We start from the raw sequence: 115,343 nt of genomic DNA on the forward strand, positions 1-115,343 counted from the left end.
AGAGATGGAAGCATGGCGACATGTGGAGTTGACTGATACTAATCGATCGAGGACTTAACCACAAAGAGTCATTATTGTAATGAACAACAATTGGTCGATATTCGGCTTTCTTGACATCAATTCTTTATCTAGTTTTGAAGGAACAATCCTTCAATTGAATATTCGTCTGGTGATAATGGCGAAGAGGTCACACCCGTTCCCATGCCGAACACGGAAGTTAAGCTCTTCAGCGCCGATGGTAGTTGGGGGATCTCCCCCTGTGAGAGTAGGACGTCGCCAGGCAAATAGATGAAAGAGTAGCTCATTATGAGTTACTCTTTCTTTGTGTAGATTGTTAAAATGAATGTGCGGTGAGTCTTGGAAAGTTATTATTTGGAAAAATACGCAATAAACGAAAATATGGCGCAATTAGCGTGAAAATGACGCAAATAATTTAATAATGACGCAATTCTCATCGAAAATGACGCAATAAAGTCAGAAATGACGCAATCCACACCAAGCCATTCCATTCTATCTATAAATCAAACTCTCAAATGTCCGCTAATGGCTCCATTCTCACCATTTCACCAATGTAACCGCTTATCCCTCACAGTATATGGACGACAATACTTACCCCTAAGTCCTCTAGTGCAGACTAAAAGTGCATGACAGGGGGGGGAATGTCAGGACGGTGGCTCGAACACCATAATTGAAAAAAGTGAAGCTAAAAGATTTCGCCGCTCATTACTAGCTGCTGCCATCAACGCAGATGGTTGTTAGGTGTTCCTACTTTTGGGTATCTTCCGTAGATTCATACGTTTTCTTTCGGAGAAGTTGACTTCTTTATTTATTAGTTCTAGGATATTAATATATAGAGGTTTGATTCGAAAGGGTGGTACTCTTGCAAGGTTCTTCTAGTACTACGATTGATCAGTTTTTAACTTGGCTTGAACATGAGGGAAAATCATCAAATACCATCTCGACTTACCATCAGGAACTAAAGAAATTTGAAAAATGGCTACATGAAACGAATAAAGAACTGGCCAAAATTACGCAAAAGGATGTTCAGAAATACATCTACTATTTAGAGGACAAAGGAAAGAGTCCCATTACGAATGATAAAATTCTTGGAGTGATACGAACGTTTGGGAAATTCTTGAAGAAACCGGACATTACGTTTGATATAAAAATTCAACAATGTACAAAGACAAATGAAATTGATGTTCTTTCGCAGGCTGAGTGTGATCAATTATTAGCAGAAGTGGAAGAGAACGAGAATGAAAGAAATGTGCTCATTGTCTATATGTTGCTTCATACAGGAATGCGTGTATCAGAGCTATGTTCACTGAATAAAACGGATATAGATTTACAACTTAATCAACTCTCAGTGAAACCTACTTCTGAAGATGAGAGGATAATACCGTTGTCTGAGGGATTGAAGCATCACCTTTTAAAGTATTTTTCATCTGCTGAGGTAGAGAAAGCATTGTTTGTTTCGAAGTCGGGTGACAGGCTGACTGAGCGTTCGGTACAGTATATGCTGAAAAAATACGGGGTAAATGCACAAAAGCTCCGACATACATTTTGTCAGCAGTTAATTGATAAAGGAGTAAGCTTGGAAATTGTCTCAAAGCTTGCGGGTCATAAAGATATTAATGTGACTAAAAAATATGCCAGATCCAGGGTGAAGGAAGACGAATTTGAGAATGCGATACGAAGTGCTTTTTCCAGAAGGACATTGAATTAATTCCATGCTCTGAGTATTTAGGGGAATGATTTTCTCTATATTATTTTAATGAAATGCATAGAAAAAAGGATGCGAACAAAAGTCCGCATCCTTTTTCTATGAGTTTAAGATATTGACTTACCCAAAATCAATATCTTAGTAAGGGAGTAAGTAGCTAGCTTACAACCCAAAGTCTTATCGTACTCTTTCTTTATATCATTAAATATGCAGTGGTGTCGATGTGCAAAAAGTGGAATTCGTGTATTCGGATTCCACTTTTATTTAATATTAGAAATTACATGGGTGTTTTTGCATGGATATAAATTCACTCTAAAGTTTTATTATTGTTAGATACAGCAAAAAGGAGATTCAATGGAAATATAAATGAGAATAAAGTACTTCTTTTCCTTTTTTAATAAGTCTTAGCCTTTAGTAAAGTTAGTTTCTAGGTAGGTTAATCCTTCTGTCTGGATAAAGCTGCACCCCTCAGGAGCAGGCGTCTTCAACACCTCAATCGACAACTTATTCAACCGTTTCGTCAACTGTGCCTGCTCAGAAGGGCTGAGGATGAACTGTACCCCGTATAAACAGAAATCAGACATATGTTCTTGCTTCCATACTATTTTTCCTGAAAGAGTGACTGGCTCTCCTAGTAGCACGGTATTGAAATCAAAAATGATTCCGGGTGAAACAGGCAGCCTTAGATGAGTCAGGAATCTTAATCCACCTGGACCGAGGTTTTCTACCAGAACTTCTGTTGTTCCTACTGTTGCAGACTTTCCATTTACGCTCGCTATCGTCATATCGGTTCGCAGAGGGTACGTGAAGTCGATTCTGAATACTTCGCGCCTTTCCTCGACAGGGGCTTCTGCCTGGATCGATTGCGGGATTAGGACGGGATCGATCAAGAACTGCTGGAAGTCTTCAGGAGGAACGGGTTTACTGAATAGGTATCCTTGTAATATGTCGCAGTCCTGCTCTATGAGGAACATCCGCTGGTCTTTTGTTTCCACACCTTCTGCTACTACTGTCAAGCGTAATCCGTGTGCCATGCGAATGATGGATTTCGTGATTTCGGCATCACTTTCATTCAGGTAGTCGCGTATGAAGCTCCGATCAATTTTAACGGTGTCGACGTTAAATTTTTTTAAGTATAAGAGAGAGGAGAATCCTGTTCCAAAGTCATCAAGGGAAAATCGGATCCCTGTCTCTTTCAATCTTTCAATGGATGAAATGAACGTTTCTTCGTTCTGGATCAGTACACTTTCTGTTATTTCAAGATCAAGAAGGGAGGGGGTTACACCGGTTTCTTCTATAATATTGAGAGTGGTTTCCACCCAGTCATTCCGCAGAAAGCGTTTGGGTGACATATTGATGGAAATGGGAATGAGGGGAACCTCTAATCCCTCCCACTCTCTTAGTTGTTCACATACTGTCTGGATCACCCAATCGGTAATGGGGATGATGAGCCCATTTTCTTCAGCGATGGGAATGAATTCATGAGGGGATATCAGTCCCCATTCCGGATGCTTCCATCTGATCAGAGCTTCTGCTCCGACCAATCGGCCGGTTTTGCCATCCACTTTAGGCTGGTAATGTAAGAGAAGTTCATCCTTCTTTATTGCTTTACGAAGATCCTTCTCTAATTGAAAGACTTTGAACGATTCGATATTCATGGACGACGTATAGATTTGAACATTATTCTTCCCCATTTCTTTCGCTCTGTATAAGGCGGTATCAGCCCTGCCCATAAGCGTCTCCGGATCTTCTCCGTCGATGGGATACAGGGTCATCCCGATACTTGCGGTTACAAATAGCTCATATCCGTTGATAAAGAAGGGTTCTTCCAATGATCGTATCAGTTTTCTGGCAAACGAAACGGCTTCTTCTGTATCCTGTATGCGGCGTAGGAGGATGGTGAATTCGTCTCCTCCCATTCTGGCGACAAGATCACGTTCAGGAGTATTCTGTTGCAGCCGGGAAGATATCTCTTTAAGCAGGAGATCGCCTTTTTGATGCCCCAAGGTGTCGTTGATCCGTTTGAAACCATCCATGTCTATGTATAAAACGGCAAATTGTTTTTTTAATGTGCTGGAACTTTCAATAAGAGTGACAAGTTCATCTTCAAACATCCTTCGATTCGGAAGGTCAGTCAAGTAATCATAATAAGCAAGGTGGGCCATGGCTTCTTCTGACTTGATCTGCTCGGTTATGTCTGTGATAATCCCGTCCAGTCGGATCAGTGTTCCTTCATGATTGAATACAGGTATCGTGTTATCTTCGACCCAGCGGACTTGACCTTCCTTATGGATGATACGATAGCGCCCTTTTGGTGGCTTTGAGTCTGCCAATATCTCTTGCCTTGATTGATAGTATGGCAGATCGTCAGATGCTATGAGGTCTGACCAAATAATCGTTCCTTCTTCAAATTCCCGGCTCGTGTATCCGGATATATTCTCAATGCCCTTCGAAGTGAACAGGATTTTGTTCTCTAGTACATCCATGGACCAAATTCCGGCATCCAGATTATCGTAGATTTTCTTGACGTGCTGTTCTTGTTCTTTCATTTTCGTTTGGATGTGTACTTGTTCCGTAATATCATGGGATGTTCCAATCATGCGGACCGGACGCCTGTTTTCATCAAGAAGGACATCTGCATATTGATTCACGACTCGCAGGGAGCCGTCCTTCTTAATGATTCGATAAGAAATGCTGAAGATACATTTCTCTTCAATCGCTTTTTGATACTGGGTCTCGAAGTTCTCCCGATCATCGGGATGGATTCGCTCATACACCTTTTCATAAGTAGGGGTTTCATCCATGTCCAAGTCGAACAGAGCGTACATTTGATCGGACCAAAGAGCTTTGTTATGAACGATATCATAGTCCCACGTTCCAAGATCCACAAGTTCCTCTACCGTATTGACGCTCATTTCAAGTTTGGAAAGAATGGCTTTCTGGGCTTCCAATTCGGTGATGTCACTTATGAGGAGAACGACACCGAAGGGTTCATTCCGATTGAAAAGAGGCTGGAAATGGACGTTCGTTTCAATGAGTTTCCCATTGCGAAGGATATGAGCACTCCGGTACTGCTGGTATTCCCCATCCACTGCTTTACTGAAATGCTCAAGGGTATCAGGAATATAGGGCTGGGGAATACAATTGGAAATGAAATGCTGAATATTCTTAATTTTTCGATCAAAAAATGTCATTGCCGCTTTATTCGAGGCAAGTATATGGCCATCGTGATCCATGATATAGATAGGATCAGGATAACGATCAAATAATAGTTCGTAGATATTGATCAGCTGTTCGTCGTCAACCGAGTCATTTTGAGATTTTCTGAGAAGATTCATCACCTTTAACAAGCCAGCTGTTCCCCTTTCGCTCACAATATACTATGAAAAATATACCATAATACCTATTGGGAATGGAATGCACCTGAAAGAATATTCGACTGGAAATCCCCCATTTCCTCAAATTATGAGATTTTTCTCAAAAATATACAAATATAAATGGAAATATTCTGGGAATGGTATATAATAGTAATAAAGTCTCATATCTCGAAAATATCAGATAATAGAGGCTTATACTAAAGAGGAAAAAGGATGGTGTTCGGTTTGAAAGGTTTAAAAGAGTTGGTTACTCGAAGGACATTGGCAATCAGTCCTGCTTATGATGGAATTCATCAGTCGATTGTCCATGATTTCGGAGGCAGGAAGACAGCAAGGAAGAAATCAGCGATGGAGATTCTCGACGAGTCTTGCCTCGCTTACAGGTCCACGTATGATGGAAGGATCAAGGCTGTCCGGCATGCACTTGACTACCCTAGAAAGACACCTCTCATGATTTGCCCGCAGCAATACATCTATGCGATACCCACCAAGGCCCCGACCGATTATGATTGTATATGGCTCTTTTGCCAGCATATTGAATCAACCTCCACCACAGAAGGAATTACCTACGTGCATTTTACCAACGGAGAGAAACTTGAAATCAATTGCTCTGAAAATGTGATCACCAGACAAAGGGAGCGTGCCGCCGTCACCATGACCCATTTCTCCACCATCCCGACCATCTCATCCATGAACCGCAACGAAACCGAACTCTTTTTCCCGGGATTCCAGTCAACCCTCCACAACCTGGGCGAATTCAGCGCCCATCTTTGAGGGACGGACCTCTAACTGAATAACTAAAACAGGAGTAGGAAGTGTGTTCCAACTCCTATTTGTCGTTCTCCGGATCTTTTTGAAAAATTCCCCATCATTCCCACGAAAAAGAATGGTCTATTCTAAAATTAAATTTCATATAATACAAAATGTAATTGAAATATTATTTTAAACAAGAGTATAATAGAGTTAATGAAAACGCATACAGATTTTACAGGAGGAATGAATTGTGACACAGGATAATGTTTTCGAATTATCGACCGAGAAGGTGAACCGGAATACGCTTGGGATTGATACAGCGAGTACCGGTGAGATTCTTTCCATGATGAACGAGGAAGATCAGTTGGTGGCTAAGGCTGTCAAGGAAGTCATCCCACAAATAGAAAAAGTGGTCGATAAGGTGGTGGCGTCCATCTCTCAAGGTGGAAGGCTCGTCTATATGGGAGCGGGTACGAGTGGAAGGCTCGGTGTCCTGGATGCGGTGGAATGCCCGCCGACGTTCAGCGTGGATAGTGACGTTGTCGTCGGCTTGATTGCCGGAGGGGAGAAGGCGTTCGTGAAAGCGGTGGAAGGAGCCGAGGATGATGAGGGGTTAGGCGTATCGGATCTGAAAGAAATCGGACTGACTCCTGTCGACACGGTTGTCGGAATCGCAGCGAGCGGGCGTACCCCTTATGTTATTGGCGGTTTGAAATATGCAAGGGAGTTAGGCGCGACGGCAGTGGCCCTTTCCTGTAATAGGGGCTCAAAAATCTCTGCTGAAGCTGAGCTTGCGATCGAAGTGGATGCAGGTCCAGAAGCATTGACAGGATCCACCCGTTTAAAAGCAGGGACGGCTCAGAAGATGGTGTTGAATATGATTTCCACAGCAAGCATGATCAAGCTCGGGAAAGCCTATGGGAACCTGATGGTGGACGTGAATATCAGTAACTACAAGCTTGAACAGCGTGCGATCGGCATCATCGAGAGCATCACGGGGGCAGATAAAGAAACGGCAGCAGCGACGTTGAAGAAGGCGAATAACGAAGTGAAGCCATCGATTGTGATGATTACCCTCGGCTGTGAGTATGAGGAAGCGAAGAATCGATTGGAAGATGCCAACGGATATGTCCGGCTGGCCATTGAAAAATAGTCTATTCGTATAGGGGTACCTGTCCCCTCCCATTCATAGACATAAAGTGGGAGGGACACTCAGGTAGATAGATGGAACGAAAGGGGAAGGTGAAATTGACGAATAAAGAACTGGCTGGAGTCTTATTGGAACGGTTTGGCGGTGCTGACAATATCGCAAGCTATGAACATTGCATGACGAGATTGAGAGTGAAGGTGTATAACGAAGAGCTCATCCAGAAAGCGGAGATTAAAAAGACGGAAGGCGTGCTCGGGTTTGTAGAGGATGAAACGTATCAGGTCATCCTTGGTCCTGGTAAGGTCAATAAAGTAACAGAAGAATTCGGTAAGCTTGTTTCAGCGGGGGCTGGGGACCTTGACCTGAAGGCACGGGCAGCGGAACAGAAGGCTGATCTCAAGAAGAAAAACGCCACACCATTCAAACTGCTTCTCAGACGCGTGGCGAATATCTTCATTCCCCTCATCCCGGCGCTGATTGCGTCAGGATTGATCACAGGGTTCACAAAGTTCTTCGTACAGGCCGGATGGCTGAACGGGGAATCCCAGCTTGTCATGATGCTTTCCATCATCGGAAGCGGCTTATTCGGGTACCTTGGTATCCTTGTCGGGATGAATGCGGCGAAGGAATTCGGCGGCTCGGCGGCGCTCGGTGGTTTGGCCGGGATTCTGATCATTAACCCGGCGATAGGTGATGTGACGCTGTTTGGCGAAAATCTATTGCCTGGCCGTGGTGGATTGATTGGTGTCTTGATTGCGGCCATTTTCATGGCTTTTGTAGAAAAGAACGTTCGAAAGGTCATCCCGCAGGCAATCGATATCATTGTGACGCCTACAATCGCGTTACTTGTTACAGGTTTATTGACGTACACGGTATTTATGCCGGTCGGTGGTTTTATTTCAGATGTGATCACAAATGGTCTTCTTTCCCTTATTGATATGGGCGGTATTGTAGCCGGGTTCGTCCTCGGTGCCACCTTCCTGCCTCTTGTCGTGACAGGATTGCATCAAGGATTGACACCTGTCCATTTGGAATTGATCAATACGATCGGGGACGATCCGCTATTACCGATCCTTGCCATGGGTGGAGCCGGTCAGGTTGGAGCGGCATTCGCCATTTTCATGAAAACGAAGAAGAAGAAGCTGAAGAGAGCAATCGGCGGGGCTCTGCCTGCCGGGATGCTTGGGATCGGGGAACCGTTGATCTTCGGTGTGACCCTACCATTAGGCCGACCGTTCCTGACCGCTTGTTTAGGTGCAGGATTCGGTGGTGCGTTCCAGGCATATTTCGATGTTGCGACGTTTGCCATCGGGGTATCCGGTTTGCCGCTGATCTTCTTGGTCAATGCAGGAGAGATACTCTATTATACTCTTGGACTATTGATTGCCTACGCAGCAGGTTTTGCGTTGACGTATCTGTTCGGGTTCAAGGATGAAATGGCGAGTGAGTTTGAATGATCGGAATTTCCGTTTATCTTTCCGATGAAGATGCTGAAGAACGTATTCTTCGAGCCTCTTCATCGGGCATCAAGCTTGCCTTCACCTCTCTTCATATTCCGGAAGAATCAGGTGTAAGTCCTGAACGAGTTGGAGATCTTTTATCCCTTTTTAAAAGGAAGAGGTTTGAGGTGTTCGCCGATGTATCGAAGAAAACGCCAGGTATACTTGGACTCAATCGTTTTGAAGACCTGAAAGAGTTGGGCGTCACATCCCTGAGGTTGGATGATGGATTCACGTCGGAAGAGATGCTGGAATTGGCCAGTCAGTTTCAAATCGCCATCAATGCCAGTACCGTTGGAGAAAAAGAGTTGAAGCAATGGATCGATAGCGGATTGAAACCTGGGAATATGATTGCCTGGCATAATTTTTACCCGAAGCCGGAAACGGGGTTGGATGAGGAATATTTCCTCCAACAGCAGGCACTCTATGATTCCCTCTCGATTCCTGTCTATGCGTTTGTGCCAGGAGATGAAGACAAGCGGGGGCCGTTACATGTAGGGCTTCCTACTTTGGAAGATCATCGGGGGCAAAGTCCCTATGTCAGTGCCGTTCAATTGAAGCGGTGGGGCGTGACGGGTGTGTTTGTTGGAGATCCCGGCTGTTCCCCGGAACTTCTTCAAAAGCTCGAACACTTTGATCGGGAAGACGTCATCGAGCTTTCTTACGAAGGCAGCGGTGAAATAGAAGGGGAGTATCAGCTCCGGCCGGATCCGGGTAGGGATGTGCTGCGTTTGCTGGAAACAAGGACGAATGAGATGGTGCCTCCTTTGAACACGGTTGAACGGCCACGGGGCACGATTACCCGGGATAATGATTCTTATGGACGGTATCGAGGGGAAATGCAGATTGTCCGTCATGACCTGGATTGCAACCCAGCAGTCAATGTGATGGGGATGATCCGCAAATCGGACCTTCCTCTGATCGAATCATGTCAACCAGGTCAAAAGCTCCGGTTGATAAGAGGGACGGACCTCGTAGATTAGTGATGTTAAGAGCATGAGATGATGATAAATCATGCTCTTTTTTTATTCTCTAGGTTGGTTTTCATTACATTTTAAAGATAGTAACCGAAATCTTCTTTTTTTCTGTTATGATAATATCAACGAATATTTCGACAATAACCGGAATGAAGGGAATGCCAATCAATGACTAGTGCTTCAACCATGCTGATACAATACCTTGAGGATCATTCAGATGAATTTTTACATAATTGGCTTAAAGATATCGTGATTTCAGAAAGCGACATCTATAAAGAAGAAGTGTTGAACAATGGAGTGAAGATGTTTCAATTAGTGAAGCGTGCGATTGAGAAACCCCTCAGCGAAGAAGAAATCACGGCCCTTGCCCACAAGACGGCATTGGAACGGGTCAATGCCAAAGTGAATATCAGTGAGTTTGTCTACAATGTGAACATAGGGAAGAGCATCATTATCAAATGGGTGAGTAATTCCGGGATCGAGCTTCGGGAATTACAGCCGTTGATTGAAGATATCAATGCCCTATTTGACCGCTTTTCTTATCTTGCCGTGAGAAAGTATACGGAAATCAAAGAAAAGCAGCTTCAGGAGAAAGAGCTGTATATCGATCAGACCCATAAAGAACGATTGACGATCCTCGGACAGATGAGCTCGAGCTTTGTGCATGAATTCAGGAATCCGTTGACTTCCATCATCGGGTTCACGAAGCTCTTGCAGAACGGCTACCCTGATCTGCCGTACCTCGATATTATGCAGCATGAGCTCGAACAATTGAATTACCGCATCTCTCAATTCCTCCACGTATCGAGGAAGGATTTGATCGATAGCACGAAGGAAGAGATCATTCTTACCCATCACTTGGAAGAGACGATCGAGTTCTTGTATCCGAGCCTCCTGGATGGGGACGTTTCCATCGAATTCAAATGTGAAGATGATATCAAAGTGCTGGCTAACGGAGATGAACTAAGGCAGGTATTTCTAAATCTCATCATGAACTCCATCGACGCCCTTCAGGAAGTGGACGGACATAGACAGATCAATGTGTGCTGCAATGTGAAAGAAGGCAGGACGAATTTGAAAATTTCAAACAATGGGCCACGGATCAAAGAAGAGACGATCGGAGCGATCTTTGAACCATTTTATACAACCAAGGACCTCGGAACGGGAATCGGACTTTATATTTGTAAAAAACTGATTGAAAAACATGGGGGAAGTATCAGCTGTCAGTCAAATGAGGAATGGACGACGTTTACGATTGGAATACCGGTTGAATCAAATGTAGCGATGTAAAAATAACACCTCATTCATTTGAATGAGGTGTTTTGATAGTGGAGCGAAGGACTGGAGGTCTGCCGATGGAATAATAATCGATGGCAGCCGATTCAGCTTCTTCCAGTGAAAAGCAATTCCGTCCATCAAATAGAATCGGAGTTTTCATCAGCCTGGAAATGGTTTTCAGTCGCAGGACTTTAAATTCTTCCCATTCCGTCGCAATGAATAACATATCCTGATCCTCAATCGCATCAAAGCAATTGTCGGCGTATGTCACACTTTCTCCAAGAATGGCTTTCGCATTTTCCTGGGCTACGGGATCGTATACGGTCACCCCGACTCCTTCGTCCAGTAAACGTTTGATTATTTCCATGGAGGCAGCCTCCCGGATGTCGTCTGTATTCGGTTTAAAGGAAAGCCCCAATAACCCTGCCCGCTTTCCGGTTAAATTCTTTACAACCTCTTTCGCCTTTTCTACCAATTTTACTTGTTGTTTCGCATTGACGTGAATGACCGATTCCAGCAGGTCGAATGTATGCTCCATCTCACCTGCCATTTGAACGAGGGCATTGGTATCTTTCGGGAAGCATGAACCTCCATAACCAATTCCGGCCTGCAGGAAAGAAGAGCCGATCCGCTGATCCATTCCCATTCCTTTTGTCACATCCTCCACGTTAGCCCCGAGCTTTTCACACAGATTAGCAATTTCATTGGTGAAGCTGATCTTTGTCGCCAAAAATGCGTTCGATGAATATTTAATCATTTCAGCACTTTCAATAGAGGTGTGTAAAACCGGTACCTCGAATGGCGCGACCATCTCTTCAAGTTTCCTTGCTGTATAGTCGTCCTCTGTGCCGATGACGATCCGGTCACCGTTGAACGTATCATGAATGGCGGAGCCTTCCCTTAGAAATTCTGGATTTGAAGCCACTCTAAAACTGCCGGCTGAACTGGCATGAGCATTCAACCAGGTACTCATCTTGCGATTGGTTCCCACTGGTACAGTACTCTTTGTTACTACGATCGTACCGTCCCTCCGGACAATTGAGCCGATTTTCTTTGCCACATCTTGAAGGGCTGAAAGATCCGCTGAACCATCTGGACGGGAAGGGGTTCCGACGGCAATGATGATGATTTCTGCCTTGTCACAGGCGATTTGATAATCTGTCGTGAAGGAAAGGTTTCCGGATCTCGCATTTTTCTGCAGTAAACCTTCTAAACCCGGTTCGTAAATAGGGGACTGGCCACTTCTTAACATCTCTACTTTCTCTCTGTTTGTGTCGAGACAAATGACGTGATGACCAATTTCCGCGAGACATGCCCCTGTGACCAGGCCGACGTATCCCGTTCCAATCACGGATACATTCATTCCGTTCCCTCCTTTTCCAGTAACTCTTTCAGATAGGATGTTAAAGATGATTTTAGTTCCGGCCTCTTCATCGCACATTCGATTGTCGCTTTAATGAATCCAAACTTATCACCGATGTCATAACGATCGCCGTTGAACACTTTGGCATACATGGCGTGCTCCTGATTATAGTCGTTCAAGGCGTCGGTCAATTGAAATTCCCCGCCTGCCCCGATTTGCATTCGTTCTAAATAAGAGAAGATATCAGGAGTCAGAATGTATCTTCCCATGATGGCAAGGCGTGAGGGAGCTTCATGTGGAAGCGGCTTTTCGATGAGTCCGCGAATTTTACGGATGCGATCTTCCTCCGTTTTTTTCGGTTGGAAAGGATGGACAATCCCATACTTTGATACGTCTTCATCCTTCACTTCCTGAACTCCGATGATGGGAGCCTGAAGCTCATTATACGAGTCAATCAGCTGACTGACACAAGGCTGTTCAGAAAGAATCATATCGTCCCCCAGCATGACGGCAAAGGGGTCATCCCCGATGAAGGAACGTGCACACAGGACGGCGTGACCCAATCCAAGGGGCTCCTTCTGCCTGATATAATGGATGTTTGCAAGATTTGCAATCGACTGGACTTCCTCAAGGGCGTCCCATTTTTCTTTCTTCTCCAATGTCGCTTCCAGTTCATAGGATTTATCAAAGTGATCCTCGATACTCCTTTTGCCCCGCCCGGTAATGATGATGATGTCCGTGATGCCGGAATGTACAGCCTCTTCTATAATATATTGAATGGTCGGTTTATCTACGATCGGAAGCATTTCCTTCGGTTGAGCCTTGGTGGCCGGGAGAAATCTTGTACCGAGTCCCGCTGCAGGGATGATGGCTTTCGTGACTTTCTTCTTCTTGGGTAAGGATGATGATAATAATAAGGAGAGATCAGATTGTATCATTCTTTGCACCTCCGAAAATATGTATCTTCTTCTATATTATCAGAGGAGGGGGCAGGATATCCCTTGGGAAAGGTTGGTTTTACGAAGAATTTACATAGAGTATGGGAGAGGGGGTTTTTGATAAGACTGAAGAGGATCATTAGTGGAGGTCAGGTGATATCCGTGAAGGAAGAGGGCAGTCTATTCGTTGGTTTGTATTGGGGAGTGGTCTTCAGTATTCCACTTTGGATTTCGATATTTGGATGGATAAAGATGTGGCAGAGGGTGATGGGGTAAAGGGAAATCTATAAAAGTAAAAACCCCACTGAATTTTCATCAAATGGGGTTAATCCAGCTATTTATACGGCCGCGCCTTTTTGCTCTAACATAAACTCACTCAGTTCCTCTGCAGGAACCGGCCTGCTGAAATAATACCCTTGCGCATACTCACATTGTAACTCCTTCAGCCACTCCAATTGGGATTCCGTCTCCACACCTTCCGCCACGATGGCCAGTTTCAAATGCTTGGCCATGGCATGAATTGCTGAAACGATCGCTTTGTTGGACTCATTATCATCGAGTCCCATAATGAAGCTCCGATCGATCTTCAACGTCTGTATCGAGAATTTCTGCAGGTAGCTTAATGAGCTGTACTCGATGCCGAAATCATCGATGGCGATGGAGACACCGATCTCACGCAGGGCATTCAGTTTCGCCAAAGCTTCCTCCACATGGTGCATGGTCGTGCTCTCGGTGACTTCGAGCTCGATAAGGGAAGGGTGAACCTCATATGTTCGCATGACGTTCCGTACCATTTCCACAAAAGTGGCATCATGAAACTGCCTGGAGGAAACATTGATGGATACCTTGAATTCATAGCCCTCCTGGATCCATTTCTTAAGCTGTTTGCATGCTTCGATCAGAATGCGTTCCCCAAGGGGGATGATCAAGCCGGTTTCCTCTGCCAGGGGAATGAAATCTGCGGGTGAAATCAGTCCTTTCGCCGGATGGTTCCATCTAATCAATGCTTCTACCCCGACGATACGGTTCGTCGTCAAGGAAAGCTGCGGCTGATAATACAGCTCGAACTCTTCATGGACCAGAGCTTTTCGAAGGTTTTCTTCAAGTTCGATCGGATTGATCCCTTTCTCCTCAAGCTGATCGGAAAAGAGTAGCCGATACGCTCCTTCGCTCTTTTTCATCGTATACATGGCGATATCCGCCTTTTTCAATAGGGTGGAAAGATCACGGCCATCTTGGGGATAGAGGGAGATCCCGATGGACGTGCTTGTCATGATTTCATGTCCGCCTATGTCAAAAGGCGTCTTCAGGCTTTCGTGAATCGCTGCCGCCATCTTATGGACGTCACCCCTATTATCGATGGACGGAAGCAGGATGATGAACTCGTCCCCGCTCATCCGCGCGATGAAGCCTTTCTCCCCCAACACCTTTACGCATCTTTCTCCCACCCGGGAGATGAGTTCATCGCCATACCCATGTCCCAATGTGTCATTGACGATCTTGAAGCGGTTCAGGTCAAGGAGAAGGATGGCCATCTGGTCATGACCTTGTTGAACCTTTTTCTCAAATTCTTCATTGAAATAGCGTCTGTTCGGCAATCCGGTGAGTTCATCGTGAAAGGCAAGATACTGAATTTGTTTCTTGTCGCGGATGGCTTCGGTTATGTCCGTCGCTAATACGTGGGCACCCGTCACTTCTCCATCGAGATAGATCGGCACCACGATGACCTGGATGGACATAATGTGCCCTTTCCGGTGTGGGAACTCCATTTCGAATTTCGAAGCTTTCCCGATTAAGGATGCCTGGAACGCCGACTGAATCTGTTCTAAATCTTTATCCATCACATAGGTGCGGAACCCTTTGCCCACAATCTCTTTTATAGAATAACCCGTCATGTCCGCAGCCCGCTCATTTGCTTCCACGATGATGGCATCCCGGTTATACGTGAAGATGGCGGAAAGATTATTCTCGTATAAAGATTTGTATTCCTGTTCCTTTTCATAAATCTCTTTCATCTGCTTTTTATGTAGATCATTGGCTAAATGGTCCGGTATGAACCAAAGGATAAGCAGGATGGCCATTTCAATAATGAAGGGAATCAGATGATTATTTTCCACAAGGGAAAGATACGACCCGTATTTCTCAGGAGAAAGCAGGGAGTAAGCTGTCAGGTAGGTAATGCCGGAGAAACCAAGGCCCATCACAATACTCCAAAAGGCATGCTGCTTACCCGAATACGAACTGCTTTCCTGATTATTGAGCTGCAGAAGCATCCGGAAAAAAGGGAAGGTCACACCAAGTGTCATCAGGATCGTCAAGCAGATATACATCGGTTTGAATGCGACATAGGGATAAATCAATCCAACATATGTGGCAAAATTCCCCGCCATCATAATTAGGGAAAATATGAACCCACCCATGATAAAGTTCACTTTATCCGTATTCACATCCTGGAAAAGACGGAGGGACAGATAGATACTGAAAAAACAAATCACTAAAAAGATCGGAGCGAAATAAAAGAAGCGCTGGATGAAGATTTCATATGAAACCATCAACGTCACAGAAGCGTGGAGCAGGCAATAAAAAATCGTATAAATAAAGGAAGGAAGAAACAATTCCCATCTGCTCAGCACTTGCTTTTGACCGTTTCGCTTAAAGGCTTCCTTCAGTGCAAGATAGCTGCAGCCAGCCGATAAGAGGATGCTCATTATTAAATTGATGGATATCACCAGAAAACCAGTCATAATTACCTCCGCCTAAATACCTATTTCTAACAGTATATCATCTATTTCGACGGGATTTTCTTTTTTCTGTGTATTTTTTGCTTTTATCGACAAGGCTCTTGAAGATGATCCAGCTGCCTTTCCACTTGTTGAAAGGAGTATTGATACCTCCCATTTGATGGTACTAGGGATGATTATTTGTCTATGATGGGGGCTCATAAAGACCTTTCGACAAGTCGGCATGATTATGTGAAATTTGGCATGAATATGGTGGATTCCGGCACGATTATTTGGAATCCCGCATGAAAAGTTCAAATCTCGCATGATTCTCCCTCAAAGTCGCATGATTCCAGAAAAAAGACATTAAAAATATGAGCCCCATATCCCATTTCACCTTACATAAAGCTTCGAATAAAAAAACCTCCCCGAACCACCCGGAAAGGTCACTTCAATCGTTCAATATCCTCGATGATTTCCTCATACGGAGGATTCGACACGCCTTCATACTGCTTCAATAATACGCCGTTCTCACTCACCAGATAAAAAGAGGTCCCGTGAACAAACTGGTCCGAACCCTCGACCTCCGCAGCGGGAGTCTTAAAGGAAACATTGGCAAAGGACTCAATCTCATCCCTGGAGTACCCTGTGAGAAAGCTCCAATTCTCATCATCGAATTCGTACCGGCTGCTGTATTCCGTCAGGACCTCCGGCGTATCATGCTCCGGATCGATGCTGAGGGACACGAGCTGGACCTCATTCTCAAATCCCGCGTCCGCAATCTTCTGTTGAAGCTTCGACATATTCGCCGTCATGGGAAGGCACACTGTATCACAACTAGTAAAAATAAAATCCGCAATTAGGATCTTTCCTCTATAAAGATCAGCCAACACCGTTTTCTCACCACTCTGATCCACAGCGTCCAAATCCCCGACCTCCACCTTCATCGGAAACGAATCCTCCACATCCTCACCCTGACATCCGCTCAGCAGCAGCAGACAAAACAAAGCGGCTACTAACACCATAAACCTCATTCTCACTGAATTTCCCCCTTCTATAATAGAGGTCCGTCCCTCAAAAGTGAGGGACGGACCTTCCGTGATTAGTCGATGAATTGTTTGTCGATCAGGTCGGTGAATTTTGGTTTTTCTTTCAGGAATTTGAGTTCGTAGGAGGAGTCTGCGAATGCCTGGACGGCGTCTGAGTCCACTTTGTAGGTGAATCCGATTCGTTCCCATGCCTGGTCGACGACTTCTTTACTTAGTTCCTGTCCGGTTACTTCTTTCACGTCTTTGATTGTGATTTCTTTGGCTTCTTCAGGGTTTTCCTCAATGAACGCAGTCGCTTCTTTATGTGCGTCTACAATTTTTTGGATCGTGTCCGGATTTTCTTTTACCGACTTTCCTGAAGCCACAAGGACGGAAGCAGGAAGTGTTTCCCCGAAGGAAATTTCATCATGGTCGATGATGATGTTGGCGCCTGTTTCCTGTTGGATCACAGCCGCCCATGGCTCCGGTGCGACGGCAATGTCAACCTTACCTGATTTCAGCATATTCGCATACTGAGCAGGGTTCCCGGTTACGTGCTTCATCGTGCCGCCGATCCGCTGAGACTCGATCCCGTGCTCGCCGAGGAATGTTTCCACTTGAACGTCATGGGTACAACCTACGGCAGGAGTGATAAAGGATTTCCCTGCAAAATCTTCCACGGATTTCACACCGCTTTCCTTACTCGCCAGGACCACGGTTCCACCAGTGGATCCGCCGCCGATGATTTTCACGTCTGCACCTGTCATATAGTTGTTCATGGCAGGTCCCGGTCCGACAAGACCGGCATCAATTTCACCCGTTTTTAAAGCGGTCATGAACGATGAACCGTCAGGGAATGTTTTATATTCAACCTTCGTTCCGTCACCAAGCTCTTTTTCATAGTATCCTTTGTCTTTTGCGACCATTGCCGGTACGTGGTTAATATTCGGGAAGTAGCCGATAACGACTTTCTTGCTGACGTCCCCGCCTGAGCTTTTTTCCGTCCCGCAGCCGGCAAGCACTCCAAGGAAGGTCAAGAAAATAGTGACTAGTAAAAACGTTTTTTTCATTTTGTATCCTCCTAATGGCGGATGAACCCGCCGATTTATTTACGATTCCAATCCCCAGCGTTTGATCACTGATTTTTCAATACGCTGGAATAACAATTGATCCACAATCGCCCCGATGACACCGATGATGATCATTACGGCGATCACGAGGCTCATGTCACCGAAATCCGAGGCGTAGCGGAGCGTGTAACCGAGTCCCGGTCCCGTACTAAGGAGTTCCCCGGCCATCAGTGCCCGCCACGCGAATGCCCATGCGAGGCGTGATCCCGTTACCACGTATGGGATCGATGCGGGGAAGATGACCCGGATGAATAGGTCCAATCCTCTTGAACCCATCGTCTGGGCAGCTTTCAAATAAAGGGGAGAGACGTTTTTGATCCCCATCCGGATGTTCAGGGCCATGACGAACGTTCCCCCGAGGATGACGACGAAAATGACGGCTTTTTCATTGAGTCCGAACCACATAATCGCCAGTGGAAGCCAGACGATGCTAGGCACACTCTGGAAGGCGAGCAACAAAGATCCGAGCGTATCGTCGGCCGTTTTTGATTTTGCCAGAAGCACGCCGATGCTCGTTCCAATGATCAACGAAATCCCTAATCCGATGAATAAACGTTTAAAGCTTGCAATAAGGTCTATGATCAAGGTTCGATCGGATATTCCTGTAAATAAGGCATCGAATACGGAAGTAGGGGAAGGGAGGACAATCTCTGTCCATAATCCAAACCGCGACCCCGATTCCCAAAGGCCGATGATCAGGGCGAAGAAGATGATGCGTTTAAGAGCGGTGTTCATAAGCCAATTCCTCACTTATCACTTTGTCGATTTCCTTCTTTAAAAAACTCATGATATGTTCTTCGATTTTCACCATTTCTTCCTTATGAGCATCCCGGGGACGGGGGATATCCACCTTGATATCCGCCAAGACCGTTCCGGGACGGGTCCCCATGACGATGATCCGATCTGAAAGCTTAATAGATTCCGAGATACTGTGGGTGACGAAGAGAACGGTCTTCTTCGTTTCCATCCAGATCGTTTCAAGCTGGTGGTGAAGCCTTGAGCGCGTCTGTTCATCGAGTGCCCCGAATGGTTCATCCATCAGAAGGATTTCAGGGTTCATGGAGAGAGCACGTGCAATCGCCACCCGCTGCTGCATGCCTCCTGACAACTCATGGGGGTAATGATCCTGGTAGTTTCCGAGCTGGACCATATGTAGGTACTTGGCGGCCTGCTGCCTTGCCTCTTTTTTGGACATGTCTTTTTTCAGGGGAAAGGTCACGTTTTCCATGACATTCAGCCAAGGAAACAGTGCAGCTTGCTGAAACACCATCCCGCGGTCTTTTCCCGGTTTCTTGATCGGATGTCCGTCTACCAGGACTTCTCCTGTTGTCGATTCCGTCAATCCTGCCACAATCGAAAGAAGAGTGGACTTACCGCAACCGGATGGCCCCAGGATCGATATGAATTCCCCCTGATTGATTTGAAGATTAATATCTTTTAAGACATCTGTGGGCTTTCCTACCTTATCTGGATATTGTTTATTTAGATGGTTGATTTCGATAAACATATCATCACCCTTATCTTATAATTCTTATTAGTTTAGTCGGAATATAAATAACATAATTATAGTATATTGGGGAAGGTTGTCAAGGTTTCCTTTATTTTGGGGGAAGGGGAAGTAAAGAGTGCTTGTCAAGAATGTCTAGTGATTTGTAAATAAAATGAAAAATTATACAAAAAGCGAAATATCTAACGGTTGCTTTCGTCTAATATATAAAAGGAAAAAAAAGCGGGGGAATGAGATGTCCAACAATAGGATAGTAGCAGAATGGTTTACATTATACAGTGATTCAATTTATACGTTTTTAGTATATCGGATGAGCTCAATGGATGTAGAAGACCTGGTTCAGGAAGTGTTCATACGGGCGCTTAATTCGTATGAATCATTCGAGGGCAAGGCAAATCCGAAAACCTGGTTGTATTCAATAGCGAGAAATCTTGCGGTTGATGAACAAAGGAAACGTCGCAAACAGAAGTTATCCAGCAACCCTTTATCACCTCAAATTCTAGAAGCAGCTTCTTTAGAAACACCGGAATCCCAGCTGTTCGTCGTTGAGGAGACCAAGGAACTCCTTGGTCATATCCATAAACTCAAACCGAATTACAGAGACGTTTTGATATTAAAAGGAATGAATGAATTCGATGTAAAAGAAACCGCAGCCATTTTGGGGTGGTCAGAAAACAAAGTACGAATCACCTTTCACCGCGCATGTAAAAAGTTACAAACCATAATGGGAGGATATAGAGATGAAGAATCATGATGACTACACTTTTCAAAATAAGTTTCCCAAGATGAAGTTAAACGATGAAGCAAAGGACAGAATTCATACAAGTATACTTCATCACGTAACGCCTACCCGCCAAAAAAGGAGCTGGAAAGAAGGGAAGTTTATAGGGTTGGTTACAACTGTAATGGGGCTGATTTTATTTTCTGTGCTAACAGCGTATATTCTTTTTGAAACAGAAAAAGGAAAAACTGAGCAGTTGCTTGCAGATGCCGGGGAGAAAGTAGATGCTGTTTATGGCGAGATGGAAAAACATTTGGAAACAGCCGGTCCAAAGGCCTTATTGAAAGAGGTGAACCCTAAGGCACTGAAAGCCGCAGAGGCTTCAATGGGTGAAATTAATGCAGATTCTTCAATCAGTAAAGAGGAAAAGGCAAAAAAGCTGAACAAAAAGATGATCACTCTACAGGAATATAACCAAATGGTACCATTTGTGAATGATTTACAAAAGAACATCACACTTCTAAACAAAGAAATATATGAAGGGAAGTTCCAAGAGGGCGTTCAGGAAGAAATAGCAGGACTAAAGAATGAATTAGATATAGCTAATAAAAAATTTGATAGCCTTGAAAGTGCTAATCTAAAGAGTTTTTTCTCTGAAAGGTATTCACCCCAACTAGCAGCGATTGAAGAGTCGATTAATCAATTACAGGACATGAGTAGTCAAATTGAAGAATTAAGCACAATAGCTAAAGAGCAGTCAATGAATAAAGATGAATTTGATAAACAAATAGAGGGAGTGCTGCAACAACTGGATCGTTTACCTAACGAACAAACGGCAATTGAAATGGAAAATCGATTAAAACAGGCACAAACGGAATATAATGAAATCCAACAAAAGAAGCAAGAAGAAATTAGACAGGAAGAGATTAAAAAAGAAGAGGAACGAAAAGAAGCTGAAAATAATAAAGCTGCAGATTCTCCAAAAGAAGATCAGGATGGTGAATATCCTATGGAGTTTACCGAGACAACACCTCAGGGAATTACAATTAAATATAGCAGGGACTTTAAAGGAAATGAAACCTTACTCCATTATGATGAATTAGCTAAAAAATATGGCGGGAGATATTATTTCATACCAAACTCAGATGGTGGGGTTATTTTCAAAAATGGTCAACAAATAGCAGGAGTTTCAATCTCAACTAGTGCACTTCTTGAATATAAGGATCTCTTTATCGAATTGTGTACTTATAACAGTAAAAATACAAAAGCTGAGTTTTCTGAAATCGTCAATACTGTAATCCAAACCGGGGAACCATACAAAGTGGGAAATGATCAGGGTGGATCAGAACTTCGGTTGAAAAATGGAGTGTTGCTTTATGATTCATGGTAATAGTTAAAGATGAAAGAGACTAAATAATAAGCACTTAATAATGGCAGGACCAAAAAGACGAATTGTTTTTCTGAGGCCGATGAAGAACTTTATGATTTTTATGTACAAATAAGCAGCTTGGTTTGAACGTTTTTTGGTCAAACCAAGTTGCTTTTTCATGAAAAAATAAGCACTACCAGATGCCCCCACGAACGATGCGAATTCCCCTTGATGGATTTCAAGATTACTATCTTTTAAGACATTGGAGACTTCAATACCTAATTAGATAATTAATCTTTATCTACATATCATCAATCCTTCTCATAATTCATATTGTTTTAGTCCAGATCTGTGTCACACTCTTACACTATATTGTGGAAGGCTGTAGAATTTCCTTTTATTTTGTAGGAAAAGATAGCAAAAAGAAAGGTATGTCAACCCAATGAATGAATTTGTAAATAAAATGAAAAAATATCCAAATAAATGAAATATTTGGGGGTTCAGAATCGTCTAATGTATATAAAGAAAAAAACGGGGGGATGGGATGAATAGGATATTTACGTATTGGTTTCATCAAAACAGTGAAATGATCTATCTGCTTCTCGTCCCATCAAGTGGCATAGAGAATGTATTAAGAGAATAAAGTTTGAATCATGTATTTTCTGGCACGTGAAAGTTTTAATTGATGACAGGAGGAAAAATAAATGAAGAAATTAAACAACGAAAATCATTCACCAACTGTGGAGAAGAGTATTTGGAAAAGGGGTAAACGGGGTAGTTTTGTTGCAGCTATACTTGGTATTTTCATATTCTCATTGCTTACAGTTTATATTATTTCAGAAACAGGGAAAGAACGGGAGCATGAACGATATGTTCAGGCAGAGGAGAACATTCAAACGGTTTATAAAGAGATGGGAGAAAATCTGCAGAATACAGCAGAAGGCGAACTATTGAAACCTATAGAAGATTCCAAGGTGAAGTCGGCTCAATCGTCTTTGGAGAAGGTGGATACTGTCTCTGAAAAAGAAAAGAAAAAATTAACCTCAATGATGAAGGAAATCAAAATTTATAATGACACAGTCCCTGAGGCAAATAAGCTCCAGACTACTATTGATGACTTGAATAAAATCCTTTCTCAGGACACTTTTGATGAAAAGTTAGAAGAAAAATTATCTCTGCTGAAAAGGGAAATCTCCAACAAATTGAAGGAATTTGATCAACTGCAAAATGCTACACTAAAAGCATTCATAAGTAAACAATATACTGCCCAAATAAATAACCTCGAAAAAGAATTCAAGAACTATATAGGTGTTCAGGAGGAAGTTCAAGCTCTTAAAAAAATGGCATCAGAACAATCCGTCGGGACGCAGGAATTTGAACAAAAGGCCAAGGAAGTAATGAGTCAGGTTAATCAATTATCAAATAAACAGATGGCGGTGATGATGGAAGACGAAATCAACAAGGCGAAAGCTGAGTTTCAGCAGCTTATGGCAGAGGCAGCAGAGAAAAAGCGCAGGGAAGAAGAGATGTTAGCCCAAAAACAAAGAGAAGAACAAGCTTCGAAACCTAAAGAAGTAAACTCAAGCGGCACAGTATCTGAAGAAAAGGAAGAGCCCCAATCAGAGACCGGCAATCCTGAAGATGAGCTATATCCGTTGGAATTCACGATGACTGGTTCAGATGGGTTTACATTCAAAATGAGCCGTGATTTTAATAAGTATAAAGCTGGTAAAGGGTATGATGACATTGCCCGCAAATACGGGGCCCGTTTTTACTATACCCCAAGCTCGGATATGTCCTATGTCATCATCGGCAGAAAGTTCATCGCGACCGTTTCCCTTGTGTCTGGTGTGGATGTTGAGTATAAAGATCTCTTTATTGATCTGATGACCTTTAAGTCTAAGAAGTACACAAGGGAACAATTTGCTGCCATTGTCGACAAAGTTATAGAGAGTGGCGAACCTTATAAAGTGGAGGAAGGGTCTGGAGGAGAAATATTAAGTGTGGAAAATGGATGGTTGCGTTATGATGTTTGGTGATATCGGGTAGTTATCCTTTAAATACTCGTTGCTATTAACGTGAAAGAGAGGCATCCTGTTGGGGATGCCTCTTTATTATGTATTGCCCTTTCCCTATCAATCTATCCTCAAAAATACCTACGAGTACCCATTCCCTTTACACAGACTACACCACACCTAGTAAAAAACCAGGAAAAATTCACGATTTTGTTTACTAAAATGTTTACTATAATAGCGCTTTCACGTTATACTGTTTTTAAAGATTTTGAAAAGTCTTCATTCAGCTTAGGTGAATGAATGAAAAAAGAGTGATCAATGGAGAGGAGTTACAACTATGTTATTCACAATCATTTCCTTCTTGTTTTTCACGATTCTTGTTGCGTTGATTTCGTATTGGAAAACAAGGGACGAGGATCTGGGCACGCAGGAGGGGTATTTCCTTGCAGGGCGCAGTCTTACCGGCTGGGTGATCGGGGGATCCCTGATGCTGACGAATTTATCGACGGAGCAGCTTATCGGATTAAATGCCCAGGGGTACTCGGATAATATGTCGGTGATGGGCTGGGAAGTCGGGTCGTCGATTGCCCTTGTACTTGTCGCGTTTTATTTGCTTCCCCGTTATTTAAAAGGAGGCATCACGACGATACCTGATTTTCTGGAAGAACGATTTGATTCAAGCACAAAGCAGATCGTGACGATTCTCTTTCTGTTTGGATATGTCTTTAACTTATTACCACCTATCCTTTATTCAGGGGCGGTGGCGCTGAGCGGTATCTTCAATGTTCCTGAAATGCTTGGGGTGGACCGGACGACGGCACTGTGGATCACCGTATGGTCGATTGGGATCATCGGTTCCCTGTATGCCATCTTCGGTGGATTGAAAGCGGTTGCCGTCTCGGATACGATAAACGGAGTCGGATTATTGATCGGGGGATTGATGATTCCGGTCATAGGTTTATTCGTTCTCGGGGATGGTTCCCTGTTCAGCGGATTCCACACGATTATGGAGAACACACCTGAGAAATTGAATGCGATCGGGAAACCGGAAGATCCGGTGCCTTTCAGTACGATGTTTACGGGGATGCTCCTCGTCAACCTCTTCTATTGGGGAACGGCTCAGCATATCATGCAGCGTGCCCTTGCGGCGAAGAATCTGAAGGAAGGTCAGAAAGGGGTGCTGATTGCAGCCGCTTTGAAGCTGGTCGGACCATTTTTCTTAATTCTGCCTGGTATCATCGCGTTCAATATGTTCGGTGAAAACCTGGAACCGACGGATGCCTATCCGCGGTTGGTGAATGAGATTCTGCCGACACCTCTTGTCGGATTCTTTGCCGCTGTGTTGTTCGGGGCGATCCTTTCATCCTTCAATTCAGCATTGAACTCTTCGGTGACACTTTTTACACTGAACATTTATAAGCCGTACGTCAAACCTGGTGCGTCGGACAAGCAGCTAGTTAAAAACGGGAAGTATTTCGGCGTGTTGCTGGCGGTATTTGCGATGATCCTGGCACCGCTCATTGAGAAGGCACCACAAGGATTCTTCCAGTATCTCCAGATTGTAAACGGTTTCTATAATGTACCGATCTTCACCATCATCATCGTCGGGTACATGACCAAGCGGGTACCGGCGATTGCAGCGAAGATCTCGCTCTTTGTTTTCATTACGTTGTATGCGATTACACAATTATTCTGGGATACGGGCCTTCACTTCCTGCATATTTTAGGAATCCTGTTTGTCCTTTGTTCTGCACTGATGCTTCTGATCGGTAAATTCAAACCGAGAAGCACGGATTACAGATTGGAAGAGTCACATAAGGTCGATATGACTCCTTGGAAAATCGTGTATCCAATTGGTATCGCTTGTACGATTGCCATGATCATCATCTATATGGTTTTCTCTCCGCTAGGAATAGGAGCTTAGAATCTATCAAAGACAGTCAGGTGTTGGCCTGACTGTCTTCGTTTATATTTGCCGGGAAGGATTAGTAAAACTTTTACTAAAATTTTATTGAAATTTCATCCTTGTTGTTTTATCATAAAGTTGAAAGCGGTTTCTATATTTTCTGTCACCGCGAAATGCACGAGGGAAATTGAAAGATGGGTATAAAACGTAGGAGGAATCAGCATGCATGTTCAGCAACTTTTTAATAGTTTTAAAGAGATATTCAACTGTGGAGCGGACCGTGTTTTCTTTGCCCCTGGACGAATCAATTTGATTGGGGAGCACACGGATTATAATGGCGGGCATGTGTTTCCATGTGCCATCACGTTCGGTACCTATGCCGTGGCGAAGAGACGGGAAGACCGGTTGGTGCGACTGTATTCATTGAATTTTAAACAAACAGGGGTCATGGAATTTGACCTCGACGGGTTGGATTATGATCCAGGGCATGACTGGGCGAATTATCCGAAAGGGATGATCCGGTATTTGAAGGAAGCGGGACATTCCATCGAAAGCGGGATGGACGTCCAGTTCTACGGCAATATTCCCAATGGGGCCGGGTTGTCTTCGTCAGCATCCATAGAACTGGTGACAGGGGTCATGCTTCAAGGATTATTCAATCTTTCCATCGACCGGATCGATCTCGTCAAGACCGGACAAAAGGTGGAAAACGAGTTCATCGGCGTGAACAGCGGGATCATGGATCAGTTTGCCATCGGGATGGGAAAAAGGGGTGCCGGCATTTTACTGGATACGAATTCACTCCGATATGAATACGCGCCGCTGGATTTGGAACATCACAGCATTATCATCATGAACTCCAATAAACGCCGGGAGCTTGCGGGATCTAAGTACAATGAGAGACGAACGGAATGTGAGTCAGCTCTTCAAAGTCTGCAGTCGGTGACGGATATCGGATCCCTTGGAGAACTGACAGAGGAAGAATTCGAGCTCCATAAGGACGTCATCACAGATCCCATCAAACAGAAACGTGCCAAGCACGCGGTTTATGAAAATCGCCGCACGCTTCAGGCTCTTCGCTATTTACAAAATGATCAGCTTCAGAAGTTCGGGGATTTGATGAATCAATCCCATATCTCACTGCGGGACGATTATGAAGTGACGGGGAAGGAACTGGATGCCCTTGTTGAAGCCGCATGGAATCAGCCTGGCGTCGTCGGGGCGAGGATGACCGGAGCAGGCTTCGGCGGATGCGCGATTGCCATCGTGGAACGCGAGCAGGTGGAAGGCTTTATTGAAAATGTATCCAGGAAGTATGAAGAAGCGGTCGGATATGAGGCGACCTTTTATGTAGCGGATATCGGAAATGGTGCAACAGAATTAGATAAAGAGGTGATCGTATGAACGTGTTAGTATTGGGCGGTGCAGGATATGTCGGATCTCATGCCGTGTATCAGCTTGTCGAACAGGGATACAGAACCATCGTAGTCGACAGCTTGGAAACAGGACACAGAGACGCGGTTCATCAGGACGCTGTTTTCTATCAGGGAGATATCAGGGATAAGGATTTCCTGAAATCTGTATTTCAAAAAGAAAAAATTGACGGAGTCATCCATTTCGCCGCGAATTCCCTGGTCGGCGAATCGATGGAAAATCCACTCAAGTATTTCGATAACAATGTGTACGGTACTCAGGTAACCCTTGAGGTGATGAATGAATTCGATGTGAAGCATATCGTGTTTTCATCAACGGCGGCAACGTACGGAGAGCCTGAGATGGTGCCGATCACCGAAAAGATGAAAACGGAACCGACGAACGCTTATGGTGAAACGAAGCTTGCCATGGAGAAAATGATGAGATGGTGCGATGAGGCTTATGGGATCAAGTTTGTGTCCCTCCGCTATTTCAATGTGGCGGGAGCGCGCGGTGTGATTGGAGAGGATCATACCCCGGAGACCCATCTGATTCCGATCATCCTGCAGGTGGCCCTTGGTCAACGTGACCATATTACGATCTTTGGAGAAGACTATGACACGCCTGACGGAACGTGTATCCGGGACTATATCCACGTGGATGACCTGATTGAAGCGCATATCCTGGCCCTTGATTATCTGAAGCGTACAGGGGAAAGCAATATCTTCAACCTGGGAAGCAGCCAGGGCTTTTCGGTGAAAGAAATGATTCATGCTGCAAGGGAAGTGACCGGGCATCCGATTCCTGAGAAAATCGGACAACGAAGAGCGGGAGATCCAAGCAAACTGATCGCTTCTTCAGAAAAAGCGAAAGAAGTTCTGGGCTGGGAGCCGTCCCGAACCTCGGTTAAAACCATGATCGGGGATGCCTGGAAGTGGCACGAAACCCATCCGAATGGATACGACGACAGAAAGGGAGAGTGACGGAGGATGAGCATTTTCTTGACTGTGAACACATTGATTGAAAAAGCTATAACGGCGGGATTGATCGGGAAAGAAGATGAAGTCTATGCCCGTAACCGGATTCTCGCCCTTTTAAAATTGGAGACGTACAAGGCGGAAAAGACAGATTCATCCGATGGATCAGAGATACCTGATCTGCTCGAAACGATGACGGCTTATGCAGTTGACCACGCCATCATCGAGGATTTGTTCGATGAAAAAGAAATGTTTTCGGCAAGAGTGATGGACGTTCTCGTGGCGCGTCCATCCGACATCAATTCAAGGTTTGCTGGCCATTACAAAGAAGAACCCAGACAGGCAACGGATTACTTTTACAAGCTGAGTCAGGACAGCAACTACATCCAGACAAAACGGATCAGTCAAAACATCAGCTATCAGGTGGATTCGGACTACGGGGAACTGGATATTACCATCAATCTATCGAAGCCCGAGAAAGATCCGAAGCAAATTGCCCTTGAAAAAACCATGCCGAAAAAGGATCAGACGTATCCACAGTGCTTGCTTTGTGTGGAAAATGAAGGCTATGAGGGGCGGATCGGTCATCCTGCGAGGGCCAATCACCGGATGATCCGCCTGAATCTTGCAGGGGAACCCTGGATGCTTCAGTATTCACCTTATGTGTATTACAACGAACATTGCATTGTCTTATCGGAGACCCATCGTCCGATGGAAATCAATCGTGCCGGATTCGAGCGGCTGCTTCATTTTGTCCATCAGTTCCCTCATTATTTTGCCGGCTCGAATGCAGACCTTCCGATTGTGGGTGGATCGATTCTTTCACATGACCACTATCAGGGAGGGCATTACGAATTTGCCATGGAAAGGGCGGAGATCGAGTACACATTCTCGATGAATCGTCATCCTGAAGTGGAGGCCGGAATCGTCAAGTGGCCGATGTCCGTGGTCCGTTTAAACAGTGGTAGCATGGGAGAATTGCTTTCTGCTGCGGAAGAGGTTTTAACAAGTTGGAAAGAGTACAGTGACCCCGAGGCAGAGGTACTTGCCCTTACAGGGGACACTCCTCATAACACGATCACCCCCATCGCCCGTATGCGAGACGGGAAGTATGAGATGGACCTTGTCCTGAGGAACAATCGTACGGATGAAAAGCATCCCATGGGAATCTTTCACCCCCATGAAGATGTTCATCATATCAAGAAAGAAAACATCGGCTTGATTGAAGTGATGGGCCTTGCCGTCCTGCCAGCCCGCTTGAAAGGGGAGCTTCGGGAAGTGGAAAGCGCCCTTTTAGGTGAAAGTCATGATGTGGCAGATTATCATCTTCCGTGGGTGAAAGAGCTGCAGGACCGTTATCAGGACGTAACCTCTGATAATGTGTCAGCTATTGTGAAAGAAGAGCTCGGAAAGAAATTCTCTCGAGTCCTGGAAGATGCCGGGGTATTCAAAAGGGACGTGAGAGGACAGCAGGCATTCAAGAGATTTGTTGAAGGCTTTTGATCTGAATCAATATTGAAATAGAAATAAGAAACCAGGGAAAGAGCGGGTTTCTTATTTTCTCTATACTAAACTAAAGCGGGGGATCATTATGTTTTTAGGTGTCGATTATTATCCGGAACATTGGGATATCGGTTTGATAGATGAAGATCTTGCAAGAATGATAGATATGGGTGTCAACATGGTCAGGATCGGTGAGTTTGCCTGGCACTTGATGGAGAAGGATGAAGGTCAATTCGATTTTTCCTTTTTTGATCATGTCATCGAAAAAGTCAAAGCGAACGGAATGAAAGTGATGTTCGGGACACCGACGGCAACATTTCCAGCGTGGCTTGCAGGCAGTCATCCCGATATTCTGAATGAAGATATCAATGGCCAGAAGAAATCATTCGGCGGGAGAAGGCAGTACTGCTTTAACTCTGAAACGTATCAGAACTATTCGATGCGCATCGCTGAAAAGTTGATCACTCATTACCGTGACGAAGAAGCCATCGTTTCATGGCAGATCGATAACGAATTGGGGCATGAAGATAGTGACATGTGTTACTGCGGGAGCTGCCTGTGTGGATTCCAGGAGTTCCTACAGGAGAAATATGATTCCATTGACGAGCTGAATGAGCGTTGGGGAACGATTTTCTGGGGGCAGACGTATAACGGATTCTCTGAAATCCCGGTCCCTAAACAAACGATAACGGTCCATAATCCGGCGATGATGCTTGATTGGTCCCGTTTCCGCTCCACTTCGTTGAGTCAATTTGCTCTGAAGCATGTGGAACAGGCGAAGCGGTTGAAAGGGGATCATCAAACCGTGACGACGAATCTGCCTGGGGGGCTATTCGGAAAATGGTTTGATACAAATGAATTTTCCCGGGATCTCGATTTTGTTTCCTATGATAATTACCCTGTATGGGGAGGTCTGAAGGAACCGATTTCCCCCGCTCACCTGTCCATGACCCTTGATCTGATCAGAGGGCTGAAGAAACAGAATTTCTGGATTGTGGAAGAATTAATGGGGGCTCAGGGACATGATGTCATCGGATATTTACCACGGCCGAATCAGGCGAAGGTATGGGCGTGGCATGCGTTTGCCCACGGCTGCTCCAATATGCTGTTCTTCCGCTGGCGTGGGATGAACAGAGGAGCCGAACAATACTGCCTTGGAATCCTTGACAGCAACAACCGTACGACCCGGAAGTTCAATGAAGTAAAGCAATTTTTCAATGAAGTGAAAGAATATGAGAAGCTATTTGATTCTCCTGTAAAAGCGGATGTGGCTCTGTTATATGATTTTGATAATATCTGGTCATGGCGGATTCAGCAGCAGAATCCGAGCATCGACTTTACAGAAGAAGTTCTTCGTCTGTATGAACCGTTCCATAAGCAAAATACAGCGATCGACGTGTTGAAGTATGATCAGGATTTTTCAGGGTATAAGGTCGTGCTGGTACCTGTGCCACAGCTGATCGATCCTGAGTTGACTGAAAGGCTCGAGGAATTCACCAAGAACGGCGGGACGGTCATCGTGTCGTATCGTGCAGGAGTGAAGGATAAAGACAATAATCTCGTGTTCGGTGCGATGATTCCAGGAGGATTGTCCCCGCTGCTCGGCATTGAAGTGGAGGAATCCGAATCGCTTCATGAAGGGCAGTCTGTACCGGTCGTCTCCACGGTTTCAGATCGTGTGACGACGGCTGAGTACTGGCGTGATCTGGTGAACCCAACGACGGCGGATTCCCTTTATCGATACGATGACGCATTCTACAATGAATATGCCTGTGTGACAGAGAATACATTCGGATCGGGAAAAGCGTATTACATCGGAGCGGGAATCGGGCAGGGTGTCGTGGAAGAAATTGCGGCCAAAGCTGCTGGTGAGGCAGGTATCGAAACGATCGAAACCAATCCGGGAGTAGAGGTTGTCTCAAGAACCGTCGAAGGGAAGACATATAGGGTCATCATCAATCATAACGGGTATGAAGAAACGTTTGGTGAAGTGACATTACAGCCGTATGACTGCGTGATAGCGGAAGTGTAATAAGCAATTGAACGGAGAAAAGGAGGTGGATGTACATGAATGTGATCAAAAAACCTTTTGGTCAATACGAAGGACATGGGGTGGACTCGTACACGCTGCAGAATGATTCTGGAATGGAAGTAATGTTCATTACGTATGGAGGGGCCATTACGAACATGCTTGCCCCGGATCGTAAAGGGAAGTTTGAGAATGTCGTTCTGGGGTTCGATACGCTTGAACAATACGTTGAACATGAACACTATTACGGTGCGCTGATCGGAAGGGTCGCCGGGAGAATCGGAGGGGCCGGTTACTCTTCACATGGGAAGCGTGTAGAACTGACGGCAAATGAAAACGGCAATCATCTTCATGGCGGAGATAAAGGATTCAACAGAGTCATCTGGACAGTCGGGAACGTGGCGGTTGAAAAGGATGAGGTGAGTGTCTACCTCTCTTATCTGAGCCCTGACGGAGAAGAGGGATACCGAGGAAACATCAAAGTGGACGTGACGTATACGCTGACGAATGCAAATGAATTCACCATCGCATACCGGGCAGTCCCTGACCATGATACCCCCATCAATATGACGAGCCACAGCTACTTCAATTTGAGCGGCGATTACAAAGAGGACATCCTGTCTCACACATTGCAGATGAATGCGGATGAGATCCTTGATCTTGCCGGTGATCTTGTACCGACCGGAAAGTTGATTCCTGTAGAGGGGACTCCCTTTGATTTTCATGACGGAAAAACGATACTTGCCGGAATGCAGTCCGGTCTTGAGGAAGGGTATGACCATGCCTTTGTTTTAAATAAAAAAGACAGGGGAATCTCCCTCTGGGATGAAAAAAGCGGCAGAGCAATATCGGTGGAAACCGATCAGCAATCGGTCGTCCTGTATACGGGTAATCATCTCACCGATGATGTGTTGACCGGTGGCGTCCGTGGCCGGAGCCATCTTGGCCTTTGCCTTGAGACGCAAGGATTTCCCGATGCCGTAAATCATCCTCATTTTCCTTCGGTCACTGTTAAAAAAGGGGATGTGTACAGTGCTTCCACTACCTTTCGATTTCATGTCATAAACAGCGATGAAAATCAGCATTGATCGTCAGGTTTTCAGACAACGGTGGAATTTGCCACACCTTTCAGATGAGGGTGTGGCTTTTATGTTGGGCTGATTTCCCACTTGCAAAGGAAAATAGTCGTTTTTAACCATACCAAAAAGGGTAACCCTATAGTAAATACCAATATTTTCTTTAAACAATAGGAGGGACCCATATTGATCAGCCAAACAAGAGACATAGTACAGAAATCATTGAATGCATTACTCGAAGACCAGTCATTTTTACCGGAAGTGAAAGGTGAAACAAGGAAGAAAGCGTTTACTTCATTGACGTCGATTCTATCGACGCCGAATCATGTACATAAATCGTATTTGAGGATTCCGCTTGAGGACGAGAAGGTCGTCCGGATCCCGGCGTTCCGAGTGCAGCATAATAATGCCCTTGGACCATATAAGGGAGGTATCAGATTCCATGAGTCGGTGAATGAGGAAGAGGTCGTGAATCTGGCGTCGTTGATGACGTTGAAGAATGCTCTCCATGACGTTCCGTTCGGAGGAGGGAAAGGAGGGATCATCCTGAATCCCCGGGAGTATTCCGAGAAGGAGCTTCATTTGATCTCAAGGAAATATGTTCAGTACTTCAGTGATATCCTCGGACCCGACAAGGATATCCCTGCCCCTGATATGGGGTCGGGGGAACGGGAGATGGACTGGATGATGGCTGAGTACAAGAGCATTCGCCCCGGAATGCCCTATAGAGGGAGCTTTACAGGGAAAAGCATCGTAAATGGAGGTTCCCTCGGACGGCGGGAAGCGACGGGGAAGGGAGTGTTCTTTACATTCCGATACCTTGTCCATGATTTCCTGAGAGAGCAAAAGAGTCTCCTGACCAAGACGGATAACATCTTTGCGAAAACGGCCCTTGATTATGAAGACCGGCCCTTGACGGTTGCCGTCCAGGGATTCGGGAACGTCGGATCTGTCGCAGCACTTGAAGCCCACCAGTCCACTCACCTGCAGAACAAAGTGGTGGCGGTGAGTGACCGGAATGTGACGCTCTACAATTCAGATGGCCTCGATATCCCGGCTCTGGTCGAGTTCACGATGAAGAATAAAGGAGACCTGCCGACTGAAGAAGGGCAGTTGAAGGAAATAGATGTGACGGCTGAGATCCGTGAGCGAGACGAAGTCCTTTATCTTGACGTCGATGTCCTCATTCTTGCAGCCCTTGAGGATCAGGTCCACAAAGATAATGTACGGAAGGTGAAAGCAAGGGTCATCGTCGAAGGAGCGAATGCGCCAATCACTACAGAAGCGGATTCGTATTTAAGTGAGAAGGGTGTCATCATCATCCCGGACATCCTCGCCAATGCCGGCGGGGTCATCGTCTCCTACTTCGAATGGCTGCAGGGCAGGGAAACCCAGTTCTACACAGAGGACGAAGTATTCAACCTCCTCTACGACAAGATGAAATCCACCCTCGACACCGTCCTGCCACTCTTCTTCGGAGACCCATTCCCACTCCGACAGAACTGCTACATCCACTCCGTCATGAAACTCTCGACGGTGTTATATCGACAAGGGAAACTGTATTAACATTTGAGGGACGGACCTTTATTCCTAGGAGCAGGTACTAGGAATCGAGGTCCGTCCCTCTCATCTTTGAATCTATTACGGAGAGATGTTATAGTTGAGTTTAGAATGGGTTTGAACGAAACACTGGTTTGGTCAGGGGGTTATGAATCAGGATGTCTATTGATCGAAGGGCGTTGATTGTGGAGGCGGCGACGAAGTCTTTTTCGCTGTTTGGGTATAAGGCGACGACGATGGATCAGGTAGCGAAGCTTGCGAATGTCGGGAAAGGAACGATTTACACGTTCTTTAAGAATAAGGATGAGCTGTTTGAGGAGATTGTGTATAGCATGGTAAGGGAAATGAAATCATCAGCAGACCTTGCCCTCGATCCCGATAATAGCTTTTATGAAAATGTTCACCGGGCATTGATTACGCTTCTAGAGTACCGGACAGACCATCAATTGATGCTGAAGCTGATCGAAGAAGAGAAACAAATCGGCACTCGGGCAGTGGAGGAAATGCTACACCATATCGAGAATGAATTGCTGTCTTATATCAAAAGTAAGATTGATCGGGCTATGGAGAGTGGGCAGATCAAGACTTGTGACACGGAAGTCATTTCATTTATTTTGTTGAAGGTATACATTTCACTGGTTTCGGATTGGGAACGGAATCACCCGCCCCTATCGTCTGAGAAAATCGCCACAATCATGGAGGATTATTTACTGAATGGGTTATCCACGTAAATGGTCCTTTCTTTTTTGAATCCTATGACCAAATGGTGAAGATAGTCATATATTCGAAAGGGTTGATAAAATGAAAGGATTGCATTCACTCAAGGGAGAATTTCGTAATATCTTTACGAATAAGACCCTGTTGATTGCCGTCTTAGCCGTATTATTTATTCCTGTGTTATACAGTGGAACATTCTTATGGGCATTCTGGGATCCGTACGGACAGGTGGATCAGCTCCCTGTTGCGGTCGTCAACAATGATAAGGGTGCCGAGTTTAACGGCGAAGAACTGACAATAGGAAAAGACTTTGTAGAAGACCTGAAAGAGAACGACACATTTGATTGGAGGTTCGTAGACGAAGAGAAAGCCGATAAGGGTCTTGAAAGCCGGGACTATTATTTAAAAATTGAAATACCAGAAGACTTCTCTGAGCATGCCACGACCCTCGAGGATGTTCATCCTGAAAAACTGGAATTGATTTATACGGCCAATCAAGGATCAAACTATCTTTCTTCTAAAATAGGAGACTCTGCGATTGAAAAGATCAAGGAAGAGGTATCGGGTGCGGTTACGAAAACTTATGCCGAATCGATGTTTGACCAGATCAAGGAGGTCGGGGATGGACTGACTGAAGCGAGTGACGGCGCCGGAGAGCTGAATGATAAGCTCGGAGATGCCACATCGGGTTCCGGTGACCTTCATGACGGGATCCACACAGCTCATGAAGGAGCGAATAAATTGTCGGACGGACTTGGAGATGCCCAAGCCGGTGCGAATAAGCTCGACGATGGTGTCGGCTCCGTTGCAGCGGGTGCTGATAAGCTTGAAAATGGCGTCCATTCAGCCCGGAGCGGAGCGGGCGCACTGAAAGAGAATATCGGAAAAGCTCAAAACGGCGCAAAAGATTTGAACAGCGGAATCAACAGCGTGAACAACGGGGCTCAAACGTTAAATGAAAGGCTTAAGGAACTCGCCGGGAAGTCCACTTCCTTTTCATCAGAAGTCGATACGGCGTATGCGGGCTCCAAAAGGGTATCGGAAGGACTCCAATCCTTTGATGCGGCCCTCACCGACATGGCAGAAGGGAATCAAAAGCTCCTGACCGGGGCGAAGGATTCACTGGCAGGTGCGAAAGGGCTTGCGGGCGGCCTCCAGAAATCATTGGACGGATTGAATGAAATGAATGGTAGTTTGCCTGACCTTGCAACGGGGTCAGATCAGGTTGCTTCTCAAGCTCAAGCTTTATCCGGTAAGGCAGCTAAAATCAGCCATGATGTGAACGGTGCGGATACCGGTTCAACTGAGGTCAGTCAAGGGCTCAAAGAAGCAGCCGCCAATGTCGATACCTTGATTGAACAGGAACAAGACCCCGCACAAAAGGAAAAGTTGAAAGAATTGAAAGCATCCCTTAATGGGTTGTCTAATAAAAGCCAGGACGTAACCGATAAAGTATCTCAAGTATCAGGTACCGCTTCTGAATTCGGCACACAATCAGAAGAATTGTCCGCCCAGGCGCAAAACCTGTCAGTCAAACAGGCGGGATTAACCAATGGGTTTGATGAAATCACCAAAAGTCAGGCGGAATTGGCCGGAGGGGCAAATTCCCTATTGGATGGCCAGGACCTTCTAGTTGGCGGCCTTTCCCAGGTGGAGGAAAAGGTTTCAGACGCTCAACATGGGATCGACCGATTGGTTGACGGAAGCAATAAGCTGACGACAGGACTTGGAAAACTCGCCGGCGGAACAGACGCCCTCCAAGAAGGGTCTGCGAAACTAGCCAAGGGCTCCTCGGATCTCGCTGATGGAACCAGCCTCTTATCTTCAGGCTCCGATCAGCTTGTCAACGGTCTCGGCGGCCTGTATGCAGGTTCAGGAAAACTGTACAACGGACTTGGCGATCTCTCAAAAGGATCGAATGATCTGTCGGAAGGACTGGGAATGTTCTCAAACAAATTCAAGGATCTCATGAGTGGACTGGGAGAGCTCCGGAACGGATCTGTGGATTTATCATCCGGTCTCGGAGAACTGTCAGACGGGTCAACCGATCTGACAGATGGATTGAATAAACTGACGGATGGATCATCCGAGCTGAAGGATAAGCTTGCGGATGGTGCCAAGGATGCGAATGACGTCAACGCAAATGACGACATCTATGACATGTTCGCAAAACCTGTCACCCTGACCGACAAGCCGATTCATGATGTACCGAACTATGGAACGGGCTTTACTCCGTACTTCCTGTCACTCAGTCTCTTTGTCGGAGCACTCGTGATTTCGATCATCTTCCCGATGAGGGAACCGGCTGTCACACCAAGAAGCGGATTCGGATGGTTCATCGGGAAATTCGGCGTTCTCCTGTTTGCAGGGGTATTTCAGGCGCTGTTGGCCGATTCTATTCTTTTATGGGGACTCGGCCTTGAAGTGACGAGTATCCCGCTCTTTATCATGATGAGCATCCTGGCAAGCTGGACGTTCTTATCGATTGTCCAATTCCTGGTGACATCCCTTGATAATCCAGGACGATTCATCGGGATTCTCATCTTGATTTTACAATTGACAAGTAGTGCAGGAACGTATCCAATCGAACTGGTGCCTGAATTCCTGCAGCACTTCTCTAACTTCTTACCGATGACGTATACGATCAATGCATTCAGGGCCATCATCTCCACAGGTGATGTTGCGTTCATGTGGCATAATGTGATGTTTACCCTCATCTTCTTATTCGTTGCCATGGGAGGAACCATCCTTTATCTCACATTCAGATACCGTATCCTTCGCAGGAAGCACTATCGGGAAATAGAAGCATAATGGAAAACCGGAGACAGAGATCTCCGGTTTTTTTTCGTCAAAGGGTGTCTGATCCTCTGCTGAATCCCTATATAAAGGGTGAAAGGAGGTGAGGCACATGGCAACAGCGGATTTGAAATCGACGAGGATTCGTTTGGCTTTCAGTGATGGCCTGGACGAGAAGGGGAAACCTAAGTTTGCGTACAAATCTTATAGCTACATCAATCCCCTTGCAACGGCGGATGACATGAACAGTGCAGCGTTATCAATCGCAAGTCTTTCATCCAAAGTGCTTTCCAACGTGGAGAAGCTTCAAAGCTTCGACATCAATGAGTAATCGAGGTAAGGAATCATATCGGAAAGGAGGTATAGAGTATGGCAAAAGTATTGGAACTGGAGTTTAAAACCGAAGTGGGGAAGACCGCGAAGCTATCCATCAATGAGCCCATCGAGCCGATTGACACATTGGCGGTTAAGGCTGCGATGGACAACCTGATCGCGACCGATGTGTTCGGAGGTTCGACTGGTGCGTTTGTAAGTGTGGAAGGAGCGCGCGTAGTGGAGCGGAATGTGACGGATTATGATGTGATGTAAAATGAAAGCGCCCGGGAAGTCAGACATACTGACATTCCGGGCGTTTTTTGCATTTCCTCCATTCTACGAAACCACTAAAATCTCTCATTCTACCAATGTATGATCGTCCCCGCTTTTTTATCAGGTAAAAAAAATAAAAATTTTACTAAAATTAACTTGACTGATATCTGAATATTTACTAAAATCATACATAAGATGTAAACGCTTTCTTATTAAGCGGTTTTTACGGGAGACGATTACAGCTCTTTTAATCTATGAAAAACAAGGGGGAACAAGGGGTATGAAGAAGATTTTCGTTTTAATGGGTATCATTGCTACGTTGATCATTGCCGGATGCAGTTCAGGAAGCAGTGGTTCCGAAAGCAAGGACGGGAAAGTGACGCTCACTGCCTGGGCATGGAATGTGAATGTCGGTGCTCTGAATGATGCCGTCAAGGAATATCAAAAAGAACACCCGAACGTGAAACTGAAGGTAGAGGATATCGGACGACTGGATGTATATGACAAGCTATCCACCGGTCTTGCAGCCGGCGGTGTCGGTCTGCCGGATATCGTACTGGTGGAAGACGATCGTATTCATGGTTATGTGGAAGCATTTCCTGAAGGATTCCTGAATCTGTCGGACAAAGGATTCTCTGATCATGAAGATCAATTCCCATCTTTCAAAAATGATCTCGCGCAAGTCGAAGGGAAATACTACGCCATGCCATTCGATGCCGGTCCTGGCGGAATGTTCTATCGCCGCAGCCTGTTCGAAAAAGCAGGAGTGAAGGCTGAAGACATCAACACATGGGATGATTTCCTCGAAGCTGGGAAGAAAATCAAAGAGGCAACCGGTTCATACGCGATGCCGCTTGATATGTTCAAGGATGACCCGACTTTCCGGATGATGCTGAATCAGCAGGGTGTCTTCTACTATGACGAAGAAGGCAACATCGACCTGACAAATCCAAAAGCCGTGAAGGCCATGGAAATCCAGAAGAAATTTGCCGATGCGGATTTAATTAAAAATGTGGACGGCTGGAATGGAGTCGTTTCTTCAACAGTCGACGGCTCTGTTGCGACGATCCCGTTCGGTGCCTGGTACTACGGAACGATTGTCGATCAGGCAAAGGATACAAGCGGAGACTGGGGCGTATTCTTACTTCCTGCGGTTGAAGAAGGCGGCAACCGTGCGTCCAACCTTGGAGGTTCAAGCTGGATGATTCCTGCAGCAAGTAAAAACGCCGATGCAGCGTACGATTTCCTGGAGTATTTCTCAACAGACAAAGATACGCAAATCATGGCGATGGAAGACTACGGACTGTTCCCATCCCTGAATACGACGTATGAATCAGACGTATTTAACGGAGAAGTGGAATTCTTCGGAGGACAAAACATTTGGAAACTGTTCGCGGATGAAATGAAGGACGTCCCGACCGCTTACTATACGAAAGACTATTCCCTTGCTTTGGATGAAGCCATCAAAGCACAGGCGGATACATTCAACGGCACGAAAGTAGAAAAGGCTCTTGAAGAAGCGGCAAAACGCTTAAGTGACCGGACGAAACGTGATATCAACAAGTAAGAAATAAGAAAAGAGAGGGTTAGAGCCAAGGGGTTCTTGTGGTCTAATTCTCTCTTTTTCTATCAACAACTGGGTGGCTTCACGGCTTCCTACCGGAAAGAAGGTTGATGTATGAAAACGAAATCATATATTCCATATTTATTCATCGCACCCGCTGTCATTCTGTTCAGTGTGTTCATGCTCTATCCGATTATCTCTTCTTTTATCCTCAGCTTCCAGACAGGGCAGGGAGCGGCGCTGACGTTTGTGGGACTTGATAATTATAAGCGTTTGCTGTCAGATGAGATCTTTCATACGGCATTGAAAAACACCTTTATCCTGCTCGTCATCCAAGTGCCGATCATGGTGCTGTTAGCGCTCGTATTGGCTTCATTATTAAATTCAGCTTTACTCCGGATGAAGGGCTTCTTCCGAGTCACCTTCTTCCTGCCGGCTGTCACGTCCCTTGTGGCCTACTCCATAATTTTCTCCATCATGCTGATGAACGATGGTGTCGTTAATCAGCTATTGACCTCACTGGGCTTCAAGGCGATACCGTGGCTGAACGATCCGTTCTGGGCAAAGGCCTCCCTGATCATCGCCATGACATGGCGGTGGGTCGGATACAATATGGTCATCTATTTAGCAGGATTGCAGAATATCCCCGAAGAGCTTTACGAGGCGGCCAGTATGGACGGTGCTTCCCGCATTCGCCAATTCTTCTTCATCACCATCCCTCAGTTGAAACCGGTGATTCTCTTTACGGTCGTCCTGTCCACGATCGGGACGCTGCAATTATTCGATGAACCGTTCGTGCTCACAAAGGGTGGACCAAGTGATGCGACACTCACGATCGGTATGTACTTATATCAAACAGGATTCCGTTACTTCGACTTCGGTTACGCTTCAACGATCGCATATGTCATCGTGATTCTAATCGGGATCATGACGTTTATCCAATTCAAAATTACGGGTGATCAAGAATGAGACAATCAAAATCAGGTAGAAAAATCGTTCTGTATATCGTATTAGCTCTTGGTGCGCTTGTATCGTTATTTCCTTTCTACTGGGCTGCGATCGGCGCGACGAATGAAAGTGGGAAGATGTTCTCAAAGCCGCCGGTCCTTGCACCTGGTGAAAAGCTGGTGGAAAATGTTCAAAATCTAAACGAAGCGATCGGCATCGGACGCGTCATGTTCAATTCCTTGTTCATTGCCATCGTTTACACGGTCTTGAGCCTGCTAATCTGTTCCATGGCGGCCTATGCGTTTGCTAAATTCCGTTTCAAAGGCCGTAATATCATTTTCGGCGTCTTCTTGCTGTCGATGATGGTGCCTTATCACGCAACCATCATTCCTTTATTCAAAATGATGGCAGGCTTCGGATGGCTGAACACATATAAAGCCGTCATCCTTCCCAACCTCGCCTATCCGTTTGCGATTTTCCTGATGAGGCAGAATATGCTCGCATTCCCGACTTCACTGATCGAAGCGGCAAGGATCGACGGCTCGGGTGAATGGAAGATTTTCTTCAAGATTGTCATGCCGTCCATGAAGCCGGCACTCGCTGCGACAGCGATTTTCTTGTTCCTGTATCAGTGGAACAGTTTCCTATGGCCGCTCATCGCCCTGTCATCGACGGACATGTACACATTCCCGGTTGCCCTTTCCAGTTTATTCGGCCTTTCCCGAATCGACTATGGTCAGGTCATGGCAGGAGTCACCATCGCAACGATTCCGATCATCATCTTCTTCCTGGCTCTTCAACGCCAGTTCATTTCGGGCATGCTTGGCAGTGCCGTTAAATAAATAAGGAGGGACTCAAATGCCGATATTCATCAACGAAGAACATAAACAATTTCATCTGCAGGGGAGAAACACGAGCTACATCTTTTCTGTTTTGAAAAATGGTCAGCCCGGTCAGCTGTATTTCGGGAAAAAAGTGAGGCATCGGGATGATTTCTCCCATCTCATCCAGCTCCCGGCTGAGCCTCTCGGGAATGCATCGTTTCCCTATGAAGGAGATCCATTTTTTTCACTGGAGTTTTTAAAACAGGAGTATCCTAGCTTTGGAACCAGTGATTACCGTGAGCCGGCCTTCGTCCTGAAGCATGAAAGTGGCAGCAGGACGTCCCATTTTACTTATAAAGGATACCGGTTGGAAAAAGGGAAGCCGGCGCTCGCCGGTTTGCCTTCCACATATGTAGAGGATGAAGTGGAAGCGGAGACATTGACGATCACTCTGGAGGACCAGTCTGCCAGGCTTGAAATGGATATTCTCTACACGGTCTATCATGAACGGGATGCGATTGTGAGGAGCGTCCGGCTTCGCAATCTGGGGAATGAACCGGTGGTGATTGAGCGCTTGCTCAGCGCCTCTCTTGATCTTCCTCATGCAGAATTTGATTTCCTTCATCTCCATGGAGCGTGGATCCGGGAACGTCACGTATCATGTCAGCCCCTCAGAAAAGGGCTGCAGTCCATTGACAGTAAAAAGGGTGTCTCAAGCTCGAATCACAATCTGTTTTTCGCGTTGAAATCCCCTCATGCTTCTGAGAGTCAGGGGGAAGTGTACGGATTCAGCCTCGTGTACAGCGGGAATTTTTACGGCGGGGTCGAAGTGGATGCTTATGATACTTCCCGTGCTCTTCTCGGGATCAATCCGTTTGGATTTGATTGGACGGTAGAGGGAGGACGTTCCTTTCAGACCCCTGAAGCGGTAATGGTGTATTCCGATTCCGGATTGAACGGGATGAGCCAGACGTTCCATGAGTTATACCGTTCCCGATTGGCCAGGGGGGAGTGGCGGGACAAGGAGCGCCCGGTGCTCATCAATAACTGGGAAGCGACCTACTTTGATTTTAATGAAGAAAAGATCCTCGACATCTGTGATGCCGCAGCTGAGCTGGGAATTGAACTGTTCGCCCTCGATGACGGCTGGTTCGGAAAGCGGAACGATGATACGACTTCCCTTGGAGACTGGACTCCTGATAAGAAGAAACTGCCTAATGGGATAAAGGGGTTAAGTGAAGCCATCGTTAAAGAGAAGGGGATGCAGTTCGGTCTCTGGGTGGAGCCTGAAATGGTGTCGAAGGAAAGTGACCTGTACAGGGATCATCCTGATTGGGTCCTGGGTGTGAGTGATCGTAGTTTATCACATGGACGTAATCAGTTCATTCTTGATTTGGCGAACGAACAAGTGGTGGATCACTTGTATGACACCTTGGAGAACTTATTTTCTTCAGCCCCGATTTCGTACGTGAAATGGGACATGAACCGGAACATGACGGAAATCGGATCATCATCGGTTCCGGCACGTCACCAGGGTGAAGTGGCCCATCGCTATGTGCTGGGACTTTACAGGCTCCTGGACAAACTGACCAACAGGTTTCCACACATCCTGTTCGAATCTTGTGCAAGCGGCGGGAACCGGTTTGATCCGGGGATGATCTACTATATGCCGCAAACGTGGACGAGTGACAACACGGATGCGGTGGAGCGATTGAAGATTCAATGGGGTACGTCCCTTGTTTATCCGATTTCATCCATGGGTGCCCACGTCTCAAGTGGGCTTAATCACCAAACCTTAAGAGAGACACCTCTTGACACCCGTTTTCATGTGGCGATGTTCGGTGCCTTCGGATATGAACTCGATGCCACCACCTTTACGGCAGAAGAAAAGGAAACCGTGAAAGAACAAGTTCATTTTATAAAAGAGAATAGACGACTGCTTCAGTTCGGAACCTTTTACCGTCTCCTAAGTCCGTTCAACGGAAATGATACCTCCTGGATGGTGGTGGACCGGGAATTGGAAGAAGCCATCGTGGCTTTTTACCGGACGCTCGCACAACCAAACCCCGGCTTGATTCGTGTCCGGTTACAGGGACTGGACCCAGACGCCTTATATAAAATAGAACACAATGGAGAGAAAATGTACGGAGACGAACTGATGAACATCGGACTGCTGCTCCCGCCATTCTTCAGCGGCACCGCCATAACGGAACATACCAGGCTCAAAGGAGACTACCAATCTCACATCTGGAAGCTCCGCAAAGTGAAATAAGAGGGACGGACCTCAACGATTTATGGGGAAGTATGTGTGTGGCGCCCGTTTCTCCGTTATAATGGAAATAGCAATGTATGAAAAGAAGGAGGAAGTGGGATGGCCACTTTAAGGGATATAGCAGAAAAGGCAGGTGTTTCCCTGGCTACTGTTTCAAGAGTACTAAACTACGATACGACACTCTCCGTTGCGGAAGAAACGAAGAAGCGAGTGTTCCAGGTTGCGCAGGATATGAATTATAAAACGCTGCGTAATCGAAAGGACCCCGGTCAGATCAAGGATCGAATGCTCTTCGGTTTGATCTACTGGTATTCCGATCAGCAGGAAATGGCAGATCCTTACTATATGGCGGTCCGGACCGGAGTGGAACGGGAATGTCAGGAGCGGAATATTGATCTGGTGAAGTTGTATAAACATGCCGATGGAATCGATCCCGCGAAGCTCGAAGGATTGGACGGCATCATAGCTGTAGGGAAATACAGCCAATCGGAAATCGATCTGTTCGAAAGGGCTGCCCGTCAACTCGTCCTCGTGGATTACGCTCCGTCGGATGATTATGATTGCGTCGTCGTCGATTTCAGAAAAGCGATGGCAGAAGTGCTCGATCACCTCATCAGCCTCGGCCATGAGCATATCGGATATATCGGGGGACATGAGTATGTGGTGGAGGATGAACCGATCCGTGATGAGCGGGAAGTATCGTTTTACGAATATCTTGCCCTCCGTAATCTATACGACGAAGAGCAGATCTGGACGGATGGACATTTCACCGCCGAGGATGGTTACCGCTTGATGGGAGAGGCATTAAAAGCCGAGAGAGTGCCCACGGCCTTCTTTGTGGCTTCGGATTCCATGGCGATCGGGGCGATCCGTGCGCTTCACGAAAAAGGGATCAAGATTCCTGAAGACATCTCCATCATCGGATTCAATGATATTGCGACTTCCAAGTTCCTGCAGCCTTCCTTGACGACCGTGAAAGTGTACACAGAGTTCATGGGGGAATCGGCCGTGGAGTTATTGCTGGATCAGATCCAGTCAAAACGTGAACTGGCGAAGAAAGTCGTCGTACCTGCTCATCTGGTGAAGCGGGAGAGCTGTACGAAAAAAGAGTAGCCTGGGCTACTCTTTTTTCGTTGAACTAACTATAAACTTTCTGCCTGCTCCAACACCTTCGCGCCGTTCATCATCCCATAATGCATTCCATCGATGACATCGACTTTAATCCCATAGGGTGCAGCTTTCTCCATGATTTTAGCAGATAGATAGCGGACTTGAGGTCCGATGAGGATCACGTCCAATTGGTCTAAATGATTACTTAAGTCAGCTTCCGATGTCGCATTGATTGTAGCTTCGAAGCCTTTCTCTTCAGCTGCTTTCCTCATTTTCTGGACGAGCATACTCGTCGACATGCCTGCTGAACAGACCAGCATGATATTCATATGAAGCACTCCTTACCTGTTTTGATGGATTTCGATGATTTCCTGAGCCAGTTCTTTGACGGTGATGGCGTTCATGAGATGATCCTGTGCGTGAATCAGTAGAATGGTAGGGTTCTCTCCGTCACCGCTCGCTTCTTTTTGCAGTAATTGAGTTTGATAGTGATGGGCCTGATGGACCTCTTTCTCTGCCTCGGCCATTTTGTCCCCTGCCAGGTCAAATTGGTTTTTCTTAGCGGCTTGCAGCGCTTCCATGGCGGAAGAGCGGGCATTGCCGGCATGCAGGATGATATGAAATGAGATTTCTTCCAGCGTTAACGTCATGCGATTTTATCACTCGTTTCATTGGTTTTCTTTAATTGAGCACGTTCAGATGCAAGAAGGAATGGGATATACATGAGTGTTGCGATGGTCAGATTCACAAGTTGAAGTGCAATTCCCGTCCAGGATCCCCCTGTCACCAGGTATCCACTGATGATCGGTGGTGTCGTCCACGGAACGATCGCCACGGTTTTTGGTACGATCCCCAGGCTTAAAGCCAGATATGACGTAACCGTCAGGACAACGGGCGCCAGTAAAAATGGAATGAACATCAGCGGGTTCAACACGATCGGTAATCCAAAGATGACCGGCTCGTTAATGTTGAAAATTCCAGGTGCGGCTGACAGTTTTCCGACGGTACGGTAATGTTTCGTTTTCACCACAAGGAAGATGGCGATGATCAGGGCAATGGTCGTACCGGATCCACCCATGTACACATACGCATCGAAGAAAGGTTTGGTGACGATGTACGGAACGTCGAATGCGCTCGTGCCGGCTGCAAACAGCTGCTGATTTTTTTCGATTAAAGGCAGGTAGATCGGCTCGATGATCGGACCTAAAATGTTCGTACCGTGTAACCCGAAGAACCATAAGAAATGATTTAAGAAAGCAACGACGATGGCTGATGGCAGTGAGTTCGATACCGCCTGTAATGGTTCCTGGATCAGCGTGAACACAATTTCAAAAAGGCTTTTTTCTGCAAAAGAAGTTAAGAGGGCTTGAATAAGACCAACAAGAATCAGGATGATCGTGGCTGGGATTAGCGCTTTAAATGATTTCATGACACCTTCCGGAACCCCGTCCGGCATACTGATCGTGAACTTCGAACGAATCAACACTTTGAACAATTCCGTGACAAGGAGGGATGTGATGACGGCGACGAATATTCCTTGAGCTCCGGTCCAGGCGTAGGAGATTCCCCAATCCTCTGTAACCGGCGTGAGGATGATCAGGGAAGCGATCGACACTAACGCCGCCGACAACCCGTCGATATCATAGGATTTCGCTAAGTGATAACTGATGGATGCGGCGACAAGCAATCCAAGAATCGCGAAGGATCCGTTCCACATATTCCCGCCGACGGATTTCCAGCTTTCACCGAATACAGACACCATGAAGTTCTGAAAGGCGTCAATCGGCAGGTTATTCAATAACACGGCCAGGGACCCGACGATAATCAATGGCATGATCGAAACGAAGCCATCACGGATGGCGACCAGATGCCTTTGTGAGCCGATCCGCCCTGCAACAGGCATAAACTTACTTTCCATAAACCCCATTACTTTACTCATTTTTCTTTCCCCCATTTGCTAGATTAATTGAATTGCGGCAGAAACTCTTTGTGAGCTTCCAATAATTCATCGACCAGCTGTCTTGCTACCCCTTCGTTCTGTACTAACGGATTCATCACCATGGCCTGATAGACATGAGTGTACTCCCCGGACCTTGCAGCCCGGATGACCAGCTCCTCGAACGCTTTCATCTGCTGGATGATTCCTTTGACAGATGGAGGGAGCGGTCCGACCGTCAGCGGTTGAGGTCCGTCTCTCGTAATGACGGCGTTCACTTCGATGACGGCGTCGTATGGAAGGTCCGGGATGGATCCGTTGTTCTGTGTGTTGATGGTCTGAATATCCCCCTTGTTGGTGTAGATGCTTTCCATCAGGCTGCAGGCAGCATCACTGTAGTAGGCACCTCCCCGATTTTCCAGTTCTTTTGGTTTTTCGTTCAACTCTACTTTCTTATATTGTATGAAAAGTTCTTTTTCAACTTTTCGAACAACCTCTGCCCGTGTACCATTTTCTTCGAAGGCTTGAAGATCCTTTTCCAATACAGCATCCCTTTGGAAGTAATATTGGTGATAAGGATTCGGGAGCATGCCCAGTGCCTGTAAAAATTCCTTCGACCATCCCAGTGAGACGATATTAGCCGGTGAGTAGTCAGCTTCTTGATGAATCAACTTATCGAGAATTAGGCTTGTCATATCCTCCCCCTTAACCCAAACCCTCTTACCAAACACAAAATGATTCATCCCTACAAATTCGATTTGTACGTCATCTGCTGCACAATTCATCATCTCGGCCACACTGTTCTTCATGTTGAAGGGGATATTGCAAACCCCGATGACCTTCTTATGAGGACTGTACTTCAGCAGAGCTTCCGTGACGATTCCCGCCGGGTTGGTAAAATTGATGAGCCATGCGTCAGGACAAATCGTATGGATGTCATGACAAATGTCCATCAGGACGGGTATGGTACGGAGGGCCTTGAAAATCCCGCCTGCCCCGTTGGTCTCCTGCCCGATGACCCCGTGACTTAATGGGATCCGTTCGTCCTTTTCCCTGGCGGAGAGACCACCGACCCTAATTTGTGTTGTGACGTAGTCGGCACCCATCAGGGCTTCCTTCCGATCGAGAGTCCACTCCAACTCAATGGGGGCACCGGCTTTCTTGATCATGCGACGAGCAAATTGCCCAACAATTTCAAGCTTTTCTTTTCCTGCTTCGATATCTACCAGCGTAATCGTCGACACGGGAAAATAACGGTGCCTCTTGATGAACCCTTCGATGATCTCAGGTGTATAGCTTGATCCGCCTCCGATAATGACTACCTTTAATGACATTCTGTCGAACTCCTTTCACCGTGAAAGCGGTTTCTGTTTTTAATAATGTATCATACAAATTTTTGCTCGTCTATATATTGTAATAACAAATTATAAAAATATGTCTCTTTTAAATTTATTTGTAATAATGAATTTGTTTTATGATAAGATGAAGTATGGATAGAGAAATGAACGTGAATGTGTTATAACAAATGTAGGAAGAAAGTGGAAGGGAGAAACAAGATGAAAGACACACAAGAACCAAAGGCCCTGCATTCACATGTGAAGGAAAAGATCATTGAAATGATTAAAAATAAAGAGTACGAGCCGAATAGTAAACTGCCGACGGAAGCGGAGTTTTGTGACACGTTCAACGTCAGCCGCACGACGATCCGGACGGCCCTTCAGCAGCTGACCCTTGAAGGCTATGTCTATCGGGAACAGGGAAGGGGTACCTTTGTGGCTGAAGAGAAAGTCAGTCAGATCCTTTCCTCTACGATCGACAATTATACGGAACAACTGCGATTACAGGGGAAAAAGCCGAAGATTAAGGTTCTCAGCCTAAACGTGATCCCGGCAGAATCCGCAGTGGAAAAGGCATTGGAACTGAAGAATGGGGACCCGGTCAATCGTTTGGAGAGGGTTCGTTATTCTGACGGTTTACCTCTGCAGTATGAGGTTGCATACCTGCCTTGGTACAAAACACCGGGTCTCGACAAAGATGAATGTGAGAAATCCCTATACAAACTGCTGGAAACGCAGTTTGAATTGAATATCAAAAAAACCGTAGAATCCATCGAGTTATTTTTAGCTGACGAACGGGTGTCCGAGAAGCTTGAAGTGCCAGAGGGGACACCGTGCTTCATGATCGAAACCACGGCCTTTCTTGAGGATGGTTCGGTCATCGAGTTTTCCAAAGCAGTCTTTAGAGGGGATAAAGCCAGTTTTCTTGTAGAACGAACCTATTAGAGAAAAGGGGATGGGGGAATATGAGAAAGGTGATCATCAACGCCGATGATTTTGGTTTATGCCGGGGGGTGAATCACGGCATATTGGACAGTCACCGTTTTGGCGTCGTCAACTCCACGACGATGCTCGTCAACATGCCGGGAACAGAGCATGCCGTGGAACTCGCGCGGCTTCATCCGGAACTGCAGATCGGCATTCACTTGTCGTTGACATGTGGAAGACCAGTTTCAGGAAGCGTTCCGTCGCTAGTGGATGAGAAAGGGTATTTCCGATATACGAGCCGGATTTTCGAAGAGAAAGAAATCAATGTGGATGAGGTTGAATGGGAATGGGAGACGCAGGTTGATCGGTTTTTATCCTTCGGTCTGCCTCTTTCCCATATTGACAGTCACCATCATGTACATAGCTTCCGCCCCTTGATCCCAGTGGTGAAAAGGCTTTCGGAACGGTATGGGGTGCCGGTCCGAAATGTGTTAGAAGAGGATGTAGAAGGAATGAACTTATTGACCGATCGGTTTTCCATGGATTTTTACGGGGGAGGGGTGTCGGTGGCAGGATTGAAAAGGATTTTGGTGAACAGGCGGGAGGGGGAGACCCTCGAGGTGATGTGTCATCCTGCTTATGTCGATTCCTTTTTAAAAGAGAATTCTTCTTACTGTGAGGAGCGGTTAAGGGAGTTGGACGTGTTAACCGATTTGGATTTGTTATAACAAATATGAAGAGGCATGGGAAACCAGTATATTGGTTCCCCATGCCTCTTTTATCATGTGAAAATTAAATGTAGAGCTCAATCGTATTTGATTCCTCACCGAGCAAAGCCTCAAGCTTCAGACGTTTCAATTTTACCCCGCCTTGACGATAACGGTTGGTCAACGGTTCAAATGGTATTTCCTCTCCGTTCACCACAACCCGTTTTGTGTCGGAACCCCCAAGGTGATAGACGAACGTAACAGGACGGTTCATGATCTGGAATTCCATTCTCAAACCGTCGAGGTTGTCCGGAAGCACCGGGTCGATGATCAGATATCCGCCTTCCTGGCGAATGCCCAGGCAGTTTGAAATAAGCTGATTCATATAAATTCCCGGCCCGCTGGAGTAGATTCTCCATCCGCCTTTCACAGGCACGCTGCCATTACGAAGTTCGTTAAAGCGTTCCTGTGCTTCGTAGCGGGTATTGAATTTGCCGTCGGAGCTGCTGAAGTAGGCATTGCTTTGTCTTCTCTCCGCATTCGGCACGACGTCTTTCAGGCCGATCGGATTGATGATTTGCAATCCATTCCACACTTCATCGGTTTTCCCAAGCTTCGCCATCGCTTCCACATAGCGGATGTGGGCATGGACGTATTGAAGCCCGATTTCACGGCCGAAGTTCGATGCCTGCTCGGCCCGTTTGAAGTGGGTGCTTACCCCGCCTTCGTACTTGGCGGGACGGTTCATCAAGCGTACTCCATCCGGACAATACAGATGCTCCTTCACCAGCTGGTAATGGGCGTCTGCCTGTTCTGGTGTGAATAGCTCGGAAATGATGCTCCGGTTCATCGGCAGCAGTCGGTAATGAATACCGGTCTTTGTATCGGTTGGATGAACCATGAACTCAAGGCTCCCCGGCTCCTCCATATACACAAATCCAGGAATGACGTCATCCTTCAGGATATACGTATTGAAATCCTTTTGTATGCCTTGAGCGAGTGCACTGATTTCCTGTGCCTCCTGATCGAATGTACCCTCAAGCACCGTTCCAAGCTTCACAAGCACTTGATACGTAAGGGCGACGGTCCAGCTGCTTGCCATGTATTTCTTCAATTGAGCGTTGGCAGGCTGCAGGGTGTCATCCCAGTCGCCATCTCCATAAGAAGAGAGGAAGGTGTCATGGAGGAAGTTCTCCTTGATGTAGGAGATTTCCTTTTGTATATGATGAAGCAGCGTTTCTTTTTCTTCTGTAAAACCAAATCCATCCCGATCGGTATAAGGGATTCTCTCATGCAGGATAGCATGATCGTTCGTCGCGGCGATGTAATCACTGACGACTTTCAACGGCCAGACGATGATATCCCCATGGCTGTCGTCCTGTTGGAACTTGAAGTAGCGGTCAAACATGAACCATTGAGGCCAGTTGCCGTCATCTTCATATTGATGGGAGTAGACGGTTTTGATGATTTCTTTGACTGATTGATAGTTTTGGGTGGCCATGAAGTATTCTGTCGGACCCTGACAAACATCCCGGGTACCCCATGCCGCGCCGCCGTATTGTTCCAGTCCATGTGGGACGGAATAGTGGACGAGCATATTATGGGTGTACCACCAGGCGAGTGCGTTCACTTTTTCCAGTTCAGCAGGAACGTTCTCTCCTAAAGAGAGTTTGAATCCGTTCATGACCCTATGATAGTAAGCGCGATATGCTTCGATTTCCTCTGTCATGTCCCGCTCTTTCACCGGCAGCTCTTTCCCGTCAAGCAATCCTTGAATCGTCATCTTCCATTGAGACGTTTCACTCACATTCATCACGAGGAGGGAAGCGGAATCTTTTTCAACGTGTTGAGCGATGCTTTCTTCGTTCCCTGTTTCAATGGAGGCACCATCCACTTTCATCCGATAAGTTAATTCCGGGAAAACGTTGCTGCTCTCAGATTGTGGGTCGGCTGAGATCCTCAGCATAGTGTTTTCTTGCTCCACGTGATACCCGACTTCATATTCATTGTTGTTCATGGACACCTGATTGGTGACGAGGTAACGGTATTTCACGTTGTTTTTTGACTCAACATGAAGCTGTACTTCAGGAGAATCGACGACTGTGTAATTGCTGATGATGATCGTATCATCGGCTGTTTTGTAGTACCAGCGGGCATAGTTGAACCCGATCTCGAACATGGAAGGCATGGTGAGTAAACGATACGATCCATCGATTTCGATGTAAATCCGCTGGCCGGACGTTTTCATGATGTTCAGATGATTTCGTTGATTGGTCAACATTTTATTAAAGGACGTATTGCCGACCACGAGCTGTGAATTGAATAATCCATACATGAATGAAGTCGTCGTGATGGTGTCTTCTTTCAGTTGATGGTTATTCCCAGACATCAGAATATGTCCATGGGGTCTTTCCGTTATCAATTCTTTCTCTTTCAACACGACATGTTCATGGGTATCGGTGAAGAAGGAGAGCAGGGAATCACCTTCGCGTTCTTCATTATGCCTCGTTGGGAAATAGGCACCGACTTCTTCCTCTGTCATGGATAGGGAACGTAGTGGCTGTCCGATTTCTGGGTTGAACCGTACTGATTCCTGTGGTTCCTGAAATTCCGATTTGAAGTTTACGGCTTCTTCCCGGGCAGCTTTTATGTCTTCCTGGAATTCCAGTGAAGTGATGGCCGTTTCGTGATGTTCTTTGAACACCCCGTAGAACACAAAGTGCTGAGAACCGTTGAGTTCGACTTTTTCGGATTGAAGTGCCGTATAAGCAAACTCGTATTGATAGACTTCATTTGCAAGGGATTCTTCTTTTAAAGCCTGTGGTTCGTTGGTGTCTTTGTATGATAACCCGTAGAATTGAAAACCATCGGTGGAATAGCTCTTTGCCCTGCCGAGGGAGCCCTGTTGAATATACGGAAACCCGCTTGATTGCGGCTGGTTCTGCCGTGAACAAAGGACGTATCCCTTCTCTTCATCCTGAAACACCTTGTGATCGATGTACTGTGACATATACGCTTCGTTGGAACGGACGGCCCCCTTATCTGCAAGACCGAGATCCTGTCCGTAAAGGACGTCCACTTCAGCGTCAGACCCATCAAGCATCACATCCCAGAACCAGATGCCTTTACTTGTTAACGTAAATATGACTTCATATGAAATTGTCTCATGTGTTCCCGTCCATCTAACTTGGGATTCAGCGAATTGAACAGTGCTTGACGATTTCGCCCCGATCAAAGGGATGGAGTGGATACCGGCCGGCTCATGAACGCGAAGATACAGATTATTGAGTGAACCGTCGATCGGATTCGTCATGAGCTGGTTGATCATCGTCTGTTTATGTGTGACGGCGAAAAGGTCACCGCTTTTCAAAAAATCGAATACAAGCTCTCCGGATGTTAATTGAGTATGTGAATGCATCGTTTTCCCCTCGATTCTTTTATTTTTCCAATTTGAACGTGTGTTCCATGGTGTCCTTGCTGTTTCTTCCTATATAAACCGTAAACATTCCCGGGTCACTCTTAAACTGAAGGTCTGAGTGATGATATCTTAACTGATCTTCCGTTAACGTAAACGTGATATCTGTCGCTTCACCGGGCTTCAGGCTGATTTTCCTGAAATCCTTCAATTCCTTCACAGGGCGGATGACTTCACCGCTGTGATCGCGAATATAGAGCTGTACGACTTCCTCGCCAGCGACAGGACCGTCATTCAGAACAGTAATGGAAATGTCCAGTGGCTGTTCTTCGGTCATCGTTTCACAGGTCAATTTCAAGTCGGAATACGTAAACGTCGTGTAGCTCAAACCGTATCCGAATGGAAGCAGCGGCTCGTTCGGGATGTCCAGGTATTGTGACACATATCGTTCCTGGGCATCGGGTGCGCCTTGAGGTCTCCCGGTATTGAAGTGGTTATAATAAACGGGAACCTGCCCGACATGATAAGGGAAGGACATCGTTAACCGCCCGGAAGGATTCACGTCTCCGTACAATAAGTCGGCAACGGCGTGTCCGCCTTCTGTACCCGGATACCATGCTTCCAATACTGCGTCGGTTTCGTCCAATACTCCATGAAGGTCGAGTGGACGTCCATTAAAGAGGACCGCCACCATTGGCTTGTCCAGCGTTTTTAATTCCCTGATGAGTTGTAATTGAGCAGAAGGGAGCTGGATATTCGCCCTGCATCCGGCTTCACCGCTCATATCGGAATCTTCCCCTAAGGCCAATACGATGACATCCGCATTCTCGGCTGCTTTCACCGCTTCTTTTATTTGTGCGTCTGTGATCGTCTCAATGTCACACCCTTTGGCGACGGTCAAGGAGCCAATTTTTGAAAGGATTCCTTCTTTCACTGTAACGGCGTCATCCCTTGATCCAAGCCAGGACCACGGTCCCAATATGTCCCCGCTCTCCGCGAAAGGACCGATCAGCGCCACTTTTTGTTCCTTTTTAAGTGGGAGGACGTGATGTTCGTTTTTTAACAATACAGAGGATTTCCCTGCCAGTTCCCGTGCGGATTTTCGATGTGCTGCGCTCATGATCACTTCCGCTTCCAAATCTGCATTTGCGCCACGATACGGGTTCTCGAACAAGCCGAGCTTCTGTTTCAGTTGTAAAATCCGCAATACGGCTTCATCAATCAGGGACTCGTCCACCATCTGTTCTTCTACGAGTTCTTTTAAGTGATTCACATATGCGGTCGTCATCATCTCAATATCAAGACCGGCCGTGATCGCCTTATAAGCCGCTTTTTTTTCATTCTCCGCCACTCCATGGGGGATCATTTCCTTCACGGCTCCCCAATCGGAAATAAGGACTCCGTCAAAGCCCATTTCTTCCCGCAACATCTCTCGCATCAACCGTTTGTTTCCGGTTGCAGGAATCCCGAAGACCGTGTTAAAGGCAGTCATCACCATTTCACAGCCTTCATCTAGGGCCGCTTGATAGGCAGGAAGATAATTCTCCCGAAGCTCCCGTTCGGACATATCGACGGTATTGTAATCACGTCCGCCTTCTGGTGCCCCGTATGCGGCGAAATGCTTCACACACGCAGCCACCCGCTCTGTATCCGTCGTCAACTCTTTCCCTTGGAAACCGCGGACGAAAGCCCGTGCGAATTCACTATTGAGAAAAGGATCTTCCCCCGTCGATTCCATCACTCTTCCCCAGCGGGGGTCCCTCACAAGGTCGACCATCGGGGCAAACGTGACATGGACGCCGGAAACGGAAGCTTCCCTCGCTGCAATCTCCGCACTCTTTTCCGTCAGTTCGAGATCCCATGAACAGCCGATCGCCAGTGGGACCGGGAAGATCGTTTTAAAGCCGTGGACGATATCGGACATGAAGAGAAGGGGGATACCCAACCGGTTCTCTTCTAAGTGGGTGCGTTGAATATTGATGATTTCCTGTGCACCGGATGCCCCGAGGACCGATCCGCTGTTCTGGACGGTATCGCCGGACACCCCCATTTCTGCCATCGGTCCTGTAATCTGACCCTGCTCTTTTGCCCCTTTGAAAAAAGGCGTTGCCAACTGCATCAGCTGGGCGATCTTTTCATCTAACGTCATTTGTTCCAATAATGATTGCAGCTTGTTTCCGCTCATTGATAGGCCCCCTGTATTGAAATTTTTCATAAATGTGTATGAATTAGTGAAACGTTTCGAATATCAATTGAGTTGAATTATAAGCGCGTTCCCTTCAGCCGTCAACCCGGATTATGGTATCCAAAAACTACCTATGACCTCTATGTATCAGTGTTTTACTGGTTATGTAGAGGCTTGGGGCGAGCTTAATTCATTTTCAATTCAGTAATTTCTAAAAAAGTGTTGAAAGCGTATACACGTTTGATTATAATATAGTCATCGAAACGTTTCAATAACTTGAATGATTTTTCAGAATAACAATCAACGAAGTCTCATTCAATGACGCTTTACCATTTTTACAAGTTTTAAAACCAATGGAAATGGAGATGGGGAAACATGAGAAAGAAAATGTGGTCTTTACTGCTGATCGGTCTTCTGGCGTTGTCCACGATCCTTGCCGCTTGCGGAGGCAACGGTGAATCGAAGGATGGGAAGAAAGAAATCACCGTCTGGGCGATGGGTGAAGAAGGTAAGAAGTTAAAGGAAATGGCTTCGAAGTTTGAAGAAGAAAACAAAGATATCTCAGTGAAAATACAAGCGATCCCTTGGGGAAATGCACATGATAAATTACTGACGGCCGTCGCTTCCGGAAATGGTCCGGATGTCCTTCAATTAGGAACAACTTGGGTACCGGAATTCGCTGATGCAGGGGCGCTGCTCGACTTGACTCCTTACTTGGAAGATTATCCAGAATTCAAACCGGAAAATTACTTCGAAGGCTCCGTCACTTCTATGAAGTATGACGATAAAGTCATCGGGGTTCCATGGTATATCGATACACGCGTACTATACTATCGCACCGATCTATTGAAAGAAGTCGGCTACGACAAGGCACCTGCTACGTGGGATGAACTGAAGGATGCCGCAGGGAAACTGAATGACCGCGGGGATGATGTATATGGTCTTGATATCGACCGAAATGACCAGATCACTCCATTCATCTTTGCATGGCAGAATGGGTATGAGTTCGAAGGAAAAGATAAGATGAACTTTGATTCCCCTGAATTCAAAGAAGCAATACAGTATTACACAGACTACTTCAAAGAAGGAATCAGTCCTACAACAGAAGGGATCGATATCGTACAGGCGTTTAAAGACGGCATGAAGCCAATGTTCTTCAGTGGTCCGTGGATGATCAACATCATCAACGACCAAGCACCTGACCTAAAGGATAAATGGGCTGTAGCCGTCATGCCTAAGAAAGAAACGAACACTTCAAGCATGGGTGGATCGAATCTATCCGTCTTCCATAATTCTGAGAATGTGGACGAGTCCCTGAAATTCATTTCATATATGAATAAAGTGGACACGCAAATGGAATGGCTGGACGTATCGAATACACTTCCTTCACGTGTCGATGCATGGGAAGAGCCGAAGCTGAAAGAAGATCCGATGCTATCCGTTTTCGGTCAACAATTGGAAAATACGAAAGCATCACCGCAAATCAAAGAATTTGAAGTGATTGCACAAGAGTTCCTTTCTACCATTGAAAAGATCACGGTCGGTGGTGCCGATGTGGACAAAGAGCTTGAGAACTTCAACAAGAAAGCAAATGAAATCGTAGAATAGTAAGCAAGACCAATAAACAAAACCGACGCTTGCATAAAAATAAAATGGAGTTACAGGCGTACAGCCTGAACTCCATTTTTAGAATCATTTTGCGTACGTTTAGATAGGTGGGATATCATGAGCAATGGATGGAAAAACAGCATCAATAAAAATAAGCATCCCTATGTGTTTATTGCTCCTGCAGTGATCATTTTGACCGTTTTCAGTATTGTTCCTATTATCGTAGCGTTTTTGATCAGTTTCACAGACCTTGACCTAAAAGGTCTCGCCGACTGGTCGAATGTCAGCTTCATCGGCATGGACAATTATTCTGCCTTATTTTCTGACGAATTGTTCCATAAGTCGATCTTCAACACATTATTTTATGTCATCATCGGAGTGCCGCTTGTCATCATGTTCTCATTGGGTATCGCCCTACTGTTGAACTATGGGACAAGTAAGCTGTTTACGGTATTCCGGGGCGTATACTACATGCCTTCGATTACGAATATCATCGCCGTTGCCGTCATTTGGGGGTTCTTATACAATACGGAATACGGATTATTCAACTATATTTTATCACTGCTCGATGTCGAGAAGATTCCTTGGTTAGGAGAGCCAACGATCGCCAAGCTATCGTTGATTGTGTTAGCCGTATGGAAAGGGGTCGGGATCAATATGATCATCTTTCTCGCTGCCCTGCAGGGGATTCCGAAGTCTTATTATGAAGCGGCGGAAATGGATGGGGCGAACCGCTGGCAGGTACTGTGGAATGTCACGATCCCGTTACTTCGCTATGCCACTTTCTTCGTCACGGTCACGACACTGATCGGATGGCTGCAATTCTTCGAAGAACCATTTGTCATGACGAATGGAGGTCCTCTTGACGGAACGATCTCGATGGCACTCTTCATCTATCAAAAAGGGTTCCAGTTCAGTGAATTTGGCTATGCGGCAGCAGGATCATTCATCCTGTTCATCATCATCATTATCATCACGCTTCTTCAATTCAAGATGAGAAAATCTGATACAGAATATTAAGAACGAAACTATACAGTATCGGGGCTGAATATATGAAAACCAAAACAACGAAAACGAAGGTGGAAAAGCTCTTTATCATCCTGTTGCTTGCTCTCGGGGGCATCATCGTCTCCGTTCCTTTCATATGGATGATCTCAAGCTCATTCAAACCGGAAAGTGAAGTGCTCCAAATTCCGCCAAGCCTGATTCCGGAAAATCCGACACTGGAAAATTATGAGAATCTATTTGAAAGCATGAATTTCGGCGTCTATTTACGTAATACACTGATCATCGTGCTATTTTCCTTTGTCGGCCTATTCTTTAATGCCATGGCCGGGTATGGGTTTGCCAAGTATCAGTTTAAAGGCAGGGAGAAAATCTTCTATATCGTGCTCGCCACGATGATGATCCCGGCACAGGTTACGATGATCCCGGTCTATTTGATCCTGAATGAAATGGGACTGACGAATACCATGACGGGAATCGTGCTCCCGGGTCTCGCCGCTGCCTTCAGTATTTTCTTATTCAGGCAGTTCATGACGACGATCCCGACGGACCTGATCGAAGCAGCCAGGCTCGACGGGGCAGGGGAATTCTATATTTTCTTCCGCTTGATCGTGCCGATCGCAAAGCCGATCTTCGCCGTGCAGGGAATCCTGACGTTTATCGGAGCATGGAACAGCTTCTTATGGCCGTTGATCATTGCCAACGATGAAAGTCTCTACACATTGTCTGTCGGTCTTTCATTGCTGCAGGGGCAATATGCCAATAATTTCGGCCTGCAGATGGCCGGGGCAGCCTTCATGGTCGTACCGATCATCATCATCTTCTCCTTCTTCCAAAAATATATAGTGGAAGGATTTACGATGTCGGGCATTAAGTGAGTGATGTGTACCAGGTACAAATCAGGATGATTGTACCTGGTACATTTCTTTGATTAGTAGTTGAAAAACATGAGGTGAAACGATGGAAAAAGCATGGTGGCATAAATCCACAATTTATCAAATATATCCGAGAAGCTTCAATGATTCGAACGGGGACGGAATCGGGGATCTCGAAGGCATCATCGAAAAGCTCGATTATCTCCAGTTTCTCGGAATCGATATCATCTGGTTGAGCCCTGTCTATCAATCCCCAAACGATGACAATGGCTATGACATCAGCAACTATTATGACATCATGTCCGATTTCGGTACGATGGACGACATGGAGAGATTAATAGAGGAAGCGAAGAAGCGGGACATCCACATCATGATGGACCTCGTTATCAACCATACGTCAGATGAGCACCACTGGTTCAAGGAGTCGAGGAAATCAAAGGACAACCCTTATCGGGATTATTATATTTGGAGAGAGAGTGAGAGCGGTACCCCAAGTGATATCACCTCTGTATTCAGCGGATCCGCCTGGGAATGGGATGAAGAGACAGAGGAGTATTATTTTCACCTCTTTAGTAAAAAACAACCCGATCTCAATCTTCATAACCCGGAAGTCCGTGAGCATCTGTACAAGATGATGAATTTCTGGCTCGGTAAAGGAGTCAGTGGATTCCGCATGGATGTGATCGATCTGATCGGGAAGGAAGTCGATGAAAACGTACTGACCGACGGGCCAAAGCTTCATGATTATTTACAGGAAATGAATGAAAAGGTCCTCTCTCGATATCCGACGGTCACGGTGGGGGAAACCCCTTCCGCTACGACCGAAACCGCTCAGCTTTATACAGGGAAGGGACGGAATGAACTCGATATGGTGTTTACTTTTCAACATATGTCCCTGGACGAAAGAGCGGGCGAAGGGAAATGGGCGTTAAAGGAACTGGATTTCACAGAGTTGAAGAAGGTACTGAGTACGTGGCAGACATCCCTTTTTCAGAAAGGATGGAACAGTTTATACTGGAATAATCACGACCAGCCACGTATCGTTTCCAGATGGGGGAACGACCAGGAATACCGGGTCGAATCCGCCAAGATGCTCGCAACCGTCCTTCACATGATGCAGGGGACCCCTTTCATCTATCAGGGCGAAGAAATCGGGATGACGAATATCGATTGGGACGATATCACCCGCTACCGGGATATTGAGACCATTAATTACTATAATGAGAAGAAGTCAGAGGGCGTACCGGAGCAGGAGATCATGCAATCGATCCGAACAAAAGGCCGCGACAATGCCAGGACCCCTTTTCAGTGGAATGATGATGTCCATGGCGGATTTACAAATGGGGTACCTTGGATTGAAGTAAATGCAAACTATCACGAAATAAATGCTCTCGAGGCAATGGGAAATCAAGACTCCATCTTTTATCATTATCAAAAGCTCATCGCATTGAGGAAACGATTGGATATTCTCATTTATGGAGAATATGAATTACTATTGGAGGAGCATCCTGAAATCATGGCGTACATGAGGACATGGGAAGGACAAACCCTGTTGGTAGTGGCGAATTTCTATGGGGGGAATCCCCAATTCGAATTACCGGAAAACGTCGATGATGCTCATACAACGCTCATCATCAGCAACTATTCTGATACAAGGGAACGACCATCGGAAATCCACACCCTTCGTCCGTACGAAGCGGTCGTGTATCTGATCGAAAAACAACCAAATAATTGAAACGCTTTCATGTATAATGGAAAGAAGAAGGATGCCTTCATTTATAGAAGCAATAGGATGTGAACTTATGGCAACCATCAAAGATGTGGCCAAGCTTTCCGGAGTCGCCGTTTCGACCGCTTCTTATGCACTGAACAACAGTAAGAAAGTGAGCGAAGAAACAAGACAAAGAGTATTAGCAGCAGCCAAACAATTAAATTATCAAAAAAACGGGCTTGCCTCCGATTTGAAAAGGACAAGCACCAATACAATCGCTTTGATATTGAGCGACCTCTCAGGTCCTTATTATTCCGAACTGATCAAAGGCGTACAGGATGTCACCTCCACAAACGGATATGACTTGATCGCATGCAGTTCCATCGGTGGAGTGCAGTCGACCGCTGTGAAATTTCTGAAGGAGAAACGTGTCGACGGTGTCATTATCCTCGCTCATAATATCAGTGACGAGACGATCCTCGAGTCGGCAAGGGAAGGCTTTCCCATCGTGGTTCTCGATCGCGGGATCAAAAGCGACTACGTCACCCAGATCGAAGTCGATAATGTACACGGGGCGCTTGTAGCAACGGAGCACTTGATCGAAAATGGAAGCAGGGATATCGCCTTTATCAGCGGACCATACAACTCCCATGACAACGAGCTTCGTTTCCAGGGGTTTCGGGAGGCACTTAACAAGCACGGCATCGAATATAAATCGAAATGGAAGGTATCAGGGGGCTTCACCCGTGAAGGAGGCTATCAGGCGACCAAAATGCTGATTGCCCAACGGGATGTCCCCCAGGCCATCTTCTACGCAAATGATGAAATGGCCATCGGCGGCTTGCAGGCACTGAACGAAAAAAACATTTCCGTACCGGGGGATATCTCCATCATCGGTTTCGATGATATCCAACTGTCGGAATACGTGTCCCCGCCATTGACGACCATGCGTCAGCCAAAATATGAAGCCGGTGCACTGGCCGTTCATCTCATCTTTCAAATGCTCATGAAGGAAGAAGTCGATTCGTATTACAAATTGACGACCGAGCTTGTTGAAAGGGAATCAGTGAAGAAACGTTAAAATATGGATCCTGCTCTTTCCCTGGTGTATGGGAGGGGGCAGTTTTTTTATTTGTGAAACACTGTTTTCGTAAACATAGTTGGTTTTGGATGTAGCGAGTGGCGGTTGATTTCCGCTACAGGTGCTCGCTTTCCGCGGGGCTGGCGGTGAGCCTCCTCGGCTTCGCCTGCGGGGTCTCACCTGTCCAGCTATTCCCGCAGGAGTCGAGCACCTTCCGCTCCAATCAACTATACAGACGAAATGTTTTACTATCATAAAGGAAATGGGGAGATTTCTTATGCCACTGCTTTTTCATTCGTTGTAATGAACGATTTTAATTAATCGTACTTACTTTAACCTTGCATAACCGACGTTCACGATCTATTTTGCTCTGTCCACACTTACTACTCTAGAGGGTGAAGGGAACTACGTAGACTCCTACGGAAAACGGGCGTGCCGAGACCCCGGAAGCGGTTTATGCTGAGGAGGATCGGCCGAACGTCCGTGGAAAGCGGGACTGTTCTCTTCACCCTCCTGCACCACACCCTATAAATCTTAGTCTGTATATGAATCGCAAAAATCTTTGTAAAAACAGCTTTATGAAAAGATCATTGATATGAAAATAAAGATAACGCTTACATAAAAATAACCGTAAAAACAACTATTGACTTCCTTTCTCATACCCAGTATTATCCTTTATAAGATTATTTTTTGAAAATTACATACTTTCAATTATCCAGAGTGACCGAGGGATCAGGCCCTATGACGTCCGGCAACCTCCAGAAATGGAACGGTGCCAATTCCTGCAGAATGATTTCATTCTGAGAGATAAGTCGAGATAGACAGGCGATGCTTCTTTCAGTTGAAAGAGGCATTTTTTATTGGACAAAAAAGGGGTGTGCACATTGATCGAGATTCGGAATCTAGTGAAAACGTATAAAACAAAGAAGAAAACGGTGGTTGGAGTTGATAACGTTTCTGTCACCATCGGAAAAGGGGAGATCTTCGGCATCGTCGGATACAGCGGAGCGGGAAAGAGCTCATTGATCCGCTGCCTGAATCTACTCGAGACCCCGACATCAGGTGAGATCATCATTGATGGACAGGACTTTACGAAGCTCTCGCCAAAAGGACTCCGGCTCGCCCGTCAGAAAACGAGCATGATCTTCCAGCATTTTCACCTGATCAAATCGAAGACGGTTTATGACAATCTGGCTTTTGCCTTGAAAGCGGCACATGTGCCGAAAGCGAAAATCAAGCCGAGAGTCACCGAGCTCCTCGAGATGGTCGGTCTCTCAGATAAAGCGGATTCGTATCCTGCTCAACTCAGCGGCGGACAAAAGCAGAGGGTAGGAATCGCGAGGGCCCTTGCAAACAACCCATCAGTATTACTTTGTGACGAAGCGACATCTGCCCTGGATCCGAATACGACCAAATCGATCTTAAAGCTTTTGAAAAAAATCAACAAGGAACTGGGATTGACGATCGTCCTCATCACCCATGAGATGGAAGTCGTCAAAGAAATCTGCGACCGGATGGCTGTGATGCAGGACGGGAAAATCGTGGAGGAAGGTCCGGTGTATGACTTGTTTGCTGATCCGAAACAACCTTTGACGAAGCAGTTCATCGAAACGATTCTCCAATTCGAACTGCCGCAGCACCTGGTGGAATCAAGAAAAGGGAAGCTCATCAAGATTCAATTCAAAGGATCCATCGCCGAGGAAAGCGTTGTTTCAGAGGTGTTTCAGCGATATAAGGTCCGAGGGAATATCCTTCACGGAAAAATTGAATATATCCAGGATGTTCCACTGGGGATTTTCATCATGGAGCTGATCGGCTCACCTGACGAGATCGAAGCGGCAGTTCAATATATCACTGCGAAGACACAAAGCCTGGAGGTGCTCGAGGATGCTGCCTGATTCATTGACTGCTATTTTGCCAGAGTTGAATAAAGCCTTTTTCGAAACGGTGTATATGGTGGGGATTTCACTGGCTGTAGCGATCATAGTGGGGTTGCCTTTGGGAATTCTCCTATTCGTCACAGACAAGGGACTTTTCCTGCAAAACGGTTTTATTAAAAAGGTCGTAGGATTCGTCGTAAACATGGTCCGCTCGGTACCGTTCATCATACTATTAGTGGCACTCTTACCTTTAACCAAACTATTAACCGGGACTACGATCGGACCGACAGCGGCATCGGTATCCCTTTCTGTAGCGGGGATTCCGTTTTTCGCGAGAATGGTAGAAACGTCATTGCGAGAGATTGATAAAGGGGTCATTGAAGCCTCGGTTTCAGTGGGCGCAAGTCCATGGATGATCATCAAAGATGTGCTGTTGCCGGAAGCACGTCCGGCGGTCATACAGGCCATCACGATTACAACGATCAGTTTAGTCGCCTATTCCGCCATGGCCGGCATCGTCGGTGGAGGAGGGGTCGGGGACCTGGCCATCCGCTTCGGATACTACCGATATGACAACACGGTGATGATCACGACCGTCGTCATCCTGATTTGTCTGGTTCAACTCATCCAATACACGGGTGATGCATTTGCACGATTAGTCGATAAACGATAACTACTATAGGGGGAACAACAAGTGAAAAAGTGGATTCTATTAGCAGCATTAGCACTAACCGTGAGCGTATTAGCGGCTTGTGGGGGAGAAGAGGCAAGCTCGGAAGATAAAAAAGAAGTAACCATCGGAGCGACATCCGGTCCATATAGCGACATGGTGACCAAGGCGATCAAGCCCGGTCTTGAAGAAAAAGGCTATACGGTGGAAGTGAAAGAATTCAGTGACTACATCCAGCCAAACAACGCACTTGCCCAGGGAGATCTGGATGCGAACCTGTTCCAGCATAAAATCTATATGGAAACCTTCGCGAAACAGCATAACATGGACTTATCCGAAGTCATCGTCGTACCAACGGCACCCATGGGAATCTATTCACAGAAGTTTGATTCGATTGAAGGCATCAAAGAAGGCAGTGCCATCGCCATCCCGAACGATCCAACGAATGCTGCACGTGCGTTCCAAATCTTAGAGGACGCCAAGCTGATCACATTAAAACCAGACACTGATCCATTGACGGTTTCCGAAAAAGATATTGAGGAAAACGTGAAAAATCTGCAATTTAAACCAATCGAAGCGGCACAGCTGCCAAGAGCCGTAGACAGTGTCGATCTATCAGCGGTGCCCGGAAACTACGCATTGGCAGCCGATATGGACCTGCTGGATGCCCTCCAGCTTGAAGACATGCCCGACCAATACCGCAACCGCGTCGTCGTCAACACAAAAGACGTCGACTCACAACTCGCCAAAGACATCAAAGCCGTCGTCGAAGCCGACCAATTCGAAAAAGTCATCGACAAAGAATTCAAAGGTTTTGGTAAGCCAGAGTGGATGGAGTAGAGGGATGGACCTCCAAAATCAAATTGATAGGGGAGTAACATTCCAGTTCGGGGGACGGACCTCAATTTTCGTCCGAATCCAACACATAAACGTGAGAGGGACGGGCTTCCGCATGAAAATGCGGAGGTCCGTCCCTCATTTATTATAGGCAACACTTTTTATGTTTTTTACCGCTACCACACGGGCATGGGTCGTTTCGTCCTACTTTTTCTCCTGTTTGGACGGGTTGTGTAACGAGGAGTGGTTGTTCGTCCAAAGAATGCTTTTCCACTTCTTCGATGAGGCTTCTCCACTGGGGAAGTTTCGGATGATCCATCCCGTTCATGACGCAGTTGACGTAAAGGGATTCTTCCAGGCACAGCATGTTTTCATCATAGCCTTCTTCTAGGAATGCTTCGATTTTTGGAATCGCGTCAGTTGATAGCTGCTGGCATAAATAATCCGCAATCAGTGTTTTGGCGGTGGCGTCATCTGACTGATCAAATAACCTTAACAACGCCTGTTCCGCTTCTTTCGTTTTAATTCTTCCCAGCACATCAAGGGTATAGAAATAAGTATTTCCATACAAAGCGACCTTTTCCACTTCTTGTACCACTTGCTCCGTCCCGATTTTCACCAGGGCATTGGCCACTTCCTCCAACAGCAAATCTTCTGCTTCCTCGTTTTTAAATAGATTCACCAATTGCGGGATTACGCTCTCCTCGCGGATTTCCCCAGCCATATATACGGTGTATATGATCTCAAAGCCGACTAGCTCATCTTCTTTAATCTGTACTTCCCAGCTTTTAATTTCGCCTTTCTTAACCAGCTCGTGAATGATCCTTTTACCATGGTCGAAATACACCTGGTCATACTCATTCGTAGCCAAGTAATACATGACATCTGCAAGCTTCATGAATAATTCCTCATCATTTAAAGCGGGAAGCTTCGCAATCTTTTTCAGTTGTCCTTCATCTAAAAAAGGTTTTACATCGTTACTGTACTCTATCAGCAATTCTGTATCGGCATTCGCTATTAATTGAATGTAGAAGAGTACGTCGGTATCCTTCTTGCTCAGGCCTTTTAACCGCTTGATGACCTCTTTCATCCCTTCCTCATTCAGTGGCATGTACATTAAGTAAGGAAGTACAGGCGAAGAGTATTCAGAAACCTGTCCGCGGTCATGAGCTTTCAAACCGGTTAAAAATGTATCACCATTAACCAAATAAGAACCTTCCAACATCTCAATCGCATATCTCTGCACAAACGGATCCTCACTCAAAAAATAAGGCTCGACCCTCTCAACAAAACGGTTCATCTAACCATCCTTTATCATAAGTATTTCCTTCAGTGTAATGGGTGGGAGGGGAAAAGGGAAGAGGGACGGACCTCAGTTATGTTAACTCAAGGAGTGATGGTTATGAATATATCAGGATTTCATAAGAAAACTGTGAGGTCCGTCCCTCAAAAATTTCCGTCGATTAAAAGGGTTTTCCAGGTTACTAGCGAATGTATATATTAACGGTATTATTAAGGAACTTTTCCTTAAATAATCATTCGACCGAAAAAGGAGTTTTTTCATGGAATTAAAGCAGCTTGTCCAATCAGTAGAGAATGAAGTCATTGAGTTGCGTAGACATCTACACCAGAACCCGGAGGTGAGTGGGGAAGAGTACGAAACATCCAAGACGATTCAACAAAAGCTTTCTGAAGCTGGAATATCCTATAAAACCGGCTACGCCAAAACGGGCATACTAGGCATCATAAAAGGGGATAAGCCAGGTGGAACAGTCGCTCTTAGAGCCGATATCGATGCCCTCCCGATTCAAGAGGAAAACGACATCCCCTACAAATCAACCATACAGAATAAAATGCATGCCTGCGGCCACGACGCCCATACAGCCATGCTTATCGGTACAGGAAAAGTCCTTAATCAGTTGAAGTCAGAACTAGTGGGTACTATCCTCCTTGTCTTCCAACCGGCAGAGGAGAACGCCCCGATTGGAGGCTCCCAGCAGATGATGGACGATGGGGTCTTTGATGAATTTGTTCCTGACGTCATTTTCGGACAGCATGTATGGCCGGATCTGCCTGTCGGAGAAGTCGGCGTTTTACATAACGAAATCATGGGAGCTTCTGACCGTTTCAAAATCAGTGTGAAAGGTTCCGGAGGACATGCAAGCATGCCCCATCAATCCAATGACGCCATCATCATCGCCAATAACCTGATCACCCAGCTCCAGACCATCGTGAGCAGGAACACCGATCCCATTGATTCCGCGGTCCTCACCATCGGGAAAATCGTGGGAGGCTACCGTTACAATGTCATCGCAGATGAAGTGACCCTTGAAGGAACGATCCGCACCTTCAAACCTGAAGTCAAAGAGATGGTGAAGAATCGTTTCTATTCCATCATAGAAGGGATAGGGAAAAGCTTCGATGCCCACATGACCATTGACTATTTAGACGGATATCCTGCAACGGTCAATACTCCTGAATGGGCAGACGAAGTACGAAACGCTGCCCGGAAGATCCTTGGAGAAAACGCGACCCCAGCCGTATCGCCATCACTGGGAGGGGAGGACTTCTCCCGTTTCCTCAAAAAGTATCCCGGAGCCTTCTACTGGCTTGGGACATCTGTCGAGGATGCAGAACCGCAATATCCCCTGCATGATCCACGTTTCAAATTGAATGAGAAAGCGTTGACTAAAGGGGTGGAAGTGATGGTCCAGCTCACACTGGATACTTTGCAGAAACTTAAAAAAGAGGAGTCTTCCCAATGAGTTCACTTGAACAGTTTATTAAAGAACTTGAACCGACTCTCACTACTTTCAGACGTACCTTCCATCAAAAGCCCGAACTCGGCTTTACTGAATATGTCACCACCTATCTCATTGGCAAGGAATTGGCCAATCTTGGTTTCACCCTGCACCTTGGAAAGGAGGCTTTATCATCTAAACACCGAATGGGGGTTCCGTCACAGGAATATTTATCCCTTCAAGAAGAGCATGCCCTGAAAGAAGGGGTTGAAGAGAGTTGGCTCCATCAAATGAAAGGCGGACATACGGGATTGGCCGCCACTTTTGACACAGGAAAGCCCGGACCTCACATGGCCTTCCGGTTTGATATCGACGCTTTGCCCATTAAGGAATCTTCTAATCCGGAGCATTTTCCCACAAGTGAGACATTCAACTCCCACCGGCAAAACGTCATGCATGCATGCGGACATGACGGCCACGCGGCCATCGGGATAGGCGTGGCAAGCTTTCTATCTGCATACAAAGACGAACTTCATGGCAGGTTCACCCTCCTATTCCAACCAGCGGAGGAAGGTGGACGGGGAGCCAAAGCAATGGTGAAGAGGGGGTGGCTCCTTAACGTCGATTATTTTGCCAGCGGTCATATCGGAATCCGGGATACAAAGCTTGGACGGGTATATGCGACAACGAATTCTTTTTTAGCTTCCTCGAAAATCAACGTCACGTATAAAGGGAAAGCCGCACACGCAGGCCTCGAGCCCGAGAAAGGCAAGAATGCTCTACTGGCTGCAGCTGCTGCCAGTCTTCACCTATACACCATTCCGCGCCATTCAGATGGGGCGACCAGAGTCAACGTCGGGAAGCTTGAAGCCGGAACAGGTCGAAACATCATCGCTGATGAAGCACAGCTTGAAATGGAAACGAGGGGAGAAACGACTGCGATCAATCAATATATGGTCAAGGAAGCCCGACGGATCCTCCAGGCATCAGGTGACCTTCATGGGGTGGAAACGAACATCGAGGTGGTCGGAGAGACGATGGAAGCCGAGTGCGACCATGAGTGGATCCAGTGGTTAACAGAAGTCGCAGAGGAAAGTCCTTATCTATCAGAAGTTCTTGATGCATTGCCTTTAAAGGCGTCAGAGGACGTGACCTATATGATCGACGAAGTACAGAAGCAGGGCGGAAGTGCAACGTTCATGGTGTTTGGAACCCCTTTAAAAAACGGACACCATCATGAAGAATTCGATTTTGATGAAGGGGTCCTGCAGGTTGCGGTCGATGCCTTCGCCCGCCTGATCCTAAAACAGTCGCATCTAAAAGAGGAGGGTATCAATTGAAAGAATGGCTGGATACAAATTTAAAAGCTTTAAATCTTGTCGATACGATGGAGCAGCCTGACGGATTTACAAGGTTGGGATATTCAAAGGAAGAGCTGGCTGCGATGGATGTCTTCCGTGAAGTGGCAGAGAATCTTGGATTATCAGTGCGGAAAGATCAAGCAGGGAACCTCTTTGCGAGATGGGAGGGGGGAAATCCCCGAGCCGTCCTGACAGGTTCCCATCTTGACACAGTTGAAAATGGAGGGGGCTATGACGGCCAAGCCGGGGTCCTCTGTAGCCTTGGAGCGGTTAAAGTACTGAAAGAACGGGGGTTCAAGCCTCATCGTTCCATAGAAGTAGTCTGCTTTGCCTCTGAAGAATCAGCCCGATTCGGAGTCTCGACTATAGGAAGTAAGAGTGTCGCAGGAATCCTTGATATATCGGTAGAAAACGTAAAAGACCGCCATGGGACCACCATTAGAGAAGCTGTGGAATCAACAGGGTTAGACTGGGGAACTATCGAAAAAGCTGAACGAACGGAAGACGACATCCATTCTTTCATTGAACTCCATATCGAACAGGGCACCCAAATCGAAGATCATGGAGCACAACTCGGAATCGTCCGCGGTGTGGCCTGCCCCATCCGGCTAAAAGTGAAAGTCGAGGGAATGGCCGGACATACGGGTACGACTCCCATGGGAAAAAGATCCGACGCCCTTGTGGTCCTTGCCCCGCTCATCACATTCGTATCAGAAGAGGCAGAAAAACTTTCCGGTGAATCACCAAAACCTCTCGTTGCAACCGTCAGCACTTTGGACGTAAAACCGAATGTCATGAATGTCATCCCCGGATATGCTGAAGCAGGCATCGATATCCGGTCCGTCGATGATTCCTTAAAACAGATCATGGCAGAAAAAATCATCGATCAATGCCGAAGCCTGGAGAATGAATTTAATGTTACAATCAAGGTGGAAACTCTTGTAGATAACCCTTCTATCCTTTTGGATGAAAAGCTGACCGCCAGGGTGAAGTCCGCCGGGGAGAGTCTCGGTTACAGAACCTTTGAAATGGACAGCGGGGCGGGGCATGATGTCATGAATATGGCTGCGAAATGGCCCTCCGCTTTAGTGTTCATTCCTTGTGAAAAAGGGATCAGTCATCATCCAAAGGAATATAGTTCGCTCGAAGACTTATATGCGGGAGTCGAAATTCTAGCTGAAGTATTGCAGCAAGAAGCAGGTGAATGATCATTGTTGATTAAAATTGGTGTCATCGGTCCGGACGATTCGATCAAGCGGATCAATCATGTAGCAACGTATTTTGACAGTATTGAACTTATGAACTTCCCTTACGATAAAGTAGATGAAATAGAGGACATCCTGGAGAGGAATCGCGGTCTTGTTGATCAATGGTTCTTCTCGGGACAGTCTCCTTTTTACTACGCCCTTGAAAAAGGCTGGATCACAGAAAAGGAAGGGAGCTTTCCCCCTTTGCACGGATCAAGTTTCTTCGGGGCCTTATTAGAGGCACAGATGAAGGAGCAACGACTATTCCATACTATCAGTATTGATACAATTTCAAAGGAGGAAATTCAAAAGGCCGTGGAATTTCACTCCTTTGATCAGCTTACAATCGCTAGCTACCCTTATGAAGGCTATAGAAGTGCCGCTGACCTTGTCGATTACCACCGTTCCCTATTTGAGAAAGGGGATATTGAAGCGGCGATCACATGTATCCAAAGCGTGCAAAAGCGCCTGACTGAAATGGGTATTCCATGCTACCGTGTCGTTCCGACGAATTTGTCCATCCGGATGATACTGCAATATTTACTCGAGCGGGCTCAGTCCAGGAAATACCGGAAATCCCAAATCGCCATCGTCGGAATCGAAGTGATCTATTCCACCCAAACCCTGGACGAATCCCATTTTTCTTATAAAATGAAGCATCAGGAGCTGGACCTTAAGCGGAACCTGTTAGACATTGCCCAGAAGATTAACGGATCCATGGTTCAATTGGGAGATGGGTTATTCTTTGTGTACACCACACGCGGTGAACTTGATCTTCATGAAAAAGAATCGATCTTCTCGACCATGACGCAGGAAGTGAAGGCTCATACGAATCTGGATATCCGGGTGGGGCTGGGATTCGGCGTCACCGTACTGGAAGCAGAGCATCATGTACGTCTGGCGTTTCAGCATGCGAGAAAACACGAATCTTCCATCGTAGTCAGTGTCAATGAGGATAAGACGGTGACGGAGATCCTTCCATCCACTGCGTCCGTAACCTACTCCCTGAACCACATTGGGGAGGAATGGAAGGAAGCCTTCAAAGACTCATCTGTCAGTTCGGCCATCGTCTCAAAGATCCTATCCCTTTCCCGCCATTATGAAAAAGAAGAAATCACGTCCCAGGACCTTTCACGTTGGCTGAAAAGCACGGAGCGGAACGGCCGGAGAATCCTGACTGAAATGGAACGGATCGGCATCGTAAGGATCAGCGGGGAAGAGCAAAGTGGAGGCAGAGGAAGACCAAGAAAATTGTATCAGTTTCAGTTATAAAGAAGAAGGTTGGAACAAAAGGGTTCCAGTTAAAGAAAAATCCGAACAAGTGATTTGATAAGAATCAAACTCGTTCGGATTTTTTGTGCTAAAGCTTAATCCATGTATTAAGCAGGTTCTAGCTGTTGATTGGAGTGCAAGACGAAGACTCCTGCGGGGAAAGCGGAATAGGTGAGACCCCGCAGGAGCGACAGCGACGAGGAGGCTCGCCTTCCGCCCGAGGAAAGCGTAGTCTTGCACGGAAATCAACAGCGGTGTTACACATAATCTTATTGTTCGTCTTTAGAGTATATAGATTTAGTTATGTCCCACCCCCTTTTATTACGAAAACTCCCGTAATCCGTAAATTAAAAATTTTCTAATAAATATTTAATTTTAAAGAGGAATTGAGCGTTTCATATCGAAATACTTATTAACGGAAGTAAAAAGGAATTATTCCTTAAAACATTAAACGAAGGAGTGACCTCATGACAAATCCAAATTTAGAGAGTAATCCACCTCAAAAGGAGAAGGGATTTCTTCGATTTTTAGGCGGGATTGAAAAGGTAGGGAATAAGCTTCCCGACCCATTTATGTTATTTGTGTACTTATCTGTTTTTATTGTCCTTTTTTCATGGTTTATTTCCAGTTTAGGAGTTACAGTGGTTCACCCGAAAAATGGGGAAGTGCTGCCCATCAAGAGCCTGGTTTCAGGGGAGGGACTGCAATACATCCTCACCTCCATGCTCGATAACTTCACCGGGTTCGCACCCCTTGGCCTGGTGCTCGCCATGATGCTCGGTATCGGGCTCGCTGAAAAAGTGGGATTACTTGAAACGGCCATAAAGAAAACGGTATTAAACGCTCCAAAGGGATTGATTACATACGCGGTCATCATGGTGGGGATCATGGGGAATCTTGCGTCAGATGCAGCGTTCGTCATCATTCCGCCACTCGCCGCCATGATTTTCTATACAGTGGGCAGGCATCCACTGGCAGGACTTGCCGCAGGCTTCTCGGGAGTCGGTGCCGGATTCACGGCAAACTTCATCATCACCGGAACCGACGCCTTGCTTGCAGGGATCTCAACAGAAGCGGCTAAAGCGTTCGAAGTCACCGTTACGCCGGTAGATAACTGGTACTTCATGATCACTTCAGTCGTATTCCTGACAGTCGTCGGGGCGTTTGTTACGGAAAAGATCGTGGAGCCACGACTGGGAACGTATAAAGGGAAAGTCGATAAAGTGTTAGAAGAAGAAAGTCCTTTAGAAGGAAAAGCGTTAAGGAATGCAACATTAGCAGGATTGGCATTTGTTCTGCTTTTGGTCGTCTCCATTGCCTGGCCAAACTCACCAATGCGAAATGAAGATGGCGGACTCATCCCATCTACCTTCCTATCGGGCATCATCCCTATCACTCTATTATTTTTCATTATCATCGGAGTCGCATATGGAGTGACAGTAAAGAAGATTCAATCAACAAGAGACATTCATAAATATATGACCGAAGCCATGAAAGACATGGGCGGCTATATCGTGCTGATCTTCGCTGCTGCGCAATTCATCGCCTACTTCGACTGGACCAATCTTGGAACATGGGTCGCGGTCAGCGGGGCAAACTTCCTGGAATCGATCAACATGACGGGGCTCGCAGGCATCATCGGATTTGTCCTGTTGACGGCATTGTTGAATCTACTGATCTTCAGTGGCTCCGCTCAGTGGGCACTGGAGGCACCAATCTTCATCCCGATGTTCGCAACACTCGGATATAATCCGGCGTTCGTTCAAGCAGCTTATCGCATCGCAGATTCATCGACGAATATCATTACGCCAATGAATCCATACATTATCGTCATCCTTGCGTTTATGAGGGAATACGATAAGAAAGCGGGACTCGGAACCTTGATTTCGCTTATGCTTCCTTATACGATTGCCTTCTTGTCAGTGTGGATCGTATTGCTACTGGCGTTTGCATTGTTGGGGATTCCGTTTGGACCTGGTGTGGGCGTTTATTTATAGGGTGAAAGTAAGAGGGACGGACCTCGAAAATCACTATAATTTCATGTGAGAAAGTGAAAGGGACGGGCATCCACAAGAAAAAGTGGAGGTCCGTCCCTCTATTATTAGTTTGCCGGTATGATATATGGTGATGCTATATATCCGTGAGCTCCTGTTTGAGGAGCTTTGACTGGGTACCAGACGTATCCGTTGTTTGTGTCGTATACGGGTGATGCCAGAATTATGAGACGGTCAGATGGTTTTAGAGGTATTAACTCCCCAATTGTATTAGGTGATTTTCGCAATCCTTTTCCTGAATATTGTACTTCATCGTTTGCATTATAGTAGTAATTGGATGATGTGAAATTACCTTTGAGTGAATAATTTTTCTTATTAAACTCAATGATATTATTCGTATCATCACCATAATGAAAGTCTTCACTTGTCATAGGGATGTTTTCGATTTTTGGAACAGTATCTTCATTGCTATGAATATTGGCGTATACCCTATCCTGATAAGATCCAAAGTTTCTATCACCCGTTTCTTTGTAGAATGGGCTATTTGCCGAAACGGTTCCATTGTATGCCATAATCGCAAAATACCAGCTTTCGAGATTCATAGGGTTGTGATCCCCTATTTTAGGTAGGGAACTAAGGTTGTATTTCTTCTTCAGGATTTCAATCCCTGCTCTAATGTTATAAGAAATATCATTCTTTAAGCGCTCAACGTCATAGCCTTCTGTACTTGTAACCTGCATGACTCCAATGCCTTTGCCGTCATGACCAATCAGTGTTTCCCCATTGTCTTTGAAATGAACCCACCCGCTCTCTTCAGTGGCAATTGCCTTCAAAACTTCTGGAGGAACGTTCGCATCTGATTGCAACGCAGCCTGAGTGAGCAAGCAGTTCATCACCTGATGGTTAGGATTTTTATGTGTAGAAGGATCATAACCGCAAGAGTCTATTGGAAGTGTGAAATCATCGCTAAGTGCACGTGCAAGAAAAGCTGAAAATTCTCCTCTAGTCAGTGCCTTATCCGGTTCGAAGAGATCGTCTGAATATCCCTGTCCGATCCCATGTCCTACAATTTGGCGAATTGCCCTGTAAGAGTTCTTACTAATTGATACATCAGTAAATTTGATCAATGCCTCATTTTCAAGCTTGAATGCCCGTGATATGAAATTGGCCATATCTCCACGTGTTACAGCTTGTCCAGGTGAAAACCTTCCGTCTTCTAAACCTAAAATAACACCTTTTTCATAGGCTGATTGAATAAAACCTGAACCTAAATTATTTTTGTCTACATCTGAAAAGATTGTATTTCTTGAAGTTCCATCATATTCAAGTGCTCTCCCAATCATAAGAGCAGCTTCTTGTCGCTTTACAACTTTCCCAGGTTTAAATTCACCATCGGAGAAACCTTGAATAACTCCCTTTTTTAATAAAAAGTCAATCTCCTCATAAAATCTATCGCCCTCTTTAATATCGGATAGCCCTTCAGCCTGCCCGATTCCACCACTACTAACAAATAGAACGCCTAATAATAATATACAAAACATTTTCTTCATATTATTCCCTCCTCAGTACTAGAATAATAGAGTTGGAAAACAAATGGAAGTAATTTCTATATGTTTACAGATAAAGTATAGTCTTTGTTTTTCCATAAATTGTCTGAAAGTGTCGATATTTTTGTTTTTAAATATATAGATAATTCTGACTAGTTAACTTATCATAGAATTATGGAAAAAATTATAAATGGTTAAGGGAGGGGAGAAACTTGCCAGTCTATTATATGAAAGAATTTTGGACACCCCTAAAGTTCTTTGGGATTAAATTCTTTAAAAGCGAAGAGAAAGTAATCTACATAAAAGTATTTCATACACCAAGAAAGCGGATTTTTGGATAAAAGTGAAATAATTAAAATGAACCGTCCGATAAAGGCAAATCCATTGAAAAGTGGTGGCGCAAAACTACAGGGGCTAAGGTCGATGAGACTATGTCTGCCAGTTACCGAATTCGGTTTGAGATAACGAAAGCCTAAATACATAGGTTTATTTTTTTTGTCTAAAAAAAATCCATAACAAAAAAAGAGAAGCCAGAGGGCTCCTCTTCTAAAATTAAATATCCAAATGTTTTTGAAGTGTTGTTTGGATAGATTGTAACTCTTCATCTGGGATAAGATAATAGTAGATTCCATTAATCTTTTCACCGTGTCCATCTTTTATTTGTATTTGTTCGATGTCTTTTGATGCATCTTTATAATGCTTTTGAATATCGACCATTTCATCAAACGTTAAATTGGTTTTGATATTGCTTCCCAACGCATCAAAAATATCGTCAAACTTCCATAGGCTTGAAACGCTTGCCCCTTTTTGAATGACTGCTTGTATGACTTCACGCTGTCTTAACTGGCGTCCGAAGTCTCCTCTGGGATCTTCGTATCTCATCCGTGAGAAAGCAAGTGCCTCGTCCCCGTCCAATGTAAGCTCTCCTTCAGGAAAGTCATATCCATCATAGCTGAACTTCAAATCATTCTGGACTGTCACATCTCCAACTGCGTCAACGATGTCCTGAAAACCTTCCATGTTGATCTTGACGAAGTAATCAATCGGGATATCCAGAAGATTCTCAACGGTATCCATTGACATTTCAACTCCACCAAATGCATAAGCATGGTTAATTTTATCTTCTGTTCCTTTCCCGACAATGGTAGTTAGAGTGTCGCGGGGAATACTGATCATTTTGACCGATTTTTCACTTGGGTTCACGGTTAAGACGATCATTGTATCAGAACGGCCAGAATCATTTTCACGCTCATCTACACCTAAAAGAAGAACAGAAAAAGGTTCTTTATTAGTGAATTCTACTTCTTTCGTACGTTTTGAGCTCATGTCCCGCTCAATGGGCGTATGGATTGTTTCCACTGCTTTGTTAAGTGAGTGATATATGCTGTAGGCATAAGCACCTCCACCTAATATGAACAAAAGAAGGATGATACCTACAACCTTTGTCCATTTTCTCTTTTTACGTACTGTTTTATGTTTATCACTTCTCAAAATTGATCCCCACTTTTAGCTGCTATTTTAATACAATAATAAATCATTCACGGTCTTTAGAAAATAGTCTATTTCATGAATCTATGATTATACTGGTTGGAAAATTTATAAGGGTAAAATAGATTTAGTCCAATTATACAGATAATTTTTGAACATGGGAAATTTACTTTTTAGAGGAGAGGGGAACGGGGGACTGGAAGTAGACTTTTTCGGATTACTTCCAGTGTCCCTTTTTATGATGTATTATACTGTGCGTCTGTGAAAGAGTTTTTCTTCCTTCGGACCTTTTACGTTTTTCTAAGGGTATGACACCATAGCCTATGGTGTTCAAATTTCTTCGTGGCTCTTTCCTTAATGTCTTGATTTAAGCAGGAAGTCATTGTGGCCAGGTAGTAAACGGAATTGAGAGTATGCCAATAATATAAGATTGAACGAATACATTTCATTGTTATTCCCCCTTTATCTCAGTGGGTTATCTTCGGGTGCATCATCGGTTTCACTTAATATAGTATAAAAAACCTAATTATAAAAATGGTTCATTTTACTCTGTTACCCTCTTTTAAACGATTTTTGACCCTATCATTCCACGTAAGAATCGAAATGGTAAAATTATATTCTTTTGGGCATATGATAGAACAATAGTACTGCAGATGATTCGTTATATTCCTTTGCTCTAATGGAGACAATGCTGTTAGAGGTGAAGTAAATGAGGATGATAGTGCTATTATTATTTGCTATTTTAATTTTCCTTTTGACGTGTACGGAGAATGTACATGAATTAATCTTATATCAGCAATTACATTTCCGAATTAAGCCACACCCTGATTTCCATACATTCCTGGCTTTTACAGGCTACTCTTTTAGTTCGCTTAACTATATCACGCAAAAAATAGGGCATGGCATATTCTTTTTCCTGTTCGCTGTGTTGTTAAGCCGTGTCATGCAAAATTCTATCAATGTTATTATTCTCTCTATCGGTTATGCCTTTGTTACAGAGATAGCGCAGTTATATTTTTCACGAACAGGATGTCTATTGGATGTTTTCTATGATTCTATAGGTGTGCTATTTTATTTTTTTGTACGAATCCTGCTTTTGAAAAAGGATTATTACCAGGTAGAATCATGAAGGGAAGGACCATGACAGCTCTAAAATGAAAACGCATACAAAATAATCAATAATTTACTCTAAATTTACACTATTATGACAAATCCTGTTGTATACTTGAAAATAGTGGCGAAAGTTCTACTTTTTTTTACTATGGACAGGAGGATGAGTATGAAAGGCAAAAAAATAAAGAAACAGATGTTAAGTGCAACCGTTGCTTCCAGCATGGCTTTAGGACTGTTTGCACCTCCATTATCTCAGCAAGTATCTGCTGCGGAGGAAGGATTTCAGGACCTGATCATTTCAGAATATATTGAAGGTTCCAGTTACAATAAGGCTATTGAGTTATACAACGGTACGGGTGCGGATATTGATCTATCAGAATACTCCTTAGAATTACATACAAATGGTGCAGAAACGACTAATGTATCACTGACTCTATCAGGAATATTGAGCGATGGGGATGTATTTGTAGTTGCAAGTAATAACGATAAAACATCTACGTCCATTCTTGATCATGCAGACTTAAGAAATGGTACAGTCATTAATTTTAATGGTAACGATCCTATTACATTAAAGAAAAATGACACCGTTATCGATTCAATCGGGCAGGTAGGATCCGATGTGAAATTTGGAGAGAATGTGACGCTGGTTCGCAAAGACACAGTGGTAAAAGGAGACACAGATATAACTGATAGTTTCGACCCTTCAATCGAATGGAATTCTTTTTCTCAAGATACCTTCGACTACCTCGGATCCCATCTATCTGGAGAAACTCCTACAGACCCGACCCCAGTAGAACTCACCAGCATAGCTGAAGCACGCACAGCCCCTAAAGGTACACCTGTAAAAGTCCAAGGCACAGCAACAGCAGCCTTCGAAGCAGGCGGACAAACCAACCTATTCATCCAGGATGATACAGCAGGCGTCATCATCCGGGGCAGCGGACTTACGGCACAACCAGGGGATGAGGTAATAGCTGAAGGTACGTTGGCCGACTATTATGGAATGCAACAAATTGAAGTATCAGCTTCAAACGTGGAAATCGCGACGAAAGACAAAGGAATTCCTTCACCAACATCTCTTATTTCAACAGATCTCTCAGCTGAAAATGGAGAACCACATGAAGGAACCTTCGTTGAATTCACAGATGTAACGATAGATTCAAAAGACAGCAACGGTAATTTCACTGCCACAGACGACATGGGCCAATTCGTCATTAAGCCAAGCGACAGCTCCCTCTTGGAAATCGGAAAAAAATACGAAATCCTTCGTGGAGTGATCGACTATAACTATAACGAATATAAGTTGGTACCACGAAATTCTTCAGACGTCATCGAAACAGCTTTTTCGGTAACGGCAAATCCTGAATCTGGATCTGTCACTGAAGGAACAAAGATCACTTTACAAACGGCAACAACAGACGGAGTCATCCACTTTACAACGGATGGAACAACTCCAACTGCTTCAAGCCCTGAATACACAGCACCGATCGAACTGACATCAAATACGACCATTAAAGCAGTGGTAACAAAAGATAACGAAACAAGTGAAATAGCTACCTTCACTTATAACATACTGAAATCGGCCGATGGTTTGAGTATTCATGATATCCAAGGAGACTCTCATACTTCTCCTTACGAAAGCATGAATGTTTCCAATGTACAAGGTATCGTCACAGCAAAAGCCGGCTCCAATGCATTCTATATGCAGGAAGAAACACCGGATGATAATGAGGCAACTTCTGAAGGTATCTACGTTTATGCAAAAGCAAATAACGTAAAGGTTGGAGATAAAGTAAATGTGTCAGGGCAAGTGAAAGAATGGAGAGAAGACGGCTATTCTGATGCTAAAGATCTTCTGACAACACAAATCACAGCATCGGCTGTATCGGTAGAATCTTCCGATAACACTGTTCCTGCGCCAATCGTGATTGGTAAGGATCGTATGCCACCTACAGAAGTGGTAGAAGATGATGAAATGATGACATTTGATCCAGAAACAGACGGTCTTGACTTCTATGAAAGTCTTGAGGGGATGTTGATTGAAATTCCGGATGCGACGATCACAGGCCCAGTAAAATATGATGAACTTCCTGTAATTGCAAGCACAAGCGAAGATCAGCTTCGCACAAGAGCAGGAGGAATATTAATATCTCCTGAAGATTATAACCCTGAGCGCATGTTAATTGACGTTGGTGGAATCAATATTAATGCGAAAACAGGAGATACTCTTAGTGGACCAGTCACTGGAAATGTAAGCTATGATTATAGCAATTTCAAAATCCGCCCGGCAGGAACCTTCCCTACAGTTGTCGATGGAGGAACTGAGCGTGAAGTGACAACCATTACTCCAGTGAATGAAGATTTAACGATTGCTTCTTACAATATTGAAAATTTCTATGCTGGAATTGACCCTGGCAAAGTTGAAAAGATTGCCCAATCCATTGTTAAAAATATGAAAACACCGGATATCATCGGACTTGTCGAAGTCCAGGATAATAACGGTCCAGATGATGATGGAACGACAGATGCAAGTGCATCCTACGAAACGATCATCAAAGCGATTGAAGAAGCCGGAGGTCCGACTTACGAATTCACTGATATTGCACCTGCTGATAAGACAGATGGAGGTCAACCAGGTGGGAATATTCGCGTTGGGTTCATTTACAATCCACAACGTGTTCAATTGACTGATAAAGCCAAAGGAGATGCTGTGACATCTGTTGGTGTGGATGAAAATGGACTAACTCAAAACCCAGGGCGCGTCGACCCGATGAATGAAGCATTTGATGATTCTCGTAAGCCTTTGGCAGCAGAATTCATGTTCAATGGGGAAAAAGTGATTGTGGTAGCAAACCATTTCAATTCCAAAGGGGGGGATGGAGCTTTATTTGGAGCTGATCACCCAGTTGTCCTTGGAAGTGAAGTACAACGGATTAAACAGGCGAAAATCATTAACGATTTTGTGACTAACGTAAACGATAAAGTTGAAGATGCAAATGTCGTTGTTCTAGGTGATCTGAACGACTTTGAATTCTCCAACCCACTCAAGACGCTTAAAGGTGATATTTTAACCGATATGATGGAAAAACTACCTGTAGAGCAGAGGTACTCTTATATTTATCAAGGAAACTCTCAAGTTCTTGATCATATTTTAGTAACCAATAATCTAGTAAACTCAACAATGATTGATAGCATTAATATCAACTCTGACTTTAGTGAAGAGGATGGACGTGCAAGTGACCATGATCCGGTACTTGCGAAAATTCATTTTGAAGATAATGGCGGTACCCCTACTGATCCAACCCCAACGGAACCAGAAGACGGGAAACTGACAATTGAACTGGATTCCTCAATGATTGTTTCTGGTGTTCAGAAGCTAAACGATGAGAAAGTGTCACAATTAGTGAAAAAATATAGCGGTGAATTTGAGCAAATCAGCTTTGAGTTAAGTGAGGATGCTCACGCTATAGAAGTTTCAACCAAGGTTCTTCAAGCATTGAAAGATAATATTGAAGCAACGGTCATTGAAGTAAAGACAGCATTTGGAACATACATGCTTCCGATCAATGAGCTAGATGTTCAGAATATCGAGAGCGCAAAAATTGTGGTTAAGAAAGTGACAGGAACTGAAATGGGGAACCTAAATGTTGTTTCTCCTGTCGTTGAATTTAAAGTGGTAGTGAACGATGGAGAAAAAGAAGTAGACCTGTCACACTTCGATCAATTTGTAAAACGCGGTCTTATGGCAGCCCAAGAAGTCGATCCAAGCAAAGCCGTTGCAGTGATGATCAAAGAAGATGGAACGATTAGAGCTGTTCCAACTTTATTTGAAGGTAAAAATGCTTTGATCATGAGTCAGACCAACAGTCGTTATGCAATCGTCCAAATGGACAAAACATTCAAAGATGTGAACGACGGAGTGAATTGGGCAGAGGAATACATTGAAACATTGGCTTCAAAACACATCATCTATGGGAAAACGTCAGAGTTTTATTCTCCTGATGCCGATATGACCCGTGGTGAATTTGCTGCTTTAATATCCAGAAGCTTAGGGCTAGTAGCGGATGCTCCTTATGCTGGTCAGTTTAAAGACGTTTCAGGAAACGAAGCGGTAAACAAAGATGGTGAATTGGTGGCAGCCTTAGAAGTGGGAATTATAAAAGGGAAGGAAGATGGAACCTTTAAACCATACGAAAAAATTTCCCGTGCGGAAGCAGCCATCATGATTGCGAGAGCCATGGACTTTGTCGGATATGATGAAGCTGATTTAGATACTGAAAAAGGATCTGAACAATATAAGGATTCAAAATACATGTCTAATGAAGCTCAAAAAGCCCTCAACCTGGCTACTCAGGCGGGTGTCATGAACGGTATGTCCGGTGGAGTATTTAAGCCGAATGATTATACGAAACGTGATCAAATGGCGAAAATCATTGCTGAAACGTTGAGATTCGTCAAGTTTATGAACTAAAATTTCATTGAGCCGAAGCATCCACTCTTTATGAGTGGATGCTTTTTTTCCTAATTATGTAACTTTCTATCCCTTTCATCGTCTAATGACATATAAAACTAAAAGGACTGAGTTTATGAAAAATCACTTAAAATATACTATCATGATCACGATGTTTCTATCATTAACGGCTTGTGGGACCGATACAACTGTTGATCGAAGTAATGGTGAAGATCAAACTCAATCCGCCATGCCAGAAAACGATTCAGGGTGGAAAACCATTGAAACTGTAAGTAAACGAAGCATCATTGCCAAACTTGAGCAAAGTGTTCAAGAAACACCCAAATGGAATCAAACTGTTCAAGGAATAAAAGAAGGGAAGGACTTTCAAAAAGGTCAATTTGGTAAACCCACTGATGAATTAGCGGAAGAGTTGGCTATTCAAACGGTTGTTGGGAAAGCGGTTATGCCTTTGTTGGAAGAAATTTATGGAGGATACCAAGGATTAGATGAAGCTGGAGTCGTCTTTTCAGAAAGTAAGAGCATGGGAGCTGAGCAATCAGGTTTCTGGATTGGTATTAAAAGACCGGATGACCGATTGGAAAAGGTCCTAACTGAAATGCAAAAAAAGGTAGATGCTGGAGAAATCAAAGCGAAGTACCTTTTTATTTTCTATACTCCTTATACGACAGCTGAGAATAATGCTCTAATGAATAAAGTAAATGAAAAAGTGAGAGCCATTGCAAAAAATCATGAGACACCGGATCGTTTAGCTGGTGAAGTATCGGTGGATACAGTTACCGGTAATATTCAAATCGGACATAACTTTCTCACTGAAGACCAGAAATCAAACTTGGTTGACTCTTTTCCAAACAGGAAGGTCGTCTTTCATCAACAAGGTCGACTTGTACCCAAAAAAGGTGAAAAGGAAACCACTTATCCCAAAGAAAAATACACAGATGAGCTTTCTAAGGATGGAGGATATGTCATGAGTCTGAGTGAGGAGGGTATGCTTCTTGTTTCTGCAAAGGCAAGTGATTATAGTGAAAATGGAGGAGTGAATGAATATTATTCAGCCACGCATTATAGCTTTCCGGATGCATCCAAAAAATTAAAAGTCGGGCAAAGGGTTAATGTAGAAGCATCCGGGCCGATTATGGAATCATACCCCGGGAAGGGAAAAGCGCTTTATGTGGATGTTCTTCCTGAATATAAACCGAGTCATGCTGATTTGACAGAATCAGAAGTAGTTCAGCTGGGCATTGAGAAAGCGAAGAGTGATAAAGATAAGCATATACTTGCTATCCGTGATATCTCTTACAATGAGGATGATGACCAGTGGCTCGTTGTATTCGTAAGAGATAAAGAAGTAATCGAGATTATCTTCCCCGATGAAGAAAAGTAGGAAACTTAATGGAAAGAGTCCATGGATTCAAACTCCACGAACTCTTTTGCCATTAATATAATCGCTTAAATCCATCAAACTTGGAACTCCAATATGAGCCACTCAAACTAGTAATCTCGACGCCGTTGTCCCCTGCGTGGATAAATTGATTATCACCTAAATAAATACCCAGGTGAGAGATGCCTTTTTTATAGGTATTCTCAAAGAATACTAAATCACCGGGTTTTGGACTGTCAACATAATAAGATCTACTGTAATATCCTTCACTTGAGTATCTTTTCAACGATTGGCCTGCCTGTTTATGGACGTAATAGATGAATCCACTGCAATCAAAGCCGGCAGGTGTTGTGCCTCCCCATAAATAAGGGGTACCGAGGAGCATTTTTGCCTGAGTGAGCACATCGGTACTGTTCTGAGAGCCAGTCCCAGGGGTAGGTGGATCAATAGAACTGCCTATTGAAAGAACCTGACCAGCCAAAATACGGTCACTAGTAAGGTTATTCCAGGTTTTTAAGTCATGTAATGAAACATTGAAACGATTGCCGATTGCTGATAGAGAATCTCCAGGCTGGACTGTATATTTTTTACTCTCTGTCGGATCCACGGGAACTGTGGGTTCCTCTTTCGGTGGGTTCCCATCGTTTCTGCCTGTTTTCAGCTGTTGGCCAATATAAATCGTATCATTTTTTAAGCCATTCAGATCTTTAATCTGTTGAATAGTCATACCGAATCTTACACTGATGTGTGACAAAGTATCTCCAGGAGTTACTGTGTATGTAGCGGTTTGTTGAGCAATTGGGCTGCTTGATTCATTTGTTTCGGGTGTTGATCTGTTGGATACTATCAACTTTTGTCCTGGGAAAATTAAATGACTTGTAAGGTTGTTGCGGTTCATCAGATCCGAAATTGAAAGAGAAAATAATTTAGCTATTTTTCCAAGAGTATCACCGGATTTAACTTCATATGATTTGGTTGATACAGTTCCAGAAGTAGGAAGATCTTCCTTAGGTTTGATTTGAGGCATAGAGCTTGTCTGAACAATTTTCAGAACTTGGTTTGGAAAAATAACATCTTTTGACAAGTTATTCAATGCTTTTAAATCGTTCACATTTGTATTGTATTTTTTTGAGATCGACCATAAAGATTCACCGGACTCGACTTTATGGGTGCTGGCGGAAGCATGTGCAATGAAACCGGAAGATAAAATTGCCGTTGTCGTCACTGTTACGATCGCTTTTTTCAATTTGTCTTTTCTCCTTTTCAGCATGGAATATTGGTTGATTCCGACATCTTTTATCATATAGTGGAAGATTATAGTATTAATTAGAATATATCATAAAATATTGTTGTGAAGTCTAAATTTTATGAAAGTTTTTGTGGGGAAAAGGGATTATGTTTTATGAAGTTAATCTGAATGTGAAGATTCAAAAGTTGGAGTTTTTGGGGGATGTCATAGTAGAGTGATAGATGAAACGCTGTGAGAGATCCATTATGTAATTTACTTTGAAAAGGTAATACAATGAAGTAGCCCCTGAAGGTAGCGTGGTATTTTATCATTTCAATTTTAGCAACCACGTACAAGAAAGACATTGGTTGGTGGTTTTTGGTTATATGTGCAGCGGTATTGCTTTTGGATGATGAAATGACAACGAGATAATTAAAAAGAATTGAATATAAAACTAAAAACGCTTGGAGTCTCCAAGCGTTTTATTATTATCCTGTAATGTCCAGTTGGCTTAGATCGTCGCTGTTTCCTTCTCACGCTCAATCACTGCCAAACGCTCTGCCACTTCTTCCTCTGTTAAACTATGCTCCACAATGTAGCGGTTCTCAGGGCTCTTGCGGCACTCATCAGAGCAGCTTCTCATATATTTATGCTCATTTTCTTCAGAGCAAAGAATTTTACGGTTACAAGGTGGGTGTGCGCAGTTTACGTAGCGTTCACAAGGTTCACCTGTGTAGAAATCTTTCCCTACGACAACGTGCTCAGTCTGGTTGACAGGAACACCGATACGCTCGTCGAACACATAAAGCTGACCATCCCACAGTTGACCTTTTACTTCAGGATCTTTACCGTAGGTTGCGATTCCACCGTGCAGCTGTGCCACATTCTCAAAGCCTTCTTTTACTAACCAGCCTGAGAATTTTTCACAGCGGATACCACCCGTGCAATACGTGATGATCTTTTTGCCTTCCAGTAAATCTTTATTGTCACGGACCCAGTTCGGAAGATCACGAAAGTTCTTGATATCCGGCTTCACAGCCCCTCTGAAGTGTCCTAGTTCATATTCATAATCGTTACGTGCATCAAGAAGAATCGTATCTTCCTGTTGGATTTGTTCAAAGAAATCCTTAGGTTCAAGGTATTCACCTGTAAGCTCATTTGGATTCACATCATCTTCAAGACGAAGAGTCACAAGCTCTGGACGGTGCTTGACTTTCAATTTCTTGAACGCATGCTCGTCTGCTTCGTCAATTTTGAACACAGTGTCCTTGAAATGAGGATCCTGTCTCATTGCTTCCATATAGGCATCCGTCTGCTCGATCGTTCCGGAGCATGTTCCGTTGATTCCTTCGGATGAAATCAGGATACGTCCCATCAGGCCAAGGTCCGAGCACATTTGTTTGTGCTGTGCAGTGACTTCCTCCGGATTCTCAATGTCAACATAGTTGTAATACAGTAGTACTCGATAATCTTTCATGTTTATTTCCACCTATCGATATATATTTGCAAGATATAATCTTAGGATTCAGTTCCTTATTACTCTTACGATGTACTATTATAACAAATTTTTATGAAATTGCATCATGTGTAGGGGATAAATGCTGGTGATTGTGAGGAAAAGGTGGTGGATATTGGGTTTCGTGGGGGATGGTTGTGGCGATAGTGGTGGGATATGAGCCTTATTCAGGATTTATCTGCCATTTTTCGGGTTTGCGTGCCATATTCCATTTTTATCTGCCAAAAATCCAATATACGTGCCATTGGCTATAACTCGACAAATTTAGCCGGTACTCAATAAGAGAATGTCCTACCACCAATTCATTAAATTTGTAAATATGGATAGTATTTGAAACAATGAATATAACAAATAATAAGGGGCTGTCACTACATATGGTCAAAAAAATCATGCTGCTTTGTTTCTTTGTCGCTCTCAGTCTAATGGCCGCAGGATGTCAGGAGAAACCTCAGCCTGATGACCGCCTGCAGACATACGTTGATCTTTGGAACAAAGAGAAATTTGATGAAATGTTTAAGGACTACATAACCTCCTCAACCAAAGATACCTACAAAAAAGAAGACTTCGTCACGAGATATAAAGACATCTATAAAGATCTGGAAGTAAAGGATGTGAAAATATCCTTTAAAAAGCCGGATCAAGAAGTGGACTGGGACAAAGAAACGAAAGCTAAATTCCCCATGACCATTTCGTTCAAAACTCTGGCCGGTGAAGTGTCGTATAAAAAAGATGTCACGTTAACCAAAGAAAAGAAGGATGACGATGAAAACTGGTTCGTGAAATGGGATCCTTCGTTTATCCTGCCTGAAATGGAAAAGGACGATAAGGTCGGTGTTGAGAGTATTTCGGCCAAGCGCGGGGAAATCCTGGACCGGAATCAGCAGCCTCTTGCGATCAACGGAGAAGCATTCGAGCTTGGGATTGTGCCGAAAGAGTTTAATGAAAATGACATGAGTAAGCTGTCATTCTTACTCGATTTATCACCAGAACAAATAAAGAGTAAGCTGGACGCAAGCTGGGTGAAGCCTGACTATTTTGTTCCTATTAAAAAAATTGCCTTAAAAGAGCGTCCTCTCGCTCTTGAAGTAATCGATTTGGACGGACTTTACTCTAAAAGGGTGTCGGCAAGGGAATATCCATATGGAGAAGCCACCGCTCATCTCACCGGCTACATCGGAAAGCTTACGGCAGAGAAATTGGAAAAGCTGAAAGACAAAGGCTATACCGCTCAGTCCTTGATGGGCTTAAGCGGTGCAGAGGAAGTATATGAAGATCAGCTGCGAGGCAAGAACGGACAGCGGGTTTATCTAAAGAAACAGGATTCAGAAGAAGCTGTAACCGTGGTCGAGCAACCTGTTCAGGATGGGAAGAACATTACGTTGACCATCGATGCCGAAATGCAAAAGAAAATATATGCTCAGATGAAGGATGAGGCAGGGACCGCGGCAGCCATCAATCCTCAAACGGGAGAGGCGTTGGCTCTTGTGAGCACACCCGCTTATGATCCGAATGAGTTCGTATTAGGGATGTCTTCTGAGGCATATAAACAATTGAACGAAGATCCGAAGAAGCCACTACGGAACCGATTTCCGCTTACCTATTCACCAGGATCGACCATGAAGGGCATCACCGCCTCCGTCGGACTAAAATCCGGCAAGCTGGACCCTAAGAAAATCTATGACATCAAAGGGAAGACGTGGAAAAAGGATGAGTCGTGGGGGAATTACAAAGTCGTCCGTGTCTTTGATAATGAAAGCAGGGTGGATTTAGAAAGCGCCCTTAAATTCTCGGATAACATCTATTTTGCCCGTGTTGGATTAGAGATGGGTTCGGACACCTTTATTTCCGGTTTGAAGGATTTCGGCTTTGGCGAAGAGATTCCGATGTCTTATCCGATCTATAAATCACAAGTCTCGAACGACGGCAGTATCTCTAAAGAAGTCCAGTTGGCCGATTCTGCTTTTGGTCAAGGTGAGGTACTGATGAGCATCGTTCACCTGGCAAGTGCTTACGGCGGCATCATCCATGATGGAACCATGATGGAACCGCGACTTCTGAAGGACAGAGAGCAAAAGGTGTGGAAGAAGGATTTGCTTTCGAAAGAACAAGCAGACATGATGAAGACGAATTTGAGGAAGGTCGTCACAGAAGGAATTGCCGGTAAGGCAAGCGTAGAGGGGAAAGCAATCGCAGGCAAGACCGGGACGGCAGAAATCAAGTCAGAGCAAGGGACAACCGGAACGGAAAATGGGCTGTTCGTTTCATATGACCAGAATGACCCGTCGATGGTTTTGGCCATGCTCCTTGAAGATGTGCAGGACGCCGGTGGCAGTACCCATACAGTCCAGGTGGCAAAGAAGTTTTACGATAGCTGGAAATAATGGCAGAGAGGGGCGGATGCTCCTCTCTTTTTGTCACTATGTTCCATGACGCTTTTCCCGACGATTCCGCTTTCAATCTGTGATATGATAGACAGAATGACCGACGTGGTTGAAATACAACAGGGGTGATCAATGTGAATATATTTTTAACGGGATCGACAGGTTTTCTTGGTGGAAAGCTGATTAAGAACCTTTTACAAAATCACAGGAATGAAGTGTATATATTAGTAAGGAATGTTGGGAAGGCCGAGAGATTAAGAGATTCATTTCCAGAAAAAGATCAAAGGAGAATTCATATTTTTCAAGGGGATATCACGGTTCCACATGCCGGACTGAGCATGGATGATCTGGAATGGTTAAAGGATAAGATTGATGCCGTTTATCATCTGGCAGCCCTTGTGAAATTTGATCAAGATCTGCGTGATGAATTATTTGCCGCAAATTACGATGGGACGAAGCACATACTGGAACTTGCAGCACGTCTTCAAGTGAAAAAATTCTATTATGTGAGTACGGCTTACACGGTAGGGAAGTTATCCGAAGGTGTGGAGGAGCTTTATCCTCAAGACGGAAGGTTTAACAATCCATACGAAGAGAGTAAAGTGAAATCCGAGCATCTTGTGTTTTCATACCGGGACAAAATGGACGTATCCATCTTCCGTCCGGCCATCATTGTGGGAGATTCGAAAACCGGTGAAGCCGATTCGCAGTTTACCCTGTATGGTTTTATGCGTGCTCTCGCCGTTTTCAAGCGGAAGACTGCGAGACGAAAAGGGGAAGAGCGTACGTACAGGCTGGTAGCCGCCAAGAACGGTACATCCAATCTCGTACCGGTGGACTATGTAGCAGACATTTTAAGCCTGGCTCCTGACAAAGCACAGCCGGACAAGATCTATAATATAACTAACCCGAATCCACCTGAAAACATTGAACTGCTCAACATGTTGAAGGATGCCCTTGAATTTCAAAATTTATCTGTAGTTGAGAATATTGGAGCATATGAATTGGATGAAGAAGAAGTAAAGCTTAACAGCTTGATTGATGTGTTTAAAATATACCTGGCTGGCGCATTAACATTTGATGACCGGAATACCCAAGAGCTGATCGAAGGGACGGATGTATCTCATCTGGAGATGTCGGAAGAGACGATCGAGATGATCATTCGTGAAGGATATGGAGAGAATAGTGGGAAACTAACGGTATAATTGAAGAAAACCCAAAAGGATTATCCTTTTGGGTTTTCTTATTATAATGCGGTCACCATCCCACCGTCCACCACAAGGGATTGTCCCGTTAAATAGGTGTTGGCGTCAGAGACTAAGAACGCTATCACTTTGGCAAACTCATCGGGCTCACCATAGCGTCCTATAGGAATCGCTTTTTCGCTCATACTCTTTAACTCTTCCGAGGATATATTGCGCTTTTCAGCGTTTAACTGATCCAGCTCTGCGACCCGATCTGTTGCGATTCTTCCAGGACCGACCGTGTTGATGAGGATCTGATCCTGTGCGAGTTCCCTTGATAAGCTCTTAGACAATCCAACCATTCCTGTCCTGAAGGTGTTGGATAGAATCAGGCCGTCGATGGATTGCTTTGTGGATGAAGAAGCGATATTCACGATTCGTCCACCATTCACCTTTTTCATATGAGGGATTACCTCTCTGATCGTTCGGATATAACTGAGCAGGTTCAATTCGAAGGCATATTGCCAGTCGTCATCATCAAATTCCTGGAATCCTCCTGCTGGTGGACCGCCGGTATTATTGACGAGAATGTCAACACCACCTAGTTTCGTAACTGCTGTTTCAACGAGTGATCGGATTTCTTCAGGTTTCGTCATGTCGCAAGTCATGTAATGTATATGCTGATTATCTGACAGTTTCATGATTTCACTTGCTGCCTTCTGAAGCTCGTCTTCATTTCGACTGGAAATAAGCACGCGTGCACCTTCTTTTGCCAGCTCAAGTGCCGTTGCTTTTCCTAAACCTTTACTTGATGCGGTCACAATCACTGCTTTATCTTTTAAACCGAAATCCATTCATATCCACCTCATTTAATGGTTTATATTAATCTCTTTACTTATCGTTTTACCCTTTCCCTGGTAGTTCCAAAACAGTACGAAAACAAACACGGTGAACCCGATGATATCTGTGATCCAGCCAGGGTAAATCAGGAGAAAAGCGGCAATCGTGCTGATGAGTCTCAGGCTGACAGGGAATTCCTTCTTGAAATAGCCCTCAATGGATACAGATAAAAGAAATACGCCGATGACAGAGGTGATGGTGAGAGTGATGATGCTTGTAACCGTAGCATCCACCATCAACATCTCATGGGAAAACACGAACATAAACGGAACGATGAATCCAGCTATGGCGAGCCTCATCGCCTGGAATCCCGTCTTCGTCGGATCACCGCCGCTGATTCCTGCCCCGGCAAAGGCTGCCAATGCGACAGGCGGTGTGATATTCGCAAAGATTCCAAAATAGAATACAAACATATGAGCCACAAACACAGCCGTTTCCGTCGATCCTGCCAGTTCACGGAACAGTGGCAATTGTAATAGAATCGGAGCTGCCATGGTGCTTGTAATGATATAGGTTGGTATACTTGGTAGTCCCATTCCCAACACGATAGACGTTACCATCGTCAGAAGTAAAGTAATCACCAGCTGAAGAAGCGGACTGTCGATCATTTCACCAATACCAACAATGCTGTTTGCTAACTCAAGAGCAACGCCCGTAAGAGAAGCCACCCCTACCACAATCCCCACGGCACCGCAGGCAACGGCAACAGGGATTGTCGTTTTGGCCCCTTCTTCCAATGCCTGTACACAATCCTTCAAGCCGATTTCTTCGGCTTCCAGATTCTTCGTTTTTCTAAACAGGTTGATGACTAATGGGATCACAATGACCAACAGCAGTTCCCACCAGCTGCTTTTCAGTGGGGGAATCCCATCTCCTGATAAAAGCCCATTCACCTGCGGTTGAAAAACAAAGAATACGCCTAAGAGAGTGAATAGAGCCAGAACCTGCTTCGATCCGGAAATGATGATCGTAGCTAAAATCGACCAGAAGGCAGCGTAGAATGGTGTTTTTCCTGAGAATAATAAGTAAAGGAGAATCACCATCGGGATAATCAGATGTCCCCGTTCAGCGAGCACTGCCTTCACGGATGGAAGTTCTGATTTCGGTACTCCGTGTAATCCGCGCTTGGAAGCTCTAAAGTGCACCTGTAGCAGAATGCCGATGTAGAAAAGCAGGGCAGGGATAATCCCTGCCAAGATCACCTTGGTATAAGGGATATTAAGATTCTCAGCCATAATAAAGGCCGCTGCACCCATGATCGGAGGAAGAATTTGTCCACCGACACTTGCTGCTGATTCGACCGCGCCTGCAAACTCTTTCTTATATCCGATTTTCTTCATCAATGGGATGGTGAAGGCACCGGTCGTCACGACATTGGCAACGGCCGACCCGTTAATGGAACCAAGGAATCCACTGGCAATGACCGCCACTTTGGCGGGACCGCCCTTTGTATGACCGGCAACAGCCAGAGCCAAATCATTAAATAATTTCCCCATTCCGGAGCGGCTCAGGAATGCTCCAAATAAGATGAATAGAATGATGTAGCTTGCAGACACGCCGATCGCTGTACCAAGAATTCCTTCTGTAATATAGACCAGCTGGGAAATCATTTTCTTCGTTACAGTCAAAGTGATCTGTGAATTCAATTCCGGATAAATGGACAGCTTCACGTAGAGTCCGTAAATTAAGAATCCCACGGCCAGCAGGGTTAAACCCCAACCAGTCACACGTCTTGTCAATTCGAGAAGAAGAATGATGACAAGGATTCCGACATAGAAATCCATATCATTGATTTGTCCGCCTGTCCGGATGATCCGTTCGGCGCTGAATAACATATAAATGCTAACAAATAACGATAATCCGCTGAATATATAATCATAGAAAGGAACAGACTGATCTTTCTTTTTACTCACCATAGGGTAGAGGATAAAGCCGATCGCCATCAGTCCATATAAGTGAATACTTCGCTGCTTCACATCAACCAGGGCTCCAGCGTAGGACGTATATAAATGAAAGAGGGCAATCCCGGCTGCTAGTACTAACAGGAAGAGAGCGATCACCTTCGGAACCTTGCTCCTCGTATTCCCCTCCCGGTCCAACTCTTCCACCGATGTATTCTTCTGATTTTTCATTATGAGTCACCTCGCTTAATCTTTAACCATCATAGATAACACTTTATACAGAGGGACGGACCTCACCGATAATTCGTAGGACACTTGAGGATCAAGGGCAATGGTCTCTCCGTTCATTAGGATGCGATGATTTGTTTCCTTACCTGTTTGAAAGCGTAGTGAGCTTCCGATCACTTGATGGATGCCTGTCATATAGACCCAGCCATCTTTTATATATGTATCTTCTCCTGCGTGATCAGGGACGCCGGCTCCGAACGTTTTGAACCGGGTTGAAGTCAATAGAATGGTTTTATCTTGAATATGAAAGAATTCTTCCCAATCTTCTTTTTCAACAGAATGGGTCCAGCGTATGGAAACGTCTTTCTCTTCTAAAAACGGCTGAACGATTTTTATTTTATTTTCATAGGATAAGAGCAATGTATTCATTGGGACAAAGGCGGAAAGAGAGAGAAGGATAATCATAACCAGTATTCTTTTTTTCATAGATAGAAAGAAGAGGGCACCAGGATTGATGCCCTTTTTCGATTATTCCAGTAACCCTTTTTCTTCATAAAACTTCTTTGCCCCTGGGTGAAGAGGCGCGATGAGGCCCTTCGCCATTTCGTCCCGGTTCACTTCCTTAAGCGGTGCAACTGCTACAGCGTCTGTTCCTAAGTAGTCATAATACCGCTTCGTTAAGTCATACACCGTGTCTTCACTTAGATCCTTAGAAACAATCAGCATGTTCTGGATACCAACGGTTTCAACTTTCTTATCGAGGTTGTATTTCGCTTTGTCACCGGATTCGATTGTGAACGTTTTATAAAATGGGTATTTCTCCATTAGTTTATCAGCGAGATCTCCATTGATTTCAACAAACGACACATCGTTTTGCTGCATAAGATCGGTGATATTACTATTCGGTACTCCTGATGTAAAGAAAGCAGCATCCAACGTTCCATTCTTCATTTCCTGAACAGAATCCGCGTAGCCCGTATGAGTCACTTTCTCCAGGTCGTCATACGTTAAACCGGCAGCTTCCAACACCTTTTTAGCGCTCTGTTCCACACCCGATCCAACCTGTCCGACGCCTACTTTCTTACCTTTTAAATCTTCAATGCTCTTAATTCCGCTATCAGACATCGCCACAACCTGCACGACGTTTTGATACATACCTGCAATCGCCTGGACATCGACCTTGTTCCCTTCGAATTGTCCTTTTCCTTCCACTGCATCATACGCCACATCACTCATTACGATCGCCATTTGGTTTAACCCGTCGGTGATGTTTTGGATGTTGGCAACAGAAGCACCTGTCGATTCCACTGTCACGTTTCCGATTGAATCACTTTCTTCAAAAATCGGCTTTAATGATCCGCCGATTGCATAATAAGCTCCTGATGTACCACCTGTACCAAATACGATGGATTGACTGGATGAATCACTGCCACTTCCGGATTCTCCTCCGCTTGCGTCGTCGCTTCCGCAGGCAGCCAGCAAGAGTGAGACAAGGGCTATGATTGAAATCCATTTGAATTTTTTCATCGTTTCGTCCTCCTTTTTATTACCTATTTAGAATGGTAACGCTTTCAATTAAATATTAGAATATTTAGAACATAAAGGACATTTTGGTCTTTTTGGTCTTTGTTTGGACAAAAAAAGATGAGGCAAAAACGGCCTCATCCTTTCTCTTTCCACTGATAACGATTGACGGGTCTTCCAATACTGCCATACTCGATAACCATTTGAACCTGGTCCGATTTAAGCAGGTAATCTAAGTATCTCCGGGCAGTGACGCGGGCAATCCCGATTCCTTCCGCCGTTTCTTCTGCTGAAAGGGGGAGAGATTGTCCAGAGAGAAACTGAACGATTTGTTCAAGGGTTTGCTGGTTCAATCCTTTTGGTAAGTCTACTATTTGTTTGTCAGTTTTTGCAGGGGAGGGACCTCCTTGCAGTCGATCAATTTCCTCCTGGCCAATCGTACCGTCCCCCATCATGTGTTGTTTAAAAGATTGATATTTTTTAAGTGCCTGTTTTAACCGCTCAAACTTGAAAGGCTTGATGATGTAATCAACTACTCCCAGCCTCATCATCGTCCGGATAGTCTCTTTATCCTGTGCGGCCGATATCACAATCACATCCACGTCTGTGTCTTGCTTTCTAAAGGCTTGTAAGGTTTCTAGACCATTTTGTTTCGGCATGAAATTGTCCAGGAGAATAAGGTCCGGTTGGAAAGAGGCTACCTTCTCAGCACCCTCTTGGCCGTTTCCTGCAATGGCGCAGACTGCAAAGCCCGGTACCCGTTCGATAAACATCCGATTGACCTCCTGAACCATCGGATCATCTTCTATAAGCAGTACGTTAATCAGTTTCTTCATGAGTCTTCCCTCCGTTCATGGGAAAAGTAAGTTGGAAAAGCGTTCCTTCATGCGGTGTTGATTCTACGTTGATTTGGCCATTCGCTTTCTCAACGATGCTGTGAATTAAATAAAGTCCGATTCCCGACCCGTCCTTTCCTTTGGTCGTATACCCTTTCTGGAATAACTGTGGAATCTGTTCGTTTGACATTCCGATGCCATTATCCTCAATCTCGAGATGAAACGTATCCCGCTCTTCTTTTAGATAGAGATGAATGAACTTTGATTCATCACTCATCTTCTTTAAAGCATAGAAACTATTTTCAATGAAGTTTCCAAGTAGAATCACCAAATCATGTTCATCCAACAGAGGAGGGGGAGAGGAAAGATAGCTATCGGGATCAATCTTCACCTCGATTCCCATTTCTTTTCCACGCATGATCTTGCCAAGGAGCAAACCTTTCAACCGGTCAAGCTTGATTCGCTGGGCCAGAAAAGCAGAGAGGTCGTCCTTTTCCTGAGAAGACTGAAAGATATATTCGAGTGCTTTCTCATTTTTTTCCAGTTGAATCAGTCCGGCAACAGTATGTAATGTATTCTGGTGTTCATGAGTTTGAACCCTTAATGCCTCAATGAATTCTTTCACCCCGGTCAGTTCTTCCGCAAGCGTCGTCATTTCTGTTCGGTCCTGGAACACGGCGACAGCTCCTACGATCTGTTCGTTTACCAAAATAGGAACCCTGGAGCTTAATACAATCTTGTTCCCTAATTTCATTTCTTCACGATAAATAGGATCTTTTGCTGTCATGATTTCAGGCAATTTAGAAGAAGGCAGGATCTCCTGAATGGGTTTTCCGGTTAGATGCCCGTTTACCTGTACAATGTCTTTGGCCTTTTCGTTAAACACGGTGATTCTTTGTTGATTATCGATGGCGATGATTCCTTCATTCATCGCTTGAAATGTTGCCGTCCGTTCCACCAGGAGCTTTCCAATTTCATGGGGTTCAAGCTGAAAGGTATCTTTCTTGATTTGTCTTGCTAACAACCATGAACCCATCATCCCAAATAAAAGAGTGATCGCCCCTATGATCATCAGTTCATTTTGTAGATTCCTCATAATATCAAGGGTAGAAGGGAGAAGAATTCCGACGACTACGACACCGATTTGCTTGTGATCGGCGTTCATAACAGGTACAAACCCTCTCACCGCCATGCCGAGCTCGCCTTTAGCTGTTGAAACATAACTGTGCTCGGCGAAAGCCGGGCCCTCATCTTTCCCGGCCGATATCGTCCCAAGCTGCTCATCGGAGGGGTGGGAGTACCGAATGCGATTCATATTGAGCACAACGATATAGTCTGATCCATTGACGGTTCTGATGTTCTCGACCATCGGTTGAATGACCTTCCAGCCCTGTGACTCTTCCAGATGAATTTGAACGGTAGGGAGATTCGCCACAGTCCTGGCGGTAATTAGTGCCTGGTTTCCTAATTCCTCTTTCTTCATCTCGATTGCTTTTCCAACAAAAATAATGAATCCGATGATAAGGGCAAATAAGACAACCCCGAAGGATAAAATCGTCATTTTCCAGCGAATAGGCATGTGTTTTCGGTTCATTCTGAATATTCCTTCCTCTTTGTTCAAAGTTATTGTACCATTTTTAATAGAATCTGAAAGAGGAGGATTCAGCTTGTGAGGACCTTTTTATTTATAGGTTTCTTTATATTGACAGGGATTGTGACTGCCTATGTGGTTGGATTTCAAAGCCGTGATGGGTTCTCCGCTGAATATGACGATGATCAAGAAAAAATGAGGGGTCAAATCGTCATCAAGGTGAGTCATGTCGTGTCGGAAAACACACCTAAAGGAAAAGCGGTAAGGCGCTTTAAAGCTCTTGTAGAAGAGAGTACAAAGGGAAAAGTAAAGGTGGAGATCTACCCGAACGGATCTCTTTATTCAGATATTAGTGAATGGGATGCCCTTAAGAATAATAATGTGCAAATGATCATCCCGGCTACATCCAAAGTATCTTACTATGTACCTGAGTTTGGATTATTTGATTTACCCTTTGCCTTTAAGAGTTATGATCAAGTTCAACAAGCATTTGAAGGGGAGATAGGGAAACTATTACTAGAGAAAGTAGAAGAACGTGAAGGCGTGAAGGGTGTTACCTTCTGGTATAACGGTTTTAAACAAATTACGAATAATAAGCGTCCTTTAATCACCCCCGCAGATTTCAATCGACTACATTTTCGCACAATGCCGGGTGAAGTCATTAAAGATCAATACCAAACCATGGGGGCAGCGGTAAGTGATCTCCCATTTAATAAAACGTATGAGAATCTTGAGGTTGGTTTTATTGACGGACAGGAGAATACGATCACTAATATTTACTCTAAAAAGCTTTATGACCATCAATCGTATCTTACGGTCAGCAATCATTCCTATCTTGGATACGTGGTGTTGATGAACGAAGAGTTTTGGGATGGGTTACCTGAGGAGTACCAGGAAGAAATAGACAGTGCGATGGTACAAACAACAGACTGGATCCGCAGACATTCCATTGAAATGAATGATAGTCAAATGAGGGAGATAAAGCGAAATACCGATTTGGATGTTCATATTCTGTTGAATGGAGAGAAAGAAGAGTGGAAAGAGAAGCTGGCACCTTTGTATGAGAAGTATGAGGATGTATTTGGGGAGGAATTGATGAGAAAGTTGAGAGAAATCAACGGAAGCACAGGACAATAGAGTTTTTGAATCCCACGTTTATCCCTGTACACTTTTAAAACGTAGAATTTGGAAATATTACCTCCTTCATCACTAGAAAAAATCATCGCCAACAGATACGGTTTTGCTTCTATATATGGTAATATAAGAAAATGTAAAGACAGTAAATCAACGCACCACATTACATAGAGTTAGGAGAATGATCAATGAGTAAAACACTAATTTTCGGCCACAAAAATCCTGACACGGATACGATTACATCTGCACTGGTATATGCTGATTTGAAAACGAAGATCGGCATGGACGTCGAGCCTGTACGTTTAGGTGAAGTGAACGGCGAAACGCAATATGCCCTTGATTATTTCAACGTAGAGGCCCCTCGTTTAGTAGAAAAGGTTGCCGGTGAAACCGATACGGTCATCCTAGTTGATCACAACGAGCGTCAGCAAAGTGCTGAGGACATCGAGGAAGTCCGCGTTCTTGAAGTCATCGATCACCACCGTATCGCGAACTTTGAAACCGCAGATCCCCTGTACTACCGCGCTGAGCCGGTTGGCTGTACGGCAACGATCTTAAACAAGATCTACAAAGAAAAAGGCGTGGAAGTGACGAAGGAAATGGCTGGATTGATGCTTTCAGCAATTATCTCGGATTCCCTTCTATTTAAATCTCCTACGTGCACAGACGAAGACGTAGCGGCAGCAAAAGAACTGGCTGAAATCGCAGGAGTCGATCCGGAAGTGTACGGCTTGGAAATGCTGAAAGCCGGCGCGAACATGAGCACGAAATCAGTCGCTGAACTTGTGACTCTAGATGCGAAAGAATTCTCGATGGGTACCGCGAAAGTGGAAGTAGCTCAAATCAACGTTGTCGATACGAATGATGTATTCGGTCGCCAGGCGGAAGTGGAAGCTGCTATGGAAACGATGATTAAGGAAAAAGGACTGGACCTGTTCCTTCTTGTTGTCACGGACATCCTGGAAAACGACTCTACGGCACTTGCTCTTGGTAGCAAAGCAGGAGAGGTTGAAAAAGCATTTAATGTAACGCTCGAAAATAACACGGCGCTATTAAAAGGCGTGGTATCCCGTAAGAAGCAGATCGTACCTGTGTTGACGGATGCGATGAAATAATATGGTGAAAGAAGTAGCCTTAGGCTGCTTTTTTTTTTGAATAAAAGAGGGTAATAAGTCCTGCCTTTTGTGATAATATGTAATTTGTATAATTATTCCATAGGGAGGCTTCTTCTAATGAGCTATCTTTTATTACTATTCATAGTGATGGTGATTCTTGCTTCATCCCCATCATTTAAAGGAAAGATTGGAGAAAGAAAAGTGAAGTACTACCTCAGTAAACTGAACCCGGATCGTTATGTTGTTTTACACGATGTTTTGCTCCCTTCGCAAAATGGTAAAACCACTCAGATTGATCATGTGGTTCTTTCAGGAGCCGGAATCTTTGTGATCGAAACAAAAAATTATCAAGGCTGGATATACGGGAGCGAAAGAAGTAAAAAGTGGACCCAGGTCATTTATAAGCGTAAGCAATCCTTTCATAATCCGCTTCACCAAAACTATGGCCATATTAAGGCCATTGAAAATTTGATTGGCAGTCAAATTCAACCTCCTTATTATTCAGTGATTGCCTTCGATCCCAGGTCCACTATTAAAAAAATGGATATCACTTCCCCTCAATCTTTCGTTATCCATTCCAATCAACTGGTAGAACTTATTGAGAAGCATGATGAGTCAGTCCTTAGCCGCTTTCAAATAAAGGGAATCTCTGAACGGCTGAAGTCAAGGATGATAGTAGAAAATAAAGCAGCCAAAGCACATATTAAACAAGTCAGGGTAGATCAACAAGAAAAGAAGCGAATAGTGAATTCAGGTGTTTGCCCTAAGTGTGGAAATTCATTGGTGACCCGAAACCGTAAAGATGGGACAGGAACATTTAAAGGGTGCAGTAACTTTCCGAATTGTCGGTTTATAGCTTAATGATATGATAGATATTTGATGAGAGAGGGGAGACATCATGAATTTCAAAAAAAATCCACCTTATGAATCAAAGGTCCGTCCCTCATAATTTCGTTTAATTCACATATATTGCTCATCTGCTCATAAAGATAGGAGTAGATGAGTTTATTTGAGGTGGGGAGATATGAGGAAGAGGAGGAGTCCGGTTCCTTTTTTGCTTTTGGGGATAGGTGTGATGTTCACATTGATTTTTCTATTTATAAATGTAGGAGATAGGCACTCGAATAATCCCGAACAAGTAATGAAAGATTTTTATGATTTTGAGAAAATGGGTGATTTTGGTAGTTCGTGGGATCTATTTCATTCTGAGATGAAGAAAAAGTTTAGTAAATCTACTTATATCCAGACCAAGAATCATGTGTTCATGGGGCATATGGGTGTGGACACCTTTAAGGTGGAAATCGAAGAGATAACCGATCAAAAAGAATTCAAATTCAGTAAAGATGGACCAACTTTTAAAAATGTAAAAAAAGGTAAAGTAGCGATGAAATACGACAGTCAATTTGGAAAATTGACCATTTATCAGACATGCTATACTGTACAGGAAGAGGGGGAGTGGAAAATCCTTTGGGATTATCAATTCTGACATCTTGTCGTCATTTCAAAGAATATACCTCGTCTTCATTTGATAACAAAAAAAAGAGCACTTCTCACTAGGAAAAGTGCCGTCCAAAGGTATTGTAATTTGTCGTTACATTTATTAAAACATAGTTCTAAAATATATGTATTTAGACTCTCGCATTGAATAGGCATTAATATGATGAGAAAACAGTTGAATAATCCATTATTCTAGTAAAATATAAATATGTTAATATTTTTATTTCGATCTTATTTAATGACAGGGGTTTCTACATCTTTCACCCAGTCCATAATAAAGGGTTCTTGATGAGAATTAATATTTAAGGGAAGGTCTTGCTTTGAAATGAATGAAAGTTCGCTGCTTTCAATGTTTTTCTGCAATAGTCCCTTATATTCGGTGGCAAGGAAAATGATTTGAACACTGTATACTCTATCTCCATTTGGGTATGTCGCGAACCCTTTACTACCTGAGTAAATTCTGAATAGCTTAAGATTGGTGATCTCTAAGTTTGTTTCTTCGTACACTTCCCTTTTGACGGTCTCTTCAAAGAATTCTCCAATTTCCATTATTCCACCCGGTATCCCCCATAAACCATCAGGAAATCTTCTTTGAAGAAGAAGTTTTCCTTCTTTATCTTGTATAAATGCCCCGCATCCCACTGTTAAAAGGGTATCATTTCCGATTTTTTCACGCATACTCTTTATATAATCATTCATAGATACTCTCCTCTCTTATAGTATGAATGGATCGAATATCCATAATATTACTTATTATAGAAAAATATAAATAAGATTGGCAAATTGATATACTATACATAACCAAAAAAAGAGCACCTCCCTGGAATGGGAAATGCTATCAAAAGGTATTGTAATTTGTCGTTACATGTATTAAATCATATTCCTGCAAGTTATGTATTGATGGTCTCAGGGCACTATTAGGTGTTAATAAAGCTGTAGGAGGAATTCCTTTAAGATTCCTAAAATAATATAAATATATTAATATTTCGAAAAGACATACCGCCTGAAGACTTTGAATGTGTGGTGAAAAGATGGATTATTCCATAGTTGGGAATAAGATAAAAGAATTAAGAAAAGCCATAGGATTAACCCAAGGTGAATTAGCGGATGGTGTGTGTACCCAGGCCCTCATCAGCCGAATAGAAAAAGGAGATGTATATCCTAGTGCGACATCGCTTTATCAAATATCCAAAAAGCTTGGGGTGGACATAAATTTCTTCTTCGAGATTGCTACGATTCCACGATTAGATTATGTAAAAGAAGTGGAAAGACAATTATGGAAGCTAAGAAGAGCGAGGCAGTTTGAGGAAATGATTGAAATAGTCAAGGTGGAAGAGAGAAATCAAGTATTTATCTCTCATCCATACAACTTCCAGCTTCTTCTCTGGCATAAGGGCATTTACCAATTCGAAGTTGAAAATGATAGTATAACTTCGTTAGAAACCTTACAATCCGCCTTTACCCTCACTCGGAATCTGAAAAAAGCATTATCGGAGAGGGAGATGGAAATTCAATTAACGATAGGTGCCATCCAATTTAAAGAAAATAATCTAGCAGAAGCATTAGAATGCTATCATAAAGTTGAAAATTCCCTAAGGCTAGAAGGGGAAGTTCATAACAAATCGATTAAAACCAGATTATTGTACAATATGGCAAGAGTATTTTCACGGCAATCAAGATTTGAAGAATCCATCGAATGCTGCCAAGAAGGGATACGGTGGTGTATCGATACGGAGAATTTACATTTGCTGGCGGAGTTGCATTATCATATCGGTTACAATTATGAACTTCAAAACAATTTCGTTATGGCTTTGTCTCATATAGAGAAGGCACTCTTGATTTTTGAAATGAAGGAAGATAAAAAATATTATCATTTCCTAAATGAAAAGAGAAACGTATACATAAATAAATTATCGGAATAGAGAGAAGTGGATGGGGCGATGGAGTAGGCGGTGAAACGAGAATAATCGCCATTTCATTTCTTTTGGGTTGAATAAATATCAGTTACACTGAACAATCAATAGAAAAAGCTTGAGGGAGTTCCCTCAAGCTTCTTTTCATTATTAATCGTCTTCTCCTATGATTTTCACTTCACGTTCAAGATCGACGTTAAACTTTTCTTTTACCGTTTTTTGAACATGTTCAATTAGGGCAATGTAGTCGGTTGCTGTTGCATTATTTTTGTTGACAATAAAACCTGCGTGCTTAGTTGAAACCTCGGCTCCACCGATGCTGGTACCTTGAAGTTCACTGTCTTGAATTAATTTACCTGCAAAGTATCCAGGCGGGCGCTTGAATACACTCCCACATGACGGATATTCTAGTGGCTGCTTAGATTCACGTTTATAGGTCAAGTCATCCATCAGCTCTTTGATTTCATCATAATTCCCTGGTTTTAAGCTAAAGGTCGCTTCAAGAACAATGTCTCCGTTTTCGGCAATATTACTGTGACGGTAATCCAGTTCAAGGTCTGCTGCTGTCCGCTTGACTAATTCTCCGTTCCGATCGACCACATAAGCATAATCCAATACATCGCTTATTTCTCCGCCATACGCACCTGCGTTCATAAACAATGCTCCGCCAACCGTCCCAGGAATTCCACAGGCAAACTCTAAGCCGGATAACCGTTCCGCTAGAGCTCTTCTTGATACATCGATGATAGCTGCGCCGCTTTGGGCAACGATCTGGGAGACGTTCGTCTTAATTTCATTGAAGTTCTTTAAGTGAAGAACCACTCCGCGAATTCCTCCGTCTTTCACGATCAGGTTCGACCCATTCCCTAACAGTGTGAAAGGAAAATCCATTTCGTTCGCCAGCTTCACGACACTCTGTACTTCTTCGTAGGTGGTAGGAGTAATGAAGAAATCCGCTTTTCCCCCGAGCTTTGTGTACAGATGGTTTCGTAATAATTCATCTGTTTTTATATTTTCCTCTGCTATGACGCCAGATAATCGTTGATAAATCTCATTCTTTTTTATCATTTAAATCAGTCCTATTAAAAAAGTAAATTTTATGTTCGTTATTTCAAATGAATCACTGTTATATTATATGCCTAATTGGGTAATAAGTTAAACCCTTTGAACATAAAACGCTTCTTTTCCCCCAAATAAGAAAGTGAACAAATTGACTTAAAGCATGAATAGTACCTTTTTTAACCATTTTTCTTCCTAATGTTTTTCCGACATTATCGATAATCGCCCCTCTATCCAACTCATAGTCAAAAGGTGTAATAACAGAAGGTAAGAAATATTTTCAATAATTAGAGGAAATTACCAAAAAATGCAGAATCATTTATGAGTGTTATATAACTCTAGGGGGAATCAGAATGATCTCTAATTGGAAAAAAGGGCTTGCTACCGGATTAGCCACTACAATGTTAATGGGTATTGTACTGCCAGACTTTACTTACGCTGAAAGCTCAAAAAAGCCTGAAGAAACATTACAAGATTTGAAGAATCGATTAGGTTTGGAAAAAAACGCTGCCAAGATTGCGAGTGTTACAAAGGATGAAAAGCAGGCCTTCACGAACGATCAGCTTATTATCCGCTACACATCACCAATCTCTGCAGCTCAGCATAAGAAGGCAGGCGGGACACTTAAGAAACGTATATCTTCACTCCATTATGATGTCATCACTGTCAGTAACCCCGACAACTTAATGAAGGTGGCAGAAAATTACGCCAACCTTCCAGGAGTTCGGGGTGTAACAAGAAGTGCTCTTGTACATAAAATGGATACGAGTGATTTTAAAGCGTCTAGAATGTACCATTTAAGCACCCTGTCCATAGAAAAGGCCCAGCGTTTAGCAGGTAAGAATAGAGTGAAGGTAGGGGTTATAGATACAGGGGTAGAAGTTAATCATCCAGAGTTGAAAAATAAGGTGGTCGTGAATAAGAATGCGATGAATCCTTTGAAAAAAGGACAGCCGGATATCCATGGAACACATGTATCAGGAATTATTGCAGCGGAAAAAGGAAATGGCATAGGTGGATTCGGAGTGGCACCAAACTCGGATATCGTGTCCATCGATGTGTTCAATCGTTCGATGTTCGTGACAGATTATACGATAGCTGAAGGAGTGCTAGAAGCGATCCGCCAAAAAGTGAAAGTCATTAATATGAGTTTAGGCACATATTTTCCTTCCCCAATCATCAAAGATGCTGTAAAACAAGCGACCGATGCAGGAATTATAGTGGTTGCTTCTGCAGGTAATGACGGAGCAGATATGGTTAATTATCCTGCTGCATTTGAAAATGTTATTAGCGTGGGGGCAACAAATGATAAAAATGAATTGGCTGAATTCTCAACCTATGGCAAGTCAGTGGATGTCGTTGCTCCTGGAGAACAAATTTATTCTCCGGTATTTGATTACGATAAAACATCTTCATTTGCGAAATTAAGTGGTACGTCCATGTCTGCTCCGATGGTGACAGGAGTTGTATCTTTATTATTATCAAAATATCCGAAGCTCTCTCCTTATCAGGTAAACTATATCTTGACTCAGACAACCAAGGATTTAGGAGAAAAAGGATATGATACAACATATGGGTATGGCATGATTGACCCGGTGAAAGTATTATCTTTCAATCCTAAGAATATTCCAGCTGACCCTAACATGACAGTGAATGAAGGGAAGAATAAAGCAACTCTTCTAAAAGTAGGAGATAAAGAAGTTCAAAAGGGTTCATTTAAAAAGCCGGATGAGGCCTATTATTATAAAGTGAATATGAAAAAAGATGAGTATCTTCAGTTGGATTTAAATGGGCAGGAACTCTATGATTACAAGATGGAATTATCCTTTTTTGAATCCGGTGAAGACAAACCGGTGAAGACAACAGATATTAATGATTCAACGAAAAAAAATGAAGAGGGATCACTCTATCAAGCGAAAGCTGATGGCACCTTACTCATCAAAGTGATGGATTCGTTTGGGCATTATAATGTGAAAGGTGAATCTGCCTTCAACTTGACAGTGGAAAGGTTCAATGACCTCCCAGAAGATACTAATACGATGGACAATCCAGTCTCCCTTGGCGTACTTCCAGCTGAAACGGGGCTTGAGAATTATTTTACAGACGAATTGTCCGTCATGGAAGAGTATCCTGACGACATGATGGATGAAGAGAATCAAGACACATCGAATCCTGCAGAGGATACGGCTGAAGAAGATGATTCAGATGAAGAACCACTATTCAAGGGTGTACCTGGGGATTCCGACTTTTATAAATTCTCTGTACCTGCCGCCCCCGATGCACCTTCTAAAGTAATCAAAGTGAATGTATCAGACGTCAGCGGTATTGACTCTAGTTTATCTCTTTATATGGTAGAAAAATATGAAGATGAAGAAATGGTAGAAATGATAGATTCTGTAGGGGGAAATGGGACAAGTGAAGGGGAAGAAGCTTCATTTGAAGTGATCCCGGGACAAGAATATATCATGGAAGTGACAAACAAACCATTTTTTGACGAGTTCTTCTTTATGATGGGTACAGGATTTGAAATCAACTATGACCGCTCCTATTCATCTCATAATCCCTATAAAGTCTCGATTGAATTGAAGGATCTACCGATTGACGAGGATCAATTCCCGAGAATTGATTATGTTCCGGAGGAAGGAATGGAAGACTTCATTGATAAGTTTCAAGAGTATTCTAAAGAAGCCAAGCTTAAGATGATGGACCCATATGGCATGATGATGGAAGAAGACAGCTTCTACGATATGATTAAGGAAATAGCCTTGCCTTATGAAGAGGGAGTAACTCAGAAAGGATACTCACAATATTTAGGGGATGAGGACTGGTTCAGCTTTACTCCGAAATCAGATGGTCTATTCCATCTATTTACGCCGAATCATGAAGGGTATGCAGCACCGATGTTTGATTTGTTTGTTTATAACAAACAAGTGAAGGATTTGGATATTGTCTATAGTAATGGAGCGGACTCCTTTTTTGCCCCACCTAAATTGAAGGAAGATTCGTATGTAGGACTGAAAAAGGGAATCACCTACTTTATCCGATTGAGCGACCCGATGTATCGAGCGAATTATAAGCCATATGAATTCACTCTTTCGTCCATGATAAAAGGAACCAGTGATCGTTTTGAGAATAACGATGATTTTAAATCAGCAAAGAAAATCACGACGAAACCAATTGAAGGGAATTTCTCAAGTTCAGGGGACATTGATACATTCTATTTTAAACCTGACAAGGAAGGTGTATTTGGAGTAACCATAACGCCGGGAGATATCGATTCTAAATATAGTAAATTACCTGGAGAGGTTAAGAAGTCAATTGATCCGGTCCTGGTCGTTCTTGAAGATAAAAATGGAAATGGGAAGCTTGAAGCTGAAGAAGAAGGAAACCTGACATTCATTGATTATGGTTTCGCGGATGATGAGGAACGGGGTGCTTTCAGAGCCAAGAAAGGGAAAGGATATTTTATTCTTGCACAGAACTATTTCCGTTTTGATTCCTCCCTTGTTCCATACCAGCTCTCTGTTACGGAAGCATCGAAGAAAGATGAAGATGCAGGTTCCGTTTTGAAAAATAAATTGCCTTCAAAGCCACTAGCTTTACGAAATTCAAACGGTGTTTCATATGAAGCGGGATATATGAACATGACTGGCAGTAAAGGGGATACAGATTATTACCGATTTAAGCAGGTGAAAGATGGGAAGAGGATGTTCCGTCTGACACTCCCATCTGATTTAGACGGAGTTATCACTGTCTATGATGCCAAAGGGAAGCAGGTAGGTAAAGCCGATCATTATGGCAGGGGCGATCTGGAATACCTCCAACTGCACTTGAAAAAGGGAACATACTATATCAAGGTGGAAGAAGTAAATGGGGACGCAAGTGTAAGTCCATATAAAATCCACGTATATTAAGGAATACAAGAAAAACTCCTGAAGCAAAGCTTCAGGAGTTTTTTATCATTGGCTGTTAAGAAATTCGTATAGTTCATCATACATCTCTCTATGGTGAGGGGTTTGAACGGTCGCCAGTCGATTAATCATTTCCGTTCCCTGGTACATAATAAAGCTTTTGCCGGGTAGGTTATAAAGCTTTGCAATTTCTAGGTATATCCTGAAATTATCCAGTCCTTGATAAATGGTATTGTTTGAATGATTCTCGATCTCTAAATTTAAACCGCTATTTCTAATCTGAGCCCGAAGAAACGCCTTATGGATCAAGGTCTTTACTTCTGTTTCATTATATTTCATTTTATGTGCATTGCTTTGAAGATAAGCACCATCAAAGCCGTACGATTTCCAGTAGTCGAAATTGGTAGTCAGAGAGTGAGGAGAATAAATGAATTTTAACTCCTTACTCTTTACGTATTCGCTCACCATTTCAAGGAGCTTTTCATCCTCTTTATTTGTGATTGTTTCGTTTAACCAATAGAAGCCCTTCAAGTGTACGGTTGAATAGTCAGAGGTATTCATTCTTGTTAAAGCTTCATCAATATACCATTTAACCAAAGAAAAGCGACTATCCAAATTATTTTCTACCAGTGTTCCATCTATATTAATGATATTTTCATATTTTTTAGGATAGGGAATGGTTAAAAATAGATTGGTTTCATCGACAGCGGGCAGTTCCTTTACTGCTGAATTTAATAGGTCAACAGCACCATCTTTGGTTAGGGTGCGATTTAAATACCATTCCCAATCACCATAGTTCGCGTGATTCTTAGGTGACTCTGTAAATTCCCCATAAGGATAGGATCTTCCCAATAGGATGAAAGTGTCAAACATTCTTCCTTGATAAGTTCCATTTTGATAGTAAGATAAATAAGGTTTAAAAAAGTCTTTACTTAAAGTTGTGTAATTTGTAATTTCATTCCCATTATAAATAAGGACTCCATTCCCAATTGTGCTGGCTGTTGAAGAAGGGAGTTCCTCATAGGTATTTAAGGTATCATTGGCAGGATGAACGGTGGCACCTTCTACATTCAATGCAAGCTGAATGGCTTGATTGGCATCTTTCACTTTATAAATTACTTCTGTCCCTTGTCGTACTTCATACGCTTGCGGAAACATAAAGATCCGGGCGAGAAATGCCGAAAATTGAGCCCTTGTGACCGGATTCTCAGGTCTGTAGGTTCCGTCAGTATAACCCGTTGTAATCTTATTAGTGGCTATACTATCAATATATTGGTAATAAGGATGTTTATAGGGAACATCGCTGTAAACCGATGCACCAGAGCCTTCTAATTCAAAGGCAACTGTTAATGCTTTGGCCATATCCTGCCTGGTAAAAGGTTCATCAGGCAGAAACTTACCATCATATGTATGGAACATTCCCTTCTTTACAACCGCATTCATGGCTTCGAAACCTGTCGTATTCCGAGAAATATCTCTTATGGGATGTTTCATTTTTACTTCTGGATGCAGGGAAAGCGCGCGTGAAAGCATCATGGCAGCCTGCTTCCTGGTAATTTGTAAACCTGGCTTAAAGGTTTTGTCATCATACCCTTTAATGACATTTTTACTACTTAAATATTGAATTTCTTTATAGGCCCAATATTCATTAGGTATGTCTGAAAACACGTTTTTGGCCGAGGATATGGAAGAGTTTAATAGAAATAGAGACAATAGAACGAGCAACGATTTAATCATTTTATGACGTAGCACAGGTGGACCTCCCGAATCATTAATACTATTACTTTTCCATATTTAGGTTAGTTTGTCTATATATTTTCTTATTAAGGGAAATATTGTTAATGTTGTTTTTGTGTGTAAAGTCATTGAATCATTCGCTGGTAGGTACATTCCAATAATTGGTTCATTCTTTTTTCTCAAATACCTAAAAGACTGTTAGATTCTGTCGATACATATGATAGAATAAACATGAAAATTAAGGAAAAGGGGAAAAATTAATGAAATTTAGGTTCTTATTGTCTATTATTGTCCTTCTTAGTTTTGGGTTAATTGCTACTCCTGCTTCAGCATCAGGCTTTACAGACATTGGAGACACTCACAGGGCGAAAGATGAAATCTATTTTCTGTCAACCGGTCAAATTGTCAATGGTTCGAATGGATATTTCTATCCTGATCGAGAAGTAACGAGAGCTGAAGCGGCTGCGATGATAGGACGTTCACTGAATCTAAATGGTACGAAAACCAATACAATATTCAAAGATGTCGGCAGTGGTAACTTTGCATCAGGGTATATTCAATCTGCTGTAAATAAAAAAATCATCAGTGGTTATAACGATGGTACTTTCAGGCCAAACGTTCCTGTTACGAGAGGGGAAATGGCATTATTAATCAGTAGAGCGTTTCAATATAATGCTACGACTGTTTCATCCGCATCCAGTGAATTGATGCAACGGGGAATTGCACAAGGAATGTCAAATGGAAGCTTTGGGGCGAGTCTTTCTATTAAAAGAGCGGACTTCTCTGTTTTCCTTGCCCGTGCCATTAACTCTGGACTAAGGTTGGAAGGGCAATCCCTTTTATTCCCTGAAAAAAAATATGTAAATACGAATATATTAAATTTCAGAAGCGGACCATCTGTCAATTACCCAGTTATTGATAAGTTATCTTACGGGATTCCTGTGGAAATTGCCTATAAAATTGGCGATTGGGGTTATGTCCGCACATTAAAGGGACAAGAAGGTTTCCTACATATGGACTTTTTAAGTGATGATTTGTCAGGTCCGATCATTCCGGAACCAGTAGATCCGTTATCTGAAGAAGTGGTCGTATTGGATGCAGGTCATGGTAAACCTGATAATGGTGCAAGCGCCTTCGGGATCTATGAGAAGGATGTTGTTCTGGCAACGGCTTTAAAGGCTGAGAAATACTTTAAACAAACTCCTCTGAATGTAAAAATGACAAGAACAACGGATAATAAAGTTGAGCTTGAAGATCGTGTTTCTTATGCCAAACAGGTAGGTGGTGACTTGTTCATCAGTATTCACGCCAATTCCTTTAATGGAAGTGCTCATGGATCAGAAACCTACTATTATGGAATAGCTAGCACAAATCCGAATATCGATCAAAGTCAGGCTTTGGCCACCTATATTCAAGAGCGACTGTTAACTGCGTGGGGAACCACCGATCGGGGGGTCAAACACGGTAATTTCCATGTTATTCGTGAGAACACAATGCCTGCGGTACTGACAGAGCTTGGATTTATTGATTATAAACCTGATAACGACAAACTGCGTTCATCGTATTGGCAGGATCAGGCAGCAAAAGCTATTTTTTTAGGGACACTCGACTACTACTATCACTATGAGAAAAAAGATGTTTTGAAATTGTACGATACTGTTGGTGCAAAGCCTTCATCTAAGCTACACTAAATAGAGAGAGATTAAATGGGAGGTGATCCTTCAAGAATAACTCTTGAAGGGCACTTCCTTTTTTACTAGGTTTAGAAAAGGGGTCGTATCTAATGAGAAAAACGTATTTCCTGTTATTATTGTTCCTATTGATTATTCCTCTTCAAGGACAGGCTGAAACAAGTGTAGATGATTATATTCTTATCTTTAAAGATGATATCAATTGGGATCTATTACAATCTCAGCATGTCCAAATAATAGATACATATAGTTCCATTTCATCTGTTGCCGTAAAAACAGACAAAAGCATAGCTGATAAGCTGGTTGCTTCCCCGGATATCCTGGGAGTACAAGTAAACCATTCATACGAAATTCAAACACAAAAAGTACCAAGGGCTTTTAACCCTTTGAATATAACACCGGAAATACGTACGGGTCTTACCGGGAAAGGAATTAAAATAGGGGTTCTTGATACCGGTATTGATTCACAGCACCCGGATTTAAAGGTGAGTGGGGGCGTTTGCGTCCTTCAAGCAGATTGTACGATGGGGTTTATGGATGATAATGGACATGGGACTCATGTGGCAGGTGTGATCTCCGCTGTTAATAACGACATAGGAACTGTCGGGGTGGCTCCTGAAGCTGAAATATTTGCCATAAAGGCATTAGACAGTACAGGTGGTGGGACAACGACTACCATTTTATCTGGAATAGAGTGGGCCATCAAGAATGATATTGACCTTGTGAATATGAGCATTACCACTAAGGATAACGACCTTGCGCTTAAGACAATGATCGATCGCGCATATCAAAGTGGAATCCTGATTGTAGGAGCGGCAGGAAATAATGGGACAGCCGGCGGTACGGAAGATAACCTGTTATATCCAGCGAAATATCCCAGCGTCATAGCAGTGGGTGCCATTAATGATAAAGAACAGAGGGTATCGACTTCAGCTACTGGTAAGGAATTAGAGTTGATGGCACCAGGCTATAATATCTATAGTACTGTTCCATTAAATGCAGATATATTCGATGGCAGCCGGGATGGATATGCCTATATGACTGGAACCTCCATGGCTGTACCCTATGTAACAGGAATTCTCGCCCTTTATAAAGAGCAGTTCCCTACCTATTCCAATCAGCAAGTAAGGGACTTACTGACAGGGAGTGCAAAAGACCTTGGAGTAGAAGGGAAAGATTCTCAATTCGGCTATGGATTAGTACAAATGAAGGACTTGCGATTGAATATCCCTGAAGGAAATGACGTCGTCCCAACGGTGACCAATGGGAAAGTAACCTTTATGATTTATAAAAGTGAGGACGTCAAAAAAATCGAGGTGAAACGATCGGACCGAATAGAAGTATCAGCAATCAAGGATGATACTTGGGACGATTATCTACCGACTGGAAGCTATGAATATACCTTTTATTATACATTTGACGACAACTCTACCTATCTTATTAAAAGAAAAATAAATGTTTCTTCCCCAAGCTTCTATGATCTGGTATCAACTCAGTGGTTTTCCACTCATATGATTTATTTGAATGTTCATGGCATTTTAAACGGGTTTAATGATGGTGGGCTGCACCCCTACCAGAATATCACAAGAGGGGAAGCACTGGCACTTGTAGGCAGGATAAAGGAATTGGATCCCACTATGAGAGAAACGGTATTTAAAGACATAGAACCTTCTTATTTTGCTTCCGGATACATTCAAAGTGCCTATGAAACCAAGTTGATTAAAGGGTTTTCAGATCTTACCTTTAAACCTTCACAATATGTAACCAGAGCGGAAATGGCCATTCTTGTAGCAAATGCTTATCAGTTAGGAAGTCAGAATCCGACTCACTTTCTAGATGTTTCAGAGAGTATGTCAGGGTATAAGCAAATCGGCGCGTTAGTAGAATCGGACATTACGAAAGGATATACGGATGGAACCTTTAGACCTCATCGATTTATAACGAGAGCTGAATTTTCTGTCTTTCTGGCTAGAGCGGAAGAACCAGATTTTAAATAAAAACACACGGAGATTTTATGGAGTGACACAGTTAAATAAGACTAAATAAAACACCTAAGCTGCCATGACTCTAAACTCTATCGGAGTCTGGCAGTTTAATTTTGTAAAAGGTCGACAATAATTATAATAATACATGTACGATTCTATTTTCTTTCGTACTGTATGGGTAGTTAGTTTCCCTCGATCCAGAGGACTGAATTCTTCTGACTTTAAAGAGGAGTGGAAGGATTCAATGACGGCATTATCAAAGCAGTTTCCTCGTCGGGACATGCTTGTGATGATGCCTCTTTTTTTAGCGTCTTCCTGAAAATCATACGATGTATATTGAGCGCCTTGATCACTGTGAAGGGTGCATTCAAATACATCACGACCTTCACACGCTCTCTTTAACGTATCTAGCACTAAAGCTTTATCTTGTTTATCACTAATGGTGTAAGCAAGAATTTCGTTATTATACAAGTCCATAATCGTTGATAAATATAACATTTTCTCACCATAAGGAAGATAGGTAATATCTGTAACCCATTTTTCATTTGGTTTAGATGCATGGAAGTTTCTGTTTAAGTAATTGGGCACGACGATTTTACTTTCCCCAGCTATATAGTTTTGTCTTTTCGGTTTAACACGGCACTGAATGTTAAATTTCTGCATAATTCGCTGTACAGTGTTTCGATTGATTTTGAGTTTGTGCTCTTTATCCAAGAGATCACGAACCATCCGGTGCCCAATGCGAAATTTCAAATCCTCACAAATATCAATGATTTTCTTCTCCAATTCTGATGGGCTCCATGCCTTTCCCCGCCAACGATAATAAGTAGCTTTAGCCACTCCAAAGCATTCACAAAGAGCAATAACGGTATATTTATGTTTAAACATCTCTACGGTCTCGACGAATACTTCTGGGACCACTTCCTTTCGATTTCCAGATACTTTCCCAACAATTCCTCGCGCATTTCATAATAAGCGACTTTCTTTCGTAACTCGGCTAGTTCACTTTCATCATCAGGACCTTTTCCATAAGAATATTGTTTCCCAAGAGGTTGAGCGAAACGATGGGTCTCACCATTCTTGAACCATATCACCCAGGTCTTAATCTGAGATCGATTCTTAATCCCGAACATCTCCATTAGCTCTTGATTTGAATGATTACCTTCTAATTTTAAACGGACAACTTCTTTCTTAACTTCTTCTGGATAGGACATTTTATTACCCATAGAAAAAACACCTCCAAATGTAAATGAATTATTTACTACTTGAAGGTGTTTTATTCAGTCTCATATTATTAGGTCTCTCTATTTATTCTCCGTGTGTTTTTATTTCTCCTAAATACCCAAAAATAGCTTTAGTTTCATGACAAATTTTGCACGCACATTCCATATGTTTACCCGTTTCTACATAATATACGCTAATGTTACATCATTGTAATGAAATCGTAACGAAAATTGGCAGAAAAATCTGCTAAACTACAAATTAGCTAGAATTTTCCTACAAAATTCCTACAAAAAAGATTTCGGGGTGTATATGTTGAAACAGCTTAGGTTAATTAGTCGGATTTTAATAGTATTTGTTCTGTCTTTGTCCCTCGCGCCACAATGGAAAGCATCAGCTGCTTCAAAAGGTGAAGAAATCGTTGCTTTAGCCAAGAAGTATACTGGAGTCCCTTACGTGTTCGGAGGAACATCACCAAGCGGTTTTGATTGTTCCGGATTCTTATATTATGTCTATGGGAAATTTGGAATTGATTTACCAAGAACATCAGCGGAACAGTATAAAGTAGGAACAGCTGTTTCAAAGTCGGAATTGTTACCAGGCGATATTGTTCTATTTGAAAATACATATAAACCAGGGATTTCACATTCCGGTATATACATAGGAAATAATTCATTTATCAGTGCAGAAAACAGTGGGATTAAGGTATCATCACTAAGCAGTTCGTATTGGGGACCGAAGTTTGTAAAGGGTAAACGAATTGTAGAACAGCCTGTTGAAGGCAGCCTGTTTAAAGATTTGCCGGATAATCACCCGGCGTTCGAAGCAATCAAAGTCCTAAATCAGCAAGACGTGATAAAGGGATACAATGACCAGTCTTACCGTCCGGATGATCAAGTCACTCGTGGGCAGGCAGCAGCTATCATAAATCGTGTTCTTGAATATGATTCTACTGGTACCAATTCTTTTAATGATGTTGGAAATAGCAATGCTTTTGCCGGAGATATCTCAGCCATTGAACATGCTGGTATTATCAAAGGATATACCGATGGAACCTTTAGACCATACGAACCTATGACCCGTGCCCAGATGGCGGTCATTTTGGATCGTGCATTTGACTTGAGTAGCAAGACCCAAGTATCTATGGCAAGCAGCCTTGTATATAATGATA

Annotated in this window: 84 protein-coding genes, 1 rRNA gene and 2 riboswitches (1 of these 87 running past the window's edge); of the genes, 56 read left to right on the forward strand and 29 right to left on the reverse strand. The window is 44.1% G+C overall.

The genetic code is table 11. The features are described from left to right. Positions 1–165: 165 nt before the first annotated feature. Together rrf and SLH55_RS06410 are read left to right on the forward strand one after the other, a co-directional pair. A 5S ribosomal RNA gene (gene rrf, locus SLH55_RS06405) occupies positions 166–282 on the forward strand. Between the two features lie 598 nt (positions 283–880). After that, the gene (locus SLH55_RS06410; RefSeq protein WP_320322938.1) at positions 881–1,726 is read left to right on the forward strand and encodes a tyrosine-type recombinase/integrase; all 846 of its coding nucleotides are present in this window, start codon (positions 881–883) and stop codon (positions 1,724–1,726) included. A gap of 401 nt (positions 1,727–2,127) precedes the next feature. Here the strand turns inward: SLH55_RS06410 and SLH55_RS06415 are convergent, their stop codons facing one another. Further along, the gene (locus tag SLH55_RS06415) at positions 2,128–5,064 is read right to left on the reverse strand and encodes an EAL domain-containing protein (RefSeq protein ID WP_320323097.1); all 2,937 of its coding nucleotides are present in this window, start codon (positions 5,062–5,064) and stop codon (positions 2,128–2,130) included. A gap of 249 nt (positions 5,065–5,313) precedes the next feature. Here SLH55_RS06415 and SLH55_RS06420 point away from each other — a divergent pair, with 249 nt between their 5' ends. From SLH55_RS06420 to SLH55_RS06440, 5 genes are all read left to right on the forward strand, one after another. After that, a complete protein-coding gene (locus SLH55_RS06420; protein WP_320322939.1) occupies positions 5,314–5,874 on the forward strand; it encodes a competence protein ComK in 561 nt (186 codons plus the stop codon). Between the two features lie 229 nt (positions 5,875–6,103). Continuing rightward, positions 6,104–7,006: an N-acetylmuramic acid 6-phosphate etherase gene (gene murQ / locus SLH55_RS06425; RefSeq protein ID WP_320322940.1), complete on the forward strand. Its 903-nt coding sequence runs from the start codon at positions 6,104–6,106 to the stop codon at positions 7,004–7,006. Positions 7,007–7,077: 71 nt separating this feature from the next. Then, entirely contained in the window at positions 7,078–8,460 is a 1,383-nt protein-coding gene (locus SLH55_RS06430; protein WP_219166417.1) for a PTS transporter subunit EIIC, read from the forward strand. Then, positions 8,457–9,485, forward strand: coding sequence for a MupG family TIM beta-alpha barrel fold protein (locus SLH55_RS06435; RefSeq protein WP_320322941.1), 1,029 nt, complete (start codon positions 8,457–8,459; stop codon positions 9,483–9,485). Before SLH55_RS06430 ends, SLH55_RS06435 begins: the two co-directional genes overlap by 4 nt. Positions 9,486–9,647: 162 nt before the next feature. Then, complete coding sequence (locus SLH55_RS06440) at positions 9,648–10,769, forward strand: HAMP domain-containing sensor histidine kinase (protein ID WP_320322942.1); 1,122 nt, start codon at positions 9,648–9,650, stop codon at positions 10,767–10,769. A gap of 10 nt (positions 10,770–10,779) precedes the next feature. Here SLH55_RS06440 and SLH55_RS06445 read toward each other — a convergent pair whose 3' ends face one another. After that, complete coding sequence (locus SLH55_RS06445; protein ID WP_320322943.1) at positions 10,780–12,120, reverse strand: UDP-glucose/GDP-mannose dehydrogenase family protein; 1,341 nt, start codon at positions 12,118–12,120, stop codon at positions 10,780–10,782. Next, positions 12,117–13,058, reverse strand: coding sequence for a UTP--glucose-1-phosphate uridylyltransferase GalU (gene galU / locus SLH55_RS06450; protein WP_320322944.1), 942 nt, complete (start codon positions 13,056–13,058; stop codon positions 12,117–12,119). Before galU ends, SLH55_RS06445 begins: the two co-directional genes overlap by 4 nt. A 117-nt stretch (positions 13,059–13,175) precedes the next feature. On the opposite strand from galU, the gene SLH55_RS06455 reads away from it, so the two are divergent. Continuing rightward, positions 13,176–13,334, forward strand: a complete 159-nt coding sequence (locus tag SLH55_RS06455) for a hypothetical protein (RefSeq protein WP_320322945.1) — start codon at positions 13,176–13,178, stop codon at positions 13,332–13,334. Positions 13,335–13,396: 62 nt separating this feature from the next. Here SLH55_RS06455 and SLH55_RS06460 read toward each other — a convergent pair whose 3' ends face one another. From SLH55_RS06460 to SLH55_RS06480, 5 genes are all read right to left on the reverse strand, one after another. After that, positions 13,397–15,802: a putative bifunctional diguanylate cyclase/phosphodiesterase gene (locus tag SLH55_RS06460; protein ID WP_320322946.1), complete on the reverse strand. Its 2,406-nt coding sequence runs from the start codon at positions 15,800–15,802 to the stop codon at positions 13,397–13,399. Positions 15,803–16,224: 422 nt separating this feature from the next. After that, positions 16,225–16,812 (reverse strand): SCO family protein, encoded by a 588-nt coding sequence (locus SLH55_RS06465; protein WP_320323098.1) that lies wholly within the window; start codon positions 16,810–16,812, stop codon positions 16,225–16,227. A gap of 68 nt (positions 16,813–16,880) precedes the next feature. Continuing rightward, positions 16,881–17,876, reverse strand: coding sequence for an aliphatic sulfonate ABC transporter substrate-binding protein (locus tag SLH55_RS06470; RefSeq protein ID WP_226676512.1), 996 nt, complete (start codon positions 17,874–17,876; stop codon positions 16,881–16,883). Between the two features lie 39 nt (positions 17,877–17,915). After that, the gene (locus tag SLH55_RS06475; protein ID WP_320322947.1) at positions 17,916–18,671 is read right to left on the reverse strand and encodes an ABC transporter permease; all 756 of its coding nucleotides are present in this window, start codon (positions 18,669–18,671) and stop codon (positions 17,916–17,918) included. After that, positions 18,655–19,443: an ABC transporter ATP-binding protein gene (locus SLH55_RS06480; RefSeq protein ID WP_320322948.1), complete on the reverse strand. Its 789-nt coding sequence runs from the start codon at positions 19,441–19,443 to the stop codon at positions 18,655–18,657. Before SLH55_RS06480 ends, SLH55_RS06475 begins: the two co-directional genes overlap by 17 nt. A gap of 235 nt (positions 19,444–19,678) precedes the next feature. Here SLH55_RS06480 and SLH55_RS06485 point away from each other — a divergent pair, with 235 nt between their 5' ends. The 19 genes from SLH55_RS06485 to SLH55_RS06575 all read left to right on the forward strand — a co-directional run bounded on the left by SLH55_RS06485 (position 19,679) and on the right by SLH55_RS06575 (position 44,834). After that, the gene (locus SLH55_RS06485) at positions 19,679–20,197 is read left to right on the forward strand and encodes an RNA polymerase sigma factor (RefSeq protein ID WP_320322949.1); all 519 of its coding nucleotides are present in this window, start codon (positions 19,679–19,681) and stop codon (positions 20,195–20,197) included. After that, positions 20,184–21,554 carry a hypothetical protein gene (locus SLH55_RS06490; RefSeq protein ID WP_320322950.1) on the forward strand — a complete coding sequence of 457 codons (1,371 nt, stop codon included), beginning with the start codon at positions 20,184–20,186 and terminating at the stop codon, positions 21,552–21,554. The genes SLH55_RS06485 and SLH55_RS06490 overlap by 14 nt, the downstream gene beginning before the upstream one ends. Before the next feature lie 683 nt (positions 21,555–22,237). Continuing rightward, positions 22,238–23,572 carry a hypothetical protein gene (locus SLH55_RS06495; protein WP_320322951.1) on the forward strand — a complete coding sequence of 445 codons (1,335 nt, stop codon included), beginning with the start codon at positions 22,238–22,240 and terminating at the stop codon, positions 23,570–23,572. A 313-nt stretch (positions 23,573–23,885) separates the two neighbouring features. Further along, complete coding sequence (locus SLH55_RS06500; protein ID WP_320322952.1) at positions 23,886–25,472, forward strand: solute:sodium symporter family transporter; 1,587 nt, start codon at positions 23,886–23,888, stop codon at positions 25,470–25,472. Between the two features lie 204 nt (positions 25,473–25,676). After that, positions 25,677–26,858, forward strand: coding sequence for a galactokinase (locus SLH55_RS06505; RefSeq protein WP_320322953.1), 1,182 nt, complete (start codon positions 25,677–25,679; stop codon positions 26,856–26,858). Beyond that, positions 26,855–27,850, forward strand: coding sequence for a UDP-glucose 4-epimerase GalE (galE, locus tag SLH55_RS06510; protein WP_320322954.1), 996 nt, complete (start codon positions 26,855–26,857; stop codon positions 27,848–27,850). The genes SLH55_RS06505 and galE overlap by 4 nt, the downstream gene beginning before the upstream one ends. A gap of 6 nt (positions 27,851–27,856) precedes the next feature. After that, positions 27,857–29,347, forward strand: a complete 1,491-nt coding sequence (galT, locus tag SLH55_RS06515) for a UDP-glucose--hexose-1-phosphate uridylyltransferase (protein WP_320322955.1) — start codon at positions 27,857–27,859, stop codon at positions 29,345–29,347. Between the two features lie 88 nt (positions 29,348–29,435). After that, complete coding sequence (locus tag SLH55_RS06520) at positions 29,436–31,379, forward strand: beta-galactosidase (protein WP_320322956.1); 1,944 nt, start codon at positions 29,436–29,438, stop codon at positions 31,377–31,379. A 35-nt stretch (positions 31,380–31,414) separates the two neighbouring features. Further along, positions 31,415–32,464, forward strand: a complete 1,050-nt coding sequence (locus SLH55_RS06525) for an aldose epimerase family protein (protein WP_320322957.1) — start codon at positions 31,415–31,417, stop codon at positions 32,462–32,464. Positions 32,465–32,638: 174 nt separating this feature from the next. Beyond that, positions 32,639–34,018: a Glu/Leu/Phe/Val dehydrogenase gene (locus SLH55_RS06530; RefSeq protein ID WP_320322958.1), complete on the forward strand. Its 1,380-nt coding sequence runs from the start codon at positions 32,639–32,641 to the stop codon at positions 34,016–34,018. Between the two features lie 152 nt (positions 34,019–34,170). After that, positions 34,171–34,743 carry a TetR/AcrR family transcriptional regulator gene (locus tag SLH55_RS06535; protein ID WP_320322959.1) on the forward strand — a complete coding sequence of 191 codons (573 nt, stop codon included), beginning with the start codon at positions 34,171–34,173 and terminating at the stop codon, positions 34,741–34,743. A gap of 70 nt (positions 34,744–34,813) precedes the next feature. Then, positions 34,814–37,540, forward strand: coding sequence for a YhgE/Pip domain-containing protein (locus tag SLH55_RS06540; protein WP_320322960.1), 2,727 nt, complete (start codon positions 34,814–34,816; stop codon positions 37,538–37,540). Positions 37,541–37,637: 97 nt separating this feature from the next. Next, positions 37,638–37,856 (forward strand): DUF1659 domain-containing protein, encoded by a 219-nt coding sequence (locus SLH55_RS06545; protein WP_219166438.1) that lies wholly within the window; start codon positions 37,638–37,640, stop codon positions 37,854–37,856. 38 nt (positions 37,857–37,894) lie between these two features. Continuing rightward, complete coding sequence (locus SLH55_RS06550) at positions 37,895–38,113, forward strand: DUF2922 domain-containing protein (RefSeq protein WP_219166439.1); 219 nt, start codon at positions 37,895–37,897, stop codon at positions 38,111–38,113. Between the two features lie 280 nt (positions 38,114–38,393). Then, positions 38,394–39,680 (forward strand): sugar ABC transporter substrate-binding protein, encoded by a 1,287-nt coding sequence (locus SLH55_RS06555; protein ID WP_320322961.1) that lies wholly within the window; start codon positions 38,394–38,396, stop codon positions 39,678–39,680. Between the two features lie 111 nt (positions 39,681–39,791). Next, on the forward strand, positions 39,792–40,646 hold the full coding sequence (locus SLH55_RS06560; RefSeq protein ID WP_320322962.1) for a sugar ABC transporter permease: 855 nt from the start codon (positions 39,792–39,794) through the stop codon (positions 40,644–40,646). After that, on the forward strand, positions 40,643–41,467 hold the full coding sequence (locus SLH55_RS06565; RefSeq protein ID WP_320322963.1) for a carbohydrate ABC transporter permease: 825 nt from the start codon (positions 40,643–40,645) through the stop codon (positions 41,465–41,467). Before SLH55_RS06560 ends, SLH55_RS06565 begins: the two co-directional genes overlap by 4 nt. A gap of 16 nt (positions 41,468–41,483) precedes the next feature. Then, complete coding sequence (locus SLH55_RS06570; RefSeq protein WP_320322964.1) at positions 41,484–43,721, forward strand: alpha-galactosidase; 2,238 nt, start codon at positions 41,484–41,486, stop codon at positions 43,719–43,721. A gap of 99 nt (positions 43,722–43,820) precedes the next feature. Next, on the forward strand, positions 43,821–44,834 hold the full coding sequence (locus tag SLH55_RS06575) for a LacI family DNA-binding transcriptional regulator (RefSeq protein WP_320322965.1): 1,014 nt from the start codon (positions 43,821–43,823) through the stop codon (positions 44,832–44,834). Between the two features lie 29 nt (positions 44,835–44,863). On the opposite strand, the gene SLH55_RS06580 is transcribed toward SLH55_RS06575, so the two are convergent. Genes SLH55_RS06580 through SLH55_RS06595 form a run of 4 tightly spaced genes read right to left on the reverse strand, consistent with a single transcriptional unit; the run spans position 44,864 to position 48,101 of the window. Further along, positions 44,864–45,160, reverse strand: a complete 297-nt coding sequence (locus SLH55_RS06580; protein WP_320322966.1) for a PTS sugar transporter subunit IIB — start codon at positions 45,158–45,160, stop codon at positions 44,864–44,866. A 12-nt stretch (positions 45,161–45,172) separates the two neighbouring features. Further along, on the reverse strand, positions 45,173–45,481 hold the full coding sequence (locus SLH55_RS06585; protein ID WP_219166446.1) for a PTS lactose/cellobiose transporter subunit IIA: 309 nt from the start codon (positions 45,479–45,481) through the stop codon (positions 45,173–45,175). Beyond that, the gene (celB, locus tag SLH55_RS06590; RefSeq protein ID WP_219166447.1) at positions 45,478–46,770 is read right to left on the reverse strand and encodes a PTS cellobiose transporter subunit IIC; all 1,293 of its coding nucleotides are present in this window, start codon (positions 46,768–46,770) and stop codon (positions 45,478–45,480) included. Before celB ends, SLH55_RS06585 begins: the two co-directional genes overlap by 4 nt. A 23-nt stretch (positions 46,771–46,793) precedes the next feature. After that, positions 46,794–48,101, reverse strand: coding sequence for a 6-phospho-beta-glucosidase (locus SLH55_RS06595; RefSeq protein WP_320322967.1), 1,308 nt, complete (start codon positions 48,099–48,101; stop codon positions 46,794–46,796). A 222-nt stretch (positions 48,102–48,323) separates the two neighbouring features. Between SLH55_RS06595 and SLH55_RS06600 the strand changes: the two genes are divergently transcribed. Beyond that, complete coding sequence (locus tag SLH55_RS06600; RefSeq protein ID WP_219166449.1) at positions 48,324–49,049, forward strand: GntR family transcriptional regulator; 726 nt, start codon at positions 48,324–48,326, stop codon at positions 49,047–49,049. 20 nt (positions 49,050–49,069) lie between these two features. Continuing rightward, positions 49,070–49,759, forward strand: coding sequence for a chitin disaccharide deacetylase (chbG, locus tag SLH55_RS06605; RefSeq protein WP_320322968.1), 690 nt, complete (start codon positions 49,070–49,072; stop codon positions 49,757–49,759). Positions 49,760–49,823: 64 nt separating this feature from the next. Here chbG and SLH55_RS06610 read toward each other — a convergent pair whose 3' ends face one another. Together SLH55_RS06610 and bglX are read right to left on the reverse strand one after the other, a co-directional pair. Next, on the reverse strand, positions 49,824–53,156 hold the full coding sequence (locus tag SLH55_RS06610; protein ID WP_320322969.1) for a GH36-type glycosyl hydrolase domain-containing protein: 3,333 nt from the start codon (positions 53,154–53,156) through the stop codon (positions 49,824–49,826). Between the two features lie 19 nt (positions 53,157–53,175). Beyond that, on the reverse strand, positions 53,176–55,338 hold the full coding sequence (gene bglX, locus SLH55_RS06615; RefSeq protein WP_320322970.1) for a beta-glucosidase BglX: 2,163 nt from the start codon (positions 55,336–55,338) through the stop codon (positions 53,176–53,178). A gap of 375 nt (positions 55,339–55,713) precedes the next feature. Here bglX and SLH55_RS06620 point away from each other — a divergent pair, with 375 nt between their 5' ends. The 8 genes from SLH55_RS06620 to SLH55_RS06655 all read left to right on the forward strand — a co-directional run bounded on the left by SLH55_RS06620 (position 55,714) and on the right by SLH55_RS06655 (position 65,008). Next, on the forward strand, positions 55,714–56,946 hold the full coding sequence (locus SLH55_RS06620; protein WP_320322971.1) for a sugar ABC transporter substrate-binding protein: 1,233 nt from the start codon (positions 55,714–55,716) through the stop codon (positions 56,944–56,946). 117 nt (positions 56,947–57,063) lie between these two features. Then, positions 57,064–57,966 carry a sugar ABC transporter permease gene (locus tag SLH55_RS06625; protein ID WP_320322972.1) on the forward strand — a complete coding sequence of 301 codons (903 nt, stop codon included), beginning with the start codon at positions 57,064–57,066 and terminating at the stop codon, positions 57,964–57,966. A gap of 32 nt (positions 57,967–57,998) precedes the next feature. Further along, entirely contained in the window at positions 57,999–58,829 is an 831-nt protein-coding gene (locus tag SLH55_RS06630) for a carbohydrate ABC transporter permease (protein ID WP_320322973.1), read from the forward strand. A gap of 82 nt (positions 58,830–58,911) precedes the next feature. Next, positions 58,912–60,561, forward strand: a complete 1,650-nt coding sequence (locus SLH55_RS06635) for an alpha-glucosidase (RefSeq protein WP_320322974.1) — start codon at positions 58,912–58,914, stop codon at positions 60,559–60,561. A 67-nt stretch (positions 60,562–60,628) separates the two neighbouring features. After that, positions 60,629–61,618: a LacI family DNA-binding transcriptional regulator gene (locus SLH55_RS06640; RefSeq protein WP_034764511.1), complete on the forward strand. Its 990-nt coding sequence runs from the start codon at positions 60,629–60,631 to the stop codon at positions 61,616–61,618. Positions 61,619–62,326: 708 nt separating this feature from the next. Next, a riboswitch (SAM riboswitch) is annotated at positions 62,327–62,432 on the forward strand. A 70-nt stretch (positions 62,433–62,502) separates the two neighbouring features. Continuing rightward, the gene (locus tag SLH55_RS06645) at positions 62,503–63,516 is read left to right on the forward strand and encodes a methionine ABC transporter ATP-binding protein (protein WP_320322975.1); all 1,014 of its coding nucleotides are present in this window, start codon (positions 62,503–62,505) and stop codon (positions 63,514–63,516) included. After that, positions 63,506–64,171, forward strand: a complete 666-nt coding sequence (locus SLH55_RS06650; RefSeq protein WP_320322976.1) for a methionine ABC transporter permease — start codon at positions 63,506–63,508, stop codon at positions 64,169–64,171. The genes SLH55_RS06645 and SLH55_RS06650 overlap by 11 nt, the downstream gene beginning before the upstream one ends. 21 nt (positions 64,172–64,192) lie before the next feature. After that, positions 64,193–65,008 carry a MetQ/NlpA family ABC transporter substrate-binding protein gene (locus SLH55_RS06655; RefSeq protein WP_320322977.1) on the forward strand — a complete coding sequence of 272 codons (816 nt, stop codon included), beginning with the start codon at positions 64,193–64,195 and terminating at the stop codon, positions 65,006–65,008. A 142-nt stretch (positions 65,009–65,150) separates the two neighbouring features. Here SLH55_RS06655 and SLH55_RS06660 read toward each other — a convergent pair whose 3' ends face one another. After that, positions 65,151–66,305 (reverse strand): SEC-C metal-binding domain-containing protein, encoded by a 1,155-nt coding sequence (locus SLH55_RS06660; protein WP_320322978.1) that lies wholly within the window; start codon positions 66,303–66,305, stop codon positions 65,151–65,153. A 262-nt stretch (positions 66,306–66,567) separates the two neighbouring features. On the opposite strand from SLH55_RS06660, the gene SLH55_RS06665 reads away from it, so the two are divergent. The 5 genes from SLH55_RS06665 to SLH55_RS06685 all read left to right on the forward strand — a co-directional run bounded on the left by SLH55_RS06665 (position 66,568) and on the right by SLH55_RS06685 (position 73,623). Next, entirely contained in the window at positions 66,568–67,770 is a 1,203-nt protein-coding gene (locus tag SLH55_RS06665; RefSeq protein WP_320322979.1) for an amidohydrolase, read from the forward strand. Beyond that, a complete protein-coding gene (locus SLH55_RS06670; RefSeq protein ID WP_320322980.1) occupies positions 67,767–69,086 on the forward strand; it encodes an amidohydrolase in 1,320 nt (439 codons plus the stop codon). Before SLH55_RS06665 ends, SLH55_RS06670 begins: the two co-directional genes overlap by 4 nt. Beyond that, on the forward strand, positions 69,083–70,315 hold the full coding sequence (locus SLH55_RS06675) for a M20 family metallo-hydrolase (RefSeq protein ID WP_320322981.1): 1,233 nt from the start codon (positions 69,083–69,085) through the stop codon (positions 70,313–70,315). Before SLH55_RS06670 ends, SLH55_RS06675 begins: the two co-directional genes overlap by 4 nt. A gap of 3 nt (positions 70,316–70,318) precedes the next feature. After that, positions 70,319–71,626 (forward strand): hypothetical protein, encoded by a 1,308-nt coding sequence (locus tag SLH55_RS06680; protein ID WP_320322982.1) that lies wholly within the window; start codon positions 70,319–70,321, stop codon positions 71,624–71,626. A 467-nt stretch (positions 71,627–72,093) separates the two neighbouring features. Beyond that, positions 72,094–73,623 carry an AbgT family transporter gene (locus tag SLH55_RS06685; RefSeq protein ID WP_320322983.1) on the forward strand — a complete coding sequence of 510 codons (1,530 nt, stop codon included), beginning with the start codon at positions 72,094–72,096 and terminating at the stop codon, positions 73,621–73,623. Positions 73,624–73,727: 104 nt separating this feature from the next. Here SLH55_RS06685 and SLH55_RS06690 read toward each other — a convergent pair whose 3' ends face one another. Together SLH55_RS06690 and SLH55_RS06695 are read right to left on the reverse strand one after the other, a co-directional pair. Continuing rightward, positions 73,728–75,170, reverse strand: a complete 1,443-nt coding sequence (locus SLH55_RS06690) for an S-layer homology domain-containing protein (protein WP_320322984.1) — start codon at positions 75,168–75,170, stop codon at positions 73,728–73,730. A 361-nt stretch (positions 75,171–75,531) separates the two neighbouring features. After that, positions 75,532–75,617: riboswitch (cyclic di-GMP riboswitch) on the forward strand. A 102-nt stretch (positions 75,618–75,719) separates the two neighbouring features. Further along, on the reverse strand, positions 75,720–76,658 hold the full coding sequence (locus SLH55_RS06695; RefSeq protein ID WP_320322985.1) for a LytR family transcriptional regulator: 939 nt from the start codon (positions 76,656–76,658) through the stop codon (positions 75,720–75,722). A 712-nt stretch (positions 76,659–77,370) separates the two neighbouring features. On the opposite strand from SLH55_RS06695, the gene SLH55_RS23225 reads away from it, so the two are divergent. From SLH55_RS23225 to SLH55_RS06705, 3 genes are all read left to right on the forward strand, one after another. After that, the gene (locus SLH55_RS23225; RefSeq protein WP_413787080.1) at positions 77,371–77,784 is read left to right on the forward strand and encodes a VanZ family protein; all 414 of its coding nucleotides are present in this window, start codon (positions 77,371–77,373) and stop codon (positions 77,782–77,784) included. Between the two features lie 150 nt (positions 77,785–77,934). Then, positions 77,935–82,239: an S-layer homology domain-containing protein gene (locus tag SLH55_RS06700; RefSeq protein ID WP_320322986.1), complete on the forward strand. Its 4,305-nt coding sequence runs from the start codon at positions 77,935–77,937 to the stop codon at positions 82,237–82,239. A gap of 115 nt (positions 82,240–82,354) precedes the next feature. Then, a complete protein-coding gene (locus SLH55_RS06705; RefSeq protein ID WP_320322987.1) occupies positions 82,355–83,623 on the forward strand; it encodes a DUF3221 domain-containing protein in 1,269 nt (422 codons plus the stop codon). Positions 83,624–83,675: 52 nt separating this feature from the next. On the opposite strand, the gene SLH55_RS06710 is transcribed toward SLH55_RS06705, so the two are convergent. Together SLH55_RS06710 and SLH55_RS06715 are read right to left on the reverse strand one after the other, a co-directional pair. Continuing rightward, the gene (locus tag SLH55_RS06710) at positions 83,676–84,866 is read right to left on the reverse strand and encodes a LysM peptidoglycan-binding domain-containing protein (RefSeq protein ID WP_320322988.1); all 1,191 of its coding nucleotides are present in this window, start codon (positions 84,864–84,866) and stop codon (positions 83,676–83,678) included. A gap of 493 nt (positions 84,867–85,359) precedes the next feature. Next, positions 85,360–86,325, reverse strand: a complete 966-nt coding sequence (locus SLH55_RS06715; RefSeq protein WP_320322989.1) for a rhodanese-related sulfurtransferase — start codon at positions 86,323–86,325, stop codon at positions 85,360–85,362. Between the two features lie 413 nt (positions 86,326–86,738). Here SLH55_RS06715 and SLH55_RS06720 point away from each other — a divergent pair, with 413 nt between their 5' ends. Together SLH55_RS06720 and SLH55_RS06725 are read left to right on the forward strand one after the other, a co-directional pair. Further along, a complete protein-coding gene (locus tag SLH55_RS06720) occupies positions 86,739–88,745 on the forward strand; it encodes a penicillin-binding transpeptidase domain-containing protein (RefSeq protein WP_320322990.1) in 2,007 nt (668 codons plus the stop codon). Between the two features lie 134 nt (positions 88,746–88,879). Beyond that, complete coding sequence (locus tag SLH55_RS06725; protein WP_320322991.1) at positions 88,880–89,950, forward strand: SDR family oxidoreductase; 1,071 nt, start codon at positions 88,880–88,882, stop codon at positions 89,948–89,950. 41 nt (positions 89,951–89,991) lie between these two features. On the opposite strand, the gene SLH55_RS06730 is transcribed toward SLH55_RS06725, so the two are convergent. The 6 genes from SLH55_RS06730 to SLH55_RS06755 all read right to left on the reverse strand — a co-directional run bounded on the left by SLH55_RS06730 (position 89,992) and on the right by SLH55_RS06755 (position 96,912). Further along, entirely contained in the window at positions 89,992–90,783 is a 792-nt protein-coding gene (locus tag SLH55_RS06730) for an SDR family oxidoreductase (RefSeq protein WP_320322992.1), read from the reverse strand. 15 nt (positions 90,784–90,798) lie between these two features. Beyond that, positions 90,799–92,961 (reverse strand): TRAP transporter permease, encoded by a 2,163-nt coding sequence (locus tag SLH55_RS06735; protein WP_320322993.1) that lies wholly within the window; start codon positions 92,959–92,961, stop codon positions 90,799–90,801. A 15-nt stretch (positions 92,962–92,976) separates the two neighbouring features. Continuing rightward, entirely contained in the window at positions 92,977–93,423 is a 447-nt protein-coding gene (locus SLH55_RS06740; RefSeq protein WP_320322994.1) for a DUF1850 domain-containing protein, read from the reverse strand. A gap of 63 nt (positions 93,424–93,486) precedes the next feature. Then, the gene (locus SLH55_RS06745; protein ID WP_320322995.1) at positions 93,487–94,485 is read right to left on the reverse strand and encodes a TAXI family TRAP transporter solute-binding subunit; all 999 of its coding nucleotides are present in this window, start codon (positions 94,483–94,485) and stop codon (positions 93,487–93,489) included. A 134-nt stretch (positions 94,486–94,619) separates the two neighbouring features. Then, positions 94,620–95,318: a response regulator gene (locus tag SLH55_RS06750; protein WP_320322996.1), complete on the reverse strand. Its 699-nt coding sequence runs from the start codon at positions 95,316–95,318 to the stop codon at positions 94,620–94,622. Next, positions 95,302–96,912 carry a sensor histidine kinase gene (locus SLH55_RS06755; RefSeq protein ID WP_320322997.1) on the reverse strand — a complete coding sequence of 537 codons (1,611 nt, stop codon included), beginning with the start codon at positions 96,910–96,912 and terminating at the stop codon, positions 95,302–95,304. The genes SLH55_RS06750 and SLH55_RS06755 overlap by 17 nt, the downstream gene beginning before the upstream one ends. 75 nt (positions 96,913–96,987) lie before the next feature. Here SLH55_RS06755 and SLH55_RS06760 point away from each other — a divergent pair, with 75 nt between their 5' ends. The 4 genes from SLH55_RS06760 (at position 96,988) to SLH55_RS06775 (ending at position 100,644) form a co-directional block, all read left to right on the forward strand. Further along, positions 96,988–98,046 carry a DctP family TRAP transporter solute-binding subunit gene (locus tag SLH55_RS06760; protein ID WP_320322998.1) on the forward strand — a complete coding sequence of 353 codons (1,059 nt, stop codon included), beginning with the start codon at positions 96,988–96,990 and terminating at the stop codon, positions 98,044–98,046. 185 nt (positions 98,047–98,231) lie between these two features. Beyond that, positions 98,232–99,158: a manganese-dependent inorganic pyrophosphatase gene (locus tag SLH55_RS06765; RefSeq protein ID WP_320322999.1), complete on the forward strand. Its 927-nt coding sequence runs from the start codon at positions 98,232–98,234 to the stop codon at positions 99,156–99,158. A gap of 117 nt (positions 99,159–99,275) precedes the next feature. Continuing rightward, on the forward strand, positions 99,276–100,019 hold the full coding sequence (locus tag SLH55_RS06770; protein ID WP_320323000.1) for an NERD domain-containing protein: 744 nt from the start codon (positions 99,276–99,278) through the stop codon (positions 100,017–100,019). Between the two features lie 214 nt (positions 100,020–100,233). Then, complete coding sequence (locus SLH55_RS06775) at positions 100,234–100,644, forward strand: hypothetical protein (RefSeq protein WP_320323001.1); 411 nt, start codon at positions 100,234–100,236, stop codon at positions 100,642–100,644. 242 nt (positions 100,645–100,886) lie between these two features. Here the strand turns inward: SLH55_RS06775 and SLH55_RS06780 are convergent, their stop codons facing one another. After that, positions 100,887–101,354, reverse strand: a complete 468-nt coding sequence (locus SLH55_RS06780; RefSeq protein ID WP_320323002.1) for an NUDIX hydrolase — start codon at positions 101,352–101,354, stop codon at positions 100,887–100,889. Between the two features lie 332 nt (positions 101,355–101,686). Here SLH55_RS06780 and SLH55_RS06785 point away from each other — a divergent pair, with 332 nt between their 5' ends. Next, positions 101,687–102,577, forward strand: coding sequence for a helix-turn-helix domain-containing protein (locus SLH55_RS06785; RefSeq protein WP_320323003.1), 891 nt, complete (start codon positions 101,687–101,689; stop codon positions 102,575–102,577). A 141-nt stretch (positions 102,578–102,718) separates the two neighbouring features. Here SLH55_RS06785 and murB read toward each other — a convergent pair whose 3' ends face one another. Then, a complete protein-coding gene (murB, locus tag SLH55_RS06790) occupies positions 102,719–103,636 on the reverse strand; it encodes a UDP-N-acetylmuramate dehydrogenase (protein ID WP_320323004.1) in 918 nt (305 codons plus the stop codon). 344 nt (positions 103,637–103,980) lie between these two features. On the opposite strand from murB, the gene SLH55_RS06795 reads away from it, so the two are divergent. Next, the gene (locus SLH55_RS06795) at positions 103,981–107,541 is read left to right on the forward strand and encodes a S8 family peptidase (protein ID WP_320323005.1); all 3,561 of its coding nucleotides are present in this window, start codon (positions 103,981–103,983) and stop codon (positions 107,539–107,541) included. 45 nt (positions 107,542–107,586) lie between these two features. On the opposite strand, the gene SLH55_RS06800 is transcribed toward SLH55_RS06795, so the two are convergent. After that, positions 107,587–109,290 carry a DUF4855 domain-containing protein gene (locus tag SLH55_RS06800; protein ID WP_320323006.1) on the reverse strand — a complete coding sequence of 568 codons (1,704 nt, stop codon included), beginning with the start codon at positions 109,288–109,290 and terminating at the stop codon, positions 107,587–107,589. Between the two features lie 245 nt (positions 109,291–109,535). Between SLH55_RS06800 and SLH55_RS06805 the strand changes: the two genes are divergently transcribed. Both SLH55_RS06805 and SLH55_RS06810 read left to right on the forward strand, forming a co-directional pair. After that, the gene (locus SLH55_RS06805; RefSeq protein WP_320323007.1) at positions 109,536–110,966 is read left to right on the forward strand and encodes an N-acetylmuramoyl-L-alanine amidase; all 1,431 of its coding nucleotides are present in this window, start codon (positions 109,536–109,538) and stop codon (positions 110,964–110,966) included. A 92-nt stretch (positions 110,967–111,058) separates the two neighbouring features. Continuing rightward, on the forward strand, positions 111,059–112,963 hold the full coding sequence (locus SLH55_RS06810) for a S8 family peptidase (RefSeq protein ID WP_320323008.1): 1,905 nt from the start codon (positions 111,059–111,061) through the stop codon (positions 112,961–112,963). Positions 112,964–113,017: 54 nt separating this feature from the next. On the opposite strand, the gene SLH55_RS06815 is transcribed toward SLH55_RS06810, so the two are convergent. After that, positions 113,018–114,177, reverse strand: a protein-coding gene (locus SLH55_RS06815) for an IS3 family transposase (RefSeq protein ID WP_320323009.1) whose coding sequence is annotated in 2 segments (ribosomal slippage) — positions 113,018–113,898 and positions 113,898–114,177 — 1,161 coding nt in all. Because the reading frame shifts where the segments join, the coding sequence is not laid out codon by codon here. Positions 114,178–114,487: 310 nt separating this feature from the next. On the opposite strand from SLH55_RS06815, the gene SLH55_RS06820 reads away from it, so the two are divergent. Continuing rightward, positions 114,488–115,343, forward strand: the 5' portion of a protein-coding gene (locus tag SLH55_RS06820) for an NlpC/P60 family protein (RefSeq protein WP_320323010.1). It continues 143 nt past the right edge of the window; 856 of the gene's 999 nt are visible here — the first part of the coding sequence; its start codon is at positions 114,488–114,490; its stop codon lies beyond the right edge, outside the window.

This window comes from Rossellomorea sp. YZS02 (genome assembly GCF_033963925.1).
GTDB lineage: Bacteria > Bacillota > Bacilli > Bacillales > Bacillaceae_B > Rossellomorea.

Coding starts and splice junctions, on each gene's coding strand:
- SLH55_RS06420 (WP_320322939.1), top strand. CDS start 5,314: ATGGTGTTCGGTTTGAAAGGTTTAAAAGAGTTGGTTACTCGAAGGACA.
- SLH55_RS06430 (WP_219166417.1), top strand. CDS start 7,078: ATGGAACGAAAGGGGAAGGTGAAATTGACGAATAAAGAACTGGCTGGA.
- SLH55_RS06435 (WP_320322941.1), top strand. CDS start 8,457: ATGATCGGAATTTCCGTTTATCTTTCCGATGAAGATGCTGAAGAACGT.
- SLH55_RS06440 (WP_320322942.1), top strand. CDS start 9,648: ATGACTAGTGCTTCAACCATGCTGATACAATACCTTGAGGATCATTCA.
- SLH55_RS06445 (WP_320322943.1), bottom strand. CDS start 12,120: ATGAATGTATCCGTGATTGGAACGGGATACGTCGGCCTGGTCACAGGG.
- galU (WP_320322944.1), bottom strand. CDS start 13,058: ATGATACAATCTGATCTCTCCTTATTATTATCATCATCCTTACCCAAG.
- SLH55_RS06460 (WP_320322946.1), bottom strand. CDS start 15,802: ATGACTGGTTTTCTGGTGATATCCATCAATTTAATAATGAGCATCCTC.
- SLH55_RS06465 (WP_320323098.1), bottom strand. CDS start 16,812: ATGAGGTTTATGGTGTTAGTAGCCGCTTTGTTTTGTCTGCTGCTGCTG.
- SLH55_RS06470 (WP_226676512.1), bottom strand. CDS start 17,876: ATGAAAAAAACGTTTTTACTAGTCACTATTTTCTTGACCTTCCTTGGA.
- SLH55_RS06475 (WP_320322947.1), bottom strand. CDS start 18,671: ATGAACACCGCTCTTAAACGCATCATCTTCTTCGCCCTGATCATCGGC.
- SLH55_RS06480 (WP_320322948.1), bottom strand. CDS start 19,443: ATGTTTATCGAAATCAACCATCTAAATAAACAATATCCAGATAAGGTA.
- SLH55_RS06485 (WP_320322949.1), top strand. CDS start 19,679: ATGTCCAACAATAGGATAGTAGCAGAATGGTTTACATTATACAGTGAT.
- SLH55_RS06490 (WP_320322950.1), top strand. CDS start 20,184: ATGAAGAATCATGATGACTACACTTTTCAAAATAAGTTTCCCAAGATG.
- SLH55_RS06495 (WP_320322951.1), top strand. CDS start 22,238: ATGAAGAAATTAAACAACGAAAATCATTCACCAACTGTGGAGAAGAGT.
- SLH55_RS06500 (WP_320322952.1), top strand. CDS start 23,886: ATGTTATTCACAATCATTTCCTTCTTGTTTTTCACGATTCTTGTTGCG.
- SLH55_RS06505 (WP_320322953.1), top strand. CDS start 25,677: ATGCATGTTCAGCAACTTTTTAATAGTTTTAAAGAGATATTCAACTGT.
- galE (WP_320322954.1), top strand. CDS start 26,855: ATGAACGTGTTAGTATTGGGCGGTGCAGGATATGTCGGATCTCATGCC.
- galT (WP_320322955.1), top strand. CDS start 27,857: ATGAGCATTTTCTTGACTGTGAACACATTGATTGAAAAAGCTATAACG.
- SLH55_RS06520 (WP_320322956.1), top strand. CDS start 29,436: ATGTTTTTAGGTGTCGATTATTATCCGGAACATTGGGATATCGGTTTG.
- SLH55_RS06525 (WP_320322957.1), top strand. CDS start 31,415: ATGAATGTGATCAAAAAACCTTTTGGTCAATACGAAGGACATGGGGTG.
- SLH55_RS06535 (WP_320322959.1), top strand. CDS start 34,171: ATGTCTATTGATCGAAGGGCGTTGATTGTGGAGGCGGCGACGAAGTCT.
- SLH55_RS06540 (WP_320322960.1), top strand. CDS start 34,814: ATGAAAGGATTGCATTCACTCAAGGGAGAATTTCGTAATATCTTTACG.
- SLH55_RS06545 (WP_219166438.1), top strand. CDS start 37,638: ATGGCAACAGCGGATTTGAAATCGACGAGGATTCGTTTGGCTTTCAGT.
- SLH55_RS06550 (WP_219166439.1), top strand. CDS start 37,895: ATGGCAAAAGTATTGGAACTGGAGTTTAAAACCGAAGTGGGGAAGACC.
- SLH55_RS06555 (WP_320322961.1), top strand. CDS start 38,394: ATGAAGAAGATTTTCGTTTTAATGGGTATCATTGCTACGTTGATCATT.
- SLH55_RS06560 (WP_320322962.1), top strand. CDS start 39,792: ATGAAAACGAAATCATATATTCCATATTTATTCATCGCACCCGCTGTC.
- SLH55_RS06565 (WP_320322963.1), top strand. CDS start 40,643: ATGAGACAATCAAAATCAGGTAGAAAAATCGTTCTGTATATCGTATTA.
- SLH55_RS06570 (WP_320322964.1), top strand. CDS start 41,484: ATGCCGATATTCATCAACGAAGAACATAAACAATTTCATCTGCAGGGG.
- SLH55_RS06575 (WP_320322965.1), top strand. CDS start 43,821: ATGGCCACTTTAAGGGATATAGCAGAAAAGGCAGGTGTTTCCCTGGCT.
- SLH55_RS06580 (WP_320322966.1), bottom strand. CDS start 45,160: ATGAATATCATGCTGGTCTGTTCAGCAGGCATGTCGACGAGTATGCTC.
- SLH55_RS06585 (WP_219166446.1), bottom strand. CDS start 45,481: ATGACGTTAACGCTGGAAGAAATCTCATTTCATATCATCCTGCATGCC.
- celB (WP_219166447.1), bottom strand. CDS start 46,770: ATGAGTAAAGTAATGGGGTTTATGGAAAGTAAGTTTATGCCTGTTGCA.
- SLH55_RS06595 (WP_320322967.1), bottom strand. CDS start 48,101: ATGTCATTAAAGGTAGTCATTATCGGAGGCGGATCAAGCTATACACCT.
- SLH55_RS06600 (WP_219166449.1), top strand. CDS start 48,324: ATGAAAGACACACAAGAACCAAAGGCCCTGCATTCACATGTGAAGGAA.
- chbG (WP_320322968.1), top strand. CDS start 49,070: ATGAGAAAGGTGATCATCAACGCCGATGATTTTGGTTTATGCCGGGGG.
- SLH55_RS06610 (WP_320322969.1), bottom strand. CDS start 53,156: ATGCATTCACATACTCAATTAACATCCGGAGAGCTTGTATTCGATTTT.
- bglX (WP_320322970.1), bottom strand. CDS start 55,338: ATGAGCGGAAACAAGCTGCAATCATTATTGGAACAAATGACGTTAGAT.
- SLH55_RS06620 (WP_320322971.1), top strand. CDS start 55,714: ATGAGAAAGAAAATGTGGTCTTTACTGCTGATCGGTCTTCTGGCGTTG.
- SLH55_RS06625 (WP_320322972.1), top strand. CDS start 57,064: ATGAGCAATGGATGGAAAAACAGCATCAATAAAAATAAGCATCCCTAT.
- SLH55_RS06630 (WP_320322973.1), top strand. CDS start 57,999: ATGAAAACCAAAACAACGAAAACGAAGGTGGAAAAGCTCTTTATCATC.
- SLH55_RS06635 (WP_320322974.1), top strand. CDS start 58,912: ATGGAAAAAGCATGGTGGCATAAATCCACAATTTATCAAATATATCCG.
- SLH55_RS06640 (WP_034764511.1), top strand. CDS start 60,629: ATGGCAACCATCAAAGATGTGGCCAAGCTTTCCGGAGTCGCCGTTTCG.
- SLH55_RS06650 (WP_320322976.1), top strand. CDS start 63,506: ATGCTGCCTGATTCATTGACTGCTATTTTGCCAGAGTTGAATAAAGCC.
- SLH55_RS06660 (WP_320322978.1), bottom strand. CDS start 66,305: ATGAACCGTTTTGTTGAGAGGGTCGAGCCTTATTTTTTGAGTGAGGAT.
- SLH55_RS06665 (WP_320322979.1), top strand. CDS start 66,568: ATGGAATTAAAGCAGCTTGTCCAATCAGTAGAGAATGAAGTCATTGAG.
- SLH55_RS06670 (WP_320322980.1), top strand. CDS start 67,767: ATGAGTTCACTTGAACAGTTTATTAAAGAACTTGAACCGACTCTCACT.
- SLH55_RS06685 (WP_320322983.1), top strand. CDS start 72,094: ATGACAAATCCAAATTTAGAGAGTAATCCACCTCAAAAGGAGAAGGGA.
- SLH55_RS06690 (WP_320322984.1), bottom strand. CDS start 75,170: ATGAAGAAAATGTTTTGTATATTATTATTAGGCGTTCTATTTGTTAGT.
- SLH55_RS23225 (WP_413787080.1), top strand. CDS start 77,371: ATGATAGTGCTATTATTATTTGCTATTTTAATTTTCCTTTTGACGTGT.
- SLH55_RS06700 (WP_320322986.1), top strand. CDS start 77,935: ATGAAAGGCAAAAAAATAAAGAAACAGATGTTAAGTGCAACCGTTGCT.
- SLH55_RS06705 (WP_320322987.1), top strand. CDS start 82,355: ATGAAAAATCACTTAAAATATACTATCATGATCACGATGTTTCTATCA.
- SLH55_RS06715 (WP_320322989.1), bottom strand. CDS start 86,325: ATGAAAGATTATCGAGTACTACTGTATTACAACTATGTTGACATTGAG.
- SLH55_RS06720 (WP_320322990.1), top strand. CDS start 86,739: ATGGTCAAAAAAATCATGCTGCTTTGTTTCTTTGTCGCTCTCAGTCTA.
- SLH55_RS06730 (WP_320322992.1), bottom strand. CDS start 90,783: ATGGATTTCGGTTTAAAAGATAAAGCAGTGATTGTGACCGCATCAAGT.
- SLH55_RS06735 (WP_320322993.1), bottom strand. CDS start 92,961: ATGAAAAATCAGAAGAATACATCGGTGGAAGAGTTGGACCGGGAGGGG.
- SLH55_RS06740 (WP_320322994.1), bottom strand. CDS start 93,423: ATGATTATCCTTCTCTCTCTTTCCGCCTTTGTCCCAATGAATACATTG.
- SLH55_RS06745 (WP_320322995.1), bottom strand. CDS start 94,485: ATGAAAAAATTCAAATGGATTTCAATCATAGCCCTTGTCTCACTCTTG.
- SLH55_RS06750 (WP_320322996.1), bottom strand. CDS start 95,318: ATGAAGAAACTGATTAACGTACTGCTTATAGAAGATGATCCGATGGTT.
- SLH55_RS06755 (WP_320322997.1), bottom strand. CDS start 96,912: ATGAACCGAAAACACATGCCTATTCGCTGGAAAATGACGATTTTATCC.
- SLH55_RS06765 (WP_320322999.1), top strand. CDS start 98,232: ATGAGTAAAACACTAATTTTCGGCCACAAAAATCCTGACACGGATACG.
- SLH55_RS06770 (WP_320323000.1), top strand. CDS start 99,276: ATGAGCTATCTTTTATTACTATTCATAGTGATGGTGATTCTTGCTTCA.
- SLH55_RS06775 (WP_320323001.1), top strand. CDS start 100,234: ATGTTCACATTGATTTTTCTATTTATAAATGTAGGAGATAGGCACTCG.
- SLH55_RS06780 (WP_320323002.1), bottom strand. CDS start 101,354: ATGAATGATTATATAAAGAGTATGCGTGAAAAAATCGGAAATGATACC.
- SLH55_RS06785 (WP_320323003.1), top strand. CDS start 101,687: ATGGATTATTCCATAGTTGGGAATAAGATAAAAGAATTAAGAAAAGCC.
- murB (WP_320323004.1), bottom strand. CDS start 103,636: ATGATAAAAAAGAATGAGATTTATCAACGATTATCTGGCGTCATAGCA.
- SLH55_RS06795 (WP_320323005.1), top strand. CDS start 103,981: ATGATCTCTAATTGGAAAAAAGGGCTTGCTACCGGATTAGCCACTACA.
- SLH55_RS06805 (WP_320323007.1), top strand. CDS start 109,536: ATGAAATTTAGGTTCTTATTGTCTATTATTGTCCTTCTTAGTTTTGGG.
- SLH55_RS06810 (WP_320323008.1), top strand. CDS start 111,059: ATGAGAAAAACGTATTTCCTGTTATTATTGTTCCTATTGATTATTCCT.